At 68.4% G+C, this 115343-nt stretch carries 90 protein-coding genes (2 of these 90 only partly in view); 56 read left to right on the top strand and 34 right to left on the bottom strand.

Features of this window, described 5'->3' with window-relative positions; genetic code table 11:
* On the bottom strand, positions 1-826 hold the 5' portion of the coding sequence (locus G6O69_RS01545) for a type I polyketide synthase (RefSeq protein ID WP_172301747.1). Its footprint begins 11924 nt before the window's first position; only the first 826 of its 12750 coding nucleotides appear in the window; the start codon lies at positions 824-826; its stop codon lies beyond the left edge, outside the window.
* 174 nt (positions 827-1000) lie between these two features.
* Between G6O69_RS01545 and G6O69_RS01540 the strand changes: the two genes are divergently transcribed.
* The 3 genes from G6O69_RS01540 to G6O69_RS01530 all read left to right on the top strand — a co-directional run bounded on the left by G6O69_RS01540 (position 1001) and on the right by G6O69_RS01530 (position 2840).
* Positions 1001-1234, top strand: a complete 234-nt coding sequence (locus G6O69_RS01540; RefSeq protein ID WP_217909751.1) for a hypothetical protein — start codon at positions 1001-1003, stop codon at positions 1232-1234.
* An 83-nt stretch (positions 1235-1317) separates the two neighbouring features.
* Positions 1318-2337: a nitronate monooxygenase gene (locus G6O69_RS01535; RefSeq protein WP_172301746.1), complete on the top strand. Its 1020-nt coding sequence runs from the start codon at positions 1318-1320 to the stop codon at positions 2335-2337.
* The gene (locus tag G6O69_RS01530; protein ID WP_172301745.1) at positions 2337-2840 is read left to right on the top strand and encodes a hotdog fold domain-containing protein; all 504 of its coding nucleotides are present in this window, start codon (positions 2337-2339) and stop codon (positions 2838-2840) included. The genes G6O69_RS01535 and G6O69_RS01530 overlap by 1 nt, the downstream gene beginning before the upstream one ends.
* Positions 2841-2854: 14 nt before the next feature.
* Here G6O69_RS01530 and G6O69_RS01525 read toward each other — a convergent pair whose 3' ends face one another.
* Entirely contained in the window at positions 2855-4357 is a 1503-nt protein-coding gene (locus tag G6O69_RS01525; protein WP_172301744.1) for an amidase, read from the bottom strand.
* 63 nt (positions 4358-4420) lie between these two features.
* The gene (locus tag G6O69_RS41820) at positions 4421-5272 is read right to left on the bottom strand and encodes a GNAT family N-acetyltransferase (protein WP_217909750.1); all 852 of its coding nucleotides are present in this window, start codon (positions 5270-5272) and stop codon (positions 4421-4423) included.
* 22 nt (positions 5273-5294) lie between these two features.
* Between G6O69_RS41820 and G6O69_RS01515 the strand changes: the two genes are divergently transcribed.
* Entirely contained in the window at positions 5295-5948 is a 654-nt protein-coding gene (locus G6O69_RS01515) for a 5-formyltetrahydrofolate cyclo-ligase (RefSeq protein ID WP_346016992.1), read from the top strand.
* A 27-nt stretch (positions 5949-5975) separates the two neighbouring features.
* On the opposite strand, the gene G6O69_RS01510 is transcribed toward G6O69_RS01515, so the two are convergent.
* Positions 5976-6554 carry a hypothetical protein gene (locus G6O69_RS01510; protein ID WP_172301742.1) on the bottom strand — a complete coding sequence of 193 codons (579 nt, stop codon included), beginning with the start codon at positions 6552-6554 and terminating at the stop codon, positions 5976-5978.
* Positions 6551-7498 (bottom strand): hypothetical protein, encoded by a 948-nt coding sequence (locus G6O69_RS01505; protein WP_172301741.1) that lies wholly within the window; start codon positions 7496-7498, stop codon positions 6551-6553. Before G6O69_RS01505 ends, G6O69_RS01510 begins: the two co-directional genes overlap by 4 nt.
* A gap of 461 nt (positions 7499-7959) precedes the next feature.
* Here G6O69_RS01505 and G6O69_RS01500 point away from each other — a divergent pair, with 461 nt between their 5' ends.
* The gene (locus G6O69_RS01500) at positions 7960-9699 is read left to right on the top strand and encodes a serine/threonine-protein kinase (protein ID WP_176396560.1); all 1740 of its coding nucleotides are present in this window, start codon (positions 7960-7962) and stop codon (positions 9697-9699) included.
* Between the two features lie 31 nt (positions 9700-9730).
* Here G6O69_RS01500 and G6O69_RS01495 read toward each other — a convergent pair whose 3' ends face one another.
* Positions 9731-10531 (bottom strand): creatininase family protein, encoded by an 801-nt coding sequence (locus G6O69_RS01495; RefSeq protein ID WP_172301739.1) that lies wholly within the window; start codon positions 10529-10531, stop codon positions 9731-9733.
* A complete protein-coding gene (locus G6O69_RS01490) occupies positions 10528-12174 on the bottom strand; it encodes a benzoate-CoA ligase family protein (protein ID WP_172301738.1) in 1647 nt (548 codons plus the stop codon). Before G6O69_RS01490 ends, G6O69_RS01495 begins: the two co-directional genes overlap by 4 nt.
* Positions 12175-12198: 24 nt before the next feature.
* Here G6O69_RS01490 and G6O69_RS01485 point away from each other — a divergent pair, with 24 nt between their 5' ends.
* A complete protein-coding gene (locus tag G6O69_RS01485; RefSeq protein WP_172301737.1) occupies positions 12199-12696 on the top strand; it encodes a hypothetical protein in 498 nt (165 codons plus the stop codon).
* Positions 12697-12760: 64 nt separating this feature from the next.
* Here the strand turns inward: G6O69_RS01485 and G6O69_RS01480 are convergent, their stop codons facing one another.
* Positions 12761-13774, bottom strand: a complete 1014-nt coding sequence (locus G6O69_RS01480) for a hypothetical protein (RefSeq protein ID WP_172301736.1) — start codon at positions 13772-13774, stop codon at positions 12761-12763.
* A gap of 387 nt (positions 13775-14161) precedes the next feature.
* Entirely contained in the window at positions 14162-14947 is a 786-nt protein-coding gene (locus tag G6O69_RS01475; RefSeq protein WP_172301735.1) for an OmpA family protein, read from the bottom strand.
* A 186-nt stretch (positions 14948-15133) separates the two neighbouring features.
* On the opposite strand from G6O69_RS01475, the gene G6O69_RS01470 reads away from it, so the two are divergent.
* The 3 genes from G6O69_RS01470 to lolA all read left to right on the top strand — a co-directional run bounded on the left by G6O69_RS01470 (position 15134) and on the right by lolA (position 20090).
* Complete coding sequence (locus G6O69_RS01470) at positions 15134-17989, top strand: DNA translocase FtsK 4TM domain-containing protein (protein WP_172301734.1); 2856 nt, start codon at positions 15134-15136, stop codon at positions 17987-17989.
* Between the two features lie 79 nt (positions 17990-18068).
* Positions 18069-19103, top strand: coding sequence for a hypothetical protein (locus tag G6O69_RS01465; protein WP_172301733.1), 1035 nt, complete (start codon positions 18069-18071; stop codon positions 19101-19103).
* Positions 19104-19337: 234 nt separating this feature from the next.
* Complete coding sequence (gene lolA / locus G6O69_RS01460; RefSeq protein WP_172301732.1) at positions 19338-20090, top strand: outer membrane lipoprotein chaperone LolA; 753 nt, start codon at positions 19338-19340, stop codon at positions 20088-20090.
* 162 nt (positions 20091-20252) lie between these two features.
* On the opposite strand, the gene G6O69_RS01455 is transcribed toward lolA, so the two are convergent.
* Both G6O69_RS01455 and G6O69_RS01450 read right to left on the bottom strand, forming a co-directional pair.
* Positions 20253-20780 carry a 2OG-Fe(II) oxygenase gene (locus G6O69_RS01455; protein ID WP_172301731.1) on the bottom strand — a complete coding sequence of 176 codons (528 nt, stop codon included), beginning with the start codon at positions 20778-20780 and terminating at the stop codon, positions 20253-20255.
* A 166-nt stretch (positions 20781-20946) separates the two neighbouring features.
* Complete coding sequence (locus tag G6O69_RS01450) at positions 20947-22110, bottom strand: serine hydrolase (protein WP_172301730.1); 1164 nt, start codon at positions 22108-22110, stop codon at positions 20947-20949.
* A gap of 237 nt (positions 22111-22347) precedes the next feature.
* On the opposite strand from G6O69_RS01450, the gene G6O69_RS01445 reads away from it, so the two are divergent.
* Entirely contained in the window at positions 22348-22488 is a 141-nt protein-coding gene (locus G6O69_RS01445) for a hypothetical protein (RefSeq protein ID WP_172301729.1), read from the top strand.
* Positions 22489-22636: 148 nt separating this feature from the next.
* Here G6O69_RS01445 and G6O69_RS01440 read toward each other — a convergent pair whose 3' ends face one another.
* Positions 22637-22954 (bottom strand): hypothetical protein, encoded by a 318-nt coding sequence (locus G6O69_RS01440; protein WP_176396559.1) that lies wholly within the window; start codon positions 22952-22954, stop codon positions 22637-22639.
* Between the two features lie 274 nt (positions 22955-23228).
* On the opposite strand from G6O69_RS01440, the gene G6O69_RS01435 reads away from it, so the two are divergent.
* From G6O69_RS01435 to G6O69_RS01425, 3 genes are all read left to right on the top strand, one after another.
* Positions 23229-24563: a parallel beta-helix domain-containing protein gene (locus tag G6O69_RS01435; protein WP_172301728.1), complete on the top strand. Its 1335-nt coding sequence runs from the start codon at positions 23229-23231 to the stop codon at positions 24561-24563.
* A 7-nt stretch (positions 24564-24570) separates the two neighbouring features.
* Entirely contained in the window at positions 24571-25848 is a 1278-nt protein-coding gene (locus tag G6O69_RS01430; RefSeq protein WP_172301727.1) for a hypothetical protein, read from the top strand.
* A 145-nt stretch (positions 25849-25993) separates the two neighbouring features.
* Entirely contained in the window at positions 25994-26887 is an 894-nt protein-coding gene (locus tag G6O69_RS01425) for a universal stress protein (protein WP_172301726.1), read from the top strand.
* A 115-nt stretch (positions 26888-27002) separates the two neighbouring features.
* On the opposite strand, the gene G6O69_RS01420 is transcribed toward G6O69_RS01425, so the two are convergent.
* Both G6O69_RS01420 and G6O69_RS01415 read right to left on the bottom strand, forming a co-directional pair.
* Positions 27003-27446, bottom strand: a complete 444-nt coding sequence (locus G6O69_RS01420; protein ID WP_172301725.1) for a CBS domain-containing protein — start codon at positions 27444-27446, stop codon at positions 27003-27005.
* A 75-nt stretch (positions 27447-27521) separates the two neighbouring features.
* The gene (locus tag G6O69_RS01415; RefSeq protein ID WP_172301724.1) at positions 27522-28811 is read right to left on the bottom strand and encodes a hypothetical protein; all 1290 of its coding nucleotides are present in this window, start codon (positions 28809-28811) and stop codon (positions 27522-27524) included.
* A gap of 204 nt (positions 28812-29015) precedes the next feature.
* On the opposite strand from G6O69_RS01415, the gene G6O69_RS01410 reads away from it, so the two are divergent.
* Positions 29016-30965 carry a phospholipid carrier-dependent glycosyltransferase gene (locus G6O69_RS01410; protein WP_172301723.1) on the top strand — a complete coding sequence of 650 codons (1950 nt, stop codon included), beginning with the start codon at positions 29016-29018 and terminating at the stop codon, positions 30963-30965.
* Between the two features lie 7 nt (positions 30966-30972).
* Here G6O69_RS01410 and G6O69_RS01405 read toward each other — a convergent pair whose 3' ends face one another.
* Together G6O69_RS01405 and G6O69_RS01400 are read right to left on the bottom strand one after the other, a co-directional pair.
* A complete protein-coding gene (locus tag G6O69_RS01405) occupies positions 30973-32253 on the bottom strand; it encodes an MFS transporter (RefSeq protein ID WP_346016991.1) in 1281 nt (426 codons plus the stop codon).
* 13 nt (positions 32254-32266) lie between these two features.
* Positions 32267-32872: an SET domain-containing protein-lysine N-methyltransferase gene (locus tag G6O69_RS01400; protein ID WP_172301722.1), complete on the bottom strand. Its 606-nt coding sequence runs from the start codon at positions 32870-32872 to the stop codon at positions 32267-32269.
* Positions 32873-33011: 139 nt separating this feature from the next.
* Here G6O69_RS01400 and G6O69_RS01395 point away from each other — a divergent pair, with 139 nt between their 5' ends.
* The gene (locus G6O69_RS01395) at positions 33012-33587 is read left to right on the top strand and encodes an SET domain-containing protein (protein WP_172301721.1); all 576 of its coding nucleotides are present in this window, start codon (positions 33012-33014) and stop codon (positions 33585-33587) included.
* Between the two features lie 96 nt (positions 33588-33683).
* On the opposite strand, the gene G6O69_RS01390 is transcribed toward G6O69_RS01395, so the two are convergent.
* From G6O69_RS01390 to G6O69_RS01380, 3 genes are all read right to left on the bottom strand, one after another.
* Entirely contained in the window at positions 33684-34301 is a 618-nt protein-coding gene (locus tag G6O69_RS01390) for a hypothetical protein (RefSeq protein ID WP_255215672.1), read from the bottom strand.
* A gap of 105 nt (positions 34302-34406) precedes the next feature.
* Positions 34407-34985 (bottom strand): hypothetical protein, encoded by a 579-nt coding sequence (locus G6O69_RS01385; protein WP_172301719.1) that lies wholly within the window; start codon positions 34983-34985, stop codon positions 34407-34409.
* A gap of 87 nt (positions 34986-35072) precedes the next feature.
* Positions 35073-35600, bottom strand: coding sequence for a hypothetical protein (locus G6O69_RS01380; RefSeq protein WP_172301718.1), 528 nt, complete (start codon positions 35598-35600; stop codon positions 35073-35075).
* 243 nt (positions 35601-35843) lie between these two features.
* Between G6O69_RS01380 and G6O69_RS01375 the strand changes: the two genes are divergently transcribed.
* The 4 genes from G6O69_RS01375 (at position 35844) to G6O69_RS01360 (ending at position 39515) form a co-directional block, all read left to right on the top strand.
* Entirely contained in the window at positions 35844-37013 is a 1170-nt protein-coding gene (locus tag G6O69_RS01375) for a DUF6263 family protein (protein WP_172301717.1), read from the top strand.
* Between the two features lie 50 nt (positions 37014-37063).
* A complete protein-coding gene (locus G6O69_RS01370; RefSeq protein ID WP_172301716.1) occupies positions 37064-37801 on the top strand; it encodes a hypothetical protein in 738 nt (245 codons plus the stop codon).
* A gap of 161 nt (positions 37802-37962) precedes the next feature.
* Entirely contained in the window at positions 37963-38700 is a 738-nt protein-coding gene (locus G6O69_RS01365; RefSeq protein ID WP_172301715.1) for a PDZ domain-containing protein, read from the top strand.
* Entirely contained in the window at positions 38697-39515 is an 819-nt protein-coding gene (locus G6O69_RS01360; protein ID WP_172301714.1) for a hypothetical protein, read from the top strand. The genes G6O69_RS01365 and G6O69_RS01360 overlap by 4 nt, the downstream gene beginning before the upstream one ends.
* A 25-nt stretch (positions 39516-39540) precedes the next feature.
* Here G6O69_RS01360 and G6O69_RS01355 read toward each other — a convergent pair whose 3' ends face one another.
* Genes G6O69_RS01355 through G6O69_RS01340 form a run of 4 tightly spaced genes read right to left on the bottom strand, consistent with a single transcriptional unit; the run spans position 39541 to position 42494 of the window.
* Complete coding sequence (locus G6O69_RS01355) at positions 39541-40836, bottom strand: hypothetical protein (RefSeq protein ID WP_176396558.1); 1296 nt, start codon at positions 40834-40836, stop codon at positions 39541-39543.
* Positions 40830-41225, bottom strand: a complete 396-nt coding sequence (locus tag G6O69_RS01350; RefSeq protein WP_172308113.1) for a helix-turn-helix transcriptional regulator — start codon at positions 41223-41225, stop codon at positions 40830-40832. Before G6O69_RS01350 ends, G6O69_RS01355 begins: the two co-directional genes overlap by 7 nt.
* Positions 41218-41895 (bottom strand): Uma2 family endonuclease, encoded by a 678-nt coding sequence (locus G6O69_RS01345; protein ID WP_172301712.1) that lies wholly within the window; start codon positions 41893-41895, stop codon positions 41218-41220. Before G6O69_RS01345 ends, G6O69_RS01350 begins: the two co-directional genes overlap by 8 nt.
* 50 nt (positions 41896-41945) lie before the next feature.
* On the bottom strand, positions 41946-42494 hold the full coding sequence (locus G6O69_RS01340; RefSeq protein WP_176396557.1) for a sigma-70 family RNA polymerase sigma factor: 549 nt from the start codon (positions 42492-42494) through the stop codon (positions 41946-41948).
* Positions 42495-42554: 60 nt separating this feature from the next.
* On the opposite strand from G6O69_RS01340, the gene G6O69_RS01335 reads away from it, so the two are divergent.
* Together G6O69_RS01335 and G6O69_RS01330 are read left to right on the top strand one after the other, a co-directional pair.
* Positions 42555-44015, top strand: a complete 1461-nt coding sequence (locus tag G6O69_RS01335) for a serine/threonine-protein kinase (RefSeq protein WP_176396556.1) — start codon at positions 42555-42557, stop codon at positions 44013-44015.
* 678 nt (positions 44016-44693) lie between these two features.
* Positions 44694-45353, top strand: a complete 660-nt coding sequence (locus tag G6O69_RS01330; protein ID WP_176396555.1) for a hypothetical protein — start codon at positions 44694-44696, stop codon at positions 45351-45353.
* 661 nt (positions 45354-46014) lie between these two features.
* Here the strand turns inward: G6O69_RS01330 and G6O69_RS01325 are convergent.
* Positions 46015-47346, bottom strand: coding sequence for an aspartate kinase (locus G6O69_RS01325; RefSeq protein ID WP_217909993.1), 1332 nt, complete (start codon positions 47344-47346; stop codon positions 46015-46017).
* A 91-nt stretch (positions 47347-47437) separates the two neighbouring features.
* On the opposite strand from G6O69_RS01325, the gene G6O69_RS01320 reads away from it, so the two are divergent.
* The gene (locus G6O69_RS01320) at positions 47438-49069 is read left to right on the top strand and encodes an NAD-binding protein (RefSeq protein WP_172301707.1); all 1632 of its coding nucleotides are present in this window, start codon (positions 47438-47440) and stop codon (positions 49067-49069) included.
* Positions 49070-49408: 339 nt separating this feature from the next.
* A complete protein-coding gene (locus tag G6O69_RS01315) occupies positions 49409-50389 on the top strand; it encodes a serine/threonine-protein kinase (protein WP_217909749.1) in 981 nt (326 codons plus the stop codon).
* Positions 50390-50406: 17 nt separating this feature from the next.
* On the opposite strand, the gene G6O69_RS01310 is transcribed toward G6O69_RS01315, so the two are convergent.
* Positions 50407-51078 carry a class I SAM-dependent methyltransferase gene (locus G6O69_RS01310; protein ID WP_176396553.1) on the bottom strand — a complete coding sequence of 224 codons (672 nt, stop codon included), beginning with the start codon at positions 51076-51078 and terminating at the stop codon, positions 50407-50409.
* A gap of 76 nt (positions 51079-51154) precedes the next feature.
* Between G6O69_RS01310 and G6O69_RS01305 the strand changes: the two genes are divergently transcribed.
* A complete protein-coding gene (locus G6O69_RS01305) occupies positions 51155-52417 on the top strand; it encodes an MFS transporter (protein ID WP_172301704.1) in 1263 nt (420 codons plus the stop codon).
* 7 nt (positions 52418-52424) lie between these two features.
* Here G6O69_RS01305 and G6O69_RS01300 read toward each other — a convergent pair whose 3' ends face one another.
* Positions 52425-53618 (bottom strand): phosphatidylserine decarboxylase, encoded by a 1194-nt coding sequence (locus tag G6O69_RS01300; RefSeq protein WP_172301703.1) that lies wholly within the window; start codon positions 53616-53618, stop codon positions 52425-52427.
* A 437-nt stretch (positions 53619-54055) separates the two neighbouring features.
* On the opposite strand from G6O69_RS01300, the gene G6O69_RS01295 reads away from it, so the two are divergent.
* The 9 genes from G6O69_RS01295 (at position 54056) to G6O69_RS01255 (ending at position 65296) form a co-directional block, all read left to right on the top strand.
* Positions 54056-55141, top strand: coding sequence for a DNA adenine methylase (locus G6O69_RS01295; RefSeq protein ID WP_255215671.1), 1086 nt, complete (start codon positions 54056-54058; stop codon positions 55139-55141).
* A 33-nt stretch (positions 55142-55174) separates the two neighbouring features.
* Positions 55175-56491 carry an AAA family ATPase gene (locus tag G6O69_RS01290; protein WP_172301702.1) on the top strand — a complete coding sequence of 439 codons (1317 nt, stop codon included), beginning with the start codon at positions 55175-55177 and terminating at the stop codon, positions 56489-56491.
* Positions 56492-56495: 4 nt separating this feature from the next.
* Positions 56496-58034 (top strand): sigma factor-like helix-turn-helix DNA-binding protein, encoded by a 1539-nt coding sequence (locus G6O69_RS41815; RefSeq protein WP_172301701.1) that lies wholly within the window; start codon positions 56496-56498, stop codon positions 58032-58034.
* Positions 58035-58143: 109 nt separating this feature from the next.
* Positions 58144-58683, top strand: coding sequence for a hypothetical protein (locus tag G6O69_RS01280; RefSeq protein WP_172301700.1), 540 nt, complete (start codon positions 58144-58146; stop codon positions 58681-58683).
* A 1-nt stretch (position 58684) separates the two neighbouring features.
* Positions 58685-60916, top strand: coding sequence for a penicillin-binding protein 2 (mrdA, locus tag G6O69_RS01275; RefSeq protein ID WP_172301699.1), 2232 nt, complete (start codon positions 58685-58687; stop codon positions 60914-60916).
* Positions 60917-60927: 11 nt separating this feature from the next.
* Complete coding sequence (gene rodA, locus G6O69_RS01270; RefSeq protein WP_172301698.1) at positions 60928-62055, top strand: rod shape-determining protein RodA; 1128 nt, start codon at positions 60928-60930, stop codon at positions 62053-62055.
* Between the two features lie 12 nt (positions 62056-62067).
* Complete coding sequence (locus G6O69_RS01265) at positions 62068-62337, top strand: SDR family NAD(P)-dependent oxidoreductase (RefSeq protein ID WP_172301697.1); 270 nt, start codon at positions 62068-62070, stop codon at positions 62335-62337.
* Between the two features lie 42 nt (positions 62338-62379).
* Positions 62380-62634 (top strand): hypothetical protein, encoded by a 255-nt coding sequence (locus tag G6O69_RS01260; RefSeq protein ID WP_172301696.1) that lies wholly within the window; start codon positions 62380-62382, stop codon positions 62632-62634.
* A gap of 364 nt (positions 62635-62998) precedes the next feature.
* Positions 62999-65296 carry an amino acid permease gene (locus G6O69_RS01255; RefSeq protein ID WP_172301695.1) on the top strand — a complete coding sequence of 766 codons (2298 nt, stop codon included), beginning with the start codon at positions 62999-63001 and terminating at the stop codon, positions 65294-65296.
* Between the two features lie 4 nt (positions 65297-65300).
* Here G6O69_RS01255 and G6O69_RS01250 read toward each other — a convergent pair whose 3' ends face one another.
* The 8 genes from G6O69_RS01250 to G6O69_RS01215 all read right to left on the bottom strand — a co-directional run bounded on the left by G6O69_RS01250 (position 65301) and on the right by G6O69_RS01215 (position 77998).
* Positions 65301-68183 carry a hypothetical protein gene (locus G6O69_RS01250; RefSeq protein ID WP_172301694.1) on the bottom strand — a complete coding sequence of 961 codons (2883 nt, stop codon included), beginning with the start codon at positions 68181-68183 and terminating at the stop codon, positions 65301-65303.
* 116 nt (positions 68184-68299) lie between these two features.
* Positions 68300-68695: a DUF4150 domain-containing protein gene (locus tag G6O69_RS01245; RefSeq protein WP_172301693.1), complete on the bottom strand. Its 396-nt coding sequence runs from the start codon at positions 68693-68695 to the stop codon at positions 68300-68302.
* A gap of 17 nt (positions 68696-68712) precedes the next feature.
* Positions 68713-69438, bottom strand: coding sequence for a DUF3540 domain-containing protein (locus G6O69_RS01240; protein WP_172301692.1), 726 nt, complete (start codon positions 69436-69438; stop codon positions 68713-68715).
* 2 nt (positions 69439-69440) lie between these two features.
* The gene (locus tag G6O69_RS01235; protein WP_172301691.1) at positions 69441-70526 is read right to left on the bottom strand and encodes a pentapeptide repeat-containing protein; all 1086 of its coding nucleotides are present in this window, start codon (positions 70524-70526) and stop codon (positions 69441-69443) included.
* Complete coding sequence (locus G6O69_RS01230) at positions 70523-73183, bottom strand: DUF2169 domain-containing protein (protein WP_172301690.1); 2661 nt, start codon at positions 73181-73183, stop codon at positions 70523-70525. The genes G6O69_RS01235 and G6O69_RS01230 overlap by 4 nt, the downstream gene beginning before the upstream one ends.
* Positions 73180-73719 carry a DUF3592 domain-containing protein gene (locus G6O69_RS01225; RefSeq protein WP_176396551.1) on the bottom strand — a complete coding sequence of 180 codons (540 nt, stop codon included), beginning with the start codon at positions 73717-73719 and terminating at the stop codon, positions 73180-73182. Before G6O69_RS01225 ends, G6O69_RS01230 begins: the two co-directional genes overlap by 4 nt.
* A gap of 8 nt (positions 73720-73727) precedes the next feature.
* Positions 73728-76022 (bottom strand): type VI secretion system tip protein TssI/VgrG, encoded by a 2295-nt coding sequence (tssI, locus tag G6O69_RS01220; protein ID WP_172301689.1) that lies wholly within the window; start codon positions 76020-76022, stop codon positions 73728-73730.
* Between the two features lie 104 nt (positions 76023-76126).
* Positions 76127-77998: a right-handed parallel beta-helix repeat-containing protein gene (locus G6O69_RS01215; protein ID WP_172301688.1), complete on the bottom strand. Its 1872-nt coding sequence runs from the start codon at positions 77996-77998 to the stop codon at positions 76127-76129.
* Between the two features lie 607 nt (positions 77999-78605).
* Between G6O69_RS01215 and G6O69_RS01210 the strand changes: the two genes are divergently transcribed.
* The 23 genes from G6O69_RS01210 to istA all read left to right on the top strand — a co-directional run.
* Positions 78606-79208, top strand: a complete 603-nt coding sequence (locus G6O69_RS01210) for a LuxR C-terminal-related transcriptional regulator (protein WP_217909748.1) — start codon at positions 78606-78608, stop codon at positions 79206-79208.
* 169 nt (positions 79209-79377) lie between these two features.
* Entirely contained in the window at positions 79378-81666 is a 2289-nt protein-coding gene (locus G6O69_RS01205) for a DUF2586 family protein (RefSeq protein WP_217909747.1), read from the top strand.
* 36 nt (positions 81667-81702) lie between these two features.
* A complete protein-coding gene (locus tag G6O69_RS01200) occupies positions 81703-82203 on the top strand; it encodes a phage tail protein (protein WP_172301686.1) in 501 nt (166 codons plus the stop codon).
* Positions 82204-82272: 69 nt separating this feature from the next.
* Positions 82273-83118, top strand: a complete 846-nt coding sequence (locus G6O69_RS01195; RefSeq protein WP_172301685.1) for a hypothetical protein — start codon at positions 82273-82275, stop codon at positions 83116-83118.
* Positions 83115-84215: a hypothetical protein gene (locus G6O69_RS01190; RefSeq protein WP_172301684.1), complete on the top strand. Its 1101-nt coding sequence runs from the start codon at positions 83115-83117 to the stop codon at positions 84213-84215. Before G6O69_RS01195 ends, G6O69_RS01190 begins: the two co-directional genes overlap by 4 nt.
* A gap of 8 nt (positions 84216-84223) precedes the next feature.
* Complete coding sequence (locus tag G6O69_RS01185; protein WP_172301683.1) at positions 84224-85579, top strand: DUF4255 domain-containing protein; 1356 nt, start codon at positions 84224-84226, stop codon at positions 85577-85579.
* Positions 85576-87621 (top strand): ATP-binding protein, encoded by a 2046-nt coding sequence (locus G6O69_RS01180; RefSeq protein ID WP_172301682.1) that lies wholly within the window; start codon positions 85576-85578, stop codon positions 87619-87621. The genes G6O69_RS01185 and G6O69_RS01180 overlap by 4 nt, the downstream gene beginning before the upstream one ends.
* Positions 87618-88319: a hypothetical protein gene (locus G6O69_RS01175; protein ID WP_172301681.1), complete on the top strand. Its 702-nt coding sequence runs from the start codon at positions 87618-87620 to the stop codon at positions 88317-88319. The genes G6O69_RS01180 and G6O69_RS01175 overlap by 4 nt, the downstream gene beginning before the upstream one ends.
* A 46-nt stretch (positions 88320-88365) precedes the next feature.
* The gene (locus G6O69_RS01170; protein ID WP_217909746.1) at positions 88366-88647 is read left to right on the top strand and encodes a LysM domain-containing protein; all 282 of its coding nucleotides are present in this window, start codon (positions 88366-88368) and stop codon (positions 88645-88647) included.
* 18 nt (positions 88648-88665) lie between these two features.
* The gene (locus G6O69_RS01165) at positions 88666-89979 is read left to right on the top strand and encodes a hypothetical protein (RefSeq protein ID WP_172301680.1); all 1314 of its coding nucleotides are present in this window, start codon (positions 88666-88668) and stop codon (positions 89977-89979) included.
* The gene (locus G6O69_RS01160) at positions 89979-90515 is read left to right on the top strand and encodes a phage baseplate assembly protein V (RefSeq protein WP_176396549.1); all 537 of its coding nucleotides are present in this window, start codon (positions 89979-89981) and stop codon (positions 90513-90515) included. Before G6O69_RS01165 ends, G6O69_RS01160 begins: the two co-directional genes overlap by 1 nt.
* Positions 90516-90540: 25 nt before the next feature.
* Positions 90541-90891: a hypothetical protein gene (locus tag G6O69_RS01155; RefSeq protein WP_172301679.1), complete on the top strand. Its 351-nt coding sequence runs from the start codon at positions 90541-90543 to the stop codon at positions 90889-90891.
* Between the two features lie 13 nt (positions 90892-90904).
* Positions 90905-91282: a GPW/gp25 family protein gene (locus tag G6O69_RS01150; protein ID WP_172301678.1), complete on the top strand. Its 378-nt coding sequence runs from the start codon at positions 90905-90907 to the stop codon at positions 91280-91282.
* Entirely contained in the window at positions 91282-93735 is a 2454-nt protein-coding gene (locus G6O69_RS01145; RefSeq protein ID WP_172301677.1) for a baseplate J/gp47 family protein, read from the top strand. Before G6O69_RS01150 ends, G6O69_RS01145 begins: the two co-directional genes overlap by 1 nt.
* 1403 nt (positions 93736-95138) lie before the next feature.
* Positions 95139-96515: a hypothetical protein gene (locus G6O69_RS01140; protein ID WP_172301676.1), complete on the top strand. Its 1377-nt coding sequence runs from the start codon at positions 95139-95141 to the stop codon at positions 96513-96515.
* 22 nt (positions 96516-96537) lie between these two features.
* Positions 96538-98958, top strand: a complete 2421-nt coding sequence (locus G6O69_RS01135; protein WP_172301675.1) for a hypothetical protein — start codon at positions 96538-96540, stop codon at positions 98956-98958.
* A 20-nt stretch (positions 98959-98978) separates the two neighbouring features.
* Positions 98979-102932 carry a DUF6519 domain-containing protein gene (locus G6O69_RS01130; RefSeq protein WP_172301674.1) on the top strand — a complete coding sequence of 1318 codons (3954 nt, stop codon included), beginning with the start codon at positions 98979-98981 and terminating at the stop codon, positions 102930-102932.
* A gap of 23 nt (positions 102933-102955) precedes the next feature.
* Positions 102956-106717: a DUF6519 domain-containing protein gene (locus tag G6O69_RS01125; RefSeq protein WP_172301673.1), complete on the top strand. Its 3762-nt coding sequence runs from the start codon at positions 102956-102958 to the stop codon at positions 106715-106717.
* A gap of 210 nt (positions 106718-106927) precedes the next feature.
* On the top strand, positions 106928-111529 hold the full coding sequence (locus tag G6O69_RS41420; RefSeq protein ID WP_172301672.1) for a DUF4157 domain-containing protein: 4602 nt from the start codon (positions 106928-106930) through the stop codon (positions 111527-111529).
* A complete protein-coding gene (locus tag G6O69_RS01115) occupies positions 111526-112122 on the top strand; it encodes a hypothetical protein (RefSeq protein ID WP_172301671.1) in 597 nt (198 codons plus the stop codon). The genes G6O69_RS41420 and G6O69_RS01115 overlap by 4 nt, the downstream gene beginning before the upstream one ends.
* A 69-nt stretch (positions 112123-112191) precedes the next feature.
* Positions 112192-113451 carry a hypothetical protein gene (locus tag G6O69_RS01110; RefSeq protein WP_172301670.1) on the top strand — a complete coding sequence of 420 codons (1260 nt, stop codon included), beginning with the start codon at positions 112192-112194 and terminating at the stop codon, positions 113449-113451.
* A gap of 24 nt (positions 113452-113475) precedes the next feature.
* Positions 113476-113973, top strand: a complete 498-nt coding sequence (locus tag G6O69_RS01105) for an ankyrin repeat domain-containing protein (RefSeq protein WP_346016990.1) — start codon at positions 113476-113478, stop codon at positions 113971-113973.
* A gap of 533 nt (positions 113974-114506) precedes the next feature.
* Positions 114507-115343, top strand: partial view of an IS21 family transposase gene (gene istA / locus G6O69_RS01100; RefSeq protein ID WP_172301650.1) — the 5' portion only. The gene runs 609 nt beyond the window's last position; 837 of the gene's 1446 nt are visible here — the first part of the coding sequence; the start codon lies at positions 114507-114509; its stop codon lies off the right edge, out of view.

Genomic DNA, 115343 nt, shown 5'->3' with positions numbered 1-115343 from the left:
CGAGGCCGAGGGTGTAGGAGATCCGCCCCGAGATGATCGAGGTGTCCTGGCCCGTGGTGCTGTGCTGATCGATGTTCCGCGGGTCGTCGGTCAGCCGGGCGTAGTCACACCACATCGCGCCGACGAACACGCCGACGTCGCGGCCGCGCAGGCCGAGGGGATCGATGCCCGCGTCCTCGAGCGACTCCCAGGCGAGCTCGAGGGCGAGGCGCTGCTGGGGATCCATCTGCTGGGCCTCGCGCGGCGAGATCCCAAAGAAGGGCGCGTCGAAGCTGTCGACCTGATCGAGGAAGCCGCCCCAGCGCGTGGTCATCTTGCCCGGCGCGCCGCGGTCGACGTCGAGGTACTCCTTGACGTCCCAGCGGTCGGAGGGGACCTGCTTGATCCCGTTGCCGCCGTTGCACAGCAGCGACCACAGCTGCTCGGGAGAGCTCACGCTCCCGGGCAGGCGGCAGCCGATCCCGACGATCGCGATTGGATCTTGAGAGACGCCGATGGCCGGGCCGCGCAGCGACATCTGCGGCAGCTCCGTGGGTGAGCGGCGGCCCGTGGCCTGCATCTGCGAGGCGTAGCGGGCGAGGGCCTCGGGGGTGGGGTGCTCCCAGGGGGCCACGGGGGACAGGGGGTGGCCGACGTGGCTCGACAGGCGGGCGAGCAGATCGGTGATCTGCTCGGAGTCGAGGCCGAATTCTCGGAAGCGGGTCTTGGCGTCGACGCGGCCGGTGGTGCCCAGCAAGCGGGCGATGGTCTCGGTGATCCAAGTCAGGATCGAGTCGTGGTTGCTGGCGGCGCTCTCGCTCCGCGGATCTCGTTGATCCTGAGTCATCGCGTTTCTCGTTGCATGCCGTCGGGATCCTGGGGCGTCGTCACGTCGCCCCCTCGACCATGTCGATCCATAGGGGCCTCGTTTTGGATCCGACGGGTGAGTTAGTGTAACGACGTCGTGGGTAGAGCTGCACCAGGATCTTCGCGCCTGGTCGCCATTTGTTCTGTGCCCGAAGTGAGGGGTGCTCGCTCTCGCGCGGGCGGCGTAAACGGCCTGGACGACGCCCTGGTCAGCGTATTGGCCAAGGAGCGCGACTGCGCCGTCGTGAGCTCTGCGCCGCCTCGAGGGACGATCGTCGAGTCGGGCGTGGCGCGCTTCCTCTCGCGGGTGCTCGTTCTCGTCAGGCGCCGACCGGGAGATCGGTTTGTCCAGTTGGGGTGTGAGCTCTCGATCGAGCTACGCGGTTGACGCGTAGCGAGCGTGGTGCGCAGGATCTCGACGCGCTGCCAGCGTCGATCTCCTGGCCGGCGTTCTGTTATAGCGCCTTTGACATGGCGACCCGCTCCGAGCCCACGGCCTTCACACGTGACACCGGCGCGAGCGTGCCATTGATCTGCGGGGCGATGTACCCGTGCTCGAACCCCGAGCTGGTCGCGGCGGTCTCGGCTGCGGGGGGGCTGGGCGTGGTGCAGCCGCTGTCGATGATTTACGTGCACGGTCGAGACCTGCGCGCAGGCCTGCGCGAGATCAAGGCGATGACTCAAAATCCGATCGGCTTCAACGCCCTGGTCGAACAATCGTCCAAGGTCTACGAGGATCGAATGCGTCGATGGGTCGACGTCGCCCTCGAAGAGGGGGTGCGTTTCTTCGTCACGGCCCTGGGAAATCCACGCTGGGTGGTCGAGCGCGTCCACGCCCTCGGGGGCGTCGTCTACCATGACGTCACTGAGCGCAAATGGGCCGAAAAAGCGCTCGCGTCCGGGGTCGACGGGCTGATCTGCGTCAACGGCCGCGCCGGCGGACACGCCGGTACACAGGACCCTCGCCGGCTCTACGAGGCGCTGGCGGATCTCGACGTCCCGCTGGTCTGCGCCGGGGGTGTGGGCGACGAGGCGGCCTTCGTCGAGGCCCTGGGCATGGGCTACGCGGCCGTCCAGATGGGCACGCGCTTCATCGCCACGCAGGAGTGTCAGGTCCACGCCGACTACAAGCGCGCGATCGTCGAGGCCCGGGCCGAGGACATCGTGCTGACCGATCGAATTTCTGGGGTCCCGGTCGCCGTGATCGAGACCGAGTCGGTGCGCGCCCAAGGCACGCGCGCAGGTCCCGTGGCGCGACGCCTGCTCCGACACCCCCGGGCCAAGCACTGGGTCCGCGCGCTCTACTCGCTGCGCTCGCTGTGGCAGCTCGGCCGGGCTTCGCAGCGTGGGGTCAACTACCGCGATTACTTTCAGGCCGGGCGCAGCGTCGAGGGCATTCGCTCCGTCGAGTCGGCCAAAGAAGTGGTCGATCGTTTCGCCATGGCGCTGAGCGCCACACAGTCTACGGGGTCTGTCCCGGAGGTCGGTTGATGTCCGTCGCCAACAAGCTCGTCGAGTCCGATTTCAACGTGATCCGCGAGGCCTGGGATCGCCTGGCCCCGCTGCCGGGGGGGCCCAGGCTGTTCTCGCGCGCCGTCGGCCTGTTCGCGCCCTACACCGGTAGCGTCCACGCCCAGGTCGTCGACCTGCGGCGCAACTATTGTCGCTGCGTGCTGCGTGATCGCTGGGGCGTGCGCAATCACCTGACCTCGATCCACGCCGTCGCCCTGGCCAACCTGGCCGAGATGACCGGCAACCTCGCGCTGGCCTACTCGCTGCCCGACGACGGCCGCTTCATCGTCGCGGGCATGGACATGGAGTACGTCAAGAAGGCCCGCGGGCGGATCGTCGCCGTGTGTGACTCGGTCATGCCCGAGACCAACGAGCGCCAGGAGATCCCGGTGGTCGTGGAGATGCGCGACCGCGTGGGCGACCTGGTGGCCCGGGCGACGCTGCGCTCTTTGGTCGGGCCCAAGCGGGGCTCCGCCGCCTGAGGCTCCCGGGGGTCTCAGCCCCGAATCAGCGCCGGCTTGCGCTCGGCCCACGGCTGGGCCTGCTCGAAGCTCGCCGCGAGCTGCAAGAGCACGTGCTCCTCTCCCGTCCGGGCGGCCCACTGCGTACCGATCGGCAGCCCCTCCTCGCTCCAGCTCAGCGGCAGCGAGATCGCCGGCTGCCCCGTCATGTTGAACAGCTGCGTGTTGGGGTTCGGCGCGAGGGGATCCTTGGCCATCTCGGCCAGCGCCTTGTCGAGCGCGGCCTTGACCGGGGCGGCCCGCAGCGCACGCATGAGCAGGCGCTCGCCGCCGCTGATCGCCAGCTCGCCGACGCGGATCGGCGGCCGGGCCAGGGTCGAGGTCAGCAGCACGTCGTAGTCGGCGAAGAACTCGGCCACGGCCGCCGACTCGCGCTCGACCACGGCGAGCTGCTCGATGTACTCGCCGGCGCTGAGCGCCTCGCCGATGGTCCGCAGCAGCGCCGTGGTGTCCTCGAGCTCGCCGGCGCGGGCGCGGCGACCGAGCTTGGCCTCGGCCACGCGCAGCTTCGCGGCCGTGTGCGCGGCGACGATCACCAGGTAGGCGTGGATCATCGCGGCCTCGTCGAAGCGCGGCCGGGTCTCGACGAGCTCGTGGCCCAGGGACTCGGCCAGGGCCGCGGCCTGCTCGACCGCGCGGCGGCAGTCGGGGTGGGTGGCGTCTTGGATGAAGAAGGGGTCCGTGGTGAAGGCGATGCGCAGCTTGCCGGGCGGGCGGGTGATCGCCTCGGCGTAGCTCTGCGAGGGCGGCGGGGCCGTGTAGGCGTCGCCGCGGGCGGGGCCGTGGATCGCGTCGAGGGTCGCGGCGCTGTCTCGGACGCTGCGCGCGAGCACGTGCTCGATCACCAGGCCAGCCCAGCGCCCGGGGGGCGTCGCCAGGGGCACGCGCCCGCGGGTCGGTTTGAGGCCGACGAGGCCGCAGGCGCTCGCGGGGATGCGGATCGACCCGCCCCCGTCGCCGCCGTGGGCGAGGGGGACCATGCGCGCGGCCACGGCCGCCGCCGAGCCGCCGCTGCTGCCTCCGGGGGTGCGCGCCACGTCCCAGGGGTTGCGCGCGGGGCCGTAGAGCGCGGGCTCGGTGAACCCGAGGATCCCAAACTCCGGGGTGTTGGTGCGCCCGCAGATGATCAGCCCGGCGGCCTTGAAGCGGCGGACCAGCTCGTTGTCCTGCGCGGCCTTTTGGTGGCGGAGCAGGGCGCTGGCCGCCGTGTTGGGCTGGCCGCCGTCTTCGGCCCCGAGGTCCTTGAGCAAGAAGGGCACCCCGCGAAAGCGGCCCTCGGGCAGGTTGGGGTCCGCGGCCTGGGCCCGGGCGCGCTCGAAGGCGCGGTGGACGACGGCGTTGATCTCGGTGTTGCGGGCCTCGATGCGCTCGATCGCCGCCTCGACGAGCTGCGCAGGCGAGACCTCGCCCGCGCGCACCAATTCGGCGAGGCCGGTCGCATCCAGGTCGTCGTACTCGGGGAGGCTGGGGCTCGACACCAGGCCATGGTGACCCGGCGTCGCAGGCCATCGCAAGCTGGCCCAGATTGGGCGGGGAGAGCGTCAGCGAGCCGGGTCCACGCGGGCGATGCCGGCCTCTTCGTAGCGGCCGACGACCTCGAAGCCCAGGCCCGCGTAGCAGCGCCGCGCGGCGAGGTTGTCGGCGTGGACGTTGAGGCCGACGAGGTCGACGTGCTCGGCGAGGGCGCGGCAGGTCGCGGCGGTGACCGTGCGGGCGAGGCCGCGGCCGCGGGCCTGGGGATCGGTGGCCACGTTGCCGATGGCCGCCACGCCCTGGGCGGGGGAGAACACGTGGATCCCCGCGACGCTGCGCAAGGCCCCGGTCCCGCCCCCAGTCCGGCCCCCAGTCCCGCCCTCGCGCAGCCCATGGACCACGCCGGTTGCGAGGCTGCGCGGGTCGAACCAGCTCTCGGGGTAGGCGCGCTCGTAGAACGCGAGGAGCTCGTCGAGGTCGGCCTCGCCCAGGCGCACGAGGCTCATGCCGTGGGCCGCGGGGTCCGGGGCTGGGACGGCCGCCGGGGAGCGCAGGGCCATCTTGAGGTGCGGCCCGCGGGGCTCGACTCGCCAGCGCGACGCGGGGAGCAGGGCCAGCAGCCCCGGGCTGAGGTGGACGTGGAGGCGCGCCGGCAAGCTGGGCTCGAGGGCCGCGAGCAGCTCGGCTCTCGCTGGCTGATCCGCCTCGCAGCCGAGCAGGAGCAGGGACTGCTGGTCGTAGAGTAGGGCGAGGGCCGAGAGCCCCGCCGGTTCATCCGCGTCGGGGAGGCCGTACCAGCGGGTCCGCGGCCAAAAAGCGTCGTCGAGATCGCCGAGTTCGTAGACGTGCAAAGCACGCTCTCGATCGGCGTAGAAGGCCGCAATTTGCCCGCGAGAATCGATCTCACACGCCGATGTCACACGGACGTGGTACTGCTCTGGGGTGCGGGAAGCAAGCACGCTAGCGCTCCGTAAACAGTCGCTGCGTCGTGAGATGCTGGCGCGCCGTCGCGAGCTGATGATGGAGGACTTGCAGGAGGCCTCCCACGCGATGACCGAGGCCGTGCGCGCGCACGCGTGGTGGCAGGAGGCCCGGGGTGTCGCAGCCTTCGTGGGGGTGCGGGGCGAGCCCGACACGCGCGCCTTGCTGGCGGCGACCCTGGCCGCGGGCAAGCAGCTGTGGCTGCCGCGGGTGCTCGGGAAGGGGCGGATGTGCTTTTGGCAGCTCGACGAGCTCGAGTCCCTCCAAGAGGGCAGGATGGGCCTGCTCGAGCCGCCGGCGCGCGGCGAGGGCATCCAGGCGCCCGGGCCCGCGGATGGCGTCGATCTCGTCCTGGTCCCTGGCCTGGCCTTCGACCTTCGGGGCGCTCGCCTGGGCTTCGGCGCAGGGCACTACGACCGCGCCTTTGGCCCCCAGCGCGAAGCGGGGGAGGCCATGGCCAAGCGCTGCGGCATGTGCCTGTCGCCCTTCGTGCTCGACCCGGGGGTGATCCCCATGCAGGTCCACGACATCCGCATGAACGCCGTGGTCACGGAGCACGGCTGGTCGCGCCGCGTCGAGGCCCTCGGCCAGCCGAGCGAGGGCGCTGGGCGCTGACGGGCCTGGCCGCGAGCCTGACGCAGGTCAGCACATGTCCGTGCAGCTGGACTGCTCGCAGGCCCTGAGCGCCCCGAGGGTGGGCACGTCCTTGGGCTTGGCGCCGCACTGATTCATGCACGTGCCGTTGTTGCCGCCGTCGTCGATGCAGTTCAACAGGCAGGCGCACTCGTCGACGTCGACGCAGGCCCAGGCCTCCTCGCAGCACCAGTCCATGACGCAGCTCAGGCAGGGGTCGTCGAGGGTCAGGGCGTCGGGGGTGCTGCAGTCTTCGGTGGGGAGGTCCGGCGGGGATGACGACTCGGACTCGGTCTGCGAGGACTCGTCTCCGGCCTCGGACTCGGCTCCCGAGGACTCGGACGCAGACTCGTCCTCGCTGGCCTCGCCCGAGCTCTCGTGGCTCTCGGCCTCGGCCTCGGCCTCGGCCTCGTCGCTGGTGCTGGTGCTGGTGCTGGTCTCCGTGCCGCCGCTGGACTCGGCCTCGTCCATGTCCTCTGCGATCTCCTCGGTGCCGTCGGCGAGTCCGGCGAGCAGGGGGTTCGGCTTGGTGCAGGCGCTCGCAGCGAGGGCCACGGCGAGCGAGAGCGCGATCGAGCAGGGCTTCAAAAGCGTGTCCTCCAATGCAGGCTCAAGCTGCGATCGCGGCGCTCGCCGGCGCGGACCTCGTCGACGCTCAAGAGCACGGTCCCGGTCAGCAGCGTAGCCGCCCCAGTGGCGGTCATGACGACCCCCGCGGCGCGGGTGTTGTAGAGCTCGGGGCAGGCGATGACGTCGTTGGGGTCGGCCCCGCCGGGGCAGGTGCTGTCGATCGCCCACAGCACCACGCCAGCGACCATCGCCACGCCGCCCACGGCCATCACGGCGATCTCGGCCCCGCGCGGGGCGAGACGGCGCGGGTGGGGGTGATCGATGATCCCGAGGGCTGGGTCGTGATCGCGGGCGCCCAGGCCTTCGTCGCTCGGCGGGCGCGGGCGCAGGCGAGGCGGGGGAGGCGAGGGCGCCTCGCTCGGGCGCTCGGGGAAGCGCAGGACCTGCTCGGCGTCGACCTCGTCGAGCAAGACCACGGCGCGCAGCAGCTCGGCGGCGTCGGGCTCGTCGGCCGCGGTGCGCAGATACACGCGGTGCTCGCCAAGGTAGAGCTCGATGGCGGCGCCAGCCTCGACGGCGCGCTCGTCGACGAAGGCCTCGCAGGGCTGGCTGCACTCGATCCGCAGGCGCCCGCGCCCCGCGGCGTCGAGGGCGTCGCGGCGCTCGTCGACGAGCGCGCCGAGGCTGGGGCCGAGGCGCTCGATGGGCAGGGGCTGGTCTCCCCAGCCACGCAGCGCGGCGTCGAGGGTGTCGCGGGCGGCCTGCTCCTCGCCGCGGCCGAGCTCGGCCCGGGCCAAGCTGAGCTCGGCCGTCATGCGCATGGCCTGGGCGCGCAGGTCGCTGGCCAGGCGCGGGGCGTAGCCGGCCAGTTCATCGATGGCCGCGCGCAGGTGCGGGCCGCCGCGCTCGGGATCGGTGTTGAGCTCGAGGGTCGCCGATTCGACGGCGGCGAGCGCGTCCAAATATCCCGACTCCGCAGAGTCGTGATTGTCTATGTTCCGAGGCTCTGGAGGGGAGAATAGGGAGAGCCCCCAAAGCGCAATTTGCAGGCTGAACGCCATTTTGAACAATGGGCACTCGTTGAGTGTCGGCGCGAGAGCGCGGCAGCTCATAAAACACTCTGGCGTCGTCTGGTTGGGGATGCCTGGTGTGGGATCGCGCCGCGGTCGGACCGCTGGCGGCGCTGACGAGGCAGATCCTCTAGTCTGCACACTACGCTGTAGGATTAGCTATGTGAGCGCTGACTCGCGGGGGCATCGAGTGTCGGTCTCGGCCCGGGGCCGCTCGCGCCGGCCATCCGTCGCGGCGAGAGAACGTGGTATTCTGATTTGATGGTAATATTCCAATGTTTTAAATATTACATGAAATATAAAATGGTTAATCCTTGACACAAGTGTGGTTTCGGGTGACTCATTGAGATGTTGTGCACCAGCTTGGTCAATATGCCCTCGTTCGCAAGATCGCCTCCGGGGGCATGGCCGAGGTCTGGATGGCGCGCCGGCGGGCGATGGGCGGGGCGAGCAAGGCGGTGGCGATCAAGCTGCTCGCCTCGCACCTGGCCGAGAAGGCCGTCTACCGCCGGATGTTCGTCGACGAGGCCCGGCTGACGATGATGCTGACCCACTCGAACATCGTGCAGGTGTTCGACGTGGGCGAGCAGGCCGGGCGCAGCTACCTGGTGATGGAGTGGGTCGACGGCATGGACCTCTCGCGCCTCGCGGGGGCGCTGCGCAAGGTCGGGGAGCCCATGCCCTTCGACATCGTCGCCCACGTCGTCGGCGAGGTGCTCCGTGGCCTGTCCTACGCCCACGGCCTGCACGAGGGCGAGACCAGCAGCACGATCGTGCACCGCGACATCTCACCCCACAACGTGCTGGTCTCGGTCAGCGGCGAGGTCAAGATCAGCGACTTCGGGGTCGCGCGCCTGGCCAGCGAGGAGACCTCGGGGCTGCACGTGCGCGGCAAGCTGCGCTACATGCCGCCGGAGCAGCTGCGCGGTGATTCACGGGCGCCGACCATCGACCTCTTCGCCGTCGGGGCGATGATGCACGAGCTGCTCGAGGGCGAGCGCTTCCGGGCCTCGCTCGAGCGCGACGCCCTCTTCGCCATGGTCCTCGCGGGCGAGGTCCCCCCGCTGACCCGGCCCAAGCTGCCGCCGGAGCTGCGGGCGCTGTGCGAGGGCCTGCTCATGGGTGATCGCCACGCGCGGATCCACAGCGCGGAGCAGGCCCTGGCGATGCTCCGGCGTTGGTCGGGCTACCGCAACGCGGCCGACGATCTCGCGGGCCTGGTCCGCCGCTTCGTCGGCGTGGTCGCGCCGCGCACGGGGCTGACCATGGCGATCAGCGAGGAAGATCTCGCGCTGTGCGAGGTCCAGGGCGACGATCCCACGGCCCGCGAGGGCGAGCACCGCGGCGAGGGCTCCTCGGCCGAGACCTGCTACGTCGACGACGAGGGCAACTCCACGCTCAAGCTCAGGGCCATGCTCTCGACCGGCTCGGGACGTCGGGCCTCGCGCCTGTCTCTGGGCTTGTTCTCGACCCTGGCCGTGCTCGGGGTGGGGGCAGGCTTCGCGTTCTCGTGGGCGTCCGGGCGCGGCGACGTGCTGGGCCCGAGCGGGGGCGAGCTCCTGGAGCACGCTCTCCACGCGGGGGATCACGGCCACGAGCACGGTCACGACCACGACCACGACGATGGAGAGCCCGCGCCGCAGGTAGAGCCCGCGCTGAGCGTCGCCGTAGGCGCAGCGGCGCTCGGTCGAGGGGCAGAGGAGGGCGGGCAGGGCGAGGGCGAGGAGGCCCCGGCGCCCGAGTCGAGCGAGCCCGAGTCGAGCGAGCCCGAGCCCGAGCCTCAGCCCCGAGCCAAGCGCGGCTCCTCGAGCGCCAAGCAGGATGCCGCGCGCCCTCTGGTGGCCAAGCAGCCCGCGGAGGTCGAGTTCGCCGCCCACGAGTTCTTCTTCGTGTGGATCAAGGTCGACGGCCGCAGCTATGCCCTCGAGCCGCTCGCCAAGGTCTCGCTCCCCCCGGGCCGCCATCAGGTCTGGCTGCGCGAGGGCAAGGATCAGCCGTGGCAGTCGGCGGGGAAGATCCGCGTGCAGCCGGGGGAGCGCTACAAGGTCGTGCTGCGCCGACCGGCGAAGCTCTCGATCACGACGCGGACCTGAGCGCTGTCAGGAATTCGTCGAGCATGTGGGCCTACTTCGGCCGTGGTTCGCCGCGAGCGAAGGCCTCGTCGACGGCGTCGGCGACCATGGCCGCGAGCGCGTCATAGCTGCGCTCGCCCTCCTCGGCGCTGGCCTGGGCAGGGGTCCCGCAGTAGGCCTGGTCCAGCCCGCAGTCCAGGAAGCTCTGCGCCCCCCTGGCGATGTGCTCGTGCAGGGGGACGTGGTGCTCGGGCAGGCCGCGGGCGATGTCCTGGCGGACCAGGCCGGGGTCGACGGCGAGCACCAGCGAGGTCTCGTACTGCCCGGCGTGGCACGAGCCGCTTTGGAACTCTTCGCTGAGTCGAGCGGCGTTGCGCCGCCGGGTCTTGTCGGGGAAGAGCAGGCGGCCGGGGGCGCCGGACTCGGCGTGCTCGCGGATCACCGCGCGCAAGCTCGCGATGTTGTCGGGCTCGAGGTGGGCGTTGACGAGGACGAGCGCGTCGACGCCCATCACGCCGAGGCGCCGGGCGAGGCTCAGCAGCGTGGCCCGGGCGGCGTCCTTGCTCACGCCCGCGGACCCGGCGAAGTCGGCCGCCCAGTCGGTCACGGCGTAGTGCAGCGCCGGCATGCGCAGGGCCTCGTAGCCGCGGGCGGCGAGCTGCTCGGCGGCGCGCCGGGCCATCTCCTCGCTGATGATCGAGTCCGTGGCCAGGGGCAGGTGCGGGCCGTGGGCCTCGGTGCTGCCCGTGGCCAGCAAGGCCACGACCGGGCGCGCGCGCGGCTGGGGCTCGGCGAGCAGGGCCTCGACCTCGGGGTAGGTCATGCGCGCGAGCTCGTGGACGCCAGCGCTCACGCCTGGGCCTCCGAGTGCATGGCGTTGGCGCGCTCGCGCAGGGCGGCGCGGCGGATCTTGCCGGTGGTCGTGCGCGGGAGGTCGTCGACGAACTCGAGCTTGCGCGGGGCCTTGAAGGCGGCGAGGGCCGTGCGGCAGTGGGCGATGATCGCCTCGGCCAGGGCCGCGTCCGCGCCGGCCCGGGCCTCGTCGTGGAGCTCGACGAAGGCCATGGTCTTCTCGAGGCCGTCGGCGTCGCGGTAGCCCACGACCCCGGCCTCGCGCACGGCCGAGTGGCCGATCAGGGCGTTCTCGACCTCGGCCGGGGACACGTAGACCCCCGAGCACTTGAGCATGTCGTCGCCGCGGCCGCAGTACCAAAAGTAGCCGTCGGCATCGACCATGAACTTGTCGCCGCCGACGACGGCGTCGCCGTGGAAGGTCTCGCGGCTCTTGTCGCGCATTCGCCAGTAGCAAAGCCCCGCCGAGGGCCCGCGGATCACCAAGGTGCCGATCTGACCGGGCTCGTCGATGCGCGCGCCCGCGTCGTCGCGCAGCTCGTACTCGTAGCCGTCGACGATCCGCCCGAGGCTGCCCTCCTTGACGTCGCCGGGGCGGTTGGTGACGTAGACGTGGAACATCTCGGCCGAACCGATGCCGTCGTAGATCTCGGCGCCAAAGCGGTCGCGCCAGCTGCGGTAGACCCGGGCGGGCAGGGCCTCGCCGGCGGAGATCAGCGCGCGCAGGGCCGAGAGGTCGTGGCCGTCGGCGGCGCCCTCGGTCTCGGCGGCGGCGACCATCTTGGCGATGGTCGTGGGCACGGTGACGAATTGCGTGGCCCGGTGGCGGGCGAGCAGCTCGAAGTACTCGGCCGGCTTGACCCGGTGGGGGAGCATCACGCAGCTGCCCCCGACGCTGAGCGGGAAGAGCATGTTGCTGGCCAGGGCGTAGCCAAAGAAGAGCTTGGGCGCCGACAAGGTCCGGTCGCCGCGGCCGATCTTCAAGGTCCGCTGGGCGTAGGCGATGGTGTTCCACACGAAGTCGTGGTGCATGTGGACCACGCACTTGGGCTTGCCGGTGGATCCGCTCGAGCTCAGCCAGGTCGCAAAGTCGTCGCGGTAGGTGGGCTCGGTCTCGGCTTGCTCGGGGAGCGCGGCGCAGGCCCGGGCGAAGTCCACGGTGCCCGCGGGCGCCGGGGCGCCGCTGCGATCGTGGACGATGTAGTGCTTGGTGTGGCGGCCCTCGCTGCGCCGGGCCTCGTCGACGGCCGGCCAGATCGTCGCGTCGACGATCACCGCCTTGGGCCGGGCGTACTCGAGGTAGTAGGCGAAGTCGGCGGCCTTGAGCCAGGTGTTGGCGGGCACGGCCACGCAGCCGGCGCGGAGGATGCCGAAGTAGGCGGCGACCCACGCGGGCGTGTCGGGCATCAAGATCAGCACGCGGTCCTCGATGCCCAGGCCGAGCTCGCGCAGCAAGTTGGCGACCTGGCAGCTGCGCGCGACGAGCTGGGCGTAGCTCAACTCTCGCGCAGGGTCCTCGCCTAGGTTGGGGTCGCCGGGGTAGATCAGGGCGGTCGCGTCGCCCAGGCCTTCGTCGAGGCGCGCGTCGAGGAACCACTGCGCCATGTTGAGGCGATCAGGGATGGTGATCTCGGGCTGCGACATGGCGCGAGTGTACACTGGCGAGCGATGAGCGAGGCCTGCTACCCCGCGCTGCGCTTCGACCTCGACCGCGACTGCTTCGTGCTCTGGCTGCGCTGGGTGGCCATGGAGGACCCGCCCTCGCCCACGGATCCGCCGGATCAGGGCATACGCGTCGAGCTTCAGCTCAACCGCAACCCCGTGCTCGGGCCGACGATCCTCTATCGCCGCGACCTCGATGCGCCGGTGTACCTGCGCGCCAACGCGGCGCGCACTCGCGAGATCCTGCGCGCCGCCGCGGCCAAGGCAGCCGCCCTCGACATCCAGGTGATCATCCACGGCTCCGTGGCCAACGCCCCCTACGCGGCGCTCTATCAGCTGCGTGACTACGCGGGCGAGGCCATCGACACGGCGCCGGTCCGCGCGACGCCGCTGCTCCAGGTCCAGCCCTCGGTGCCGGGCGAGCGCTGGCACGTGGCCGGCCAGGCCAACTTGCGCGTGCAGCTCGAGCTCGCCGGCGAGCGCACGCACCTGCGGGTGCTGTGAAACCAAAACGAGCGGCGCCGAGGTGGCGCCGCTCTTTTTGTGTGGAGCTGCTGGGGGTGGCAGCTCAGGGCAGCGAGACGGCCATCTCGATCAGCCAGCGCGCGGCCTCGACGGACTGGTCGAAGCTCGTGTACTCGGGCCCCTCGCCCTGCCACTGCCCGGTCTCGGACTGGGTGTCGACCAGGTGCTTGGCGATCTTCAGGGCGCCCTGGCCAAAGCGCGGCTCGCCGTCGGCCCAGGCGAGCAGGCCCAGACCCCAGCCGACCTTGTGCGCCGAGTGATCGCTGAAGATCGACTCGTGGCACCCGAGGGCGAAGTCGGCGTAGCTCTCGGCCGTGTCGAGGTTGGCCGCGGCCATGTGCACGGCGGTGGCGGTGGCCCGGGTCAGCTGGACCAAGAAGGCGATCGGGTAGCCGACGAAGAACCACGCCTGGTGCGGCTGGCTGCGCTCGATCACGTGGAGCGCGGCCTGGTCCTCGGGGAAGTCGGTGATCAGATCCCCGTGGTCGTCCATGCGCAGGTAGAGGCGCTCGTCGGCGGCCGGCTGGCGCTCCCAGAAGGTGCGCAGGCACTGGCCAGCGGACAGCGCCAGGGGCAGCTCGCCGCAGTAGAGCGCCGTCAGCCCGAGGTGCGCCGTGGTCAGCAGCTCGATCACGTCGCTGCCGTCGCCGCGCGCCGGGCCGGCCATGCAAAAGCCACCCTCGCGCGGGTGAGCGAAGCGCCGCAGGTGCGCCCAGGCTGGACGCGCGATGTCGAAGCGACCCATGCGTTGGGCGGCGATCGCCAGCCAGCCGTCGATGTAGCCGGCGTACTGCGGGAGCACCGTGTCCTTGGTCTGGTGGCCGTCCTCGCCGCGGAAGCTGCCGTCGCGCTGCTGGTAGGCCTGGGCGACGTAGTCGATCAGCCGGTCTGCGGCGCGGGCGTGGCCGGCTAGCGAGAGCAGCGAAGGGGCTTTGTAGTAGTAGGCCAGGTCCTGGCGCTCGGGTCCGAAAGATCCATCTTCTCGCTGCTCTCGGAGCAGCCAGTCGACGGTGCGGCCGGCGGCCGCGATCAGGGCTTCGATCTCTGCACTCGCCATCGCGGGGAGCACATCATCACCCGAACGCCTTTACTTGTCTCGTTGGCGGCGAAATCCGTCGGCGCGTGCGCGACGTGCCAGCCCCAAATTAGCCTGCGCAGGTGTCGAGCGTCGGCGCTTCAGGTCGCCTGGCTAGCCGCTCGTGGGGGCTTTGGCGACGCATGGGCCGAGCGCGAGGTTGGTGGCGCGCGGGCCGAGGCCTGGTGACGTTGGCGTGAAGCTCCGGGCCGAGACGGGCCAGGGCGGGGTGCGCAGCTGACGTGCTCGCCCGCCTACGCGCACGAGCGTATCGAGGCACCCCAAAAAAAGAGAGAGCCGGCGCATGGGCCGGCTCTCCGCTTGGTGCGCGAGATGCTCGCGCGCTGGATCCGTACTCGCTGGGGCAGCTCAGCCTTCGCTGAGCATGTCCTGGAGGTTCTGGGGGATCGTGGGCATCAAGACGATCTCGATGCGGCGGTTTTGCGCCCGGCCCTCGGGGGTCGAGTTGTCGGCCACGGGGTCGTGCTCGGCGTAGCCGGCCGCGCCGATGCGCTCGGCGGGCATGCCGTCGCCGATCAGGAAGTTGACGACCTCGACGGCGCGGGCGGTGCTCAGCTCCCAGTTGCTGCTGAACTTCGCGGTCTTGATCGGCACGTTGTCGGTGTGGCCAGCCACGACCCAGTCGCGGTTGACGTCGCGCAGGGGGGCGACCAGCTGGGTGAGGGCCTCCTCGCCCTCCTTCTTGAGGGAGGCGCGGCCGGAGTCGAAGAGGATGCCCTCGTCGAGCTTCACGACAAGACGGCCCTCGCGGAAGCCGACCTTGATGGTCCCTGCGTCGACCATTTTCTTGAGGCTGGCGAAGAGGTCGCGGTAGACCTTGAGCTCGGCTTCGCGCTTGGCCTTCTCCTTGCGCAGCTCCTCGAGTTCGGCGGTGAGCAGGCCAGCGTTCTGGGCGAGCGTGTTGATCTGCTCGTTGAGCTGGGCGACCTCGGCCTCGAGCTCGGCGATCCGCTCTTGCAGGGTCTGGTTTTCCGAGCGCAGCTCGGCGTTGGACTGCTTCTCCGCGTCGAGCTCCTTCTTGGTCTTGGTGAGCTCGGCTTGAGACGCGGCGAGGGCAGCCTCGAGTTCATCGATTTTTTTGCAGCCTCCAGTGAGGAGGGCGACAAACGGGAGCAAGATGGCGACGCGTCGCATGGTGCGGGGGACACTACCCCCCTTCGCCGCGAACCGCGACCTCCGAGGCCCAGCGCGCTCCGCGGCTGGGGCAAAGTGAGAGAAGTCGCTAACGAGGTCATGGCGAAGAGCAAGCGCAGCAGGAAACCCGAGCCCGCCGAACCGCCCCGCGGGGGCATTCCACGCGGGTGGGGGGAATTTTTGGGTGTGGCCCTCCTGGCCATCGGGGCGCTGATGTTCGGCGGCCTGTTCTCGTACCAGTTCGGCGACGGCAACCTCATGGGGCCCGTGGGCCGTTTGGTGGCCGCGGCCCTCTATGCCGGTTTTGGTATGGCCGCATACCTGATCGTCCTCGGGGTCCTGGGCATCGGCATCAAGGCCCTGCTCGGCCGCCGCATGGAGCTCAATTTGGGCGAGGGCGTGGGCTTCTCGTCGGCGACCCTGGCTGGCTGCGTGCTGCTCCACGTGATGTTCCCGACCTACCGGGTCCACGGCTACACGGCCGGCGGGCTCTCGGGCGAGCTGCTCGGCGAGGTCAGCATCGGGCTGTTCGAACTCGCGGGCACCTACCTGATCACGATCACGGTGATGACCCTGGGCTTGATCGCCTCGACGCCGCTGAGCTTCGAGCACCTGCTGCGTGGCGCCCGGACCATCGGCCGTGGTGGCTACGCCGTGGCGCGCTACCTCTACTCGGGCGTGGTCGGGATCGTCCAGGCTCAGCGCGAGTACGCCGAGCAGACCTGGACCGAGGCGGACGAGGGCGAGGTCGACTCGGCCCTCGACGACGAGGACGAGGAGGCCTGGGAGGCCCTCGAGGCCGAGGCGGAGGCCGCCGAGCTCGAGGCCGAAGAGGCGGCCGAGGCGGAAGAGGAGGCCCCCGAGGTCGAGGCCGTCGCGAGCAAGAAGAAGAGCCGGCGCAAGGGCGCGAAGGCGACCGCGTCCAAGGGCAAGCGCGCGCGCAAGAACACCAAGCGCGCGAACGAGCGCAAGGCTTCGGCGGCCGTCGAAGAGGGCGCGCTCGAGCTCGAGGAGGAAGAGGAGGAAGAGGAGAGCGAGGCCGAGCTCGAGGAAGACGCGGAGGTCGAGGGGGAGGGCGACGAGGACGAGGAGTACGAGTACGAGTACGTGTACGAGTACGAAGACGAGGGCGAGGAAGAAGCAGGCGAGGAAGAGGAAGAAGCGGCCGAGGAAGAGGAGGCCGAGGAGGACCGCCCCGAGATCTGCGTGAGCGAGGAGCCCGATCTCGACGTCGCCGGCCCCAGCCCCGAGACCGAGGAGGGCGGCGAAGACGAGAGCGGTGAGGGCGAGGGCGAGGAGGCCGGCGAGGGCGACGACGCCAAGGGCGGCAAGGCCCGCAAGAAGGCCCCGCTGACCCCGGCCGAGATCGCCGCGCGGGCCCGGGCCAAGCGCGCCGAGGCGGCCGCGGCGACGGCCGCGACGGCCCCCGCCGCCGTCAAGCGCGAGGGCGCGCAGCCGGTCTCCTACATCAACGGCTCCTACGAGCTCCCGCCCCTGCACCTGTTCGCCGCCGTCGAGAAGGCCAAGGCCAAGATCGACAAGGACTTCATCTACGAGCAGGCCGAGCGCATCGTCGAGGCCTTCGCCCACTTCAAGATCCGCGGCAAGGTCACCAAGATCCACCCCGGCCCGGTGATCACCCGCTACGAGTTCAAGCCCGAGGCGGGGGTCAAGGTCTCGCGCATCCAAAACCTCGAGAACGACCTGGCCATGGCCCTCGAGGCGATCCGGATCCGCATCCTCGCGCCGATCCCCGGCAAGTCCACCGTCGGCCTCGAGGTCCCCAACAAGGAGCGCGAGACGGTCTACGTCCAGGAGAACCTCGCCGACGCCGGCTACCACGACGCGGGCCACCGCCTGCCCCTGGTGCTCGGCAAGGACATCGTGGGCAAGTCCGTGTCCATCGACCTCGGCAAGGCCCCGCACCTGCTCGTCGCCGGCGCGACGGGCTCGGGCAAGTCCGTGGGCGTCAACGCGATGCTCTGCTCGCTGCTCTACTCGTGCACCCCCGAGGAGCTGCGGCTGATCCTCATCGACCCCAAGATGCTGGAGTTCAGCATCTACCGCGACATCCCCCACCTGCTGCTCCCGGTGATCACCGACGCCGAGAAGGCCAACTTGGCCCTGCGCTGGGCGGTCAACGAGATGGAGCGGCGCTACGCCCTGCTGTCCGAGGCCAAGGTCCGCGACATCAAGGGCTACAACAAGAAGGTCCCCCAGCTCCAGGCCGAGTGGGACGCCGAGAGCAAGGCGCTCGAGGCCGAGGCCGCGGCGCTCTCGGCCGAGGCCGTCGCCGACGGCGAAGACAGCGTCAACGGAGCGATGCTCTCGGGCGTGCAGTTCGACGCCCAGGGCAACGCGGTGGCGATCACCGGCGGCGTCGAGCTGCCGGCGCGGCCCGAGTCGATGCCCTATATCGTGACCGTGATCGACGAGTTCGCCGACCTGATGATGGTTGCGAGCAAGGAGGTCGAGGCCAACGTCGCCCGGCTCGCGGCCAAGGCCCGCGCCGCCGGCATCCACCTGATCCTCGCGACCCAGCGCCCCTCGGTCGACGTGATCACCGGCACGATCAAGAACAACTTCCCCTCGCGGATCGCCTTCCAGGTCACCTCCGACGTCGACTCGCGCACGATCCTCGACCAAAAGGGCGCCAAGCAGCTGCTCGGCATGGGCGACATGCTCTACATGGATCGCGGCAAGGAGCCGCGCCGCGTCCACGGCTGCTTCGTGTCCGAGGCCGAGATCGAGAAGGTCGTCGAGTTCGTGCGCAAGCAGGCCAAGCCGGCCTACAACATGGAGATCACCAAGGCCGAGGCCAGCGAGAGCGAGGGCGAGGACGAGCGCCCCGAAGATCCGCTCTACGACAAGGCCGTGCAGGTCGTCGCCGACGCCCAGAAGGTCTCGACCTCCATGCTCCAGCGCCGGCTCAACGTCGGCTACAACCGGGCGGCGAAGATCGTCGAGCGGATGGAGGAAGAGGGCGTGATCGGGCCGGCCAACGGCAGCAAGCCGCGCGAAGTCTACGTCGCGGCGGCCTGAGCTGGCGGTATGGGGGAGGGGAGGATGCCCTCGTGCGGGAAGGCCGCATTCCCGCGGGGGAGCGGTTAGGATGGTGGCCATGGAGGCTCAGGATCCTCTCGCCGAGATCGCGGCCGAGCTCGAGGCGACGCCGGTGCAGGCCATCGAGCTGCGCCGCTTCCGACGGACCACCAAGGGGCTGGGGGAGCGGGCCGCGGTCTGGCTCGCCGACGAGCTGCTCGGGGGCGAGGACGTGGGCGACAGCGGCGAGGGGGACGACCCGCCGGGCATGGAGCTCAGCGCGCTGATCGGGGCTGAGCGCAGGCGGCTCAGAGAATTTCATCCGCTGGTCCCCGAGCAGATGTGGGCGGCGCAGGCCAGCGTGATGCGCGTGGCCCAGCGCCGCGGCGTGGCCTTGAGCGTCCGCGCGGACGCCCTGCTGGGCGTGGCCGGCGAGGAGATCGAGCGCTACCTGCCGGTCGCGGATCGCATGCGCCGGGCGCTCTCGGCCAGCGAGCAGGCCGACCATCAAGACAGCCGCGCCATCCTCGAGGCCGCCGGCTGGCGCTTCGACGCCGACGGTCGCGGCTGCTCCCTCGCCATACGCAAGCGCCCGCGGCCCTTGCTCGCCCTGCTCTTGGCCGCGCTCTTGGCCATCTGGGTGATCGCCATGCCCTTTTTGCTGCTCGCGCTGCTCTTTCGCGCGGGCCGGGCGTTCATCGTCGGCGTGCTCCAGTCGGTGTGGGCGATGGCTACCAAAGCGCGGACCTGGGAGGGCAGCTTGCGCCTCGACTCGGAGCTGCTGCACCTGCGTGAGACGCAGGCCGGCGAGTCCGAGGAGCAGCGCGTGCGCCTCGACGAGATCTTCGCCCTCGGTCTGAGTCGCTCGGGCTGGTCGGCGCCCGGAGCTGCCCACGGCGTGCGCCTGTGGACGGCCCGCGGCTGCCTCGACTTTGGTCCGCCGCGGGCGGACAACGACAAGGAGCGCGCGTCTGGTCCGGCCTCGCAGGCGGCGATCGTCGCTCTCGAGGCGTGGTTGTGGGCGCGCCTCGCAGAGGCTTGGATGGCGCGCGCGGCCGCGGGGACATCGACATCATCGACATCATCGACGTCGGCGAGACGCGAGAACGCGTGACCGAACTCTCGGAAAGCCGTTTCCTGCGCAGCGGCGGGAGGGGGTCGATCCCCCTGATCCACGCAGGGGATTTTTTCCTCTCACGGCGCGTTGCTTGGGTCCTGCGCCCCAACGCGCCGCCATCGCATACCCGTCACATCCCCTGTTAACATGGCCTTCACGGGTTTTCGACAATAAGCTCCAGACCCGGGCCGTCTCAGACCCGCGGGCGGCGCCCCGCGCCAGGAGAGCGAGATGAACGCCACCATCGCCTTTTTTCTGTCCCTGACCCTCCTCGGCCCCGGCTTCGGCGGCTTCGTGCCCGACGCCGTCGGCGAGCTGCTCCGCGCGCAAGAGCCGGCCAGCACCAAAAAGAAGCCCGAGAAGGCCACCGCCCCCGCGTGGCGCCCCGACAGCCCCTCCGAGGTGCTCGTGCTCGTCCAGGCCTACTACGACGGCGCGGGCGACCTCGAGGCCAAGTTCAAGCAGACCTACTGGAACCCGACCTACGCCGAGGCCAAGAAGACCGCCGGCAAGCTCCAGCTCAAGAAGCCCGGCAAGATGGTCTGGAACTACGCCGACGAGCAAGAGGCCGACTACTACGCCAACGGCAAGACCTTGTGGATGGTCGAGCACGACACCCGCCAGGTGATCAAGACCAAGGTCGACGAGAACGCCGAGATCAACGCCGCGCTCAAGTTCTTGTTCGGCGGGCAGAAGCTGCTCGAGGAGTTCAAGGTCCGCTACGCCAAGGGCGACCGCGTCGAGCGCTACGGCGACGCCGACCACTACGTCCTCGAGCTCAAGCCCAAGAAGTCCAACAAGCACTACAAGGGCCTGGTGCTCGCCGTGCACGCGACCACCGGTCGGGTCGATAGCTTCGTGGTCTACAACACCGACGGCTCGTCGAACTACTTCGAGCTGCGCAACATCAAGACCAACGTCGGCCTCAAAGACGGGCTCTTCGAATTCAAGCTGCCCTCGGGCTACGTCGAAAACGAGGAGTGAGATCGAGCGCGAGCCCGGCTCGCTGTCATCATCCGGCCCAGGTTTGCCTGCGATCGACACGCAGACGACCTGGGCCGCTCGCAATTTTGCGCTCGCGTTTTTCGCGCGAGCGCGTGGCGAGAGTGCGCTTTGTCGCGGAGCGAGCGGCTCGCACGCGCGCGATCACAGATAGGGCCGCCACGTTGGTGCGTAGAAGACTGCCCCACTGAGGATGAAGCGCTCACCCGCTTCGACCAGCGCGTCGGCGTGGGCGTGCTCGTGAAAGTAGAGCACGGCGCGGCCTTGGCGGGGCGCGACGCGGGTGCCGTCGGGGAAGATGAGGTCGCCACCGCGCAGCCCCGACTCGCTGCCGTTGAGAAAGACGAGCAGGCTCAGGCGGCTGCGCAGCTCCTCTTGCTCGCGCGCGGGGTCGGTGTGGGGGAGGCTCGCTTCGCCGCTACGCATGCGATGGAGCTGCATTTGCGGCTTGATCCCGGCGAGGGACGCCCCGTCGAGGAACTCGGGCAGCTCGTCGGCGAGGCGATAAAACAGACGCAGCGCGAGGACGGGCGCGTCGATGGTGGTTCGGTGATCGTCCGCTCGAGCGCTCTCGAGGAGGGAGCGACATGCGCAGGGATCGAGGATGTTCTCGACGACGGAGATTGCGCTCGGAGATTCGCTCGGGCCGCAAACCGTTGTTTGGGCGAACATGCCAAACCACAAAGCATTCTTCGTACCAAAATTGGCCTTGCTCCAAGCTGATGAAAAAACTGCGCTATGTCGCGTGGCATGGTGTGGCAGTCACGCCGCGAGCCCAGCTCGCTGGGCTCGCGGGTGACTCCTATCTGGGCTCGGTGCCGATGCGCATTGCTGCTCGCTAGATCTTGGCGGCCTCGAAGGCGGTCATCAGCGTCTCGACGTCCTGCGCGCCGACGGGGTCGGGATCGGTGCTGAAGGCGGAGACGGGATCGGGCACCTCGAACAGCCTGACGACGACGTAGTCCTCCTCGGGGTCGACATAGACCAGCTGGCCGAAGGCGCCGATGGCCATGAAGGCCTCCTCCGTCGACGCGGGGATCAGCTGGCCGTCATACTCGATGCGGCCAGGGAAGGACGGCTCGACGACGTGGCCGTCGCGGTTGAGCCACCACATGTAGCCGTAGGCGTCGTTGAGCGCCGTCGAGGGCTGCGTCGCCTCTTGGAGCCACCACGGCGGGACGACCCATTGTCCGTCCCAATAGCCGTGGCGCAGGGCGAGGTAGCCCAGGCGCGCGAGGTCGTCGCAGGATGCCGAGACGCCTTGATAAGTCATGGGGTTGCCGGATCCGTCATGGCCCAGGCTCATCGTCGCGCCGATCGGCTCGAAGAGGTTTTCCTGGGCGTAGCTGTCCAGGTCCTGACCGACCGCCGTGCTGAGCACCTCCTGGAGGGTCTGGATCGCCGAGTTGTTGTACTCCCACATCGTTCCAGCGGCGTACTGCTGGGACAGGCCGACACCATAAGCCGTCTTGTCCGTCGCCACGTCGAGGTCATTGTAGTCGCTCTGGAAGCTCCAAAACCTACCAGAGTCATTCGAGATCAGGTTCTGAATGGTCACGCCTTCGCTGGCCGTCCCGACCCAGGTGCTGATGCTGTCCGAGGCGGGGTCGTCGATCGAGAGGAGGCCCTGGTGCTCGGCGATGCCGACCAGGATGCTGGTGATCGATTTGGTCACGGAGAAGATGTTGCTCAGGTCGGTATGGCGGTCAAAGCCGTCCCAGTACCACTCTCCGACGAGAACGCCGTCATGGATGACCATCAGACAAGAGCTGTCGAGCTCCCCCGCGACCTCCGCAAAGGCCTCGAGCTCGACGGAGGAGAGCCCGTGGTCTTCGGGCTCACCCTCCTCCCACTCGGGGTCGGGATACTCGACCGACGACAGGGAGACGAAGCCGTCGAGTCCGGTGCCACCCAGCGTGAGATCGATGCCCAGGCTGTTCCAAAAACAGCCTGTTGTAAATACGAGCGGGATAACTGTGATGAATATAGAACGGGTGACCATGGATTCATCGTACACGCATCTGAACGCGTTTCAATGTTCATGTTCGCCCCACTTTCAAATCCGTTGTGCCAAAAATTGTCATCGACTTGAAGTGAGTGCTTTGTTTCGATCGCTGAGGACAACACTGCACTGAGAGAAAACAGTCACGTTGGAACAGGGCTCGCGAAGGGGGAGAAAGATCGCGTAAAAGGCGCCGTTTTCGTGTTTTGTGGTCCTGGTGGCGTCTTGGTGGCGAAAATGAGCGAGCCCGCCGTGGCAGAGGGCGCGGCTCATCTCCAAGCATTTGTGGTGGCAGGTATGAGCGAGTGCGCACAAATGAAGGCGTTGGAATTGTTTTTGTTGTGTATCGATCTGGAGAAGGTCGGCTGGCCGGTATGAATAGATGCCTGAGAGATCTCCCCTGAGTGCAATCAGGAAGGGTTACTGTCGATCGATGTCAGTATGGGTGTATTGATTCGAATCGGATCAGTATGGGGAGTGCCGCCACGTCGGCACGTAGAAAATTGCCCCACTGAAGACGACGCGCTCATCCCTCGATGGAGCGTCTGCGTGGCCAGCTGGCCTCGCAGTGGGGCATGCGATGGCGCTGCAGTTGTGGTTCGAAGCTGAGAGCGTGGCGTCGCCGATGCGCTCGGACGGGGCCTCGGTGGTGGCGCCGAGGCAGCGCGAGCTCGGGTGCGTCGATGGCGGGCTCATGGTCGTCTGCGGTCTGGGCGAACTCGAGGTGCGCGCAGCGAGTCGAGTCTTCGCGGACAGTGTCGAGGACGCGGACCTTGCTGGGCGGCTCGCCGAGGCCGCATTCGGTCGTTTGGAAGGCCACGCAAAAATACGAAGCATGCTTCATACCAAGTCTTGGCTAGCTGCTAAGATCATGAAAATACACGGCTATATGAGAGGGCGAAAAAGGGCACGAGGTCGCAGGTGGGATAGCTTCGCTGCCTGGCGAGCCCTCTCGCCACGGGCCCTTGGATCAGGGGCTCGAGATGCACGGGTGCGCTCGTACGTTCACGGTGGAGTCGTCGACGTATTGGTCGTCCGGTCATGTATCCTCGCGCGACACCATGACTCGAGATCGTTTCCATTCGTTGATTTGTACAGTCCTCTTGAGCTTCCCTTTCATGCTCTCCACGGCGGCTTGTTCCGACGATGGTGGTGGCGACGATGAAGAAGGTGAGGGTGAAGGGGATAGCAGCGGGAGCGATGCGACGGATACGGGCGAGGGGACGGACACCGCCGGGGACACGGACACCAGCGAGGAGACGGATACGGAGGAGAGCGGCGGCGAGATGCCGGCGCACTGCGAGGGCGCGGCGGCCTGGGCCGAGCCGAGCCCCGAGGGCAACAACTTCGCCGTCGTCCAGGGCCTGTTCTCCGAGGCCAGCGAGGGCGACGTCGTCTGCCTGGCCGCCGGGGACTACAGCGGGATCACCGACGAGGTCATCGTCTCGGTCGATAACCTGACGATCCGCGGCGCCGGCGAGGACGCGACCGTGCTCGACTTCGCCGAGCAGACCGACGGCGGCAACGGCATCAAGGTCGTCGCCGACGGGGTCACCTTCGAGGACCTCCAGGTCAAGAACACCCCGGGCGACGGCATCCGCGGCGACCAGGTCGACGACATCACCTTCTTGCGGGTCAAGGTGCTGTGGGAGTCCGAGGACCTGACCGCGCACGGCGCCTATGGCCTCTACCCCGTGGGCTGCAACAACGTGGCGATCATCGAGTCCACGGTGATCGGCTCGCGCGACGCCGGCCACTACGTCGGGCAGTCGAACAACGTCGTGGTCCGCGACAGCTTCGCCTATCAAAACGTCGCCGGCGTCGAGATCGAAAATTGCTACGACGCCTGGGTGTTCGGCAACGAGGCCTACGACAACACCGCGGGGCTGCTGGTCTTCGATCTCCCCGGCCTCGAGCAGGGCGACGGCGCGCGCACGCGATTTTACGAAAACAACGTTCACGACAATAATATCGAGAACTTTGCGATTGGCGGGACGGTCTCCAAGGTCCCCGGCGGGAGCGGGGCCGTGGTGCTCGCGGCCAACGACATCGAATTCGATCACAACGAATTCGTCAACCACAAGACCACCGGGGTGTTGGTCATCCACTACGCCGAGCTGCTCTTTGGCACCGTCGAGGACCCGGACTTCGACGTGTGGAACCGCGGGATCTACATCCACGACAACGCGTTCACCAACACCGGCTACGACCCCGACGCCTTCATCGCCAGCTTCCTCGACGGCAACGACGGGCCCGAGTTCCTGTGGGACGGGGCGCGGGCGGAGTGCGCCGACGAGTACGCGGCGGGCGAGGAGATCTGCGCCCAGAACAACACCGCCGACGACGAGTTCGGCATGGTCAACATCGACCTTTGCGGGAGCTTTGGCGGCGTGAACACGGATCTGTCCGCGGTCGACTGCGAAGGCCTGACGCTGCCGGATTGGCCGGGCTGAGGCCGACATGCGCGTAGACCAAGACTTCATGATCAGGGCGCGCGGGCTCGGCTCGCGCCTCGGCCTGGGCGTGTTCATGGTGCTGGCCGGGGGCCTTTCGGCGGCGTGCGCCGACCCCAGCGGGGCGGACGAAGACGAGGCCGGGAGCGAGATCGGGAGTGAGATCGGGGAGGATGGCTCGGAGACGGACGCGGGCGCCGAGGGCGAGACCGAGACGGGCACGGACACCGGCGAGCCCTTGCCCTGGCCCAGCGTCGACCTCGACGCGCTGCCCTACGAGCAGCTGTCCGAGTACGGCTTCTTCGTGGGCGAGACCCTGCGCGAGCTCGAGCCGGCCGCGGGGGTCTTCCCCTACACCGTGGTCTCGCCGCTCTTCTCCGACTTCGCCGGCAAGGCGCGCTTTCTCCACCTGCCCGAGGGCGCCGCCCTGCACGTCGACTGGGAGGCGGCCTCGCCGGGTCCCGGGGGCGAGGGCGAGCTGTGGGAGTGGCCCGAGGGCTCGGTGGTGATCAAGAACTTCTACTTCGACCTCGATCGCAGCGATCCGGGCAAGGACGAGAACGCCCGGCTGATCGAGACCCGGCTGCTGGTGCGCTTCCCCGAGGGCTGGGAGGTCTACACCTACGTCTGGGACGAGGGCGAGAGCGACGCTGTGCTGACCAAGTACGGCCAGCTGATCGAGGTCGCGTTCACCGACACCGAGGGCGTGGCGGCGACGCAGGAGTACAAGGTCCCGAGCCTCGAGCAGTGCGGCAGCTGCCACGCCCGCGACAACGAGCTCTACACCCTCGGCCCGGTCAGCCCGCAGATGAACTACCTCGTCGAGCGCGACGGCGAGATGGTCAACCAGATGCAGTGGCTCGCGGACCAGGGCCTGTTCGACGAGGCCCTGCCGGCGCTCGACGACTATCCGACCATGGTCGACCCCCTCGGCGAGAGCGGGACGCTGGACGAGCGCGCGCGCTCCTATCTCCACGCCAACTGCTCGCACTGCCACCGCCAGGACGGAGGCGCGGGGATCAGCGGCCTGCGCTACCCCTACTGGGAGAGCGCGTCGGTCCACCTGGGCATCTGCAAGCCGCCAGCGGCCGCGGGCGCGGCCTCGGGCGGTCGCCCCTACGACATCGTGCCCGGGGATCCAGACCAGAGCATCGTCGTCTATCGCATGGAGTCTCTCGACCCGATGGTCAAGATGCCCGAGCTGCCCTCGCGGGTGCTCAACCCCGACGGGATCGCGCTGATCAGCGAGTGGATCACGGCCATGGATCCCGCCGGCTGCGACTGAGCCGGGCTCCTGGCGGCGCGCTCGAGGGCCGCGAGCGGACGCCAGAGCCGCTCGCTCGTGTCTGCTCGTCCGGTCTGCTCGCCCAGGAGGCCGCGGTGTTTGCGGCCCCCTGGACGAAGGCAGCCATTGCCCCCATGCTCCCCCCATGTCAGGGACCGAAGTGCGCGCGAACAAGTGGGGCGTCGGCGTCGAGCTGGCCGAGGATCACCTGGGCCCGATCCGCTTCTTGGCGGCGATCAGCGGCCGCGAAGATGATCTCAGGCTGGGGCTGCACGTCCTCCCCGACCAGCAGATGCTCCACCCTCTCGTGAACCCCGAGGACGCCAAGGCGATCCGCAAGAAGGTCGAGAAGAACGTCGCCGAGACCCTGGCCCGCGGCGGGCTCGAGGGCGCGCAGACGCGGGTCGAGCTGATCGAGGACGACGAGATCGAGCGCGGCCTGTGCGAGGGCGGCGAGCGCCTCGGCCTCGACGCGCTAGTCATCGGACGTCGGGCCCGGCGCGACGAGGATCCGATCGTGCGCCTGGGCGAGGTCGCTCGCCGGGTGCTGCGCCGCCTGCCGGCGCCCGTGGTCGTGGTCCCCCCGGACTTCGGCAGCCCCGGCGACGCCGGCCTGGGCAAGGGGCCGATCCTCCTGGCCACGGACCTCAGCGAGCACTGCGACGCCGCAGCCAGCTTCGCGGCCGACCTCGCCGCCCGCCTCGAGCGCCCGCTGATCCTCGCCCACGGCACGCAGGCCTTCCACTGGGGCGTGTCCTATATCCCCGCCGAGGCCATGGCCCGGCTCCAGGATCAGGCGCGCTCTGGCGCCGACCAGAAGCTGGTGAGCTGGGCCAAGGGGCGTGGCCTCGAGGGGGCCAAGCACGAGGTGTTCATGGGCGACCCCGTCAAGCACCTGCTGCGCATCGCCGACAGCGAGGACGCGGCGGTGCTCGTCACGGGCTCGCGCAAGCTCGGCGCGGTCGAGCGGCTGTTCCTGGCCAGCGTGAGCAGCGAGCTCGCGGCCGCGGCCAGCTGCCCGGTCGCCGTCGTCGGCTGATCGTCACAGCGACTCGCTCGATTCTCGACGCTCATCGCGGACTCTCGCGATGGGCGTCTTTGCATTCATGTCTACGCGTAGTGGCGCGCAGTGGCGTGGGCCGAGGCCGGCCCGCTCAGCGCTTGAACACGGCCTGGAGCAGCGCCTGCTTGGTGATCATGCCGAGCACGCGCCCGCCCTCGACCACCGGCAAGATGGTGATGTGCTCCTCGACCATCTTGGTGGCGATCTCGTCGGAGCTGGTCTCGGGCCCGACGGTGATCGGGTCTCCGCTCATCAGCGCGCGGACCTTGGTGCCGGCGATCTTGTCGAGCTCGCTGCGCAGGCGATCCGGGGGCTCGAGGGGGATCGTGAAGTCCATGATGCTCAGGAACGAGGGCAGGTGGACCTTCTTCTCCTGGAAGACCAGGTCCATGGTGGTGACCACGCCGATCAGCTTGCCGTTCTCGACCACGCAGGCGCCGTCGCTGCCCTCGCGCAGGAGCAGCTCGGCCAGCTCGCGGACGGAGCGATCGGGGACCACGATCAGGGCCTCGACCATGAACTCTCGTGCTTGCACGGCGAGAGCATGCCCGAGGCGCGGCGCGGAGGAAAGCGCGGGCAGGGGAGCGCGGGCGCGTGCGTGAGAGATGCCTCAGCGCGGGCGTCGTCCGCGGGGCACGAAGGCGTCGCCGTCGCCCGCGGCGTCGAGGGGATCGCAGTCCTGGCACGGCTGGATCCGAGTCGCGGGTCGCAGCGGGCCGTACTCGACGGGCGCCAGGGGCAGGCGCAGGCCGGCCTCGCGCCAGCGCCCCGCGACCCGGGCGCGCAGGCGCAGGTCGACCTCGGCGTCGTCGAAGAGCAGGCGCGCGAAGCCGAGGTGCTCGCTCTCGATCTCGGGCAGCAGCGCGTCGCCGCGGCTGGTGATCGGCACGTGGGCGGACCCGCCGGCGGCGCCCGAGACGACCTGAAAGATCGGCGCGTCGGGGAAGCGGCGATCGCTGCGGACGATCGCCGGGCCGAGGTCCTCGCTGAGCTGCAAGCTGCGCTCGAGCCCGCCGACGACGCCCACGAACACGCCGGCGAGCAGGGCCTCGCGCAGGGGGGCGGGCAGGTAGGGGAAGCCAGTCCGCTGGAGGCGGCCGCCGTAGCCGTGGACGCCGGCCGAGTCCACGGGGATCGCCAGGGCGAGCAGGCGCGGGGGCGGGCGCGGGTCGTGGTCGAGGGCCGCGAGCAGGCCGCGTAGCTGACCTCGCAAGCGCGCGTCCGCGGCGTCGTCGTCGAGGCTGGGGTCGTGCCAGGTGCTGGCGTCGACGACCATGATCTCGAGGCGGTCGCCGGGCGCGGAGGGCTGGGCCTCGCAGCGGGTGTCGGCGCAGCGCGAGGCCAGCTCGGCGTGGCCCTCGGCGTCGACGCGCAGCAAGAACACCGGGCCGGGGCTCGCAAAGGGCTGGCCGGGCGCCGGCGCGTCTGTCCAGCCGCAGCGCCAGCCGTCGGGGCCGGCCACGCCCCAGGCGTCGACGCGGCCCGCGGCGGCGTGACGCTCGAGGACCTCGGCGAGCTCGCCCAGGCCGGGCTCGCGCCAGGCGGAGGCCGCCGCTTCGGGGCAGCGCGAGCGCTCCGGGCCCGCGCGGCCGAGGTCGGTGCCCAGCCACAAGATCAGGGCAGGGCCCGCGCGCCCGGGGGCGTCGGCGCGCAGGTGCTCGTCGAGGCCCGCGGCGAGCCGGCGGCTCTCTGCGCCCGGCCGCGCCTGGCCGAGGACGAGCAATTCGATGACCCCCGCGTCCCCGGCCTGCGCGTCTGTGCGGGCGGCCACGCCCGCGGGAGCGTCGGCCCACGCGCCGCCGCGGTGGCGACAGCCCGCCGCGGTGAGCAGCGCGAAGAGCCCGAGCGCGGCGAGGGCAGGGGCGCCCCCGGCTGGGGCGAGGCGTCGCGGGCCGGTCACCGCGCATACGCTAGCAGGCCGTCGCAGGGCGCGACACTCCAGCGAGCGCCGGCGGCCCGCGGCGCGCTCCTCTGGCCACGGCGGGCGCCTCTGGCCACGGCGCGCTCAGGCTGGGTTGGATTTCGGGTGGGGCGCGGCCAGAGCCCGCTGGCGCCCGCTCGCGTCGACTTTTTCGCGGCCGCTGACAGCGTGCATACTCCGGCGATGCAACCGGCCCGAGCGCGACCCGCCTGGCTGATCGCGGTGATCACCGTGGTCTTGCTGGGGGTGCTCGGGGGCCTGCGGGTGTGGGACCTCGGCCTGGATCCGCCGGAGCAGGTCGTGCCGCACTACCGCGGTCAGGCCCACTTCCGCGACGAGGCCGCCAAGGCCCACGAGGCCCGCAACCGCGCGATCTTTGGCGAGTGGCGGCTCTCGGCGCTCGACGAGTACGGCTTTTGGCGGGTGCAGAGCCCGGCGTGGGTCTACGGCGAGTGGCTGTGGTTCGAGGCCTTTGGCGTCGGGCTGATCCAGGCGCGGATGTTCGTGGTCGTCCACGGCCTCGTGGCCCTGATCTTGCTGTTTTGGCTGGCCATGGTCCGCCACGGCCTGCCGGCGGCGGTGATCAGCACCGGGCTGATGGGCCTCAACTGGGCCTACCTGATCTACTCGCGCCTGGCGCTGATGGAGGGGGCGCTGCTGTGCTGGCTGATCATCGCGACTTGTGCCCTGGCGCAGCTCGACCGCCGCCCGCACCAGGCCCTGCGCTGGATCAGCCTGGCGGTCTTCGCCATGGTCGTGGCCTGCCTGATCAAGCAGACCGGGCTGCTCTTGGTCCCGCTCTTCGCGCTGGCGCTGCCCTGGCTGGGCCTGCGCGCGGCCAGGCAGACGCGCGCCGGCGCCGTCGAGCGCCCTCGGCCGAGCTGGCGAGCGGCCACCCGCGCGCTGCTCGGGGGGCTGCGTCACCCGCCGGGCTGGGCCGCGGTGCTGGGCGTGCTCGTGCTCTTCGCCGTGCTCGCCGCGCTCTTCTTCAACCCCGAGTATCAGCAGCGCCTGGCCTTCAACGCCGAGCACTTCACCGGCGCCCAGGAAGACCAGTCGGTGATCTCGCGGGCCGCCAAGGTGCTGCTCAACGGGCTGTTCAGCAGCCGCCTGCGCCTGATGTTCCTGCTCTTCGCGCCGGTGATGCTGTGGCTCTCGGTGGTCGAGATCGTGCGCGTCGCGTGGCTGGGCTGGCGCTGGCGAAGGGCGCGGCGTCGCGGCGAGGCTGCGCCCGCGGCCGCGCCGGACCAGGACCTCGAGGCGGCCCCCCAGGTCATCGACTGGTGGATGATGGGCTGGCTGATCCTCGCGCTGCTCGCCAACTTGGCGAGCCCCCACCGGGCGATCCGCTTTCAGCTGATCTTGGTCCCGCCCGCGGCCTGGCTGGGCGGGGTCTTGCTCGCCCGGGCCTGGCTGCACCGCTGGTCGCGGCCGGGCCTCGGCCGCGTCGCCCGGGCGGGCATCGTCACGCTGCTGAGCCTGTGCGCCGCGCTGAGCCTGGCCCGCTACGCGCTGTGGCTCGGCCAGGCCGAGTACAGCGCGGCCAAGCTGGGGGATGGGCTCGAGCAGCTGATCGGCGACGGGGATCTGGACGGGGACGGCGTGGTCGATGTCGTGGTCGTCGGCGAATTCGCGGCCCAGGCCGTGTTCGACACCGGGTATCGCCACTTCTATGTCCGCCCCGGCCAGTTCAACACCAGCCCCGAGATCATCCGCGGCCTGGGCATCACCCACATGGTGTTCGAAGACGGCGACTTCGTGGGTCGCCAGCTGCAACGCAGCACGCCCGAGCTGCTCGAGGCGCGTACCTTGCTGGGGACCTTGGAATTCCGCGGGCGCCCGCTGAAGGTCTGGGCGGCGGCCACCGAGGAGGAGCGGGCGGCCCTCGAGGCCGCGCGCGAGGCCGACGCGCGCGAGCGGGCGCGCAAGCGGGAGCTCGCCAAGAGCAAGGCTGCCCGGCGCGCCAAGGTCCAGGCGGCGCGGCACAGCAAGGCGGCCAAGCGAGCCGGGCAGGGCGAGGCGGAGGCGGGCAAGCAGGGCAGCGCGGCGAGCAAGCAGGGCAGCGCGGCGAGCAAGCAGGGCAGCGCGGCGGCAGCGGGCGAGCCCGGGGGCCCCGCGGCAGACCCGAGGTGAGCCGCGCCTAAGAGTCGCCCGGTGGTGCCGGCGGCGGCGGAGCGCTCGGCGAGCCGCGCACGAGCAGCAGCAGGGGCAGGCACAGCGCCGAGATCCCCAGCCCGCCCAAGAACGCCCCGCCAAAGCCGAAGCGATCCGCGACCACCCCCGAGAGCAGCCCCATGGGCAGCTTCCCGAGCACCTCGACGCCGGCCAGGAGCGTGTAGTGCGTGGCGCCGATGCGCCGGTCGACCCGGGCCATCATGAACGCGAACATCGCCGTGGTCAGGGCGCCGCCGGCCAGCTCTTCGCTGCCCTTGGCGAGGATCACCTCGAGGTCGCCGATCCCCGCGGGCTCGAGGCTGCTGAGCCATACGACCGCGGCGATTGCCGCCGTGCGGGCGAGGGCGAAGCCGACCAGCGCGCGGTAGACCCCGAGGCGGCTCGCCGCCCAGCCGCCCACGAAGGAGCCGGTCAGCGACAAGAGCATGCCCCAGGTCCCGGTGATCAGCCCGACGCGGGCCTCGGACCAGCCGGCGTAGCGGATCAAGAACGGCTCGAACATCGCGTCCGACATGGTCTCGCCGGTCTTGTAGGTGGCGACGACGGCGAGCAGGGCGAGGCCGCCGGGGCTGGCCAGGGCGCGGCCGAGGGTGCGCAGCAGCGTGCGGAGATCCTCGTGGGGGGGCGGCTCGCCCTGGGCGGTTTGGGCGGTCTGGGAGGGCGCGGGCGTCGGCGGCTCGCGCCAGGCCAAGGTGACGGCCAGGGCCACGGCGATCAACCCGGCGATCGCCATGAACAGCCCGCTCCAGCCGATCCACTGGCTGGCCCAGACGAGCAGGCCGCCGCCGATCAGCATGCCGAGCTTGTAGCCGACGACCTGGGCGATGTTGCCGTAGCCGAGTTCCTCGACCTCGAGCAGATCCACGGCCAGACCGTCGACGGCGATGTCCATGGTCGCCGCGAACAAATTGGTCAGGGCGATCAGCGCCAAGAGCAGGCCCAGGGCCTCGCGCGGCACGAAGGCGGCGGCCAGGCAGGTGCTGGCCAGGGCCGCCTGGAGGGGGATGATCCACCCGCGGCGTCGACCCAGGCGCGCGCTCCAGTAGCGATCGACCAGCGGCGCCCACAGGGGCTTGAGCAGCCACGGGGCCGAGAGCGCCCCGGTGAAGCCGATGTCGGTCAGCGAGACGCCCGAGGCCGCCAGGTAGATCGGCAGGGCCTTGGCCTGAAAGCCGAAGGGCAGGCCCTGGACCACATAGAAGACTGACAGGATCGCCAGCTTCGCGGGCAGGGTCGGGCGCGACACTGGCGAGTGTAGCTCAGCGATGCTCGACCAGGGGGCGCCTCGGGCCGGGGTAGGCCAGGGAGCGGATGCCCGGCGGGCGCCGGGTCCCGGCCAGGACCTCGACGAGGTCGTCGTTTTGGATATAGACGAGCAGCGGCTGGAGCAGGCCGGGGGCCTCGGCGAGGGCCTCGCGCAGCTGCTCGTCCCAGCGCGGGGCGTGGGTCTGGAGATCCCGGGGGCTCACGGTGCCGCGGCAGCGCGGCGAGCCGCAGGCGCAGGCGAGGTCCCAGGGCAGGTTGCACTCGCCGTAGTCACAGGTGAGCTCCTCGCCCGCGGCGATGTCGGCCACGGCGATCTGTGCCCCCGGCCCCAGCCCCCGGCAGTTCGCGTCGCAGTGGTGGTTGACGTAGCGCCCGTGGTCCCAGCACAGCACCCGGCTGCCATCGGCCTCGAGGTAGGCGTAGCGATCCAGCAAGGCCGCGTAGGACGGGCCCATGGCCCGGGCCGAGGCGTCGTCGAGGACGATGTCCAGGGCGCAGCGCACCCAGGTCAAGGTCCCGCGGGGGATCGCCCGGGTCGCGCGGACACCAAAGCCCACCTCGGGGCCGGCCCAAAACAGCTCGGTGTCTGGATGGATCATGACGCGCCGACTTGGAGCCGCGCGCGGCGAGAATGGTGCGCCAGGGACCTGCCAGGGATCGTGAGCCTGCGCTCGGGTCGATTTGTTGCACCCTTCTCGACGGCCGCGGCTCGAAGTCCTCTGGAGCTCCCGCGTACACATGGACGACCCGCCCTCTTGTTGGATCGCCCCCTCACTCGTTGGCCGTCGCTGCGCCGAAAAGGGCGGGCACGGTGTATTTGCGCTGCGCAGGATCGAGGTCGGAGAGCGGCTCGCGGCCTTTGGCGGCGCGGTCATGACCAGCGCCGAGCTCGCCGCTCACGGCCCGGACAGGCGCAGGCTGTCGCTACAGATCGACGAGGACCTCTACCTGGTCTCGACGGTCGAGAGCCCCGCCGATTGGTTCAACCACGGCTGTGAGCCCAACGCCGGCCTGCGCGGGCAGCTCTCGCTGGTCGCCCTGCGCAGCATCGAGCCGGGCGAAGAGGTCGTCTACGACTACGCGATGACCGACGGCTCGGCCTACGACGAATTCGCCTGCGCCTGCGGAGCTGCGCGCTGCCGCGGCCGGGTCAGCGGCGAGGACTGGCGCCTGCCCGAGCTGTGGGAGCGCTACGGCAGCCACTTCTCGCCCTACCTGCTCGCGCGCATCGAGGGCCTGCGTCGACGGACCGCGATCAGCCGCCCGCGCCTGGTCGTCGCCCGGCCGCCGCGCCTTGGTCGGGCCCAGCCCTGAGCGGGTCGACCACGCAGACGAGCCCCCTGCGGAAGACCGAAGGGGGCTCGTCGCGCGCGAGCGCTCAGTTGGGAGCGCTCCGTCGCGGGCGGGGGCTCAGGGGTTGGCGCCCTCGGTGATCCAGTCGGCGATCATCATCTGATCGGCGGTCGAGATCAGGCCGCCGGAGGGCGGCATGTCGTCGGTCCCGTTGCCTTGGCTGCCGGTGACCTTGAGGTAGAAGTAGCTGGCGTCGGGGTCCCCGGCCTCGACGCGGGCGAGGTCGCCCTCTTGCGATGAGGTGACGCCGACGAGGTTGTCGTAGGCCGCAGCCGCGTCGGGCATCGCGAGCTGGCCGGGGGAGCCGCCCAGGTGGCAGCTGCAGCTGGCCATGATGATCGGGTAGACGTCGGCCTCGAAGGACAGCGCGCCGCCGGTGGTCTCGGTCTCCTCGGTGGTGTCGGTCTCCTCGGTGGTGTCGGTCTCCTCGCTGGTGTCCGTGGACTCGGTCTCCGTGGTGTCGACGTCGGTGTCGGTGTCCGTGGACTCGGTCTCCGTGGTGTCGATGTCGGTGTCCGTGTCCGTGGACTCCTCGGTCTCGCCGACGGTCTCCTCGGTCTCTTCCATATCGTCACCGCCGCCGTCGTCGCTGGGGCAGCCGGTCAGGGTGAGGGCCATGATCAGGGTCAGGGGTGCGTAGGTCCAAAGCTGGATGTTCATGTCTCGGTCTTTCATTTAGGTAGTTAGCGATTCAAGCCAAGTGAGGGCAGGGGAGGCCGGCGCGAAGGGAGCCGGCCGCCCCCAATGGGGAGATTGGTCCGCGCGAGCGCTGGGGCGGGCTCAGGGCGCCGCGCCCTGGTCGATCCACAGCTCGATCAGCGAGATGTCGTCCTCGGGGAGGGCGTCGGTGCCCACGGGCATCTGGCTGCCCGCGCCGCCGGCCTCGGCCTGGGTGCCGCGGAGCTTGGCGACCACGTAGCTGTCCGCCGAGGAGCCGGCGTCGACGAGCATCAGGCTGGCCTGGGTGGAGGACACCCCGACCATGGCCGAGTAGCCGTCGCCGAGGTCGAGGAAGGAGGCAGAGCCGCCGGGCTGGTGACAGTTTGAGACGCAGTTGGCGTCCCACAGCGGCTGGATGTCGGCGTCGTGGGAGAGGACGGTGTCGGTCTCGGAGGACTCACCCTCGGAGGACTCACCCTCGGAGGACTCACCCTCGGAGGACTCACCCTCGGAGGACTCGCCCTCGGAGGACTCGCCCTCGGAGTCGGTCGTCTCGCTGGTGTCTTCTTCTTCTTCTTCTTCGGTCTCGCCGGTGTCGCCGACGTCATCGTCGTCATCGACGATCTTGGAGACGCAGCCAGTCTGCGCGAGGGTCGAGGCTGCGAAGACACAAGAGTAAATCCACGGGTACTTTTTCATGATGCGAGCTTTCAATGATGGGTCATACGAAATGGACCGGCGTCCAGGGGATCGCCGGTCCGTTCGTATCGATTGGGGGGAGGAGCCTCAGGGGTTGGCGCCGGCGTCGATCCACATGGCGACGGTGGCGATGTCCGTGGCGTCCAGGGGATCGGTGCCCACAGGCATCTGGCTGCCCGAGCCGCCGGCCTCGGCCTGGGTGCCGCGGAGCTTGTTGATCAGGTAGCTGCTGGTGGAGTCGCCGGGCTCGACGAGCGAGAGGGCCACCATCTGGGTGGAGGCCACGCCGACCATGGTCGTGTAGCCGTCGGTCAGGTCGAGGAAGGAGGCGGAGCCGCCGGGCTGGTGACAGTTATCGACGCAGTTGGCGTCCCACAGCGGCTGGATGTCGGCGGCGTGGGAGAGCGCGCCGTCGGTGGTGGTGTCGCCGACGGTGTCGTCGGTGTCGTCGGTGTCGTCGGTGTCGTCGGTGTCGTCGGTGGTGTCGTCGCCGGCGGTCTCGTCGGCGCTCATGTCATCACCCTCGTCGCCGCCGTCGTCGGAGCAAGCGGTCAGGACCATGGCCAAGCAAGGCAGCACCAAAGCGGCGCCAAACAGCTTCTGAAGGCTCTTCATGAGTTCTCGCGTATCACCTTGGCTCGACTTCGCGCAACAATAGCGGGGAGCAGCCCCGGGTTGTCTCAGATGAAAGTGATTTTCACTGAATAGGGGGTGGCGCCGCGTCCTCTCGCGCGTCACAGGTTGTCTCCGTAACTCCACGCCGAGGGCGCGTTTCGCACTTCGCGCGGGTCGAGCTGCACCCGAGCTTCCTCTTGGCCGCTCTTCGGGCCGGCTCGTTGGCGGGGTAGCCTCCCGGCCATGCTCCGTCGCCGGATTGCCCCCCTCTCTCTCGCTCTCTCGCTCGCCCTGTCCGTGGCGGCGTGCAAAGACGCGCCTTCGACCACGAGCGAGGGCGCAGACAAGAGCGCCGAGGCCGAGAAGGCCGAGAAGGTCGAGGGCGAGAAGGCCGAGGGCGAGGCCCAGGAGGAGCCTGCGCCGGCGCAAGACGACCAGGTCGAGGACGCCAACGCGCAGGCGCCAGCCGAGCCGGCCGCCGCGGCCGTCGATGGGGGTGAGGACGGGGAAGAGGCGCCCGCGGGCGCCGAGGCGAGCACGGCCAAGCTGGCCGAGTCCGCCGAGAAGGACTTCGAATTGCTCGAGGCGGGCAGCGGCGACAAGAAGCTGCTTCGCTTCGCACCCAAGGTCGGTCAGGTCGAGCGCATGGAGATGACCATGACCATGGAGATCAGCCTCGACTTCGGGGCGATGATGCCGCCCCAGACCCAAAAGACCCCGCCGATGAAGATGGTCAACAAGGCCGAGACCACCGCGGTGGCCGACGGCAAGATCACCACGCGGGTGATCTTCGAGAGCTTCGACGTCGACACCACCGCGGCCGGGGCGAACGCGGCCATGGCCGAGGCCATGAAGACGGCCATGACCCAGATCCAGGGCTTCGAGCAGCTCATGACCTACGACGACCGCGGCGGCGTGCTCGAGGGCGACCTCAAGATCCCCGCGGGCGCGGATCCGCAGGTCGCCCAGAGCCTGCAAAACCTCGGCAACACCCTCGAGCAGGTGATGATCCACTTCCCCGAGCAGGCCGTGGGCACTGGGGCGAAATGGCGCGAGACCGTCGAGCTCGACAACAACGGCATGCAGATCAAGCAGGTCTCCGAGTACGAGCTCGTCGAGATCGACGGCGACACGATCAAGCTCGAGAGCAGCATCGAGCAGGAGCCGGCGAGCAAGGACTTCGAGGCGCCGGGCATGCCCCCTGGTGTCGAGGTCGACCTCGTCGAGTTCGACTCCAAGGGCAAAGGCGAGATCGTCTACGCCCTGGGGAACATGTTTCCGGAGTCCGGCAAGTCCAACATGGACACCAAGGTCTCGCTGTCCGCCGACGCTGGCGGGGGCAAGAAGCAGGAATTCACCACGCGGATCAAGCTCCAGCTCGAGGTCGCGCGCGTGGACGACGCCAGCAAGTAAAGCGCGCGCCTCCCCCTGGCAAAGCGTCGCGCGGTCCGCGACAATGGGCCATGCTCGACGAACTGGCCCACCTCCCCGAGAAGACCCGCAAGGAGCTGCAAGAGGCGGTCTCCTTTGCAGGCGTGGCCCTCGATGATGCTCTCGAGGCCGCGCTGCTGATCGGGCCGGCGGTGCACGCCGATCGTTCGGATCGCGCCTTGAACCCGGAGCTGCTCCTGGTCGTCAGCGGCCTCGAGATCGCGCCGATGACGGCGCTGGCCGAGGCCATGCACCCCTTCGCGCGCAAGGGCCTGCGCTTTCGCACCGTGACCACCGAGGAGCTCCGCGACGGCCTCGACGTCTACGCCCTCGAGATCGCCGAGTGGAAGCGCCACCACATCGTCCTGCACGGCGACGACCCGCTGGCGGCGCTCGAGCCCGCGGCCAGCGACCTCCGCCACGAGATCGAGCGCAGCGTTCGCGGCGTCAACCGTCGGGTCCGCAACCGCGTGCTCCAGGGCATGGCCGACCACGCCCGCGACCTCGACCCGGTGCTGGTCGTCGCCTTCGAGCACCTGCTGGTCGCTGCGCGCCATGCCATGCACCTGGCCAAGGTCGACGTGCCCCCGCGCGAGCGCGAGCTGCTCGAGGCCTTCTCGCGCTGGCTGGGCCTCGAGTCGGATCCGAGCGCGTCCTTGTTCGCGCGGCTGCGGGCAGGGGACCGCGGGCGTCGGCCGCTCGAGGACCTCGCGGTGCTCCGCGAGCTGCTCGACGCGGCCTGCCGCAGGGTCGACACCCTCGAGGTCTAGGAGCCCGTGGTGGAACCCAGCGCGGCAATGAAAGTCGACGCGCTCGGAACCGCGTCGATTTTCACCACGGGCTGTGTCGCATCACGCAACTCGAGTGGCTCATGGCCTCCCTGACAGGCTGAGAGCTTGACTGCGAGCATGCGCGATGTGAATATTGTCTCATGAGCGTCTTCCAGAGAGAAGTTCCTTTGCTGCTGGCAAGTTTCTCGGCCTTACTTGCACTGTCATCATGTGGAGAAAAAAATGGTAGTGGAAATGACGAGGCCGGTGAGCTCATCGACCAAGTTTGCAATATGGACTGCGATCACCCCAAACAATGCTTGCGGAGAACCAAAGACAATCCAGGGCCAGATGACTGGAAGGTTGTCTCGGCGTTTTGCGCAGACTCAATATACAGTCTCGAAAACCTGAGCCTTCCGGAGAGAGAATTTGAAATGCGTAAGAAGTGTCGGGTTCAAGATGGCGGTGTGCATGACCCAAACGAGTATGAGACTCAGGACCTTCCTTGTTCAACCTCTGCAAAGGTCGACTGCTCTGACTGGGACTGGAAGTCCGTCGTTTTGTCAAATGACGACGAAGTGACCAAAATAGAAGGTCAGGCGCTGCTTCTACTCTTTGATAACCCATCTCCTCTGGCTGCTTGCGATACCACACGATTCCTCCCCCTCGACGACGAGGGAGGCTTCGAGGTCGTCGACGTGAGCGAAGGTGACCTCGCCTACACTCTTGGCCTTCGAAGCGGTGACCGCATCATCAACTTCGATGGACAAGAGATCATCGACTATGATGATGCGATGGGGGGACTGGCCGTTTTTAGCGAGCTTTATGAGTCAGAGCACGTTCTTCAAGTTGAACGTAATGGCGCTACACTCAACTTACGCTACGAGGTCGTGCGATGAGCCCTCGTCTGCGCTGGATACTACTCCCCCTGCTCGGTCTCGCCTGCTCCGAGCGCCCGATCTCGGAGCCGATCCCCGATGGAACGGCGCAACGCTACGCTACAGCGCTGTGTGCTTCCGCTCGAGACTGCGGTTGCAGCTACTTCGCCTCCGCTGAAGCTTGCGAGGCTGTGGTCATCGAAAGATTCAATGCAATCTCTGGGGAATTGCGTGACTTCGAGCAAGGCTGTTTTGATGCCTTCCTGGCAAGTGGTGCGTATGAGAGCTGCGTCGACCCGGAAGAGGCCAGGGCCCTCTTCCCCCAGTGCGCGGCCTTCTACGGCTCTTCTGTGGAAGGAGAAACATGCGCCCCCAACCGTCTCTTTGGCGATATGAACCCCACCGACACTTGCGTGGAGGGGGTCGACTGCTACTTCGTCACAGGCGTATGTGATAATGATCCGCCCTTCCCTTCTTCCATGTCTGAGGGGGACCTTTGTTCTGAGGCGCTGACGAACAGTTGCTTTAGCGAATTCCTTTATTGTGACGATGGCGTCTGTCAGAAGCAAGCAGAGCATGGCGAGCCCTGCGAGCACATCTTCGACTGCAACTTTGGGTTCTGCGAAGGGCTTCAAGAGGACGGAGAAGGAATTTGCAAACCGCAACTGGACTTCGGGGATCCCTGTGATCCGGCGGACTACCTCAACTGTAATCCGCCACTCTATGGGGGGTATGCATGGTGCAACCCGGCCACGCTGCGCTGCGAGGTTGACATGCCCTATGTTTGCGCAGTGCTCAGTGACACCCTTCGCCCTCCACCTCATTCGGGGATGTAGGCGACCCATAGGACAACTAAGCAATTCACTCACTCGTCTGCAGGCTCGGCGTCCACGTACTCGAGTAACCGCGGCCGTGGCCGTCGACGCTGATCGCCACCTGTTCCACCGCAGGGTCGAGCAGCACCAGCCGCGACGAAGGCGAGAGAAACAGGAGCTCGAGGATACCGGCCCGACCCTGACCAAGCTCGAACCCAAGCCGGTTGAAGGTCGTGTTCGCTATCTCGCCCGTGGGCTCCCAGCTGGCGAGCAGGCCCAGGGTGATCCGCTCGGCACGCTCGAAGTCTCCTCGCGCCCTCGCGGCGACATAGTGAGGGAGCAAGGCGTCGAAGCGCTCGTTCAGGGCGACCGCGAGAACCAGAGGCCCCACACCAGCACGCGCGCGCACTGCATTGATCGCATCCACCACGACCGCGCGCAGATCTTCGTCTGGCCGAAGCGGCGTCCGATCACCAAAGGACCGCGCCTCGAACACGCGAGGCAGCGAGCCATCGGGCGAGACCCAGACCCGCGCCAGAGCCTCGCCGAGCTGCCCGCCCGGCGGCACCACCGAGAGCTCCACGATCGCCCCCGCGTCTCGCGGGTTGGTCTCGCAGACCAGCTCGAAGCGCTCGCCGTCGGTGGCGAGCACGCGACAGCTCGCCGCCCCGAGCTCGGCTCGCGTGACTGCGCCGGAGATCACCTGGTGTTCGGCCCGGCCACGCAGCACGACTCGGCCATGGGCGACACGCATCGAAACGGGATCGAGCTCGAGACCGAGGCGCTTGCTGCCGTGGAAGGCCACGGCGAGCTGCATCCCATCCCGAGACCCAGCCCAAGCTCCCACGAACTCGGGGCCGTCGCTGCGCATGGCCGCGATGACCTCGTCTCGCGCGGGAGTCGAGCCCGCGGGCCAGCCTCGCGCCGCCCACCTGAAGTCCGGCGACGCGACGCCGCAGCGGACGACCATGAAATCCATCAGCGGCCCCGTTGGCGGTCCCCCGTGCTCGAGCAGGAAGCGCCCGAGCTCCCGCGCGGCGCAGGCCAAAGACGCGCTCGTCGCCTGGCCGCTCGGGTCGGCGAGCGCTCGCGTGAGCTCGTCGCCAGCGGCCGGCCTGTCCACGATCGTATCGGGAAGCGGACCTGCGAGCACCCAGCGCTCGACGTGAACCCCCGGAGGTGGCGGCGGCGGCGGGTCGCCGAGCGGCTCTCGTGCGATCGCTGCGAGCTCCCTGGCGCTGGGGACCTCGGCGTCCATGGAGCCCCCGACAGGCTCGGCACACGCCACGGCCGCGCCGAGCAGGGCGACGAGTGCGGCACCCGCCCGAGCCAGCCTCAGCACGCGACATCCTTCCCATTTCGCCGAGAAGGACCTGCGCGGAGCTCTGCTTTCATCGCCTCCAAGTGCGCGAGCACGTGCCGGATGATCGAGAGGACCAAACCATGGACTTCGGGAGCTTGGCCCGAGAGCAGGTCATGGAGCTCGCTGCTCGGCTGGGCCTCTCCAAGCTCGAAAGACAAGAAAAGAGTCGAGATCTCGAGATCGAAGCCCTTGCACAGCTTGATCAGGGTATCGAGGCTAGGCGAGAACGAGCCGCGTTCGAGACGACGGATCGTGTCAGCGGACAACTCCGAGCGGTGGGCGAGCGCCTCCTGGGTGAGCCCACGAGCTTTGCGCAAGCTCCGGACATGACGGCCAAAGTCCTCGCCGCGTGATATCGAGTCACTCATAACTGCCCCACAGATCCCCAAGATCGAGAACTGCATCGGTGAAGGGCTCGGCCCGAACAGGACCATCGGTCTTGTACGTCTTGACGTGCTCGAGACGTCCGTGAGCTGTACTGTAGATATCAAGCTCACGCCAGTCAGCATCGAGTATCCATATGTGAGGTATTTTCATTCGCGCATAGATCGGCAGCTTGAACTGACGGTCGAGCACATCCACTCCTGGATGAGGTCGCTGATAGGGAAGCTCACAAACCCAGTGAGGCGTCTGCGGAATGGCGAGACCATGCGCGCTGGGTTCGAGGCGCAGCGAGGAGCGCGGCCACGCGCACAGGTCAGGCACGAGGTAGTGCTCGCCATGGTGCAGGTAGGGCTCGCTCATGAACATCCACGGGTCTTCGCGGCGTTGGTACAGGGAACCGATGCTGGCGAATAGCTTGGCTCCCCTGAGCAGATGCTCAGAGCCAGGCCGTTCGCTCAGATAGAGATCCCCATATAGCAGCTCTGCGACTTTCTCTGCTGGAGCAGAGAGAAGATCCGAGATCGTCGCATCATACTCATGCGGCTCGAGGTGGCTCAGGTAGAGGTTGCCATCGATGAGCTCTGCCGTCCATCCGGCGGGCGCGCGTTTGAAGTCTTCGTAGGTGGCGTTGCGTTTGTAGGGAAACCTCTCCACCTATACTTAAAGGCAAAACTCCCCTGATTTTCTGACGACAAAACGTTGAGTTAACTCATGCCACATGGAGGCGTCTTGCAACCGGCACAGATCCTCTCCCGAACCAGGCGAGTCGCTGTCTCCATCCGCCAGTATGCGGTTTTGAGGGCGATACCCTCGATCTCGGCGAGCTCTTTTGCGCTGCGGCCCTCGAAGCGATGCCGCAAGGCCCTGGCAAGGGATGGATCCAAGTTCGCGATGGCGCTCTCCAGCCGGCTGACTCGCTCTCGCCGCAGCAGGGCCTCGCTGGGGCTGGTGCCCCAACCCTGCAACTCCACTGACTCATATTGCCTCTTTTGCTGCTCTCGGCGCTGCTTCTTTCGAATGTTGCGCGCGATATTCTTGACCCATCGCTCGAGAGACCCGCTGTGCTTGGGCTCGAAGGTGGGCAGCAGCGTGAGGACCTTGACGAGCGCGGTCTGCGCGGACTCTTCATCGCCGCCACAGTACCGCAGGAGCAGACCGTGGATAGCCACGAGGAGCTCCTCTGCCTCAGCCGATCCTCCCGTGGCTCGTGCTCGCAGCCCTTCGATGAGCGTCGAGTCCCAGTCTTGGTCCATGTCGCCGAGACTATCATCCGCGCCCAGGCAGGCATAGCGCTGGGGTACACTCGCGGCGCGATGCGTCGCCCCCGAAAGCTCTCTCGCCGATTCGGTGATCTTTTGGACAGCGAAGACTTCGACGATCTCGATGTTCTCGAAGACGACGACGACGACGACGATGACGAAGAGTTCTTCAACCTCTGCCTGAGCAAGCCAAGCTCGGCCTCCAGCGGCATCTATAGCGATGGTCCGCTCAGAGAATTTCGTCAACGCGTCCTGATCAAAAATGGTCAGTGGCTATTGCATCCAGACCGCTTTTCGCGCGTCCAGCTGGGCCGCTACGAGCTGATCCGATGTGTGGGCCACGGCGGCATGGGAGCCGTATTCCTCGGCTATGACCCCGAGCTCGATCGCTTCGTGGCGGTCAAGATGCTCGAGGACGAGCTCCCCGAGGACCACGGTGATCTGAGGCGCGAGGCTCGGATCCTGGCCAAGCTCGGACACCCCAACGTGATCGCCGTCTACGACATGGGCGAGCACGAGGGCCGGCCCTACCTCGTGATGGACTTCGTCCAGGGCCTCAACGCCCACCGGTGGCTGCGCGAGGAGAGCCCGAGCTGGCGGAGGATCCTGGCGGTGTTCATCGAGGTCGCCAGGGGCCTGAGCGCGGCCCACGACGCGGGAGTCGTGCACAACGACCTCAAGCCCGAGAACGTGCTGGTCGGCTTCGATGGCCGCGTTCGAGTGGTCGACTTCGGGCTGGCGGCCTCGGCCGCGACCAAAGGCCAGTGTGGAACCTGGACGTATATGGCGCCCGAGAGCCTCGCGGGTCGTCCACGAGACGCGCGCTCAGACCAGTTCTCGTTTTGCGTGATGCTCTACGAGGCGCTCTACGCTCAGCGGCCCTTCCATGCGAAGACCGCCCCCGCCCAATACGTGGCGCACTGCGTGGGGGAACTCCAGCCTGGCAGCACGCTCTATGCAGATCTGCCAAAGCAGGTTCGGGCGCTGCTCGTCGAGGGCCTCGCTTTCGACCCAGAGGAGCGTCACGAGAGCATGGCGGCGCTCGCCGACGCGCTCGAGTCCTTCCTCGTGGAGCCCAAGCCCCCCCGGCAAGTGCTCATCCATGTGCTGGGGTCGCTGGTCCTGCTCGTGATTGGGCTGTCTTTCAGTTGCGAGCGCATTGAAAGAGGGCATGCGTCCTTTGACGAGATCGCGTCCCTCGCCAAGAAGGGCGTGACGGTGGATCGACTGACCGCGCTCTCCCTGGAGATGGCCAGGGACGGCCGAGGAGAGCGAGCGCTGTCGACCCTGAACGAGGCCAAGGGTCGTGCCGAGCGTATCAGCGAGCTGCGCGTCGTCGCAAAGGCCGCGGATCAGGTTGGGCTCGCGCTCTATGATGCGGGGGAGTGGGAGCAGTCGGCCATCTCCCACCTGATCGCTCGTGAATGCCATCTGGAGTCAAACAACTTGGCTGAAGAAGCTCGTTCACTCGAACTCTACCTGATGTCGGAGAAAGCAGCCAAGTCCCAATTTTGAGTGTAGCTCAGTCCGGTAGGGGCTGGCCTTCGAAACATGTCACTGTCCCATCTTCGTTCGTGACTCCATTGTCGCAAATGAGGGCCACCGACGCATATCCGTTACACATGACGCTGAAGAGATCGACGCATACTCCCCACTCACAGCAAATCCCTTGAGACCTGGCGCCTTCAGGCACAGGTCCCTCGACGCAAATCCCAGGACGACTACAAGCCCAGTCGAGAGGCACATATCCCGCGACTGCGCTCGTCAAGGGATCCACGACCTCACCATAGTCCACATGATAAGCCCATGACCCCGAAGCACAGGACGCCTCCGCTTTGAGAGTCAGCTCTCCGGTGGGGCTCCAGCAGACGTCCACGTCGAGCCACGGCGCATCTGGCCCCGTGTAGGTGCAGGCGCCAGGGACCGAGGTGCACAAGTCGCGCAACTGTCCGGCTTCCGCAGATACCGGGGCAGCGAGCATACACACGGTCAAGACGAGCAGAAGTCGCTTCATGTCCCCTACACGCTAGCAAATCCCCATCGGCGCATGAGGGGACTTTGCTCACGAATGCTATGGCAGCATATCAAATCGACGATCAGACTCGCTACGATCGAGGGCCAGCCTTTCGAAGTCGGCGCGGTCTACCAGTCCAAGCGAGGTAGTGCTCGCCATGGTGCAGGTAGGGCTTGCTCATGAAGGTCAGTGTGGAACCTGAACGTACATGGCGCCCGAGAGCCTCGCGGGTCGTCCACGAGACGCGCGCTCAGACCCGTTCTCGTTTGCGTGATGCTCTACGAGGCGCTCTGCTCGTCGAGGGTCTGGCCTCAATCCCGGAGGAGCGTCACGAGAGCATGGGGGCGCTCGCTGGCGCGCTCGAGTCCTTGCTCGTGGAGGCCAAGCCCCCCAGGCAAGTGCTCCTCCATGTGCTGGGGTCGCTGGTCCTGCTCGTGATTGGGCTGTCTTTCAGTTGCGAGCGCATTGAAAGAGGGCATGCGTCCTTTGACGAGATCGCGTCCCTCGCCAAGAAGGGCGTGACGGTGGATCGACTGACCGCGCTCTCCCTGGAGATGGCCAGGGACGGCCGAGGAGAGCGAGCGCTGTCGACCCTGAACGAGGCCAAGGGTCGTGCCGAGCGTATCAGCGAACTGCGCGTTGTCGCAAAGGCCGCGGATCAGGTTGGGCTCGCGCTCTATGATGCGGGGGAGTGGGAGCAGTCGGCTGCGGCCCACTTGATCGCTCGCCAGTCTTATTTTGACTCAGACAACCTTGCAGAAGGTACTCGTTCGCACGAGTTATACCAGTTATCAGCGAGGGCAGCGGATTCAAGTGCGTTATCGACAGAATTAAAATGATCGTCTGTCAGTCCGAGAACGGTTCTCCCTCGAAACATGTTACTGTTCCATCTTCGTTCGTGACGCCATTGTCGCAGATTAGAGCTACGGACGCATATCCGTTACATATGACGCTAAATATATCGACGCATACCCCCCACTCACAGCAAATCCCTTGAGACCTCGCGCCTTCAGGCACAGGTCCCTCGACGCAAATCCCAGGACGACTACAAGCCCAGTCGAGAGGCACATATCCCGCGACTGCGCTCGTCAAGGGATCCACGACCTCACCATAGTCCACATGATAAGCCCATGACCCCGAAGCACAGGACGCCTCCGCTTTGAGAGTCAGCTCTCCGGTGGGGCTCCAGCAGACGTCCACGTCGAGCCACGGCGCATCTGGCCCCGTGTAGGTGCAGGCGCCAGGGACCGAGGTGCACAAGTCGCGCAACTGTCCGGCTTCCGCAGATACCGGGGCAGCGAGCATACACACGGTCAAGACGAGCAGAAGTCGCTTCATGTCCCCGATACGCTAGCAAATCCCCCTTGGTGCACGAGGGGACTTTACTCACGAGTGTTATGATAGCGTGCAGAGATCTCGAACTCCCGATTGACCTGTCACGAGCGCCTGGAGCCTGCGTTCATGAGCAGATCAGGCAGCATCTCCGCAGCCCTGTCGACGTCAGCCCTCGAAGAGCACGCCGTGGAGCACCGGGACCACGGGGTCGATGTCGCGGTCGTCGATGACCAGCGTCAAGTTGATGCTGTCCATGGCGTAGCTGACCATCTCGACGTTGACCCCGGCGCCGGCGATGCTGCCGAGGATCTTGGCGGCGATGCCCGGGCGCTGGGGCAGGTGCTGACCGACGATCACGAGCACGGTCTTGGCGTGGCGCAGCTCGCAGGTCCCGCGCTCGGCGAGGGCGCGCAGCTCGGGCTCGGCGGCCTCGAGGCCCAGGCGGTCACCGGAGGTCAGTGACACGCTGACCTCCGAGGTCGTGATCACGTCGACGTCGACCTCGTGGCGCCCGAGGATCTCGAACAGCCGGGCCAGGAAGCCGGCCTGGCCGAACATCCGGGTGGTCCGCAGGATCAGCACGGACTGGCGCTCGCGGTAGGCGATGCTCGTGACCGGGTTGGGGTTCTCGACGGCGGCGGTCTCGATCACCGTGCCGCGGTGCTCGGGGCGGTTGGTGTTGAGCACGCGCACGGGGATCTCGCCGCGCATGGCCGGGAGCAGCGTGGACGGGTGGAGCACCCGGCTGCCGAAGTAGGCCAGCTCGGCGGCCTCGTCGAAGCGCATGTTGGGGATGTTGCGGGCGCCTGCGACCACGCTGGGGTCGGCGCTCATCACCCCGTCGGTGTCGGTCCAGATCTGGACCTCCTCGGCCCCGAGGGCCGCGCCGAGCAGGGCCGCGGTCAGGTCGCTGCCGTTGCGACCCACGGTGCTGATCTCGCCCTCGGTGGTCTTGCCCACGAAGCCGGTGATCACCGGTAGCTCGCCCTCGGGCAGGGCGGCCACGGCCTGGCGGCAGCTCGCCTCCCAGCCAGGGATCGGCCGGGCGCGGCCGAAATTGGCGTCGGTGACGAAGCCCAGGTCCCAGACGTCGTGGGCGCGCGCGGGCAGCCCGTGGCGCGTGAAGAAGTCGGCGATCGCTCGCACGGACATGCGCTCGCCGAAACTCGACACGTAGTCGAGGCTGCGCGGGCTGAGCTCGCGGACCAGCGAGATCCCGCGCAGCAGGTCGCCGAGCTCGGCGAAGAGGGGATCGAGCAGGTCCGGGGGGCACTCGAGCGCGGCGAGGATCGCCCGCTGGCGCTCGATGGGCGCGCGACAGTCCTCGTGGTCGAGCTGGCCGTGGGCGGCCGTGCGCGCCGCGGCGACGAGGGCGTCGGTGATGCCCTTGTGCGCCGAGCTGACCACCAGGGGCGCCCGCTCCCGGCGCGCGCGGACGATCGCCAGGACCTTCTCGATCTGCTCGCGGTTGGCCACGGAGCTGCCCCCGAACTTCATCACGATCACAGGCCTACCTCCGGCGCGAGCGGGTCCATGGCCCAGACCATAGCAGTCGGGGCGCGAGGGGGGTAAAAGCGAGGTCGCCCCGATGCGTCGCCCCTTCAACCGCCTGTTCTTGCTGCTCGGCTTCCTGATCGTCACGCTGATCCTCGCGGCGACCGCGTACATGCTGGGCATGCGCCACCTCGAGGGCCAAGAGCGCGACTTTTGGACCAGCCTCGAGTGGGCGGCGGAGACGCTGACGACCACGGGCTACGGCAACGACTCGCACTGGAACCACCCGCTGATGGTGGTCCTGGTCATCTGCCTGCAATTCTTTGGGCTGATGGTCACGCTCTCGGTCGTCCCGGTGGTGCTGATCCCCTGGTTCGAGAGCCGCTTCGAGGCGCGCCTGACCCAGACCCTGCCCGACCTCGAGGACTTCGTGCTGATCTACCGCTGGGGCCCCGCGGTCTCGTCGCTGGTCCGCGACATGGCGCGCCAGAAGATCCCCGCGGTGATCCTCGAGGAGAACGAGAGCCGGGCCCGCTGGCTGCGCGACCGCGGCCACGAGGTCGCCTACGTGAGCCTCGAGGAGGGCCAGCTCGACCTCGGGGGGATCGAGCGCGCCCGGGCGATCATCGCCAACGGCGAGGATCACGACAACGCGGCGGTCATCGCCATGGCCCGCCAGCGCGGCTTCGAGGGCTCGATCTACGCCCTCGTCGACACCCCCAAGCACCGCCGACCGATCCTGCTCTCGGGCGCCGACGCGGTCTACAGCCCGATGCACTCCCTGGCCGCCGGCCTCGCCGCCAAGGCCAGCGACCGCATCGCCCCGCGGGTCTCGGGCATCCAGATGCTCGGCGCCGACATCGAGCTCGCCGAGCTGCGGATCGGCGCCGACTCGGAGGTCGCCGGCAAGACCCTGGCCGACCTCCACCTGCGCAGCGAGACCGGCGCGACGATCGTCGGCCAGTGGGTGGGCGGTGAATTTCGCGGCCAGCCCAGCCCGCAGACGGTGATCGAGCCCGGGGCGATCGTCGTCGCGATCGGCCGCGAGCAGTCCCTGGCCAAGCTCGGCGAGCTCGCCACGCCCCTCGATCGCAGCGGCCCGCTGCTGGTCATCGGCTACGGCGAGATCGGCCAGAAGCTGACCGAGATGCTCGAGAGCGTGGGCGAGACCGTCAAGGTGCTCGCCCGCGACCCCCACGAGCGCCTCGACGTCTGCGGCGACGCCCTCGACCCGCAGGTGCTCGAGCAGGCCGACATCCGCAGCGCCCGGGCCGTGATCCTCACGGTCTCGGCGGACAGCACCACCTTGTTCGCGAGCACGATCATCCGTGACATGGCGCCGGACCTCCCGCTGATCGCCGCCGTGGATCGAGCCGAGAACATCCAGCGCGTGCACCGGGCCGGGGCCGACTTCGCCCTGTCGATCTCCCAGGTCACCGCGCAGCTCCTCGGCCACAAGCTCTTTGGTGAGCACTTCATCGCCATCGAGCCGCGCATGCGCGTATTCGAGGCCTCGGCCAAGGGCCTGTCAGGGCTGAGCCTGGCCAACGCGCGCATCGCCGAGCGCACCGGCTGCTCGGTGGTTGCGATCGAGCGCGACGGTCGAGTGCTCACGGACATCGGGCCCACGCTGAGCTTTCAGGTCGAGGACGCGCTGTTCTTGTGTGGCTCGGGCGAGGCGATGAATCGCTTCTTTGGGCTCTTCCCCGGGGCGCGACCCGAGTAGCCCGAGTCGCCCGAGCGGCGGCCGTGGGGATGGGCGGGCCCCGACGCGAGGGTGTGTCCCCGGGCTGGGAGCGTGCTCGACCGCGGCGTGGGGCCTCGCTGCGCGCCATCGAGCAGCGCGCACACGCGCGGGAGATCTCTCGCGCGCGCACTCGCTCGGGTGCGCGAAGCCGATCTCGCAATATCCATACTCTTTGTTGCAATTTGTCCACGGGAAGGGAGTCAGGGGGCGACTAACAACATTTATGAGGCGAAATGCACCACTTGGTTAAAATGTGCGCTAATTGGCGAAAGGACCAGGTCCCTCGATGATCGCCGCCTGCTACTTTGGTGAGCGGGTATGCGAAGTCTATTGGAGGTAATCGGTCTCAGCCGTCCGCAGCCCATCGAGCAGGTGGTCGCGCACCGATATCGGCTGCTGGAGTCGCTGGGCCCCTGCGGCGAGGGAGAGCGCTTCGTGGCCGAGGACGACGCCTCGGATCAGCGGGTGCTGCTCTTGCTGCTCCCGACCGAGTATCGCAAGCGGCTGCGCCCCGGGTGGGAGCGGCGCCTGGACCTCGACTGTGGAGATCCGCGGATCCTCCGACCCCTCGACGCCGGCGTGGACGAGCGCGGCCAGCCCTACCTGGTCCATCGCTGGGTGACCGGCGAGCCGCTGACGACCTGGCGGGCGCGGCTCACGGAGGACGGGGTCCCGCCCTGGTCCGAGACCGTCGAGCTGCTCGAGGAGCTCGCCGACATGCTCGGCCCTGCGCACGAGCGCCGGCTGATCCACGGGAGCCTCGAGCCCTCGCGGATCTTCGTGGGCCGCGGCGGGCCCTGGCTGCTCGACTTTGGCCTCTCGCACGCGCTCGGGCGAACCACGATCTCCCCGGCCTACGCCGCCCCTGAGGTCCTGCGTGGGCGGGCGCCCAGCACCCTGGCCGACCTCTACGGCCTCGGCGTCGTGATCTGGGAGCTCGTCTCGGGGGCGCCACCCTTCTCTGGCAGCTTCGCGGAGGTCGCCGCCGCCCACCGCGACGGCCTGCTCCCGGAGCTGGTCCGCCGCGGCGGCGCGCCTGTCGAGCTCGACGCCTTGCTGAGCATCGCCCTGGCCCGGCTGCCCGACGAGCGCTTCTCCGACGCCCACGAATTGCTCGAGACCCTGCGCGGGATCCAGGCCTCGTCGAGCGGCGTGTGGTCCCTGTCCTCGTTCTCGACCCAGGCTGGGACCTTGGCCCCGACCACGGAGCTGGGCGCGATGCTGCGGACCTTCTCGGTGATCGAGCTGCGAGCCACGCGGGCGCTGATCGACGAGCTGCTCGCCGCCCGCGGGGAGTGAGCGCAGCCAAGCTCGACTCAGCGCGGCTTGTCGCCCACGGCCAAGAAGAGCTGCCCGCCGTGGGCCGCCTCGCTGGGCAGCTCGCGGCGCTCGTAGCTGCTGGCCGCGGCCTCGAGCGGCTCCCACACGCGCCGGCGGATGTCCGCGCGGGCGACGAGGTTGACCATGCGGCCTCGAAAGTTGGGCTTGGCCGCGTGGACGTCGACGATCACGCAGCGCCCACCCGGGGCGAGCAAGGCCCACAGCTTGGCGAAGGCCGCCTCCCACTCGGGGAAGGCCGTCAGCCCCAAGAACAGGTGCAGGCGATCCACCTGGCAGGGCGCGGGCTCACCGAGGTCCGTGGCCAGCTGCGCGGAATCGAGGGCGTGGACGTCTCGGTGGAGGGTGCGGACCCAGGACCAGCCGGCCGCGTCGGCGCGGGCCTGGGCCTTGGCGAGCATGCCCGCGGACAGGTCCACGCCGACCAGCGCGCCTTCGCTGCCGAGCGCCGGGGCGAGGCTCGGGAAGCTCAGCCCCGTACCGCAGGGAAGATCGAGCACGCGCAGTCCGGGGGCCAGCGCCAGGGCCTCGGCGGCCGCCAGGCGCTGGCTACGATAGAGGGGCTCGAGCGAGCGATCGTAAAAGCGCGAGAAGGTGTCGTACCAGCCCATGGCCGCGAGATTGTCTCGCGCATGGCGCTCGCGTGCCACGCTGACATGGAGATTTCCGGGCGTGGGTTAGCATGCTCCCGTGGCGCGCCCACGGACAGCGGCTCGCGGCCTGACCATGCTCGCACTGGTCACCGCTGGCGAGGCCATCTTCTTGCTGCCCTTCGCGGTCCCCCGGATCTTTCGCCCGACCCTGCTCGAGGTCTTCGCCATCGACAACCTCGAGCTCGGCTTCGCCCAGGCGATCTACGGCGTGGTCGCGATGGTCGCCTACTTCCTGGGCGGTCCCCTGGCCGACCGCTTCTCGGCGCGCTGGCTGATGTTCACCGCGCTGGTCGTCACCGGAGTCAGCGGCGCCGGCTATGCCCTGACCCGCTCCCTCGCCAGCTTGGAGCTGCTCTACGGGCTGTGGGGCCTGACCACGATCTTGCTGTTTTGGGCCGCGATGATCCGCGCGACGAGAGAGTGGGGCGGCGGCGACGCCCAGGGCCGGGCCTTTGGTCTGCTCGACGGCGGCCGCGGCCTCGTGGCCGCGCTCATGGTCTCGGGTGGTATCGCGCTCTTCGCCTGGTCGCTGCCCGAAGACCCCGCCACCGCCTCCATCAAAGCCCGCGCGCTCGCCTTCGAGCGGGTGATCTGGTCGCTGGCGGCCTTCACCACGCTCGTGGGGGTGCTGGTGCTGCTCTGGGTCCCCGCGCGAGACGAGGACGAAGACGGCGACGCCCAGGACGAGGACAGGCGCGAGCCCGAGGCGCGCGGAGGCTGGGGGGACGCCCTGGCCGGCGTGCTGCTGGCCATGCGCGAGCCCAGGGTGTGGCTACAGGCGATCATCATCGTCTGCGCCTACGTCGGCTACAAGAGCGTCGACGACGTGGCCCTCTACGCCAGCGAAGCCTTTGGCTACGACGACGTCGAGGCCGCCAAGCTCGGCGCCATGGCCTTTTGGATCCGCCCCGTCGCCGCCGTGCTCGCCGGCCTGCTCGCGGATCGCCTGCGCGCCTCGAGGATGGTCTCGCTCGCCTTCGTGGTCATGACCCTGGGCAGCCTCGGCCTCGCCACCGAGCTCTTGCCCCTGTCGCGGGCCTGGGTGTTGGCGATGACCGTGGCCCTGTCCTGCGTCGGGGTCTACGCCCTGCGCGGGCTCTACTTCGCGCTCTTCGGTGAGGCCCGCGTCCCGCTCGCGCGCACGGGGGCGGCCGTGGGCTTGATCTCGGTGGTCGGCTACACGCCGGACGTGTTCATGGGTCCGCTGATGGGGGCGCTCACCGAGAGCGCCCCGGGGGCCGCGGGGCACCGGCTGTTCTTCTTGGTGGTCGCGGGCTTCGGGGTGCTGGGGCTGCTGACGACCGTGGTGTTTCGCCGCCTGGCCGACGCTCGTTAGCGCTGCGTCAGCTCGCAGTTTTGCAGCTGGCGATGGGCGTGCCGTAGCGGCGGTAATCCGTGTTCTTGTCGATCTCTGGGTGGGTCTGGTGCTGAAAGAGCACGATGATGTCGGAGCCGCCGAACACGAAGTAGCCGAACTCGTCGCCCTTGAGGCAGCTGGTGTCGGGGGTCGCCGTCATCCTCACCGAGGAGACCTGCGCCATGCCGACGGGCACGACGGCGACCACGCCGAGATCCCCGTAGGGAGAGCCCGCGGTGTCGATGGTGAGCACGCCCCTGGCCTGGTTGAACTCGTAGCCGCCCTGGGCGCTGTCCGGCGCGTCGAACTGGCCCGAGTTGATGTCGACGTCGAGGTAGACCTTGCCGCTGATCGCGTAGGACTCGACCACGCGCCCGGCCACCGGCGTGTGGAAGCGGTGGTAGGAGTAGGGCCCGAGGAAGTAGTGGACGAAGGTCCCGTTGGCGAAGGCACCCGCGTAGCGGCTGCCCTCGAGCAGCTGCTCGACGTTGGCGTAGCTGTGCGTGCCCTTGACCCGGATCGCGTCGATCTCCGAGTTGGGGCCGATGTGATACTTGGCCTTGTAGGTGCAGTCTGCGGGGCAGACCGCCACGGCGTTGTTCATGGGCTCGGCGATCGGGCGCAGTCCCGGGTTGAGCTCGCGGGCAAAGAACTGGTTGAAGGTCAGCCACCCGCTCGGCGAATTGGGGCGATCCCCGATCATCGAGTTCCTGACCTCGTAGCGGGGCGAGTTCTCGAGAAAGGAGGCCAGCTGGGCGGGGCTGAAGGACGCGGTGGTGTCGAGGAAGTCGCCCCAGGCGTCGGCGTAGGCCACCAGCCACTCGCTGAACCATCCGACGCTCTCGACGATCTTGCCGCCGTCCACGGGTTGATCGATTAGATAATAAAAATGGCACAGGCGGTCATAGACCTCCTGGTGCTCCTGCGTCCCCGGCTCGAGCCAGGCCGGGTCGCTGCTCTCGACGGGCGGCCAGCAGGCGAACCACTCGAGGTAGGCGAGGTACTCGCCGTAGGTGACCGGCCACTTCAGGGCCGCGAAGAGCTTGGGATCGAGCTGCTCGGCGGCCTTGCTGCGGGCGACCCGAAGCGAGCTCTCGAGCAGGAGAGGGAAGCCTTTGTGGGACTGAACGAGGACCTGCAGGCACGCGACGGCGGGGTTGGACGATAGATTGGTTGTCATGGTTCTAGCTCCGACGAGGGCAGTTTATGTATTTGCAGATATTGGTTCAATGAGAAGATGTGAATGGTGAATTGTTTTTGAATATGGCTGGAAACAGTTTGTTTATCATGTCTTGTGATTGGGTAGATCGTGGAGGAACCCTGCGACGCACCCGGGGGTCGTGTCGGGTTCCTCCTCGGGCGCGTCCAAACTGATTGCCGCCTCGCGATGTTGCACGAAGCGCCACGGCCCAAGCTGGGTCGAGCGGCTCGAGCGCGCCGAGCACTCGAGCGAGCTCGCTTCGCCCTGTCCTCGCGCAGCTCGCCGCGCTCGCTCCAGCTCGCCTGCTCAGCTCCTCGTCGCGCGGCCTGTTTGCGTCTGGCTCGCCCTCGCGCCGCTGTGCGCAGCTTCGAAGCCCTTCCGCCGTCCCCGCTGAAATTCCCTGGAATTCCGCTAACATGCGCCACAAGACGATGATCAAGTACATCGGCTCAAAGCGCACCTTGCTGCCCGTGGTCCTGCGGGCGGTGGACGCGGTCCCCGACGCCGCCACGGTCCTCGATCTCTTCTCGGGCACCTCGCGGGTCGGGCACGCGCTCAAGGGCGCCGGTTACCGAGTGCTGGCCAACGACCACAACACCTACGCGGCGACCCTGGCCCGCTGCTACGTGGCCGCCGACCGCGACCGCCTCGAACGCGACGCGAACAAGCTGATCGCCGAGCTCGACGCGCTGCCGGGGGAGCCGGGCTGGTTCACCCAGACCTACTGCGAGCAGGCGCGCTTCTTTCAGCCGCACAACGGCGCCCGGGTCGACGCGATCCGCGATGCGATCGCCGCCAAGGAGCTCGAGCCCGAGCTCGAGGCGGTGCTGCTGGTCTCGCTGATGGAGGCGGCCGACCGCGTGGACTCGACCTGCGGGCTACAGATGGCCTTCCTCAAGCAGTGGGCCACGCGCTCGCACAAGCCGATGCGCATGCGCCTGCCCGACATCCTGCCCCAGGCGGCGCGGGGCAAGGGCGAGGCCCACCAGCGCGAGGCCCTCGACGCGGCCCGCGAGCTCGAGGTCGACGTGGCCTACCTCGACCCGCCCTACAACCAGCACAGCTACCTGAGCAACTACCACGTGTGGGAGTCGCTGGTGTTGTGGGACAAGCCCGAGGTCTACGGCCTCGCGCAAAAGCGGGTCGACTGCCGCACGCGCAAGAGCCCCTTCAACTCCAAGCGCAAGTTCCACGCCGCGCTCACCGAGATCATCGCGGCGGTCCGCGCCAAGGTCCTGCTCGTGTCCTTCAACAACGAGGGCTACATCGACCGGCCGCAGATGGAGGCGCTGCTGTCGACCCGCGGGCGGGTGACGGTGCTCAGCCACGACTACAAGCGCTACGTCGGGGCGCAGATCGGGATCTACAACCCCAGCGGCGAGAAGGTCGGCGCGGTCAGCCACCTGCGCAACCTCGAGTACCTCTATGTGGTGGAGACCGAGGGCCACGAGGGGAGGGTGGCGCTGGAGGTGGAAGAGGCGCCGCAGGAGGCGTCGGAGTAGGCGGCCTGTGGGCGCTGGTGTACCCTGATGGTCATGCCGGAGTCTGTCCGCGCGACCTCCGTGGAGGAGGCCTTCGATGCCCTCGATCCCTTCGCGCTCGTCGGGCCTTCGGACCCCTTCTTCGCGGACTTCGAGGCGCTGCTGCCGGCGGAGCACTACGGGGTCTCGGCCAAGCTCAAGCGCCACTTTCGCTCGATCCAGACCCTGGGGCGCTGGCAGCACGTGGGGATCGTCGGGCACAAGGGCACGGGCAAGACGACGCTGGTCCGCAAGGCCATGGGCGAGCTGCGCGACAAGGGCGTGATGCCGGTGCAGATCAACGCCCAGCTCGCGGTGGATCAGGGCGGGTTCACCTTCGCGGACCTGATGTTGATCATCGCGCGGGCGGTCATCGCCTGCCTCGAGGAGCAGTCGATCGCGCTCGCCCCCGAGCTCGTCGACAACGTCTATCACTGGTTCTCGGAGGAGCTGCTCGAGGAGCAGCAGCGCCGCGAGATCCTCGGGACGCTGGAGGGCTCGGTGGGCGCCGAGAACAAGCTCGCCTTGCTCGCCGCGTTCTCGGCCAAGGTCACGGCGGCGCTCAAGTCGGGGACGGAGTATCGCAAGGTGATCCGCAGCCGAGCGGAGCGGGATCCCCAGGCGCTGGTGCGCCATGTCAATTTGTTGCTCGACGGGGCGCACGCCGCCTTGGCGGCGCGCAGTCAGCAGCTGTGCGTGATCCTCGACAACCTCGAGAAGATCCCCAACCGCGCGCTCATCGACGAGGCGGTCCTGCGGCGGGCCGAAGAATTCCGGGCGCTGCGCTGCCACCTGTTGTTCTTCTTCAGCCCGGCCGATCACTACTCTCCGCGCACCGTGCAGGCTGGCCAGGCCTTCTCACTGGTCACGGTGCCCGTGCTCCCGGTGCGCTTCTTGGGCGACCCTCCGCAGATGGTTCGGCCCGAAGCCAAGCGGGCCATCGAGCGCTTGCTCGACGCCCGGGTGATGCTCGACAAGGTGTTCGCCGACGTCGATGGCTGCCTCGAGGCGCTCGCGCGGCTGTGCGGCGGCCACGTCCGCGACCTGCTCACCTTGACCCGCGCGGCCGGGGAGATGGCCGAGCCCGAGCGGATCTCCGTGGCGCAGATCGAGCGGGCGGCGCGGCGCATGGCGAGGGAGCGCGCGGTGCTGATGCGCCCGCAGGACTGGCCGCGGGCCGTGGAGATCAGCCGCACGAACCTGGTGGAGAACCGCGACGAGGACTCCCACCTGATCCTCCACTCTTGCGTGCTCAACTACGACGGCGATCCCTGGTGGGACGTGCACCCCGTGTTGCGTGACGACCCGCGCCTCGTCGCCGAGGGGGGCTGAGCGCGTGCGAGAAGAGGACGCCGAAGGCGACGCCCTCGAGCTCGATCGTCTGGTCCGCTTCATGACTCGAAGCGGGCGGCCCTTTGGCCTCGCGCTGGCGACCTACGCGGACGCGCGCGTGGCCGAGGCGGTGCGCGAGCAGGCGCGCGCGCGGGCCAGCGGGCGGCGAAGCGTCACCCTCGAGCTCGGGGAGGTCGCCGACGATCTGGTTGCGGCCTTGGCCACGGCGAGCGCGAGGGCGGAGGTGGTGTTCCTCGTCGGTCTCGACGCGCTGTCCACCGATCTCGAGGGGACGAGCGCGCAGACCCTGGCGATCGTCAACCTCAACTTGCGCCGTGACGAGCTGCCGGAGCTGCTCGCGGCGCGGGTCGTGCTGTGGATCGCCCGCGAGGGGCTGGAGCAGCTCGCCTCGCTGGCTTGGGATCTGCTCGAGGTCATGCTGCTGCGCTTCGACTTCCAGGCGACGCTGGCCGCGAGTGAAGAGGGAGCGCCGACGCGCGGGGGCCCCGAGACGCGCGCGAAGCTGTCGGGCTGGGCGGCGCCGGTGCTCGACGAGGACGAGGGCCAGGGGGAGGCGCGAGTCGAGTGGCTCCTCGATGTGGTCAGGGCGGCCGGGGATACCGGGGCACCAGCGACGATCGCCGACGCGAGCGCGAGCGCGGGGCGGCTGCTCGCTGGGCGTGGACGTCTGGAGGAGGCCGAGCGCGAGCTCGAGCGCGCCGCGGCGTCCTACGAGGCCGCGGGGGCGGTGGCAGAAGCCGCGCGTCAGCGCCTTCGGCTGGCCGAGGTGGCGAGCGTGCGGGGGGCTCGAGCGCAGGCGCGAGCGCAGGGCGAGCGGGCCTTGGACCTGGCCACGCGGGCCCTCGATGGCAGCGAGGATGCTCGCCGCGAGCAGCTCCGGGCGCTGATCCTGCTCGCGGAGCTGGACGCGGGGGAGCGATCGAAGGCGAGCGACTCGCTCTGCTCCGATGCGCAGCTGCTCGAGGCCTGGCGAGGCGGGGACCTCGACGCGGCCCGTGAGCTGATCGCACGTCATCTCGAGGCGCTGCGCCGCTATTTTCGTGCGCGGGTGGGGGAGGGCGCCGAGGTCTCGGCCACGCTCGTCGAGGACACCTTCTCGAGCCTGTTCGCGGGGGGGCAGCAGCGGCTCTACGACCTCGCCCGGCGCGTGCTGGCGCAGCGCTACCGCGGCGAGGCCCAGGGAAGCGCGCTCGACTTCGCCTTTTTCGATCGCAGCGCCTTCGATGCGCAGACACGGCCTCGGGTTCGGGCGATGGGGCAGACGCTCTCGCAGGCCTTCGAGCGCCTGGCTTTCGACGAGCAAGATCTCCTCGGTCTGCGCTACTTCGAGGGGCTCTCGCTCGCGGACTTGAGCGCGCTGGAGAAGGTCCGCGAGGGCACCGTCCAGGCCCGGGTGAGCCGCGCGCTGGCTCACCTCGGGGAGCTGTGCCAGGAGATCGCTGGCTCCGCGGCCGTCCCCTCGCCCGCGCGGCTCGAGGGGGAGCTGCGAGCGCTAGCGGCGTCGCGGGGCCGCCTCGAGTGACTCGTCCGTGATCTGACTCGCACGGGAATCTCCCCGCATCCTCGCCCGTCGCCGGCCGTCGCCCGCGCATTTCGACTTTTGCCCCGGGCTGCCTAAGATTCCTCCGCCCATGCTCTTTCGCGCCCTCGCCTACATCGCGCTCGGCTGGCTGCTGATGGCGGCCGTGGCCGGCTTGGGGCACGTGTTCGCGCTGAGCGTGATGCTGCCCTCGACCACGGCGGTGCTCCTGGTCCACCTCGCCTTCGCGCAAGAGGGCGAGCTGCCGGCCAAGCTCGCGGTGGTCACGGTGCTCGGCTACCTCGAGGACCTGCACCAGGGCGCGCCCATGGGCACGCTGATCCTCGCCCATCAGCTTGCCTTCCTCGCGCTGCATTGGGGCGCGGGGCGGCTGGCGCTGCACGGCTGGCTGTCGCGCGCAGCGGCTGCGCTGGCGGCCGTTGGACTGATCGACATCGCAACCTGGGGCACGCTGATGGTCCTCGCAGACTCCATGCGGATCCCCCGGGAGGCGCTGCTCGACGGGCTGTGGCAGGCGCGCTGGCACCTCACTGCGACCTTCTTGGTGGCCCACCCCGTGTGGCTGCTGACCGACCGCGTGCTCGAGCGCCTGCGCTTGCAGCCCAAGCCCAGCCCCCAGGAAGGCGCCTGACGTGAGCGACGACGGCGATCGCAAGGTCATCCACAAGGGCCGGGCGGGCTTCGACGGCGCGGAGTTCCGGGCCGCGGCCGCGCGCCGTCGGGCGCAGCTCGGCGGCAGCAAGGGCGGGGGCTCGGAGGGCGGCGGAGGCGGCCGCGCTGGGGCCAGCCGCGAGCTCACCCGGCGCAGCCCCGACGACGACGTCCGCGTGCTCAAGCCGCGGCTCCAGGCCTTCGTGGTCGTCGGCGGGCTGCTGGTGCTCGGGCTGATCGTCCGGCTCTTTCAGCTCCAGATCCTCGAGGGCGTGCACTTCGCCCGGCGCGCCGAGGACAACTTCATCGACACCATCGACGTCGAGGCCCCGCGCGGGCGGATCTTCGACGGCAAGGGCCGGCCGCTGGCCACCAACCACGCCACCTACGCGCTCTACGTCACGGCCATCCCGCGCCGGCAGATCGAGCCCGAGGATCGCAGCGAGGAGCCCAAGGTGGTGCGCGAGCCCATCGTCGATCAGCAGATCATCGAGCTCGCCGCGCTGATCGACTTCGTCGACGAGGTCGATCGCGAGCAGTTCGTGGCCAAGCTCGAGCGCCTGCGCGAGGACGAGCGAAACGGCCGCTACGCCGTGGTCGTGCGCAACAACTTGTCGTGGGAGGAGAACGCGCGCATCCAGACCCGGGGCTTCGACACCTGGGTGGAGATCCGCGAGTCGGCGCGGCGCTACTACCCCGAGCGCGAGCTGACGGCCTTCGTCACCGGCTTCATGCGAGAGATCGGGCGCGAGACCCTCGAGGACTCGCGCTACGGCGACTACCGCCTCGGCGACCGGATCGGCGTCACGGGCATCGAGCGCCAGTGGGAGAACTACCTGCGCGGCCGCCTCGGCCAGCGCTCGCGGGTGGTCGACTCCGTCGGCCGCGAGGTCGCCGAGCCGCCGCCGGCCGCCGTCGAGGCCCTGCCCGCGGACCGCGAGCCGATCCCCGGCCAGGACATCTACCTCAGCCTCGACCTCGACCTCCAGCGCGTCGCGGCAACGGCCCTGGCGGGCGAGACCATGGAGGGGGAGATCGGCGAGAGCCTGTCGATCGAGGGCATCAAGCGCGCCGGCGGTGTGGTCGCGATGGAGGTCGACACCGGGCGGATCCTGGCCATGGTCTCGGTCCCGGCCATCGACCCCAACGTCTGGGAGGGCCGGATCACCCGGCAGCAGTACACGGACTGGCTGTCCTCGCCCTTCAAGCCCTTCGTCGACAAGACGGTGCAGGAGAACTTCTTCCCCGGCTCCACCTACAAGGTGGTGTCGGCCCTCGCCGCCCTCGAGGACCCCAACTTCGACCCCAACGAGACCATCGAGTGCGACGGCTACGTCGAGTACGGCGGCCGGCGCTTCACCGAGGCCTCGGGCCACCGCCACGGGACCATCGACCTCGAGCAGGCGATCGTCGAGAGCTGCAACGTCTATTTCTATCACCTGGCGATCGACAAGGACCTGACCTTGGCGCGCATGGAGGAGGTCGCGCGTCGCCTCGGCCTGGGTGAGCGCACCGGCTTGGGCATCAACGCCGAGGTCCCCGGGGTCATCCCCACCGAGGCTTCGGAGGCGCGCCAGGGCACCTTCCAGCGCGGCGTTCGCCTCAACTCGGCCATCGGCCAGGGCAACGTGAAGGCCACGGTCTTGCAGATCGCGGTGCTCTACGCCGCCCTGGGCAACGGCGGCTTCGTGGTCACGCCCTCGCTCGTCGATCGCGTGGTCACCTCCGACGGCAAGCTCGTGCTCGAGACCTCGCCCAAGTACAAGTCCGACGAGCCGGTGATCGCCCCCTTCGACCGCGAGCGGATCCACCGCGGCCTCGTGGGCGTGGTCAACACCGAGCTCGGCACCGCCTACAGCGAGCGCCTCGAGTCGGTGACCGTCGCCGGCAAGACCGGCACCGCCGAGGTCGGCATCGAGCGGGTGCCCGACGAAGAAGAGATCATCGAGGGCTGGGACGTGACCAAGGACCACGCGTGGTTCGCTGGCTACGCGCCGGCCGAGGACCCCGAGATCGTGGTCGTCGCCCTGGTCGCCCACGGCGGCGTGGGCGCTGACGCCGCGGCGCCCATCGTGATGCGCGTCATCGATCACTACCTCGGCTCCAAGGGCGCCAAGAGCGAGGCCGAGCGCCCGCGGGCGCCGGGCGTGCCGCCGCCGCTGCCCGGCGAAGCGGCCCGCCGCCGCGAGGCCGAGATCGCGGAGGGGCTCTAAAGAGAATCGCCATGGCCAACGAGCTGATCACAGGACCGCAGACCTGGTGGACGAGGATCCGTCGCTCCGTCGACTGGATCGTCGTCACCGTGGCCATCGGCATCGCGACCTTGGCGCTGATCAACCTCAACAGCGCCGAGGGCGGGGACTGGAGCGGGCCGCTGGTCCGCGACCAGCTGCGCTTCGTGGCCATCGGCACGATCTTGATGTTCGGGGCCGCGGCGATCGACTACCGCGTCTACTACCGCGCGGCCTACCCGATCTACGCGATCGGCTTCGGCTTCGTGCTGCTCGTGACCATCGTCGGCACGACCACCAACAACGCCACGCGCTGGCTCGACCTGGCCTTCGTGCGCTTTCAGCCCTCGGAGCTGATGAAGCTGGTCCTGGTAATTGGCCTGGCGCGCTATCTACATTGGTTGGCGCGCAGGGAGTCACGCCGCACCCTGGTCGGCACATTGTTGTTACCGGGGGCCTTGGTGCTGGTGCCCGCGTTCTTGGTCATCAAGCAGCCCGACCTGAGCACGGGGATCATCTTGATCCTCATCGCCATGAGCGTGCTCGCGGTCACCGAGTTCGACCTCAAGACCCTGCTGGGGCTCACGGCGGCCGGCGTGATCAGCTTCATGGTCGCGTGGTCCTTCTTCCTGCACGGCTACCAGACCAAGCGCATCGACGTGTGGCTGGACCCGGAGTCTCACCCCGACGAGGCCTATCAGATCATCCAGGCGCGCACGGCGGTGGGCAACGGCGGCTTCTTTGGCCGCGGGGTCGCCCAGGGCACGCAAAACGTGCTCGACTTCGTGCCCTACAAGGAGTCGGACTTCTCCTTCGCGGTGTTCGCCGAGGAGTGGGGCTTCGTGGGCTCGACCATGCTCCTGGCGCTGTACATGGCCCTGGTGCTGTGGGCCGTGAACCTCGCCTCCCAGGCCCGGGACCGCTTCGCGGCCTGCCTGTGCGTGGGCATCGGCGCGATGTTTCTGTGGCACGTCGTGCTCAACATCGGCGTCGTGCTCGAGTTCTTCCCCAACACCGGCCTGCCGCTGCCCTTCTTCTCCCACGGCGGCTCGAACGTGGTCACGATGATGCTCGGGCTGGGGGTGCTGATGTCGGTCAGCCGCTCCCGCAAGTGGCGCTGAGGAGCGATGACCATGGCGAGCTTCGCGGATCGGGTCGCCTTCGTCACCGGCGCGGGCTCGGGGATCGGCCGCGCGATCGCGGGGCAGCTGCTCGACGCTGGCGCCCACGTGGTGCTCGCCGAGCTCGACGAGCGGGCCGGCCGCGACGCGCGAGACGAGCTCTCGGCCCGGGGGCCCGTCCGCCTCGAGCACCTCGACGTCGCCGATCGACGGCGGGATGACCCGCAAGGTGATCTCCGTCGAGTAACCGGCTCGCGCAGAGGCTGCGCGGCTCGGCTCTGATCGCTCACACGGGAGGCGGCGCCACCCTGATACCATCCGCCCATGTCGCGCGCGGCCTTCCTGGGACTCGGTGTGTGCATCGGACTGCTGGCCAGCTTGGCCTGCGATCGCAAGTGGGACTTCGAGTGCACGGCGGTGTGGGTCGACCGCAAGGGCGCCGAGCTCTCGCGCGAGGTCTACAGCTACCCGCAGATGGCGGACGAGCGCGGCGCGACGGCCCGCTGTGAAAAAGAGATGCTCGAGGCGCGGCCGCGCGGCGGCAAGTCGGCGACCTGCCACTGCGTCGGTCAGGACTAGCTCCTAGGAGCCCGTGGTGAAACCCAACACGACACCTCGCTTGGTCCTTCCGCCGATGGCGTTGTCGCCAAAACTTGCAGTACGCCCGGTACATCGGCGTTTTGGCTTCGCGCCCTCGACGAAAATCCCGGCGCGAGGAGCCGCGCTGGGTTCCACCACGGGCTCTAGAGCGGCGATCAGTTTGGAGGCGCGCTCTCAGGTGCGTCTGGGCGGTCTCGTGGCGAGGAGCGAGGCCGAAGCTGTGGTGGACCCACTGCGAGCGCCGAGCGACAAAGACCACGGGGCCGCCCAGATGTGCCTGAGAGTGTGAATTCAAACTGATTGCCGCTCTAGCAGCCCGTGGGCCCCGGACGCCCGAGTCGCCATGTCTGACACCGACACCTCGTCTCCTCCTGCGCTCGCCACTGGTTGTGCCCCGGACGCGGCCCCGGATCCGTCTCCGGGGCCGGCTGCGTCGACGGCTTCGGCCGCGGTCGCCTCGGCGATCAAGACCTACGGGACCTTCGCCGGCGTGTTCACGCCGACGATGCTGACCATCCTCGGGGTGATCATGTACCTGCGGATCGGCTGGGTGGTCGGCAACGCCGGGCTGCTCGGGGCCGTGGGCGTCATGGCCGTGGCGATCGGGATCACGACCTCGACCGGCCTCTCGCTCTCGTCGATCTCGACGAACACCCGCCTCGGCGCGGGCGGGCCCTACGCGATCATCTCGCGCTCCCTCGGCCGCGAGATCGGCGGCTCGGTCGGCGTGCCCCTCTACCTCTCGCAGGCCCTGGCCGTGGCCATGTACATCTTTGGTCTGCGCGCGGGCTGGCAGTGGATCTTCCCGGATCACCCGGCCCTGGTCATCGACCTCGTGGCCTTCGCGGTGGTCTTTGCGATCGCCTTCATCAGCGCCGGCCTGGCCTTTCGCGTCCAGTACGTGGTCATGGCCCTGGTCCTCGCCTCGCTGGTCGCGATCGTCGCGGCCCCGGGGGTGTGGACGAGCGAGCAGGCGCTCACGCTGTGGGGCAGCTACCCCGGCAGCCCCAGCGAGGGCATCGAGGGCGCGGACTTTTGGGTGGTGTTCGCGGTCTTCTTCCCGGCCGCGACGGGGATCCTGGCCGGCGCCAACATGTCCGGCGAGCTCACCAACCCGCGCAAGAGCATCCCCCTGGGCACGCTCAGCGCCATCGCAATCAGCGCGGTCGTCTACCTCGTGCTCGCGCTGTGGGTGGCCAAGGCGGCGAGCCCCGACGAGCTGGTCTCCAACTACATGATCATGATCGACCGCTCGCTCTCGCGGCCGGTGGTGGTCGCCGGGCTGCTCGGCGCGACCTTCTCCTCGGCGCTCTCGTCCCTGGTCGGGGCGCCGCGGATCCTGCTCGCGCTCGGCCGCGACGACCTGCTGCCGCGCGGGGAGTGGTTCGCCAAGGTCTCGGCCAAGGGCGAGCCGCGCCGGGCGATGCTGGTCACCGGGGCGATCGTGCTCGTCGGCCTGGTCCTGCGCGACCTCAACATGATCGCGCCGCTGATCAGCATGTTCTTCCTGATCACCTACGCGGTGATCAACATCGTGGTGCTCGCCGAGTCCAGCCTCGGGCTGACCAGCTTTCGCCCGACGCTGCGCCTGCCCAAGCTCGTGCCGCTGTGCGGGACGCTCGGCTGCATCTTTGCGATGTTCATCGTCAACCCGACCTTCAGCCTGATCGCGGTCGGCCTGGTCTTGACGATGTACCTGTGGATGCTCAAGAGCGGCATGGGTCGGGGCGGGGCCGACGACGTGCGCAGCGGCTTCTTCGTGGCCTTCGCCCACTGGGCGGCGACCAAGGTCGCGGATCTGGGGATCATGCACGCCGCCCGCGGCTGGAAGCCCAACTTGCTGGTCCCGGTCCGCGACGCCGCGACCTTGCGCGGCGAGTATCGGCTGCTGCGCGCGCTGTGCCACCCCGAGGGCTCGGTCAAGCTCCTGGGCATCGCCACGCGCGAGACCGTGGAAGACCTCAGCGGACGGATCGACGCCCTGGCCGGCTCGCTGCGCCAGGCCGGGGTGTTCACCTCGGACTCGGTGATCGACTCGACGGGCTTCGAGACCGGCGTGGTCGCGGGGATGCAGGCGCTCGGGAGCGCGTTTTTTCGGCCCAACTTGCTGTTCTTGGACCTCCCCGACGGGCCCGCGCACCAGGCCGAGCTCCCGAGCCTGCTGCTCGAGGCCCGGCGCCAGCGCGTGGGCGTGATCGTCTGCGCCATGCACCACGAGGCCGGGAGCGGGCGCGAGCAGGTGGTCAACGTATGGCTCGACCTCAGCGCGCAGGGCAGCTCGATCGCCGAGGTGCTGACCGAGGGCAACAGCCACCTGGCGCTGCTCTTGGCCTATCGCCTGGCCCGGGCCTGGGAGGCCGAGCTCAACATCGTCGGGACCATCTCTCGCGCCGAGGACGAGGCCAGCGCGCGGGCCCAGGTCGATGAGATCCGCGATCTCGCGCGGATCCCCGCGACCGGGCGGACCCACATCCTCGTCGGCGAGATCGAGGCGGTCGCCCACCTGTCTCCGCAGTCCGACTTCGACATCATCGGCCTGCGCGCTGGCGACGACCTCGCGTTCATGAACCGCATGGTCGAGGCCACGCGCTCGTCGTGCATGTTCACCCTCGACTCGGGCAACGAGAACGTGCTGGCCTGAGCGCTCAGTAGCACTGCCAGTTGGCCTCGCCGCCGGCCCAGACGTACATCTCGCCGCTGTCGCCGAGGTTGAGGCCAAAGCTCTCGCTGAGCTGGAACAAGAAGGTGCCCATGGGCTCGGGCGACTGGATCCAGATCGGCTCACCGAGGGCGTAGCCGTCGCAATTGAACAGCAGCTTGCGCAGCTGCTGGAGCTCGGGGTTGTCCGTGCGCCGGGCGAACACGCCGCCGGGGAGGTCGAGGGGGACGATCGCAAAGGGCCGCGCCTCGGGGTGCAAGGCGCCCGGAGCGGCGCAGGGGACGAGCTCGCTGTCCTCGACGAGCTCGTCCTCGTGGCGCTCGCCCAGGAAAAAGGAGAGCGTGCGCGCGCCCTCGTGCCCCGCGAGGGCGGCGAGCTCGGGCGCGTCCTGGAGGTCGATGGTGAGCACGTGGTCCATGGGCTCGCCCGCGCGCAGGGGGACCTCGACGCCCGCGGGGGGCGGCCCGTCGTAGCAGCTCAGGCTACCGTCGCGCGGCGGGCTCAGCTTGGCGTAGAGGTCGAAGGCGTAGACGCGCCGGTGGTCGCGGCCGGCCTTCGCCAGGCGCTGCATGGTCTGCAGCGAGGTCTCCTTGGCGAGGCCCTGGGCGGCGCCGAGGGCCTCGACGGCGGGCGGCGGAAACACGGACTCGAGCTGGCCCAAGAAGGTTCGGTCGCCCTGGCTGATGGCGATGTGGCGCTCGAAGAGGGGCAGGGCCGCGTCGCCGAGGCGGGTGACGGCCTGCTTGACGAGGCCGAGCGCGCGGATGTCTGCGCGGCGCTCGATCACCGTCTTCACGGCGAGCTCGTGGACGCCGGGATCCTCGACGAAGCTGGCCACCCACAGCAGCTGCTCGGGCCGGGAGGCGGGCGCCTCGGCCTCGAGCTGGTCGCGGACGTGGCGGGCGAGGGCCTTGGCGTCCACGGCCGGGAGCACCACGGTCAGCGCCTCGCACAGCGAGTGCGAGAGCTCGTCTCGGTCGCCGAGCTCGAGGCGCGCGAGCAGCTCGACGTCGATGCGCTCGCCGTCTCGGGCCGCCTGAAGCAGGGCCAGCGGAAGGGCGTCCGCGATGCGCTTCTTCTGATCCCCGGCGCGCGGGCTGTCGAGCTCGCGCAGCAGCGTGGGCAGGGCGGCCAGGCCCGGGAGCGCGAGCCACATGGGGGAGAGGTAGGCGTCGTCGGCCGTGAAGATCTTCGCGTAGCTGTCGGCGTCGAAGCGCAGGGATAGAGGGGCCGCGGCGCGCGAGGACATGCGCGAGTCGAGCAAGCGCGCGGCGAGGGCGTCGACGCGCGCGTCGCCGAGGGCCGTGAGCGCGCGGCGGTAGCGGGGGACGGCCTCCTCGCCCGTGCTCAGCGAGGGGTTCATGGCCAGGAAGTCGAGCAGGTCCTCGGCGCCCGCGGGGACCTGGCCGGGGCTGCGCGCCATGGCCACGGTCAAGAAGCGCTCGAAGCCGCCGCCACGATCGTCCTCGGGCACGGCCATCAGCGCGGTGATCAGCGCTGGCCCGGCGTCGCCGCGGGCCTCGATGAGCGCCTCGAAGCTCGCCGCGTCGAGGTCGCCTCCGTCGGCGCGCATCAGGGTCTTGAGCAGGGCGGGGAGCTCGAGCTCGACGAGGACCTCGTGGACCAGGCTCGCGTCCCGCCAGCGGTGCCGGGCGACGCCGCTGCGCAGGGCGTCGCGCCAGGTCTCGGCGTCGAGGGCCCGGGCGATCGGGGCGGGATCGAAGACGCTCTGCTCGGGGTAGGGCTCGCTCGTCTCGACGTCGTCGATGTGCTCGGGGTAGGCCGTGGACGCGATCTTGGCGAGGCCTTCGACGAGGGCTTTGCGAGCCTCGCTGGGGACCTCGTCGCCGCGCAGCGCGAACACCAGGCACACGCCCAGGCGCACGTTGCCGTGCATCTGGGGCAGGCGCTCGCGCAGGCGCTCGCGGTCGGCGTGGTGGCAGAGCACCGCGATGCGCTGGAGCGACTCGCACCAGTTTGGGATCAGGTAGTCGGCGCGGTAGCCCCGGCCAAAGAGGGGCGAGAGCTTGCCGGGGATCTGGCACAGCAGGTCGAGGGCGGCGTCGAGCTCGAAGTCCGCGGGCTCGTCGGCCAGCAGACTCCAGATCCCGGGGTCGTGGCCAGCGTCGATGAGCTCGTGGCGCGCCATGTACCACAGCAAGCGCGTGCGCTCGTCGTGGGCGACCGCGTCGCGCAGGACGTCCTTGTGCCTGTAGCCGCTGACGTCGCGGGCGCGGCCGAGGGCCCTGGCGAGGCGCTGGAGCTGGACCTCGTCGACGCCGGGGAAGGGCGGGCGAGGGGCCCGCTCGGGCGCCTCGTAGCTGGCGAAGGCGGCCTCGGGCACGCTGACCGCGGCGTTGTGGCGCAAGGTCTCGGCGAAGTCGGCCGTACCCGTCCAATTCCTCGCGGCCCAGCGCGGGGCGCAGGCCGGGTGGAGGTAGCCGACCGCCTCGCGCATGCGCCCGTTGATCTCGACCTCGTGCTCGATCTCGACGCGGACCTCGCCCTTGGCGATGGCTTCACCGCACTCGGCGCAGCTCGCCCGGGAGGTCGGCGCCAGGCTGGCGCTGGGGTAGCGCGGGTAGCTGACACCCGGGCTGGCGTCGGCAGCCGCCGCGGCCTTGGAGGCCTCGGCGATGGTCGCCAGCAGCTGCTCGCGCTCGGGGAGCTCGCCGGCGTAGCTCGACAGCGCCGCCGCGAGCTCGGCGGGCAGCTTGGTCGCGGCGCAGGCGAGGTGGTGCCAGCGATGGCTCGTGCCGTACTCGCTGTCGTACTCCACGCCCAGGCGATGCTCGCCCTTTTTGATCTTGGCGCCGCAGATGCGACACGCGGCGCGTCCTGACTTGGCGATCTCGATCAGCTGCCCCATGCGAGGCACGATTGCACGAGGCGCGGTCTTTTACATGCGCTCGGCGCGTGAGCTGGGCCGCTGACGAGCGATGATTGCCCAATTGGATGTCGCCGAGCGCGACCCGGCGGCCGCCCTCAAGGCGCGAGGATCAGCACCTTGACCTGGCTGGGGACGACCCGGGCGCCAGGGCAATTTGTCGAATTTTGCAGCGACATGCTCGTCAACCGGGTCGCGGGCATGCTCCCGACCAGAGTCGTGAACGAGGCGGTGAGGTGCCGCGAGGGGCCCATGACCATGCCCGAGGCGACTCCCATGGCCACGCCAGCGTTGTCACCGTTGGTCAGCGGGACGGTGGTGCTCATGTTGTGGGCGGGGGTGCACATGAACATCACGGTGAGCGCCGGCGGGACGCCCATTGGACCGGTGGCGATGTTCGGGTAGGGGATCGGCACGGGGCCGGCGGGGCTCGGGGTCAGGCAGACATCGGGGAAGCCGGTGTCGAGGCCCATCATCTGCGAATTGCCGTACATCGTCGCTGGTCCTTTGATTATCCCAAGTGGATCTGTCCGCCGTCGAGCTTGACGACCTCGCGGCCGTTGATCACGGTCCGCTCCGATCGCAGGTGGACGTTGTTGCCCGCGCGCAGATCCACCTCTTCGGCCTGGGTGTGGTCGACGCCCGCGATCACCCGGGTGCTGTGCTGGCTGTGCTGGGTGAAGCGCGAGACGAGCAGCTCGACGGCCTCGCCCACGTGGGTCAGCTTGGTCAGCGAGGCGAAGGCCGAGCGGATGATCGCGGCGCACTCGTCGAGGAAGAGGCGCAGCGAGCGGGACTGGAGCCGGGCCTCGTCTGCGCGCAGCTCGAGCACGCCGGGGGTGTGCAGCTCGACGCCCTCGCTGCCCTCGACGCGCACGCGGCCGGCCGGGGCGCGCAGGGTCAAGCTCGCGCCGCCGGGGCTCGAGATCACCGCCTCGGCCGCGGCCGCGCGCTCGAGCACGGCGAGGACGTAGCCGCCGGGGTCGTCGTCGGCGGTCACGAGCAGGACCAGGTCGCCGACGCAGGGCTCGAGCAGGCAGCTGGTCGCGGGCTGGACCAGGCGCGAGCGGCCGCCCTCGTCGACGAGCAGGGCGTCGTCGGTGATCGCCTGGACTCGGGCGAGGCGCTGGCTCATGGCCGCGCCCAGCGAGGCCGAGGGGGCGCGGCTGCGGGCGGGCTGGGCCGCGTCGGTGCGGGCCTCGGCGGGCGCGGGCGGTGTCTGTGTGCGTGCGGACATGGTCAGTACTTTGGTTGCCAGCGCTCGGCGGCGGCGAGCTCCGGGTCGTCGCCCAAGGTCGCGGCGCGCCCGGGGATGAGCGCGCCGGCGTCCTGGACGGCGTGGAGCCTGGCGCGGAAGACCTGCGCGCCGCTCATGTCGACCTCGCGGAGGTCGGCCGACGAGAAGTCGGCGTAGCTCAGCTGGGCGCCGATGAAGCGGGCCGTGGCGCAGCGCGCCCGGTGGAAGATGGACTCGCGCAGGTCGGCGCCCGAGCAGTCGGCGCCCTCGAGGATCGCGTCGGGGAACAGGGCCTGGCGCAGCTGGGCGTGGCGCAGCGAGGCGCCGCTGAGGTCGGCCTCGGTGAACATCGCGCTGCGTAGATCGGCGTGGGAGAGGTCGGCGCCCTGGAGCTTGGCGGTCTGGAAGTTGCTGCGCTCGAGCTTGGCCGCGCGCAGCTTCACGCCCTGGAGGTCGGCGGCGATGAACTGGCAGATCCGGGCGTCGAGGCCCTCGAAGCTGGCGCCGGCGAAATTGGCCTCGGAGAAGACCACGCGCTCGAGGCGGGCGCCCTCGAGCTTGGCCGCGCGCATGTCCGCGCCGATCAGCAAGCTGCCGACGAGGGTCGTGGCGCGCAGGTCGAGGCCGGCGACCTTGCAGTCGAGCATCGAGAAGCCCTCGAGCTCGGCCCCGGACAGGTCGAGGTCCTCGAGCTCGCCGCGGGTGAAGGTCGAGCGCCGCAGGTCCGCGCCGCGCAGGCGCAGGCCCGGGGCCTTGGCGCTGTCGACGGTCACCGAGCTCATCCGCGCCTCGCTGGCGTCGACCTCGGCGAGGCTCGAGCTCCTGAGCAGGGCCATGCGTAGATCGGCGCCGACCAGCGAGGCGCCGTCGAACTTGCAGGTTGCGAAGATCGACTCGCGCAGGTCGGCGCCGTCGAGCTTGGCGCCGCGAAAGTCCACGGCCTGGAACTGTCCCCCGCAGAGCTTGGCGCCGCGCAGATCGAGGCCCGCGACGACAACGTCCTCGATGAACTCGCCGGCGGCGATCCTGGCCTGGAGGGTGGCGGCGTCGAGGCGCTCGCCGGCGATCTTTTTTCGGACCTCGCTCATTGGTCGCGCTCCACCGCGGGCTCGTGGTAGCGGGGGTTGATCCGCACCTTGGTCAGCAGCGCGTCGTCGAGGCGCACGCGCTCGTCGCTGCGGACCCGGGCCATGTCGGCGGCGTAGAGGTTGGCGCCGCGCAGGTCGGCGCCGGTGATCGTCGCGTGGGTGAACACGGCCTGCATCAAGTTTGCGGTGAGCAGCGAGGCGCCGTCGAGATCGGCGCGGACGAAGCGGGCCTCGCGGGCGAGGGCGCGGTAGAACTTGGCGCCGACCAGCGAGGTCGACGACAGGTCGCTGGCGTCGAGGCTCGCGTGGCTGAAGTCTGCGCCGTCGAGCTTCTGGCCGCGGAGGTTGCAGCGGGGCATGGTCGCGCGCACGAAGCTGGCGCCGTCGAGGGGGCAGTCCTCGACGAAGGCGACGCTGTCGAGGGTCGCGTCGTCGAACTTGGCGCCGCTCGCCGGGCAGTTGATGAACGCGCCGCGGTGGATGTGGATGCCCGAGAGGTCGACGCCGCGCAGGTCGACGCCGACGAAGAGCACGCGCTCGAAGCGAGCGCCGCACAGCCGGGTCCCGCGGACCTCGGCGTCGCTGAGCACGAAGCCCTCGGCCTGGACCTCGCTGGCGTCGACGGCGATCAGCTTGGCCGCGTTGAGGTTGGCCTTGGTCAGCTTCGCGCCCGAGAGCTGCGTGCGCTCGAGGTGGGTGCCGACGAGGGTCGCCGACTCGAGGTCGATCGCGCGGGCGCTGGCGTCGTCGAGGCGGGCCTTGCCGAGGTTGGCCTCGCGGGCGCTGGCCCCGTCGAGCTTGGCGCCGCGCAAGTTGGCATGGGCGAGCACGGCCTTGTCGAGCTTGGCGCCGCGCAGGTCGGCGCCCGAGAAGTTTGCCGACTCGAACCAGGTGTCGGAGAGGTCGGCGCCGCGCAGGTCCATGCCCGAGAAGTCGCCGCCGGTCAGGTTGAGCTCGCTGACGCTGCGCCCGGCCTCGAGGTACTTGCGCAGGCAGACGCGGGCGTCCTCGAGGTCCTCCGCGGCCATCGCCGGGGCCGGCGGCTGGGTGTGGGCGCTGAGCAGGTAGGTGCCGCGCAGGGTCTGCTCGCCCTGCTTCCAGCTCGCGTAGAGCTCGTCGTCGGCGAGCATCTCCTCGATCTCGTCGTTGATGTAGCCCTGGCTGCGGGACTCCATCGCGATGAGCTCGAGGGCGCCGCGCTGGGTCGCGGCCGAGAAGGTAGGCGGGCCCGTGGGCGTGGCCTGCTCCTCGCGCAGGCCCTGGGCGTCGAGGCCGTCGACCTTCATGGCGTCGAGCTCGGCCTCGACCTCGGCCTGGCGGGCGAGCTGCTCGGCCTCCATGGCCTTGGCCTGGGCCTTGGCGGACTCGATCAGCGCGGGGATGTCCTTGGGGTCGGGGGGCGGCGCGGGCGGATCCGGCATGCAGGGGCCGTGGACGTCGGGGTCCAGGCCCTGGGCGGCGACGAAGGCCCGCGCGGCCTCGGCCTCGCGGACGCGCCACTTGTGCAAGTTGGCCTCGAGCAGGCCCTCGCGCGACTGCATGACCTCGTCGAGGGTCGGCTCGCTGGCCTCGGCCTGGCCCGGGGGCACGAGCGGGGCGTCGTCGAGGGCCGCGAACACGCCCTCGTCACGATCGAGGCGCGCGGCGAGGACCTCGGCGTAGTGCGCGGCCGGGCGGGGCGCCGCGAGGGCGTCCGCGCCGATCATCAGGTGGAGCACGTCGCTCGCGTCGTCGGTGGCGATCTCGATCGAGCCCTGGAAGATCAGCACCGCCCGCTCGGCGTCGGGGAAGAACCACAGCGTCTGGAGCGAGAGCGGGACCTCTTCAAAGGCCTCGCGCGTGGCCTCGCCCTCGGTGATCGCCCGGGTGATGAAGCTGCGCGCCTGCCAGCGCGGCAAGCTCCCGACCAGGCGCGGCTTGTCGGGGTGGAGGTTGATCAGCTCCCAGTCCTCGCCGCCTCGCCACCAGCCCTCGCGCTGCTGGTCGCGCGGCGCGATGTTGTGCACGCCCCAGTCGACGTCGGCGGCGAAGCCGGGGAAGAGCTCCTCGAGCCAGCGCTGATCGTAGGTCCCCGCGAGCGCGCTGCGCTGCGGCCAGCTGATGTCGATGGCGCGCAGACCCGCGGGCTCGACGTCCTGGTCGGCGGCGTCGATCAGCGCCCGCGGATCCTCGACGTTGGGCAGGAGCACCGCTGGCTGGCCAATGAGCTCGACCTCGGCGCGGCCGCGGCCGAGGGGGTTGCGCGGGAAGTCGGGCCCGCCGTAGGCGCGATCCCAGGCCAGGGGCAGCTCGGTGAAGGGCTGGGCCGCGCTGGGCTGGGTGCGGCCGACCCAGTAGCGGTCGCCGCTGACCTGCAGCTGCTTGCTCAGCGGCCCCACGCGGACGCCGACGGGCAGCTCGGGCACCGCGACCCCGCCTGGCGCGTAGGCCGAGCCGTGGATCAGATACTCGCCGCAGGCCTTGGGGATGCCGACGTCGAGGGCGCCCTCGGCTCCGAGGCGCTCGCCCGCGAAGGCCCACATCGCCGCCTCGGGGAGCAGCCGCGGGGGCTCGTCGAGGGGGATGAAGGCGAGCACCGAGACGCCCATGTAATAGCGGCGCTGGTGCTCGAAGCAGCGGTTGAGCACGCTGAGCTTCGAGGGCTTGAGGACCTTCAAGGTGTCTCGCTCTTCTCGGCGGGGGTCGGGGCGGGAGCGGGAGCGGGAGCGGGCTCGGCGGGCGCTGCCGTGTTGGCGGGGGCGGGCGCAGCAGCGGGGGTGTTGGCGGGCGCGGGCGCGGGCTCTGGCCGCTCGATGATCGGCCCGACCAGCGCGACCTGGGTCGGATCTTTGGGGTCGAAGCGTATGCGGACCTGACCGCCGACGCGGTAGTTTTGCAGCGCGACCATGGAGATCGGCGTGACGATCTGCGCGCGGTAGGGCTTGCCCTCCTCGGGGTGGACCTCCACGGTCATTGCGACGATCGGGTTGTCGTTGGCGCGGTCCTTGGTGTCGCGCATCACGAGCAAGGTGGCGACGGCGTCCTCTCCGTTCTCCAAGATCTGATACTCGCGCCAGCCGTCGAGGATGAACGGCCCGGCGAGCAGCGCGAACACCCCAAACACGAAGGCGAACAAGATGCCCAGCCCGAGGCGCTTGAGCCCGGGCGGCGTCGGGGGGAGGTCCTGGCGGGGAGTGGGGCCTGGAGCGGTCATGGTGTGTTCTAGATGAAGAGCGACTGCGCGTACATATAGGCCGCGATCACGCCGACCTTGTACTTTTGCGGGATGGCCTCGACGCCCGCCGGGCTATTTGTGAACTTGAAGGCGCAGACGTCGACCTTGATGCCGACGAGGTCCACCTTGGTGTTGACGACACCGATCGCCACGTTGACGGCGTCGAACTTGGTGCCGACGAGGCTGATGGTGTTGGCGTAGGCGGTGAATTTCTTGGCCCCGTAGCTGTCGAAGAACTGGTCGACGACGGTGGTCCCGCCGGGGGCGACGAGCTTGTAGCCGGCGGGGGCCGTCAAGGTGATCCCGCCCTGGGCGGTGACCGAGTAGGCCGCCGGGGTGTTGACGGTGACGCCGCCGGTGATGTCCTGGCTCAGCGCGCCGGTGATCGTGTCGGTCTGGCTGCCGGTGATCGTGTGGGTCACGCTGCCGGTGATGGTCTCGCTCTGATCCCCGGAGATCGTCCGGGTCTCGTTGGCCGAGAAGGTCTCGCTGACGTCGCCGGTCACGTTGCGGGTCTCGGTTCCGCTGATCGTCTCGTCGAAGTTGGCGTCGACGGTGACCGTGCGGTTGCTGTGCACCGTCATGACCTGGTCGCCGTCGACGGTCTCGGTCTGGTTGCCGTGGACCGTCTGGGTCTGGTCGACGTCGACGTTGTTGGTCTGGTTGTTGCCGACGGTGGTGTTGTGGTCGTTGAGCACGACCTCGTTGAAGTCCTTTTGGGCGTGGATGAAGATCTCTTCGTCGCCGGTGGCGTCCTCGAAGCGCAGCTCGTTGAAGCCGCCGCCGCCCGGGGAGCTCTCGGACTTGATCGTGCTCTTGGTCTTGTCGTCGGGGAGCGGGTAGGGCGGGGTGTTGGCCCCGTTGTAGAGGCAGCCCGTGACCACCGGGCGATCGGGGTCGCCGTCGATGAAGGTCACGGCGACCTCCATGCCGATGCGCGGGAGGAACACGAAGCCCCAGCCGTTGCCCGCCCAGGGCTGGACCACGCGGATGAAGCACGACGCGTTCTCGTCGTACTCGGTCTCGCGCGACCAGTGGAACTGGACCTTGATGCGCCCGTGCTCGTCGGTGTGGATCTCCTCGCCGGCGGGGCCGACGACCGTGGCGGTCTGGACCGAGGGGATCCGCGGTCGCGGCGTCTGCCGGGTGGGGCGCCACTCGAGGTCGACGGGCACGCACTCGATCCGGTTGGTGTAGGCCTCCTCGGGCAGCGAGCCGATGGCCTGATCCCCCGCCATGTGGTCGACGGCGACGACGACGTAGATGCCCTCGAACTCGGCTTGCGGGTGATCGAGGAGCTCGAACTTGACCCCAGGGCTCAGCCCCGTCGCCGTGGTCAGGGCGAAGAAGCGCAGGGCGTCGCGCTGGTGGACGACGCGGCGCAGGCGGGTCTGCTCCTTGACGGCGGCGAAGTCGAGGCCCGCGCTGCGGTAGCCGAGCAGGGTGCTCGGCTCCTCGTGGACGTAGTCCTCGCGCTCGGGGTCGAGCGCGGCGCCGTTGATGTCGAGCTCGGCGCTGTGGTCGTCCTCGGCGGTCTGGGTGCTGTGCGGCGAGAGCCAGTCGAACACCGCCGTGCGCGCGACCGTCGGCTGGCGCCTGGACTCGCGGTAGAAGTTGCGGACGTCCTCGCGGGTGCCGGCGCCGCCCTCGGCGAGGGTCATGGGCAGCACGCCGTCGTAGTTGCCGAAGGAGACCAGGTCCTCGTAGACCGAGCTGTCGTCGAAGAGGGTCAAGACCTCCGCGCCGTCGACGTGGCGGAAGCAGTAGCTGATGCCCTGCTCCTCCATCAGCCGGTGGACGAAGTCGAGGTCGCTCTCCTTGTACTGGACCGTGTACTCCTGGGGCGGGTAGTCCCCGCTCAGGTAGCCCATGTCGACGCGGCGCTCGAAGGGCTCGAGGCCCTCGCCGAGCACCTGCTGGAGGATGTCGGTGACGCTGAGCTCTTGAAAGATCCGGCTGGTCCGGCGGTGGCCCAGGGCGACGAGCGCGGGCACGACCTCGAGCGTGGCGAGGGTTCGCCCGTTGCTCGAGGCCCCGTCCTCGACGCGCTCGACGACGCCAAAGAAGTCGCGGGTGATCGGGCCGCGCTCGACGCTCACGCTGACCGAGTGGCCGAGCATGGTGATCGCCTCGGCCATGGGGTCGTCGCTGCGCAGCTCGAGGTGCAGCTGGTAGGGGGCGTCGAGGCGCTCCGAGAGGTAGAGGTTGCTGACCTCCCAGTGGACGTCGGCGTCCACGTCGGAGCCAAAGCGCAGCGTGACGGGGTGCTCTACATCATTCATGGCGGCGCTCGGTGCCCGAAGGTACCAAGCGCCACCTCATTTGTCTTCGTGATGGGCGCGGTGGCGGCTCAAAAGCGCTCGCCCCGAGCCATGTGAGCGCCGGGTCAGTGCTGAATCGCGCCGAGGTCCGGGGGCTCGTGGAGGGGATCGCCGTAGTAGTCGGTGTCGATCCACTCCACGGCGACGGCATGGCCGATGGCTGGGGAGCCGTCGCCGGGGCGGAGGTCGTCGGGCGCCGCCCCGAACAGTGGATCCGCTGGCGCCGGGCTGTTGGCGTCGAAGCCCGTCTGCGCCTGGTAGTCCGCCCAGTCGTCGTCGAAGAAGAAGCTGGTACCACTGTCGACCCACAGCAGGCGGGCATGGGCGTAGTCCGACGCGTAATAGAGGTTACGATCGATGGTGTACTCCGCCTCCAGGCCCTGTCCAAACTCGATGCAGGCGTAGCGGTTGTCCGTCGCGTCGTTGTAGAAAATATTGTTGACGATGACGGTGTCGGTGTTGTCGTTGCCGCCGAAGATCTGGGCCTGGTAGTTATCGTAGCTCGGGTTGAAACCGTAAAAGGTGTTGTGGTGGATGTATACGCCATCGCCGCCCGAAGTTTTGATCGAGCTGCCCTGGGCGTAGGTGAACAGGTTGCCGTAGATATAGACCTCGCGCAGGGTCGAGCCCTCGTCTTGGTTCATGAAGATGTGGTTGCTCGAGTGCCCGTCCTCGGCCTGGATGTCGTAGCTGGGGTCGCCGGCGAAGAGGTTGTTGCGGATGACGATGTCCTCGATCAGGTGGCCGCCGCTCGCCGCGGTGTTCGACTGGATGTCGACGCCGGTGGTGTGGTAGCCGCCGTGAAAATGGTTGTGCTCGATGACCACGTCGGAGATCGTCGAGGCCGGGGTCTCGTAGAGCACCAGCGAGATCGAGCGGCGCCCGCAGTCGTGGATGCGGTTGTTGGCGATGTGGATCCCCGAGCGCTCGAGCGAGAGGCCGTAGGCGGAGCCGCTGTTCTCGACGCCGATGTAGCCGATCTCGGAGTTGCTCAGGCTCAGGCCGACGAGGCTGGCCGCGTTGCCGTAGCTGTCGTAGAAGCCCGCGCTGACCATGAAGCGCAGGCGCAGCGAGTCGAAGCTCAGGTGCTCTTGGTTGTCGAGCAGGATCAGCCGCTGGCCCTGAGGGACCTCGACGAAGGGGTAGGCGGTGCCTGGGTTCTCGGGGGCGTAGACCGTGATCCGGCCGTTGGACCACGTCCAGTCGCCCTCCTTGTCGAGGCCGGCGACGCTGTCCTCGTGGCGGCCAAAGAAGGCGTCGCCGTCCTCGCGGCCAAAGAAGACCTCCGCGCCATAGGCGATGCCCGAAGGATCCAGGGGGATCTCGGTGGCCGACTCCCAGCGGCCCCCGCCGAGCTCGCTCCACTCGCTGGCCGCGAGCGAGCCCAGGAAGGTCGGCAGCTCGCCCGAGCCGTAGGCGCCGAACTGGATGTCGTCTTGCGCGTCGCCCGAGGACGACAAGGTGATCAGCCCGCCGTCGCCGGTGTGCCGCCAGGTGTCGCCGCGCGCGAACAAGATGATGTCGCCAGGTGAGAAGGGCTGGCTCGAGACCTCCTCGATGACCAGCTGGTGGCCCTCGCTGCCCGCGGGGTAGTTGCCGGTGTTCGACACGAAGTAGCAGCCCTCGAGCCCGCGCGCCTCGCAGACCGCCTCGAAGTCCGGGGTCTGCTCCCCGCCCTCGTCGCCCTCGTCGCTCGAGTCGTCGCCCTCGCTGTCGCTGGTATCCGCGGAGCTGGAGCCAGAGCTGTCGGCGCTCGAGCCCGATCCCGAGCTGCTGGCGTCGGCGTCGTCGGAGCTCGCGTCGTCGGAGCTCGCGTCGAGGGTGCCTGCGTCGCCATCTGCCCCATCCGTGCCCGTGCCGAGCTCGTCGTCGGCGCTCGAGCTGGAGGTGCAGGCTGTGAGCAGGAGGGCGGTGAGGAGAGGAGTGTGGCGCTTCATCGTCTGTTCGCGGGGCGGTCGTGGCAGCCCCCTGGCGCAGAGGATGCGTCTGGCCGAGCCGTGAAAGCACCGCCAATGTGGCCAATTGATGGTCAAATTAGGATCGGATCCCGACGCGAGAGCTTGCCTGCGCCATGGTGTCAGGGCTGCGCGCGCGAGGGGAACGCGCGAGACGGGCGTACGGTTTACGCGCTTTTCAATATACTTTGGGGGAACGAAGTGTCGGCAATCTTCGTGGCCAGTTGGACGACGAGAGAGGCATGCTCACTGCGCTGGAGGTTGGGGATATTGTTAATGTTCATAAAGGTGTCCTGTGAATTCACACACCTCACCTGACCTCGAGTGGAGGCGTGTCGCGTGAATCTTGGCGCCGATAGCATGATTGCGTCCAGTCTCCCGCCCGCAGGGCGAGCGAGGGGGAGCGAGGTATTTGATCCCCCCAACCTCGAAGGGAGTGGCGTGAGATGAACATCGCGCTAGAGTTGTTCTCCTCGTTCGACCTGAGGAAAAAGCGCGAATGGCGACAAAAAATCGACTCGGTGGGATCTGTGCGCTGATTTTGTGCGCGGATCAGTCAATGGAGGCCGAGCTCGATGAATTTGTCAGATTGCACGGAGGGACCGCGGGCCACCAGGTGCCCGAGTCGTGCAGTGACGGCCTCGCAGAGGTAGCGATCATCGACATGGCCCGAAACTGTGGCTGGTCGATAGGCCTGATCTCCGCGCTGAGATCCTCTAGAAGCCCCTGCGCCGCGATCGTCCTCGTCGAGTCCGAGCACTCGGAGGAGGTCACCCGCTCTTTGCACCTGGGCGCCGTCGACTGCCTGCGCAAGCCAGTCGCCCACGAAGATCTGATCGAGGCCGTGGAATTTGGGATCGCCTGTACACAGAGATGGCGCCACAGGATCTCGTCGAGCGCCGCGGTCTTCGACGGCCAGGGCTGGCTCTCGGCCAAGGCCGCGAGCCGGGAGCCGCCGAGCGAGACCCGCCTCGAGCAGCTCTCTGCGTGCCTCGCAGAGGAGCACGAGCTGACGCCGCGGGAGAGCGAGGTCCTCTACTGGCTCCTGGCTGGGCATCGCTACGACGACATCGGCGTGGCCCTGGGGGTCTCGCCGCGGACGGCCAAGTATCACGGCGCCAAGCTCCTGCGAAAGCTCGACCTCGACTCGCGACACGAGCTCCCGCGCTTGCTGGCCGAGGTTGGTCGCTGAGACCTGCACGTTTGTGAAATGCCCATACCCGAGTCGATCTCACCAAAGGACAGTTACACCCACAGCCGAGATATGTCAGTACGTATGAGTCGCGGGCGAGCGTCCGCATGATTCACGTAGAAGAAGAAGGTACGAAATGCCCGTAAAACCGACATATCCCGGGGTCTATGTGCAGGAGATCGCGTCCGGCTCCCGGACGATCACCGGCGTGGCCACGTCGATCCCACTCTTCATCGGCATGGCCGAGCAGGGCCCGATGAACGAGGCGACCTTGCTGCTCGGCTACGCCGAGTTCGAGCGCACCTTTGGCACCAGCAACGACAAGGGTGAGCTCCACGATCAGATCCGCCAGTTCTTCCAAAACGGCGGCTCGCAGGCCTGGGTGATCCGCGTCGCCAACGACGCGAAGGCGGCCAAGGTGATGCTCGCCAACGAGGCTGGCAGTGACGTCCTCGAGCTCGAGGCTCGCAGCCCTGGCTTGGTCGGTGACTCGATCCGCGCGACGGTCGACTACGACACGCCCAACCCCGAGGCGACCTTCAACCTGACGGTCGAGCAGGTGAGCATGGCCAGCGGGACCGCGACGGTCGTGGCCAGCGAGACCTTCAAGGCCCTCGACATGAGCGTGGGTTCGGGCAAGTACGCGATCGACGTGCTCGAGCAGGAGAGCAGCCTGGTCCGGGCGACGCTCGATGGAGGCGCGCCCGCCGAGGTCGCGGCCTACTCGCTGTGGGGCGTGTGGGAGACGGTCGCCGATGACAACACCGTGCTGTCTGGCGCGCTGACCAGCGGCGAGGGCACCTTCAACATCAGCGTCGACGGCTCGCCGATGGTGACGGTGACCCTCGACACCGGGTCGATCGCTACCACGACGGCGCTCGCGACCAGGATCAACAGCTACATCTCCGCCTACGGCAAGGGCGTCAGCGTCAGCCAGGAGGCGGTCGGCACCCGCTACCTGTGGCGGGTCACCTCCACCGGCACCGGCGGGCTGATCCGCTTCGCGTCCTCGGGCCTCGCCAACGACATCTGCGTGGCCATGCAGATGGGCGCGAGCTACGGCGGCATCGACGTCGGCGGCTCGGCGGCTCGGCGGCCGATGGTCAACGGGCTCAGCGGGGTGCTGCGCGCCGACACGAGCGCCGAGCTGGTCAGCAACCTCGACCTGCTGCTCTCTTTGTCTACTGGCAGCCTGATCACCGGGGTCACGGTCACCGACGTTCAGGGAACGGACACTGCCAGCGGCCTCACCATCCCGGCGGCAAATCCGGGCTCGCTGCTCGACGTCCGCACGATCCTCGATCAGATGGTCGCGGCGCTCAACGCCCAGCTCGAGCGCTGGACCGCGCGACGCGAGAGCCTGCGGCTCGTGCTCACGCCCAGCTTTGGCGACGCGTCCGCGGACAGCAGCGCCTTCTTGCTGACCGAGAACAACACGACGCTCAACTCGGGCTATTTTTGGAGCTCCGGTGACGCCGGCAACGTCCGCAACTACCAGCTGGGTGGCTACGGAAGCACGCAGGGCAATTACCAAGACGGCACCCTCGCCGGGAGCGACGGCGGGGATCCCCTGGACACCGACTACGCCGCGGCCTACCTCGTCGCCGAGCGCGACATCGACATCTTCAACATGCTGATCCTGCCCAAGGCGGGGGATCAGGGCGACGTCGACCGTGCCGTGCTCTGGGGTCCGGCGAGCGTGTTCGCCAAGCAGGAGCGGGCGATCCTGCTCATGGATCCGCCGGCGGCCTGGGGCAGCTCCAGCGAGGTCTCGGACCTGAGCACCGGCGTGTCGAGCACGCGCGTGGGCGTGGTCACCGATCACACCGCGATCTACTGGCCGCGGATCGTGATCGCCAAGGGCACGACCACCAAGACCATCGATCCCAGCGGGACCCTCGCGGGCATCATGGCGCGCATCGACGGCACGCGCGGGGTGTGGAAGGCGGCCGCGGGCCTCGAGGCCAGCCTCTACGGCGTGCGCGGGGTCGAGTACGGGATGAGCGACGCCGACAACGGCGTGATCAACCCGGAGGCCGTCAACGCGATCCGCTCCTTCCCCAACGGCATCGTCAGCTGGGGCGCGCGGACCATGGCCGGCTTCGACAACTCTGGCGAGGACGACTACAAGTACCTGGCGATCCGGCGCCTGGCGCTGTTCATCCAGGAGAGCCTCTACCGCGGGCTCAAGTGGGCGGTCTTCGAGCCCAACGACGCGCCGCTGTGGCGCCAGCTCTCGGCCTCGGCGGGGGCGTTCATGAACTCGCTGTTCCGCCAGGGCGCCTTCGCGGGCAAGAAGGCCAGTGACGCCTTCTTCGTCAAGGTCGACCGCGAGACGACCACCCAAAACGACATCAACCTCGGGATCGTCAACGTGGTGATCGGCTTCGCGCCGCTCAAGCCCGCCGAGTTCGTGGTCATCACACTGCAACAAAAGGCCGGCGAGGTTCAGGTCTGAGCGCGGGCCCGAGCGTGAACTAGAGGAGATAGAAAAATGGCGCAATTTACCGTCAACACGCATCGCTACGATCCCTACAAGACCTTCAAGTTCCGGGTCCTCACCGAGGACGGCAAGGTCGTCGCGGGGGTCAGCAAGTTCGGCGCGCTCAAGCGCAGCACCGAGGTCGTCAGTCACCGCGAAGGCGGCGACCCGAGCACGGTCCGGCACTCGCCGGGTCAGACCAAGTACGAGGCGGTCAGCCTCGAGCGCGGGGTCTCCCACGACCGCGAGTTCCAGGACTGGGCGCAGCGGGTCTACAGCCCCGAGGGTGACGGCGGCGTCTCGCTGCTCAACTACGCCCAGAACCTGACCGTCGAGCTGCTCAACCTCCAAGGCGAGGTGGTCCGGGCCTACCAGCTCTTCAACTGCTGGCCGTCGGAGTTCACGGCCCTGCCCGAGCTCGACGCCAGCGCCAACGCGGTGGCGATCGAGAGCATGACCTTGCAGTACGAGGGCTACAAGGATCTCGAGGTCGCCGAGGTCATGGAGACCTGAGCTGCCGTCCGCGCTGCCAGTAGATCCATAGAGTAGATCCGTAGACTAGACCCGTAGATCGCCACTCCCATGCTGCAAGTGCGTCTAGATCCTGGCCTCCCCGAAGGTCGCTGGGCATGCCTCCGACCCCTCCGCGGTCACGACGAGCACGCGCTCGTTGGCATCCGCGCGGGGGCCGGGGCCATGGCCGCGACCGAGCTCCTCGACCGTCTGCTGGTCGAGGTGCCCGGGACCAAGGTCGGGCCTGGATCGGCGTGGGAGCTGGCGATCGGCGATCGCGACCGCCTGCTGGCGGCCGTCTACGCCCAGAGCTTCTCCGATCGGGTGAGCAGCGTGCTCGTCTGCCACCACTGCGAGGAGAAGCTCGAGATCGACTTCTCGCTGCGCGAGCTCGTCGCGAGCCTCGAGCCCGACGAGGCCGCCCGGCGCGGCGTCGGCGTGGTCGCTGGACCCGACGAGGCCGGCAGCTTCACCCTCGAAGACGGCCTTCGTTTCCGCCTGCCGACCAGCGCCGATCAGCGCGCGCTGATCGGCGAGCCCGAGGACCGGGCCGCGTCTGCGCTCTTGCGTCGCTGCGTGCGGGGTGAGGGCGGGCGAACCGGAGCCGACCTCGATGACGCGACCCTCGAGCGTGTGGCCGCGGCCATGGCCGTGGTCGGGCCCTGTGTCGAGCACGAGTTCGAGGTCGAGTGCCACGAGTGCGGCGCCGCCCAGGCGGTGCGCTTCGACATCCAGACTTTCTTGCTGCGCGCGCTGGAGTTCGAGCGCCGCTACCTGATCCGCGAGGTCCACTACCTCGCGTGCACCTACGGCTGGAGCCTCGACGAGATCCTCGGCCTGTCGCGGGCGGATCGCCGCGCCTATGTCGAGCTGGTCGTCGCCGAGCGAGCCGCCCGCGGAGGAGGCACACGATGAGCGAGAACCATCTCCAGCGTCAGCTGCGACGCTTTTCCACCGACGGTCTGGGCGTGGGCCGCGACGCCTCGAGCGCGGGCGAAGGGCTGGCGCCGAGCCTGCGCAGCCGCTCGCCGATCGCGGCAATCGACCAGCGCCTGGGTCTCGACGACAACCCGAGCTTCGGGCTATCAGGGGGGAGCGCTGGCGCGGCTGGCCTCGAGGGCCAATCCCCGGAGCAGTCCCCGGAGCAGTCCTCCGAGCCCGCCCCTGCGGGGCCCCGGATCCATCGCAAAGCCGGGCAGTCGACGCCCGTGAGCGCGGCCCCGAGGCCTGCGGCGGGAGCCACGGCGGTGGCCTCGTCGATGTCCTCGACTGGGCCTTCGTCTGGGCCCAGCGCAGCGGCGCCGCGCTCACGGGCGTCGGCGAGCGCCGCGTCAGCAGCGGCCTCCGAGCGCGTCATCGGTCCCCGCGAGCCGATGGATCCGGGGCCGCTCTTTGGGCTCGAGCCCCCGAGCTTCGTGATCCCCGAGCCTGCGCTCGAGCGTGGACCGACGCGCGCGGTCGAGCCGAAGGCCGAGGCCCCGGCTGCTCGCGCGCCGCTGCCCTCGAAGGCGCGGCCAGGCACGGCCAGGGGCACCGCGCCCGCGCCCACCGTGCCCGCCGCGATCGAGCCGGCGCGAGCCGACGCTCGCCCGGCGCCCTGGGGGGTGCCGGCGCCTGGGAGGCCGCCGCGTCCGCTGATCGTCCCGCCCGGCGGCCCGAACCCCGAGCTGCGACCGCGGGAGCCTCGACCCGTGGGGTTGCCGGGCGCCGCGCCACAGGCCGCGCCCGTGCCCGCAGTCGTCGAGCTCGTCCCGCGAGTGACCACGGCCGCGCCCGCGCCCTTCATCGCCGCCGCCGCGCCTTCGCGCGCCGCGACGCCGCAGGCGAGCCCGGCCGAGTCCACGCGCGAGGCCGCCGCGCCCATGCCCGCGCCCGCGCCCGCGCCGACACCCGCGCGCGCCTCGAGCCGCGCCGCGGGCTCCGGGAAGCTGACGATCGACAGCGTCTCGCAGATCGGCCCGCTCGATCGTCACTTCCCCAACCGCCGCCTCTTCCGACTGCGCTTTCGCTGAGCTTCATCATGGCCTTGCTAGACATCTCTTTGGTCACGTCCGCCTTGATGACGCTGCTCAAGCAGAACATCGACAACAACATCGACAGCGGCGTGGACTCGCTGACGGTCACCCCCGAGGCCCCCGACAAGGTCGGCACGGTCCTCAACCACCTCAGCGTCTACCTCTATCACGTCGCCGAAGAGGCCTTCTTCAAGACCCAGCCGGCGCCGGGGGGAGACGCGCGCAGCATCGCGACCACGCCCATGGGGCTGTGCCTCTACTACGTCCTGACCGCGCACCACGACAGCGGCAACGCGGCCACGGACTGCCTGACCCAGCAAAAGCTGATGGGCTACGCGCTCAAGACCATGCACGACTACCCGATCGTCCACGACGACACGGAGATCGCCTCGGTCAGCATCTTGCCCAACGACATGCTCGGCGAGGGCAACCCGCTGCAGATCATCATGCGCCCGGTCACCCCCGAAGACACGCTGGCCTTTTGGGGCACGGAGGACCAGCAGACCGCGCGGCTCTCGGCCTACTACGAGGTCCGGGTGATCATGCTCGAGCCCGAGCAGCCCGAGACCTGGGCGGCCCCGGTGCTCAGCCTGGGCACCTACCTCTACCAGCTGGGCACGCCGCACCTCGAGCGCAGCCGCAGCGAGCTGGCCTTCACCTTGCCGGCCTCGGGCGGGGGCCTCGACCGCGTCGTCGAGGTCTCGCCGGCGCGGGCCTCGGGCGACAACAGCGGCAGCCCCGACCATCACCTGCTCGAGCTCCTCGGCAGCAACCTGAGCATGGGTCAGGCCCGCGAGGTCTGGCTGAGCAGCGCGCTGATCAACCACGCGGCTGGCGGCGCGCTGGCGGTCGACCTCTCGCTGAGCGAGAACCAAAGCGAGGGCTGGGCGCTGAGCATCGACGAGGGGCGGCTCGAGCTCGCGCTCGCCGACTTCCTCTACTACGACGAGGGCGCGAGCTCGGTCGCCATGTTGCCCGGGCTCTACACCGCCTTCGTGCGCATCACCGTGGGCGAGCGCGTGGTCGGTGGTCAGCTCGTGCCGATCACCCACGACAGCAACGCGGTCGCCTTCACCCTGATCCCCTGGATCGCCGGTATCTCCCAGGACGCGGATCAGGAGGGCGACCAGGTCTTCAGCCTGAGCACCGCGGGCTTCGACCTCCAGGACGCGGACCTCGTGGTGCAGCTCTACGTCGATGGCCTGCGCTACGAGCAGGTGACGACCATCGACAGCGGGAGCTTCGTGATCGCCGGGGCGTCGACGCTGAGCTTTCGCCAGGCCCTGAGCGCCGGTGAGCACACCTTGCGCTTGATCATCAACGGCGCCGAGTCCCAGCCCTTTTGGTTCGAGAGCGTATGAACACGGCCATCCACAACGCGGCCTCGGCCGAGCAGCACCCGATCTTCGACCGCCTGGTCGAGCTGGTCGAGCTGCGCGCGCGCAGGCGCCTGGTCTGGCTCGACGCCCAGCGTGATCAGGGCTGGGCCGAGGACGAGCCGGGGCTGGAGGCGCGCTTCTACGCCGAGCAGACCTCGCTGGCCGAGATCAACGCGCGCATCGTCGAGCTCGAGGACGCGCTCATCGACGGCGAGCTCGGGCGGCCGCTGACCACGCTGGCCGCGATCTTCGAGCTCGATCGCGGCGAGCTCGACCTGCTGATCGGCTGCCTCGCGCCGCAGCTCGAGCCGCGGATCACCGCGCTCTACGGTAGCTTGCAGGGCCGGCGCGAGCACGGCTACCCGACCGAGCCGCTGATCGCCAGGCTCTTTGGCTGGGGCCGGCGTCGGCTGTGGCACGCAGGCGGCGGGCTGTCGAGCTGGGCGCTGCTGCGCGCCGACGAGGTCGGCCTCGCGCAGCCGCCGGCGCTGACCATCGATCCCCAGGTCATGGCCTTCCTCCAGGGTCGCTACGGCCTCGACGCCGCGCTCACGAGCTGCGCGCGGCTGCTGACTCCGCGCTCGCCAGTGTCGAGCTGGCCCATGGACGAGGTCCTCGATCACATCCGCAGGGCGGTGGACGCCCGCCAGCCGCTGCGCGTGGTCGTGGTCGGCGAGCAGGGCAGCGGGCGGCGCAGCTTCGCCGCGGCGATCGCCGAGCGCCTCGAGCTCGGCGCGCTCACGGTCGACTGCGACGACGTCGACGACCGCGACTGGCCGGAGATCCACCTGCTCGCGACCCGGCTCGCGCGCCTCGTCGGCCTGGCCCCGGTCTGGCATGGCGAGCGCGTTGACCGGCGCTGGCCGTGGGTGGTCGGCTCGCTGCCCCTGCAATTCGTGGTCTGCGAGGACCCGCGCTCGCTCGCCTCGCAGGCCGGGGTCGTCGACCTCCAGCTGAACTTGCCGAGCCTGGGCATCGACGAGCGCCGCGCGCTGTGGGCCGCGCTCGTGCCTGGCGCGCTGACCTGGCCGCAGGCCGAGCGCGAGCACCTCGTGCTCCGCCACCGCCTCAACGTGGGCGACATCGCCGACGTCGGCCGCCGCCTGCCCGCGGACGTCGAGGAGGCCCAGACGCTGGCCCGCGAGCAGACCCGCGGCCGCCTCGGCGAACTCGGGCGCCTGCTCGACTGCCCCTTTGGCTGGGACGACCTCGTGGTCGAGACCAAGCTCCGCGCCGCGCTCGAGGACTTCGCCTTCGAGGCCAAGGAGCGCGCGGAGTTTTGGGAGACGAGCGCGGCCCGCCGGCTCTTCCCGCGCGGGACCGGGCTGGTCGCGCTGCTCACCGGCCCGCCGGGCACGGGCAAGACCATGGCCGCCCAGGTGATCTCGGCGGACCTCGAGCTCGACCTCTTCCGCGTCGACCTGGCCGCGGTGGTCAGCAAGTACATCGGCGAGACCGCCAAGAACCTCGACAAGATCTTCACGCGGGCCGGGCGGATGAACGCGGTCTTGCTCTTCGACGAGGCCGACGCCCTGTTCTCGAGGCGCACCGAGGTCAAGGACTCCCACGACCGTCACGCCAACGCCGACACCAACTATCTGCTGCAGCTGCTCGAGGACTACCGGGGCATCGCCCTGCTCGCCAGCAACAAGCGCAACAACATCGACCCGGCCTTCATCCGGCGGATCCGCTACGTGCTCGACTTTCAGCGCCCGGACGCCGTCGCGCGCCGGCGGATCTGGCGTCAGGTCCTGCGCGAGCTGATCAGCGCCGACGAGCTGCGCGCGCTCGAGCCGACCATCGCCCGGCTCTCGGAGTCCGTCGAGCTCTCGGGCGCGCAGATCAAAAACGCCGTGCTCGCGGCGATCTTCGTCGCGCGTCGGCGGCGGAGCGGCGTCGGCATCGACCAGCTGATCCGCGGCATCGACCGCGAGCTCGGCAAAGAGGGCCGCAACATCAACGACCGCGCGAAGGGCCGGCTCCGCCGCGAGCGCGCGCCCATCTCCCAAGGCAGGACCCCATGATCCCCAACCCACGCCCCGGACCTCTGCTCATCAAGGGCGCGCTCGTGCAGCTCGTCGAGGACATCGTCGGCTTTGCGATGCCCAACGTGATCCCCTTCCAGTACAACCCCGAGAAATTCTCGTGGAGCGTGGAGCCGTGGAAGCCCCAGGAGGTCGACCAGACTCAGCGCGGCGCCCAGGCGCCCACGGTCCAGCCCTACGACCCCAGGCAGACCATCAACCTCAGCCTCGAGCTCGACGCGGCCGAAGACCTCAAGAACGTCGACCCGACGGCGCTGGTCTACGGCGTCGCGGACCGCCTGGCCGCGCTGCGCAAGCTCACCTACCCCAGCCAGGGCCTGTTCAACGACCTGCTGCGCAGCGCCAAGACCCTGTCCGAAGGCTCCTCCGGCGTGCTCGAGCGGCCGACGGTCCCCGTGGTCCTGCTCGCCTACGGCCCCAGCCGGATCTTGCCGGTGCGCGTGACCAGCTTCAGCGTCGACGAGGTCCTGCACAACGCCACGCTGCACCCGCTCCAGGCCACGGTCTCCCTCGGCCTCGAGGTCCTGGCGCCGGACGTCTTCCCCTGCCGGATGAACGAGACCGAGAAGCTCGCGGCCTCGGCCTACAGCTACACCCGGCTGATCGAGGACTCGCTGGCGATCGCGGCCATGGCCAAGAGCGCCTCGCGGGCGGTGGGCCTGCTGCCCTTCTTCTGAGCTCGAATTTTTCCCTCTCTCCAAGCCATCCAAAGCGAGGTCATCCATGTCCCTCTACGCCAAGAACAGCCGCTACATGCTGCACGCCGAAATCGTCGAGGTCCAAGACGAGGACGGTCGCACCGTCGAGCGCGTCGGCCGGGCCAAGCGCCCGGACCAGACCGTGCTCGGGGAGCACGTCCTGCGCCAGGGCCAGCGCCTCGACCACCTCGCCAACTACTACCTCAAGGACCCGCACGGCTTTTGGCGGCTGTGCGAGCTCAACGACGCGCTGCTCCCCGATCAGCTCGCCGAGGTCGAGACCCTCGAGATCCCCACCCGCTTTTGATCCGCGAGTCACCCTGCCATGAGCTTCGGCGCCCAAGTCCTGGTTCGAGTCGGCGACTCGAACACCTTCTATCCGCTCGAGCACCCGCTCGCCTGCGCGATCACGGAGATCCGCGTCGAGCAGCACCTCGAGCGCCAGACGACCTTTGCGATCCGCTTCCAGGAGGACTTCCCGAACAACGAGGCGCTGGTCGCCTGTGAGCGCAAGTTCAAGGACAGCACCGGGATCGCCATCGTCGTGCCCTCGCACGACTCGGAGCGCGGCGAGACGGGGCTGTTTTGCCTCGTGCGCGGTCAGGTCGAGCAAAACGGCTTCGACATCGACACCGGCGCGGCGGGCTCCTCCTTCGAGGTTCGCGGCCAGGACCTGCGGACCCTCGCCAACCGCGAGTGCAGGAGCCACAAGCACACGGGCAAGAGCAGCGAGATCTTGAAGAAGCTGCTGGAGACCGTCGGCGTCGACTCGATGGACATCGGCGAGAGCACCGTCGAGTACAAGCCCGAGACCAAGACCTTCAACTTTCGTGGCACCGTGCTCGACTGCATCCAGGAGCTGGCCAGGAAGAGCGACTTTTCGTTTTGGCTGAGCTACGAGATCGGCCGCGACCGCACCGGGCTCAGCGAGATCTTCGAAGAGCAGCACTACGAGGTCCAGTCCACCGCCCACGTGACCGCCTCGCCGCGCCGGCCGGAGGACGAGTCCGAGACCACGCAGTCGGCGGCGCAGAAAAAGGCCCAGCTGCTCGACAGCCGCGACGGGAGCGGGCTCACGGAGCTGTTGATTTTACCCGTGGAGGATCGCTGCGAGACGGTCATCAACTTCACGATGAACGTCGACAACGAAGCCACGGAGCAGGCCTCCGCCCAGGCCATCGACATCGACGGCGCGAACGCGGTCAAGAAGACCGGGGATCGGGCGAGCCGGGTCTCGCCGCTGAACGAGGGCGGGGTGACCGTGCAGGAGGTCGGCATGCAGCCCTCGGAGGCCGAGACCGACTCCATGCCCAAGAACCCGAACAGGAGCGAGGCGAGCAGGGATCCCTCGCAGGTCCGCAGCATCTGCGTGGGCGTGGCTGGCGACAAGGACGTCAACGAGAGCCTGGCTCAGGGCGCGGCCAACCAGGGGTCTTGGTACGTCAAGTGCGAGGCCCTGACCACGGTCTTCAAGCTCGGCAAGCTCGTCGAGCCCCACGAGCTCGTCAGCCTCGGCGGCGGTGGGGACAGCGTCAACGGGGTCTACCAGGTCAGCGACGTCACCCACGTGATCAACGCCGCGGATCACTGGATGAGCATCAAGCTGCGCACCAACTCGCGCGGATGCGGAGGTGAGTGATGAGGGATCAATGTGAATTCGAAGACACGGCGCTGACGGCCATCGAGGGCCGGTGGTTCGGCAAGTATCGGGGCAAGGTCATGGACAACCAAGACCCCGAGGACCGCGGCCGCCTGCTCGTCACCGTGCCCGCGCCGCTCCAGGACGAAGAGGTCTGGGCCGTGCCCTGCGTCCCCTATGCCGGGCCGGGCGTCGGTACCTACATGATCCCCCCGATCGGCGCCCGCGTGTGGGTCGAGTTCGAGGGCGGCGACACCTGCCTCCCGATCTGGTCGGGCTGCTACTGGGCCTCCGACGAGGCCCCGGAGACCAACCCCGGCCTCAAGGTCATCAAGACCGAGAAGTTCACGATCACCATCGACGACAACCAGGGGATCTTGACGATCGAGAACCGCGAGGGCACGCGCCTCGAGATCGACGGGACCAAGATGAGCGTCGAGGCCGTCGCTCAGATCATTCACCGCGTCGGGCTGATGAAGACCACCCTCGACGTCACCAAGTTCGACGTCCACGACGGCGCGATGTCGGTCAGCTGAGCGCGAGCGACAAGGAGCGAAGACCATGGCAGGACCCATCTCAAACGCACCCACGGGCATTCAAGACGGCGAGGGCGTCCGCGCCCTGAGCACGCTCTCGATCAACGGTCGCGCGCGCGCCTCCAACCAGAAGATCGGGCTGGTCACTGACATGGTGCTGTTCACCCCGCCTGTCGGAGCGGTCGGCCGCTTCGGGCTGTGGATCTCCGGCAACCAGCGCGTCCGGGTCATGGGCGTGCCGACCGTGGGCCAGAGCGCCGCGGGCACGACCTACACCGTCGAGGCCCTGCCGGTGCTCCCGACCGTCGTCCCCGATGGCCCACCCGAGAACCTGATGACCGTCGCCCAGGGCAGCGCGCGCGTACGCGCCAGCTGAGCAGGACCAAGCCATGCCAACCTCGATCCGAGCCCTTCACCACCCGCTGCAGACCGACGCGGGCGCCCAGGCCCTGCGCCGCGAGAGCGACTACGAGGCCTACGTCGCCCAGCTGATCAAGCAGGTCTTGCTGACCAACCCCGGCGAGCGCATCCAAAACCCCAGCTTTGGCGCTGGCGTGCGCCGCCTGGTGTTCAGCCCGATCGGCGCGGCGACCGTCTCGCTGGCTCAGGCGATGATCTACAAGGCCCTCGACGACACCCTCGGCGACATCATCCGCGTCGACGAGGTCGTGGTCGAGTCCTCCGCCTCGCGCCTCGACATCAGCGTGGTCTACACGCTCTACGCGCGCATGAGCCAGCGCTTCTTGAATCTGGAGGTCACGCTCTGATGGCTGAAGATCGTCTCACGCTGCTGCGTGATCAGGACCCCAAGAGCGTCACGGGCATCGACTTCGTCGCGGTCGTGGATCCGGCGGTCCAGGACGTGCTGCGGGTGTTCTTCCTGATCGAGCCCGACCACGCCGAGCTCGCCTGGGGCACGGCAGGCGACGCCTACGCGGACCTCGACAACATCCGGATCTGGGCGCCCTCCGGCGGCAAGCAGGTCGCCGAGCCCAAGGTCGAGGCCGCCGCGTGGCTGGCCGTGGGCGACCGCGTGTGCCTCGAGCTGAGCCTGGCCGAGCCTGGAGACTTCTCGCTCTATCGCCTGCGCATCGACGACGCCAAGCTCGACTACTACTACAAGGAGGTCGAGTTCAGCTTCAAGCAGGCCTGCCCGAGCACCCTCGACTGCAAGCAGGTCGCGGCCGACGACAGCTGCCCCGAGGACGAGGACGAGCTGACGATCTCGCCCCTCGCCCGGGACTTCGTCAGCCTGCGCCGCGCGCTGCTCGACTACACGAGCCAGAAGTATCCGGACTGGAGCTGGCGCAGCGACGCCGACGTCGGCGTGATGATGCTCGAGCTCATGGCCGCGATGGGCGACGAGTTCAACTACATCAAGGACCGCTTCTTGCGCGAGGGCGTGCTCGACGAGCTCAGCCAGCGGCGATCCCTGCGTCAGCTGATCCGCCTGCTCGACTACGAGCTCCACGACGGCCTCAGCCCGAGCACCTTGCTCGAGCTCGACATCGACACCGAGAACGACGTGGAGTTCGAGATCGCCGCCGGGACCAGGGTCTGGGCCCAGCGCTACGGCGAGAGCCCGGTGCCCTTCGAGATCGGCGAGGGCCTGGCCGACGTGCGCACCGGCGAGCTCGGCGAGGCGCGGACCTTCGTGCTGCGCGAGGCCTGGAACACGCTCTCGGTTCACGAGCCCGACGGCGACACGCCCAAGCTCGCCAGGGGCGCGACCGAGCTCTACCTGATCGGTCAGCCGACCGAGGCCGCGGACAAGTGGCCGCTGTTGAGCCGCGCCCTGGTCCTGCACGAGGACCCCAGCGACGGCTCGGCGGGCAAGCGCCACCTCGTGCACGTGACCGAGTGCGAGTTCCTCACCGACCCCCTCGACCCCGTGAACACGCTGATCACCCGGGTCGCGTGGAGCGAGGACGAGGCCCTGCCCTGCGCCATGGTCATCGCGGACACCACGGTCAAGGCCAACGTCGTGCCCGCGACCGCCGGCCAGAGCTTCACCGAGTTCTTCTCGGTCCGCGGCGACGGCACGACCCTCGACGTGGTCGAGCGCGGCGGCCCGCTCGACGCGATCACCGGCGTGCGCGAGCCGGTTTACCGCTACTCGCCGCGCAGCTGCGAGGCCGCGGGCCTGGGCTGGCTCGGCGACGCGCTGCGCAGCGCCAGCCCGGAGATCGAGGTCCAGGAGGTCGACGCCGTCGACGACGAGACCTGGAACCCCGACGGGGCGTGGACCTGGCGCAGGACCTTGCTGAGCTCGACCGCAGACGACGAGCACTTCACCCTCGAGGACGGGACCTGGCGGCGGATCATCGGCTACCGCCTGCCCGACGGCGGCGAGCTCGTCCACCAGGACTGGGCCGCCAACGCCGGCTACACGATCCGCTTTGGCGACGGCGAGTTTGGGCGCATCCCCACCGACGGCACGGTCTTCCGGGTCCGCTATCGCAGCGGCCCGGGCAGCGCGGCCAACTTCGGCGCCGGGACCCTCGTCCACCTCGTCGACCCCGTCGAGGGCGGCGCGCCGGCCTACGAGGAGCTCGTCGCGGTCAGCAACCCCTTTGCGATCACCAGCGGCGTGGATCCAGAGAGCATGACGCGGGCCAAGCTGCTCGCGCCCCACGCCTTTCGCCACGATCCGCTGATGGCGGTGGGCCCCGAAGACTACAAGCGCCTGGCCGAGACGCTGGACTGGGTCCAGACCGCCAACGCGACCTTTCGATGGACGGGGAGCTGGATGACGGTGTTCGTGGCGGCGGATCCCAAGGGCGCGTACGCGATGACGGCCGCGCAGCAGGCCGAGCTCGAGGACCTGATGGACAGCGTGCGCCAGCTGGGCCGCGACGTCCACGTGGTCGAGCCGGACTATGTGGACCTCGACGTCGACGTGGACATCTGCGTCGCGGCCAGCTACTACGCAGGGCAGGTGGAGGCAGAGGTGGTCGCCGCGCTGGTGGCCTTCTTCGACCCGGATCGCTTCACCTTTGGCACGCCGCTACGCCGCAGCGCGCTGGAGGCAGCGATCCAGCGCGTGAGCGGCGTGCGGGCGGTGCACGAGGTGATGATCCGGGCGCGGGAGAAGGGGCCGTGGATCGAGCTGTTGGATGGGGAGTTCGAGGTTGGGAGCGGGCAGGTGATCAGGGTGGCGAACGACCGGGCGCTGCCGGAGCGGGGGACGGTGAAGGTCCGGGCTCGGGAGGTGGTGTGATGTCAGGGTTGTTGGCAGCAGCAGCGGTAGTAGTCCGCGAGTTTCTCCTGAGGGTGTGTGCAGGCTGCATTGGAGATTTGACCGAATTCTCCATCTTCGCAAGCCGGAAGAGCGATATGCCAGACATATGTGGATGTGTACTGGTTGAACTTGCACCCGCTTTCAGCACAGGTCTTTCCTTCATTCGCACAGATTTGATCGCAGCTGAGGATTTGGTCGGCTGCCTCGATGCAATCAGTTAGTGCGGGAAGGCAGACTCCGCTCTCGCATCCACCACTTTCGATAGTTATGTCGCAGATTTTATCACATGCTCCGCAGTTGTTGCTGTCCGACATTAGGTCGACGCATTCTCCATCGCAATTCGTCAACTCGGGTGCGCAGCTGTTGGTGTCCGATGTGTCGGCGCTGCTCGTGGTGCCAGAGCTAGTCGAAGTGTCAGAACTGTCCGACGTATCAGAGCTACCTGATGTGTCTGCGCTCGGCTCTGCCGAGTCGTTGGAGGCAGGATCGACGCAGACTCCGCTTTGGCAGCTGAGTTCGCCGAAACACTGGCCTTCGGGACTGCACGAGCAGTCGAGGGCTCCGACTTGGCACGACGAGTCATCGCCCCCGCCGTCTGAGCAGGCCGAGAAGAGAATCATGGAGAGGATCGCGCTCGCGCGCCAAGCCTTTGATGTGAGCATGACCCTCCCAGGATACCAGTCCACAGATGAAAGTTCAAAATTACCCGTAGCTTCTTGTTCGGGACGAGTGAGGTTGATTTTATGGAATTCGTAAATGTCTTTGTAGAGTTGAGCTCATATATCAAGGCAGGTGGTCTGGATGTGTCGAGTGATCTGTTGGGGTCGGTGAAGGCAGGCGGCCTCTCAGCGGTGGTCGACTTGGGCATCTCTGGAAGTGTGAGCCCTGGCGTTCGTATTGCGGGTGACGCTGGTGGGGAGGTGTTCGAGGGGCAGTCCTCCGTAACTCATATGTGTGTATGGAGTGGTAGTGATGTCGTGTCTGGTTTTGTTGGCATGCGTGCTCGTAATTCCAGTCTGTATGAGGGGATGATGGTGTGCGTGCATGATAGTGTTTGGATGTGGTCTGTTGTTGTTGATGAGTTGGTGAGCGGTGATTTGGGGGGTGTCGCGTACACGAGCTCCATTGGTGTGCAGTGGCTTGGTGTGGGGCTCGCTGAAAATGGCAGCCGTGATGTTGTTGCAATGTCGATTTTTGCAAATCTCAATTCAGGAATCGACGTGCCTGCTATTCATTTTGAAAATGACACTGCTCAGGTTACGCTTGATGGCCTGTATTTAAATATTGTCGCTGGTGACTTTGTTGTCGTTGAGCGAGGTGGCGATGTTGGTGTTGCGAAGGTGACGTTTAATCTCTATAGTGATATTGTGCTCGACAATGGCATGGTAGTGCCCGCCTCGACGCTCTTCCTTGAATTTGCCAGTATCCTGGAAGGCGTTACAGATGATACGAACGACATCCGCATCTGGTACAACGCCCGCAAAGCCGGCGTCCTAGAGCGCCTCCCCACGCTCACCGTCACCCCCGCCGACATCCTCGCAGCCCCGCGAGCGGTCACCCTCTCCGAGCCCAAGAAGGGCCTGCTCCCCGAGGACGACACCTTCTTCGTCATCCGCGACGCCGAGGGCGAGGCCCGCCGCGCGGTCGGCCGGGGCGTCTACGACGAGGACGGCAACCCGCAGATCCAGATCACCTCGATCGAGCTCGAGGAGGGCGACGACGAACTCGAGCTCGTCAAGCCGATCACCTTCTCCTGGGGCCTGACGCAGGTCACCGCGGGCAAGACCGTGACCCGCGAGATCCTCGGCTCCGGCGACGCGAGCCAGAGCTTCCAGCGCTTCACCCTCGCCAAGTCGCCGCTCACCTACGTCGCCGACGCCACGGTCTCCGGCGGGCGCCGGGCCGAGCTCACGGTCTACGTCGACGGCGTGGCCTGGCGCCGGGTCTCCTCCTTCTACGGCGTCGAAGCCGGCGAGAAGGTCTACACGATCCGCCACGACGAAGACGACGCGACCCACGTGATCTTTGGCGACGGCGAGCTCGGGGCGCGGCTGCCCACGGGCGCCAACAACGTGGTGGCCACCTACCGCTACGGCGTGGGTGGAAACGTCGCGGCCAACACGATCGACTCCCTGGTCCGTCCGGTGGATGGGGTGGAGTCGGTCTACAACCCGCTGCCGGCGACCGGCGGCGAAGAGCCTCCGAGCGCGGAAGCGGCCCGGCTGCAGGCGATCGCCAGCACGCGGGTGCTCGACGAGATCGTCTCGCTGGCGGACTTCGAGGTCGAGGCCTCGCGCTGGGGCGGGGTGCTCGGCGCCCGCGCGCGCTGGGCCTGGAACGCGGCCGCAGACCAGGCGATGGTCGAGATCTGGGTGATCTACCCAGAGGTCGGTGACCCCTCGACTGCGCTCGTCGCCTACCTCCAGACCATGGCCGAGCCGGGCACGCAGATCAGCGTGGCCAAGGCCAAGGCGCGGACCGGCGCGCTGGCGATCGCCCTCGAGCTCGACCCGCGCTATGTGGCCGGGGAGGTCGAGGCCGCGGTCGCGGCCGCGCTCTACGACGAGTACGACGGGCTCCTGGTGCCGCGCAACGCCAGCGTTGGGGGGGTCTTTCACCGCAGCGTGCTGCACCGGGCGATCCACGAGATCGAGGGCGTGCTCGGGGTCGAGAGCCTGCAGATCGACGGCGTGGCCATGCCCCGCCACATCACCCTGGCGGCGGGCGAGTACCTGGCCCTGACGCCGGCCGAGAGCTGAGCGCAAACGAAGGAAGCATCCAATGGCAAGCGAGACACAAGCCAGCGCCGGCGTGGCCCTCGACGGCTACACGGACTACTACACCGAGAAGCTGTGGCAGTGGCTGCCCGGCTACCACCGCGAAGAGGACGCGTCGACGGGCAGCCCCGGCACGCTGCGGGGGATCATCGAGGCGATGGGCGAAGAGTCGGCGGAGGTCCGCCGGGCCCTGGATCGGATCTGGGAGAACCACTTCGTCGAGCTCGCCGACGACGAGGCCCTGGCCAGGCTCGGCGCCCTGGTGGCGACCCGCATGGTCCACGCCCTCAACCGCCGCGGGCGTCGCGTGGATGTGGCCAAGACGATCTGGTATCGCCGCCGCAAGGGCACGCCGCGCGTGCTCGAGAGCCTGTCCGCGGACATCGCCGGCTGGCTGGGCGCGCACCTCGAGACCCGGCTTCGGCTCGCGCGCAGCGTCCACCTGCTCGAGCCGGCGCCGAGCCGCGAGCGGATCCGTGCCCAGGCCATCTTCACGGGCACGCCCCGCGGCGGCTGGGCCAACCTGCGCAGCCCGAGGATCCCGGCGCTGGCGTGGACGGCCTTCGAGGAGCTCGCCCACACGCCGGACTTTCGCCCGCTGCGCGGTCACGAGGGGCGCTACAACATCCCGCGGGTCAACCTCCACGTCCACCGCATGCGCGCCTTCGAGATCAACTACCCCACGGTGGTCGAGCTCGAGGCTGGCGGTGAGGGGGCGGCCTGGAAGTACGTCCTCGATCCCTCGGGCCGCGAGGTCCCGCTCTTTGTCGTGGCCGATCGCCCCGAAGACGAGAGCTGGACGCGGCAGCGCGAGTGGCAGATGCCCAAGGTGATCGAGCGCCGGCTGCTCGCCCACGCCGAGTTCGAGTGGAGCCAGAGCACGCTCGAGACCTTCTTGGCGATCCCGCTGCAGACGGCCACGGTCGAGCTGCTCGCCAAGTACAAGGACTTGCGCTTCCCCAGCCTGCGCGCGCTCGAGCGGCTGATCGGCTCGTTCCCCACGAGCGCGGCCGACGACATCACCCACGTCGATCACATCTTGGCCGTTTTCGACGCGGCGCTGGTCCGCGAGTGCGGCAAGGCTCAGCTCTATGGGCCGGACCCCGAGACCGAGGGCAACCAGGCGCTGAGCCTGGCGATCGGCGCCGACAACAGCGCCACGGCGCTCTCGCGTGGGCAGGTCGCCGCCGGCAACCTCAGCGGCTGGGGCTCGACCTGGGATCTGTCCGCGGTGCTCGACGCCGCAAAGCCCATGCAGCAGGCGATCGTCGATCCCGAGCGCGGCGCGGTGATCAGCCAGGCGAGCGACGGGAGCAGCCCGCTGCTCGCCCCAGTGCTCCACTATGGCTTCTCGGGTGAGGTGGGCGCGGGCAGCTACGACCGCCGCGGCTCGATCATCGTGGACGACGCGGTCGCCCTGCTCGACAACGACGGCGACGCGCCGGGGCCGGTCTCGACCACGCTCGCGACCGCGGCGATCGAGCAGCTCCAGGACAGCAAGACCTACGACGTCAGCGCCGACCTCAGCGGCGTCGAGGACTACCGCCTCCAGGCCGCCAACTTCACCCGCCCCTACCTGCGCTACGTCGAGTCCGAGTCGGAGCCCGACACGGTGTGGACGATCACCGCGGCCGACAAGCTGGTGTCGACGGACGAGCGCAACTTGAGCCTCGACGGGCTGTGGATCGGGCTGCACGACCCCAGCGTGGGCGCGGTCGATCCTTGCCCGCCCGTCGGCGGCCGCCTGCGGCTGGCGGGGACCTGGGACCGCGTCGAGATCAGCCACTGCACCCTCGATCCCGGCGGTCAGCAGATGAGCGCGGACGGGACCACGCACAAGGCGATCCAGTACGTGGTGCTCGAGATCGCCGGCTATGTCGAGGAGCTGATCATCGACCGCTCGATCGTCGGCCCGATCCTCGGGACCGTGGCCGGGGACGCCTGCTCGATCGGCAAGCTGACGATCCGCGACTCGATCGTGCTGGCCGTGGACTACGGCGTGGCCGCGATCGACGTCGAATTTGGCGAGCTCCACGTCGAGGGTTCGACGATCGGCGGCGACGTGGTCGCCAACCGGCTCTACGCCAGCGACAGCCTGTTCGACGGGAGCGCGACGATCACCGACCTCCAGCACGGCTGCTTCCGCTTCAGCGCTGGGATCGACGGGAGCTGGCCGCGACCCTACGAGCACTACGTCTTCGATAGCTTCGACATCGCGTGGCTGGAGTCGCCGCGCTTTGGTGACCCGGGCTTCGCTCGGCTCTCCAAGCTCGCGCCGAGCGAGATCCTGACCGGGGCCGAGAACCACGGCGAGATGGGCGTGTGGAACCACCTGATCGATCCGATCAAGCGTGGAGACCTGCGCGCCAAGCTCGACGAGTTCATGCCCTTCGACCTTCAGACCACGCTGGTCACCGAGAACTGAGCGAGAACCGAGAGCGATTCATGGCCAACCTCGATATCAGCCGAGACCCCTTCGGCGTAGCCAAGCACTACACCAGCGCGCGCATGCAGCAAGGCCGCAGCCTGCTCGACGCCGACTGGAACGACGACGGACAGCTCAGGGCCGAGAACCTGCGCCTCAACCTGCTCGAGATCCTCGGGGTCCAGGGCAGCAGCAACGCCGGCTTCGCCGTGGGCGGCGTCGAGGCGAAGACCGTCTGGGCCTACGACGACAAGCAGTGGGTCGAGAGCTACGACTTCAGCCTGCACGCGGGCAGCTTCTTCGTCGGCGGCCTGCGCCAGCAGATCGAGGCCGGCAAGGAGACCTTCCTGGGCCAGGTCGACTGGCAGCAGATCGACCGCAAGGCGGACAACCTGCCGACGCGCCCGAGCTTCTCCGAGATGCTGCCGGAGGCGCTGACTGGCGAGAACGTCCGCTTTGGCATGGTGGGCCTGCTCGAGGTCGCCCCGCGCTACGACCTGGTCTACCTCGAGGCCTGGGAGCAGCCGGTGACGGCGGTCGAGGACGCCGAGCTGCGCGAGCGTGGTCTGGGCGGCCCCGACAGCGCGGCGAGGATCCGTCGCATGCGGCGGATCCTCGTGGCCGAGTCGGTCGAAGACGACGCTCCGGAGAGCGCCCTCGCCGAGGTCATGGCCGCGCTCGAGGCCGAGGGCGTGGGCAGCTTCGACGCCGAGCAAGGCGAGTTCGTGTCCGCGGCCAAGCTGACGGTCTCGGTGCTCTCGGATAGCTCGGATCTGTGCACGCCGACCCCTCCCGGTGGCTACCTCGGCCACGAGGACCAGGCGATCCGCGTCGAGCTGCGCAAGCCCAACGCGATCATCTGGGGCTTCGACAACGCCGCGCCCTTGTACCGCGTGAAGGTCGGCGCTGGCGGCCGGCGGCTGACCTTCCTCAACCCCCCGCGCGACGGGTTCCTGCGTCCGCAGCAAAACCAGCTGGTCGAGGTCATCGCCTGGGGCTCGGCGCTGCCCAACGGCGAGAAGGCGGCCGAGCTCACCGGCGAGCTGCGCCGCGTGGAGGAGGCCTACGACCCCGCGAGCGGAGAGCTGCTCCTCGACGAGGCGCTGCCACAGGGCATGCTCGACTGGCTCGACGCGAACGTCGAGGTCGAGGCGGACGAGAGCGAGGGCCTGAGCGCGAATCTGACGGCGAGCCCACTGGTGGGCCTGAGCGCGACGGCGGCCGCCGAGGCGGTGAAGAGCGCGAGGGAGGCGTTGAGCGCGGGCGCGAACGCGACGGCGAGCCTGAGCACGTTGAGCGCGAAGCTCGACGCGCGCCCCGGCGAGGACGCTCCGGGCCGCTACCTCTACCTGCGCCTGTGGGACCGCGGCGGTGACCTCGAGAGCCCCAACCTCATCGAGATGAGCGAGCCCGTCGCGCTCGGGAACACCGGCCTCCAGCTGCGCTTGTCGGGCAAGGGCCGCGCGGGCGACTACTGGATCCTCGCCGCGCGCCGGGCCACGCCGCAGCAGGTCGTCCCCTGGGAGCTGCTCAGCGATCACGCGCCCATGGGGCCGCGGCGCTTCTACGCCTCGCTGGCGATGATCCGCTGGGAGGTGCCGGTGCGGATCATGAGCAAGGCCGAGCGCGTGGCGCTCGAGCTCGAGCTCGGCGAGGACGAGATCTTGGCGCTGACGATCACCGACGCCTTCGAGGCGGTCTGGGGTCCGCTGCGCTCCAGGGTCAGCGATGGGCGTCGCAGCCTCGCCAAGCTCTGTGTGGGGGGTTGTTGTTCGATCACGGTGGGCAACGGGGCCGAGAGCGAGGGCATGGTGAACACGCTGAGCGAGGCGCTGGCGCTGGTCCCCGACGGCGGCAGGATTTGTCTGCTGCCTGGTGACCACGCCGCGGAGGTCGAGCTCGTGGGGCGCAAGAAGGTCACGATCGTCGGCTGCGGGGAGCAGTCGCGGCTGATCAACGCGACCTATGCGGACTCGGGGACGGACCTCTACACCCAGGGGACGCCGCTGATCACCTTGACCGACTGTGACGGGATCGTGCTGCGAGACTTCTCGATGCGGGCGACCTCGACGGTGGGGATCAAGCTGCGCAACGCGGATGATCGCTGCCGAGAGATCACCATCGAAGGGCTGAAGATCGTGGCGGGGGGCAACGGGGGGACAGGCTCTTACGCCATGTCGCAGGCGGCAGTCCTCGCCCTCGGCGTGGAGGGGATGGAGGTGCGCGGGTGCGAGGTCCTCGTCTCGGAGAAGCTCAACATCACGCCTGCGCTGGTGCTCGGCGGTACGGGTATGCGCGTGCACGACAACGCGGTCCAGGCTGGGGATGTCGAGGGGAGCGATGTGTTCTCGATGGGGGGGATCCACATCCTCAGCCACAGCGTGGACGTTCGGGTCGAGCGTAACTTGATCCGCGGCGGCTGGGGGCATGGGGTGGCGCTGGGCCACTTGATCGTGTTTGAGAAGGGGGAAATGCTGAGTATCGATGAGCCCACGGCGTGGTCGCGGATGACGCGAAGCCTGGGCGATGTGATCAGCAACCTGCGTGGCTGGGCGCCAGCGGGCGAGAGTCCGACTTCCCTCGGCGAAGATGATTACTGGACGCCCGCCGGACCTGTGGTTGATTTGCACGTCTGCAACAACCGGATCCGTGGGATGGGTCTGTCCGGGGTGTCGACGGGGGGCTTCATCGACCATACTGGGGTCGCCGGGGCGCGCTACATCGTGGCGATCGATCTCGAGGTTGGCAACAACGAGATCATTGGCAACGTCCAGACTGAGGACCTCCCGAGCACGGGCTTCACAAACTTGCACACTGCGGTAGGCGGGGTGGTCTTGGCCGCCGGGTTGAACGTTCATATCCATGGCAACTCGATCACCGACAACTACAACACCGCGAACTCATCGGGCTCGGCCTGGGTAACGCCCATTGCTGGTGTCGCGGTGATCGCGGGGCAGGGCCTCATCATCGAAGGCAATCAGATCGCTGACAACGGCCTTGCCTACGAGGTGGCCAACACAATCCTCGACGTTGTTGGCTTGCGGGGGGGAGTCGTGATCCACGAGGTCTCCGCTGTGCGCGGCTACACCTTCCGCGACGCGCCCGAGGGTGTGACCGTCATCAGCCCGAGCTGGACGCAGCGCAGCAACGACCACGCGTTGATCATGCGCAGGAATCAAGTCCGCCATCAGGTTGGGAAGGCGCTGTGGGTGCTTCGGGGGTTTGGACCGATGGTGATCTCGGAGAACAGCTTGCAGAGCCTCGGGGATCCGACATCGACGGGGCTAGAGAACTCGGTGGTCAGTTATACTGGAGTAGGAACATTCTCGTCTCAAGGTGCGTGTGTGCAGATCTCCAATTTTGCGTACCCTCTAGATGCTTTGGTCACGGTGATTCCGAACTACCCGCAGGCTCAGATGGTTGACAGCGATGTCTCTATTCGGGGCGGGAACGTGGAGTTCATGGGTAACCACGTCAGGCTCGAATGGGAGTGGCTGGGGGGCTACTGCTGTTCGGTTTTGGTCTCTAGTTTTGACTCCGCGACGGTCATGAATAATGTGATGTCAGCGTCGATGTCGAACTCTTTGTCAGGGACCGAGGATGGTGCGCTGCTTGGGGAGTTGATGACAACAGCCACGAGTTACTCTTATCTTTTTTTGAATTGCTGGGTCGGGGCAGGGCGCCTGGTCAAGGCGAGTGGTAATCGCTTTGATGAGGGGAAGTACGATTGTTTGTTTTCTTGCTTGGCGCGGCATGCTGCCGATCTTGGTGGAACCTCGTCTGCTGAAGAGTTGGCGTATACTGCGGGTGACTCGCTTTTGGTAGCGAATGCAGCGTCTCACTGCATGTTCCCTGTCGATGGCGATGGTGCAGTCAATCAAAAAAACGCCGTGGCCTACTCGACTGTCGTCGATTGTGACAGCAGTGTGAGCGCTACCGAGGATAACGGCGTTCAGTACGTCAAAATCTTTTAATTCAAATCTTCGAGGACAAAATCATGAGCCATCCAGACCAATCACGTTTCCTCTTCGAGCCCGCCAAGCACTACTCCTCGGTGCGTATGCAGCAAGGCCGCGTCCTCGTCGACAGCGACTTCAACGAGCACGCCGAGATCGCCGCGGAGGAGCTCCGCGCGACGATGCTCGACATCATGTGCACGCGAGGCACGCCCAACGAAGGCATGGCGCTCACCAGCCCCGAGCTGGAGAGCGTGACCTTGCCCAACGACAGCGAGCACGACACCTTCAACTTCACCCTGGCCGCGGGCAGCTACTACCTGGGCGGCATGCGCCTGGCCATGGAGTCGAGCGAGACCTTCCTGCGGCAGAGCGACTGGTTGCAGGTCGACGCCGACGCCGCCAACATGCCGGCGGTCACGGCGGGCATGGAGGACCGCTTCGACCTCGTCTACATGCTTGCGTGGGAGCAGCCCGTGTCCGCCGTCGAGGACCGCGAGCTGCTCGAGCCCGCGCTCGGCGGACGCGACACCTCGGTGCGGATCAAACGGATGCGTCGCTTCGAGGTGTTGTCCGACGTGAGCGCTGGCGACTGCCAGACGGCCTTTGGCGAGCTGATCGAGAGTCTCACGCGCGGCGACTACGACTCGAGCAGCGGCGAGCTCGTCAGCAAGGCCCGGCTCAGCGTCAGCTTTGACGCGGATCCGGTCGAGCAGGACATCTGCGCGGATCCAACCACCAGCGGCTACGTCGAGGCCGAGAACCAGGCGATCCGCGTCGAGCTGCGCGAGGACAAGCTGGTCTGGGGCTATGACAACGCCTCGCGCCTCTACCGGGTACAGGTCCTCGACACCAACGAAAAGAGCAGGCTCACCTTCTTGACCGAGCCGGGGGACGTGACCCACTTTCCGCTCGCGGATCAGGTCGTCGAGATCCTGCCCTGGGGAGCGCTGCTGCCCAACGGTGAGAAGGTCGCGGAGAGCCAGGGCATGCTCGCGCGGGTGTCCACGACCTACGACCCGAGCACCAAGGAGCTGGTCATCGACACGGACGTGCCGGCGGACTGGATCGAGTGGCTCGCGGATCACGACGTCTACGACAACGAGGACGACCCATCAGAGGAGCGAAAGTTCTTCTATCTGCGGGTCTGGGAGCGCGGGGGGGCCTCGGACTCGACTGAGATCTCCTATTCCTCGGATTCGCTGGTCTCGCTGGGCAACACGGGGCTCTCGGTCACGATCAGCGCAGACGGCATGCCCGGCGACTACTGGATCATCGCCGCGCGGCCGAGCACGCCGGAGGTCGTCACGCCCTGGAACCTCGGCGGCGAGACGGCCGTCCCGCCCCACGGTCCGCGGCGCTTCTACACGCCGATCGCAACGATAGACTGGACCGGCGGCGCGGATCCTGCGGGAGAGGCGAGCGACTGTCGGGCGAAGCTGACCCCGCTGTGCGCGGTCGGAGGCTGCTGCACGGTCACCGTCGGCGACGGCAAGCGCAGCTTTGGCCAGGTCAGCACCCTCCAGGACGCGATCGACGTCGTCCCCGACGGCGGCAAGATCTGCTTGCTGCCTGGGGTCCACGAGGGCAACGCGCTGATCGACGGTCGCAGCGACATCGTGATCGAGGGCTGCGGAGATCAGAGCGTGCTCGAGAACCCGAAGCCGAGCTCCGGGAGCACGGACTTCACGACCTTCCTGGATCCGGTGCTCCATATTCGAGACTCGGACAACATCGTGATCCGCAACCTGGCGATCGAGGGCTTCTCCGCGGTCGGCGTCATTGTCGAGCAGGACGCCGGTGTTTGCACGGACATCCGCCTCGAGCAGCTGTGGATCCACAGCACAGGCGGCTTCACCATCGACACCGCGGGGCAGCTCTCGACCTACGATCTGCCGGCGCCAGGGATCTGTCTGATCGACGCGCGCGAGGTCGACATCATCGGCTGCAAGGTCTCGAGCGTGGACCTGCTGAACTTCTCGTTTGGCGTGGTCCTCAGCGGCGAGCACCTGCGCATGCACGACTGCGAAGTGACGGCCTCCGCGGGCCAGCTGGGCGTGTCGAGCTCGCTGTGGGGCGTGAACGTGCGCAGCACCTCGCGTGACGTGGAGATCGTGGGCTGCACGATCGACGGCGGCTGGGGCCACGGGATCGCCCTTGGTCACGGCGACTTCTTTGCCGACGACGCCGATGACATCACCGTCAAGGCGGTGCGCGTGCAGGCCCCGACGGCGGGCATGAGCTACACAACCGAGACCGAGCCCGACGACTGTGACTGCGGCCCTCAGCGCCGCCCGTTGCCGCCGACTCATACGGCGCCCGAGGGCGAGATCTTCTTGCCTGCGGGACCTGTGGAGGACCTGCGCATCTACGACAACCAGATCCGCAACCACGGCTTCAGCGGGATCTCGACCACGCTCTTCTTCCCGCACGGCTACGACTACCAGGGCGCTGGCGCCGAGGCGGCGCGCTTCATCGTCGTCACGGACGCGGACATCGCACGCAACGTGATCGAGGATAACTTGCTGATCGCTCTGCCCTCCGAGGGCTTCGTGAACTACGACGTCGCCGTGGGCGGCATCGTGCTGGCGGCCTCGGTCAACGCTTGGATCCGCGACAACACGATCCGCAGCAACGGCCAGAGCCAGACCGAGATGCCGATGTGCGGGGTTGGCCTCGTCGCGGCGATGAACGCCGTGATCGAGGGCAACATGATCACGGACACGGGCCAGGTGGGCACGGGTCGGCAGGTCTATCGCTATGGCCTGCGAGGTGGCATCGCTGTTGGCGAGGCGACGGGCGTGCGAATTCGGGACAAGGAAGGCACCTCGGGTGAGGCGATGCCGGCCTTCTTGACGGGGACTGGCGGGGCCAATCCGCCAGAGCCGATCAAGGACTGGACGAACGCGAGCAAGGGCTCGGCGGTGGTCGTACGCGGCAACGAGGTCGTGCATCCGCTCGGCCGCGCGCTGTGGGTGCGGCGGGCATTTGGCGCAGTGACGGTGACGGGGAACAGCCTGACCTCCTACGGCAGCCCGATTCCCGGCGACGGTCCGACGAACACGGACATGAGTTGGAAGCTCTATGTTGCGGGGGCGCTCACGAGCACTGGGGCGCTTCGACGGCCTGCCGCGGGCGCGGTGGTCGAGGTCAATGATTTTTGCCTCCCCGCAGGATCGGACTTTGGGGATATTACACTGCCAACGGTGGAGATGGTGGACCCAGGGGCGACGGCGCTCGAGGGGGGAGCGGTGTTGATGAGCGCCAACAAGACCCATCTCGAGTGGACCCAGCCCGGAGGGTGGAGTTGCGCGGTGTTGCTCAGCTCCTTCGACAGCGCGGCGATGACGGGTAATTCCTGCACCGCGGACATGGGGGCGACGTGGTCGATAGGCCCAAACCTAGACGTCGATGAGCCGCTGGAATTTCTCAAAGCGATGGCCTGGAGCACGGAGGGCAACTCCTTTTTGATCTGTCACGCCTACGTGGGCGGGCTCAGCGGGGCGTTGATGTCTGGGAACCAGATCTCGGAAGGGACCTATGAGGCGCTCTTCTCCGGTGGGGTTGGAGCGGCGATGGGAGGGCTCGACGATCTGCTCGTTGGCAGCTCCAATGCCGATTGCATGGTCGGGAACATCGGGAGCCATTGTTTCGCGTCGCAGACGGAAGAGAACAAGGCGGCCAACGTAGCGCTGAACAGCCCAGCGACCACGGGCTTCGGGCCTGACGACTACTCGGTAGAGTCGACGGCGGGTGATGCGGGGACGGGGCAGCTCGTGGAGATCTACGTGTCTGTTAGCTGAAGTGGTGATTGAAGCGTCGAGACCCTGAGGAGAGCAACCGTGCGACTCACAGCTCAGCTACCGCGTCCAAAGACAAGCGCCCCCTCGCGTCGCCGAGGCCGGGGGCGCGAACGAGGGCGCAAGCAGCCATGGATGGCGAGCGAGCCGGCGCCGCTGAAGGACCCCGTCAGCGGAGCTGCGTGGTCGCGCGCCGGTGGGTTGCCTGTTGGGGTGCAGGCGAAGCTGGAGGTGGGCGACGTCGATGATCCGCTCGAGCGAGAGGCGGACGCGATCGCGGACCGGGTGATGCGGGAGGCGGGGCCGACGATGTCGGCGAGCTCGCCGGTCTCGGTCGCGGTCGCACCGGCGCCTGTCAGCGCGGCCTTCTCTTCACCCACGCCAACGCGCGAGCCCAGTCAGGGCGAGCAGACGGGCGAGGGCGAGCGTGAGCAGGAGACGAGCGAGGAGGAGGAGGGTCCCGGACTCGGCGTGCGCGCGAGCGTTGCGGGCGGGTCGTCGCTGCGCCGCAAATGTGCGGCCTGCGAGGCGGAGGAGGAGGCGCTTCAGCGGCTGCCCGATGGGGTGCAGGCGAAGCTGGAGGTGGGCGACGTCGATGATCCGCTCGAGCGAGAGGCAGACGCGATCGCGGATCAGGTGATGGGTGCGCCCGACACGGGCGGGCTGATCCAGCGGAGCTGCGCGAGCTGCAGCGCCGAGCCAGAAGAGGACACGCTCGCGCGCAGCACGACGCTGCGTCGAGCATGCTCGAGCTGCGAGGCCGAGGGTGCGCTGCGGCGGATGTGCTCGGCCTGTGAGGCCGAAGCGAGGGACGAGGTACAGGAGGGGGAGCTTCGCCGGGTGGCGGACACGGGCGGGCTGGTGCAGCGGGCGTGCGCGAGCTGTGAGGTCGAGCAAGAAGAAGAAGCGGCGCGGCGGAAGGAGGAGGCCGGCGGCGCGCGGGGAGGTCGAACGAGCGAGCCGTTCACGACGCGAGTGCACAACCTCCAGCGCAGCGGGGGCCGAGCGCTGCCGAGGGGGGCGCGAGGGCAGCTGGAGTCGCGGCTGGGGGTTGAGCTTGGGGGGGTGCGAGTGCACGCTGGGGCGGAGGCAGGGCGGTTGGCGCGGGAGATCAACGCGCGGGCGTTCACGGTGGGGCAGCACGTGTTCTTTGCGGCCGGAGAGCTGCGGCTGGAGGAGCGGGGGGGGATGCGGCTGCTGGCGCACGAGGTGGCGCATACGCTGCAAAATTCCGGTCAGGTCGAGCGGCTGAGGCGGGCGCCGACGCAGGCGCAATCTGCTGCCGAGGCGGCGCTAGAGAGCGCAGAGCGTGGCGAGGACCTGCTGACTGGGGATCCCAAGCTGCTCGCGCGGGTAGACCGGCTGCGCTTTCGGCTGATGGAGATCGTGGAGGACGTGGTCATCCCGAACGAGGCGGAGGGGATGCCGAGCGGGCTCGCGGACTTTGGTGTGCCGGAGGGGCTGCGCAAGCGGACAGATAGGGCGGCGAAGCGGTTCTTTGCGATCACGCGCTACTTCGAGCAGCGGGAGACCCTCGAGTCGGTGCTGATGTCGCAGTGGCTGGACGCGGGGATCGAGCTGCTCTCGCTGCTGGGCCGGTGCGTGAAGAAAGCGCGGGAGGCCGAGCCGCTGATCGGTGAGGTGTTCGAGGAGGAGTATGGAAAGAGGCTGCAGAACCTGTTCTTCACGGCGAAGAAGCTGCGCAAGCACGCGTTCTTCGAGCAAGGAGCAGCGCTCGAGGCGACGCTGCGGCCGCTGGAAGAGGCGAAGGCGAGGGCGGACCGGGAGGCGAAGATCCAGGCGGAGCTGGCAAAGGTTCGGGAGGAGATGTCGGCGTACTGGAACTGGCAGCCGCTGAAGGACATCCGGGCGGAGCACGAGCGGCTGAGCAGGAAGCTGCTGGAGATGGGTGGGAAGAGCAAGACGGGGGTGCTGGAGGTGCAGCTGGAGGTCCTCGCGGGGCTGAACGTTCCCGAAAACTTCGAGTGGGGGCCGTCGATGACGGAGCGCTCGCAGACCTTGGCAAAGGCGGTGATGGACGACATCGGGCGCGGGGCTCGGATGTTTGCGAAGGAGATCGAGGGAGCGCTGAGCGGAGGCAAGGCTGACGGGACGAGGCTCGAGGTTGTGCTGGGGGCGTTTCGTTGGGTGGACTTCTACGATGAGGGGACGACGAAGTCGGAGCGGCTGGCGCCGATGGTGTTGGAGGCGCTCTCGGATCCGAGCGTGACGTTGACGGCGCTGTCGAGGTTGGAGCGCGGGAAGGTTTTGATTTCATGGCTCTCGCCGGATCGTCGGCCCGAGCTGGGGTTTGCGATGCGGGTGATCTGGGCGGATCCCGAGGCGGGGGAGCAGGCGGGCTCGGCCAAGGACGCGCTCGAGTTTCTACGAGAGATCGGGGCAGGGGGGCGGCCACGGGCGGTGAAGCAGGCGACGTCGATGTTGTCGAAGTCTGGAGCGCTGACGCGCTACGCGGGGCACAACGAGACGTTGGCGTTGCTGGTGGAGATGGTCTACCAGCTGTGGTTCGACCGCTTCGACTATGGGTTCGTTGGCACCGGAGACGCGCTGGCGAGCGCGATCACGGGAGGGGGCGGCGAGGCACGGGCGTGGATCCCGATCGTGGGGAGTCTGCGAGTGGAGCGAGTGGGGAGCGGGGACGAGTTCAGGGTCCGAATGAACTTGCGAGATTATGGAGAGGCGGAGGGGCTGGGAGCGGACGGTAAGACGGCGAACGAGATGTGGAATGGTGGTGGGGTCCTGGTGCGAGCACGGGACAGGGTGGGGCTGTTGACGGAGGAGGGCCGGGTGTTGGCGCCGGCGATGAAGCTGCTGGAGCTGGGGGCGATGGCGGAGCGGGGGCTGCTGCGGGCAGGGGGACAGGAGCTGGCGCGGTGGTCGTCGGAGACGGCGAAGTCGCTCAACGAGGGGGTGGAGAGGCGGGCGAAGGCGCGGGTGGAGTGGCTGGAAGCTGGGCTGGAGGGCTCGGGAGATGTGGCAAAGAGGCTGGTGGGGCAGGTGCTGGAGGGCGAAGACCTGGAGCGGGCGAAGTGGGTGATCGATGGGCTGGAGCAGGCGGGTATCGGGGCGTACTCGTCGGGGGAAGGGTTTCGGACGGGGCTTCTGAAGGGGGCTGTGAACACGGCAGGAGGGGTCGGTGAGCTGGGCGGAAACGCGATGGCGGGTGGGGCCGAGTTTGGGAGCGACGTGCTGGATGGGAGGGGGCTGTCGGAGCTGGAGATCAGCTACGACGAGCTCGACCACGACGTGCGGGTGACAGTGGATGCGGCGCCAGAGATTGCGGGGAAGATCTACGAGGAGGCGGTCGAGAAATTCGAGAAGGGGGACATGAAGGAGAAGGTGTTCATGGTGAGCGACGCCGGGGGCCAGGTGGTGTTCGAGGTGTTGCTGGAGGTGGTGGGAGGCGGAGCGACGAAGCTGGGGAAGGCGGACGACTTTGCAGACGCGGCGCGGCTGCTTGACAGGTTTGATGACGGCCGAGACCTGAGCAAGGGGCTGGATCTGAGCAAGCTGTCGGGGCGGAGCCGAGAGCTGGTGGATCGAGGGCTGCTGGGGTCGGCGCGACACAACGAGGCGCTGAACGCAGGGAAGCGCAGGGAGCTGGACGCGAAGAGCTGGGGGAAGGTGAAGTCAGAGATCCCAGAAGGGACGAAGGTGTGGGTGGACGAGGAGCTGCCGATTGGAGAGGTGCGTGTGGAGTACGACGCGCCGGGAGGAGTGGTGAAGGCGGAGTCGGTGCGGATCGTGACGGGTCCGGGGCCGGAGGCGAAGCGGATCAGGCTGCATGGAGAGACGGTGCGGCTGGTCCGGAAGTACAGCGGGCTGCAAGGAGAGGTGCGGCGGCTGCTGTCTCGGTTGAGGTTCTATCTGACGGGGGTGGACCGGGGAGCGGGGTCGGTGCTGTGGGAGGCGAAGATGGAGGTGGAGAAGCTGGACAGGGGGATGAGTGAGTGGATGGGAGATCTGCTGGGGGCGGATCCTGGAGGGGCAGGGGCGGAGAAGGCGAGGCGTGAGCTGGAGGGTATTGGAGGGCAGTACGAGTACTGGCGGCGGGTGTCGGAGGGAGAGATCTCACGCCGTGAGTCGCGTGGGTACATAGCGATGGAGGGGGATGAGGCGAGTTTGGGACTGGAGGCGCTCGAGGAGGCGGGGGATGGGGCAGGAGGCTCGAGGCTGGGTGGGGAAAGGGTCTATGCTCCGGGAGCAGCCGAGAGGAGCGTGCTTCCTGAAGGAGAGGGGGCGCGGGTCAGTCAGGAGAGCAGCGTTTCATCCGTCCCGAAGTCCATCTCTCGTGCCGATCTCGGCGATAAGCTCGGTAGCGGTGGCAACAAGGACGTCTTCGCCTTCGGCGCCGATTTGGCCGTTGGAGTGCTCAAGCCAGGGAAAAAAGCCGAGGGGCTCGTCAAGGAAATCCAAGATCTGAAGATACTGGAGGATGCTGGTTTGCCGACCGTGCGGGCTCGGGGACCCATCGATGTCGATGGCCGTCCTGGTGTGATCTTCGATCGTTTCGCGGCCGGATCGAAGGACGTCGTGAAGGTGGTTGGTCAGAAACCAAAAGTTGTGGGAAGTTCATCCCTTCTGAATTCCAAAAGTGCCACCGAGTTGCGAAAGATCCTGAAGAAGATGCAGGAAATTCCTGTGAAGATCGATGACCTGCAGTTCCTAATCGCCCGTGACGGTCGCATCGTCATCGCCGATCCGCTGAGGGTGGCAATCGGATCCAAACCCAATAGGAAGAATATGCGAATGATTCAACTGCTCATCGACGTTGCGGAAGGGAGGGCGCCATGAACGACTGGTCGATGGCGATTCTGTCGAGGAGGCCTGCGCTACTGCGAGGCCTGCTAGGTCGGCGGATAACCAAGCTGGTTCATTTTTCGAGCTCGTCTCCGCGAGAGATCTCCGACTATCACGAGGTTCCGGCAGTCGACGTGTTTTCATTTGCAGATGGACCGCTGGTCCTTTCTGTCGACAGTGGACTTGCCCTGGGGTTTGGGACTCAGGACTCGTTGAATTCGGTGACGGTTTGGACGGAACAGACGGAGGCGGGAGAAGAGCGAGAGGACCATGCAGAAGGTGACCTGGAGCTGCTGCCCATCGCATCAACCAATGGTTCGCTGGCAAGGCCATTTTGGGGAAGGCTGATCGGGCACAGGGTTGCCAGCATCGAAATCTTCGTGCGACGCATGGAGGATCCACGGTACGAGAGCCTTCCGAATGAAGCTGCCGTCGTTGTCACGGTGGATGATGGAAACTCATTCTTTTTGGCCCATAATCTCCTCGATGTATCAGAGGACTTTCTTGTATTGCAGGAGGAGCAGATACCCAAGGCTGTCCTACGGCAACTAGACAGTTTTCTGCTGCTCTCAGTAGAGTCAAACTGACGACACCATAGCGATGCTCGGGTTGATGTCCCGGAGGGGGGGAGGAAGCAAAGAGTAGACGGGGCGCGAATGCTTGACAGGTTTGATGACGGCCGAGACCTGAGCAAGGGGCTGGATCTGAGCAAGCTGTCGGGGCGGAGCCGAGAGCTGGTGGATCGAGGGCTGCTGGGATCGGCGCGACACAACGAGGCGCTGAACGCAGGGAAGCGCAGGGAGCTGGACGCGAAGAGCTGGGGGAAGGTGAAGTCAGAGATCCCAGAAGGGACGAAGGTGTGGGTGGACGAGGAGCTGCCGATTGGAGAGGTGCGTGTGGAGTACGACGCGCCGGGAGGAGTGGTGAAGGCGGAGTCGGTGCGGATCGTGACGGGTCCGGGGCCGGAGGCGAAGCGGATCAGGCTGCATGGAGAGACGGTGCGGCTGGTCCGGAAGTACAGCGGGCTGCAAGGAGAGGTGCGGCGGCTGCTGTCTCGGTTGAGGTTCTATCTGACGGGGGTGGACCGGGGAGCGGGGTCGGTGCTGTGGGAGGCGAAGATGGAGGTGGAGAAGCTGGACAGGGGGATGAGTGAGTGGATGGGAGATCTGCTGGGGGCGGATCCTGGAGGGGCAGGGGCGGAGAAGGCGAGGCGTGAGCTGGAGGGTATTGGAGGTCAGTATGAGTACTGGCGGCGGGTGTCGGAGGGAGAGATCTCACGCCGTGAGTCGCGTGGGTACATCGCGATGGAGGGGGATGAGGCGAGTTTGGGACTGGAGGCGCTCGAGGAGGCGGGGGATGGGGCAGGAGGCTCGAGGCTGGGTGGGGAAACTGAAGCGGGGGATGGGAAAAGGGTCTATGCTCCGGGAGCAGCCGAGAGGAGGGTGCTTCCTGAAGGAGAGGGGGCGCGGGTCAGTCAGGAGAGCAGCGTTTCATCCGCCGCAGGGGGGGGTATCCCCGTCAAGGCTGGACTCGCCCGCACCGCAGACATCAAGGCGGCTCTTGGTGCTCGGGGAGCAGCAGTCGGCAAGGGGAGAACGGTTGCGTTTGCCGAAGTCGATGTCGCGGGTGTTGAGGTCAGCGAAGTCATCGGTGTCAGCGGCCGCACAGGGCGCGGAGGCGCTTTGGGCGAATCGCTCATTGCCGGACCGACGACGCGAACAGGACCGGGTCGCTTGGACGCGGAAGTCAAGATCCTCGATGAGCTTCGGCCGCGCCTCACGCCGGAGTCGAGGGGGACGATTCGGCTGTTCGTTGACCAGCCTGCGGCAAAGGGCGTTTGTCAGAACTGCACCGATGCGATATTCCAGTTCCAGCGGGACTTCCCTGGCATCCGAATCATCCCTTCGGCGAATTGACGACCATGCTCTCGACAAGGGAAAATGATGACTGATCTTCTAGAGGCTGTCGTAGCGGGGGATTCGGAGCGGGTCACTCGCCTGATGCATACACGACCGGACGCAGCCGATGTGTTCAATGCGGTAGTCGCCTGCATCGAGGGAGACAAGGCCGACATGCTCTCGGTCTTACTTGCGAACGGAGTTGATGCGAACCTCCGAATTCCGGGGCATGACTGGACACTGCTGCATCTAGCGGCCGAGCATCAAAGCGCCGCCACGCTGGCCTTGCTGTTGGAGCGTGATGCGGACGTGAAGATGGTCGATGCATCTGGCTGCACCCCGTTGCATCATGCGGTTGACATTGAGGCCGACGCAGCACACCAAGCCGACGGAACGCCAGAGCCCATTCTAACTCACCTTCTGTTGCGTGCAGGTGCAGACCCGCGTGCGAAGGACGCAGAAGGAAAGACGCCGATAGATATTGCGCGAGAGTACGACTACGCGGCAGCGTTGACCGCAATGGAATCCGTGTCAGCTTGACATGACCGGATTTCGCGTCGGGGCGCGGTGATCTACCGATACGCTCTCCCACAACGTGGGGCTGTTGACGGAGGAGGGCCGGGTGTTGGCGCCGGCGATGAAGCTGCTGGAGCTGGGGGCGATGGCGGAGCGGGGGCTGCTGCGGGCAGGGGGGCAGGAGCTGGCGCGGTGGTCGTCGGAGACGGCGAAGTCGCTCAACGAGGGGGTGGAGAGGCGGGCGAAGGCGCGGGTGGAGTGGCTGGAAGCTGGGCTGGAGGGCTCGGGAGATGTGGCAAAGAGGCTGGTGGGGCAGGTGCTGGAGGGCGAAGACCTGGAGCGGGCGAAGTGGGTGATCGATGGGCTGGAGCAGGCGGGTATCGGGGCGTACTCGTCGGCGGAAGGGTTTCGGACGGGGCTGATCGACGACAATAACTTTTGCCGGTCGACGACAACTAAACCTGCCGGTCCGAGCCAGCCAGAACGCGCGTGGGACGCTGGGGAGCAGGAGCCCCCACGTGGTCACGGACGAGCAAGTACGGCTGCTACGGAGCAAGATGAACCAAGGCAAGACACAGCAGGCCGCAGCAGCGGCGGCGGGAATGAGCGTGAGGTCGGCGCGGAAGTGGCAGAGCGGGCCACTGCCCTCGCAGACCAAGGAGCCGCGGCACTGGCGGACGCGCAAGGATCCCTTCGAGGGGGTGTGGGAGGAGAAGATCGTCCCGCTGCTCGAGCGGGACAAGGAGGGCGAGCTCGAAGCCAAGACACTGCTGAAGCAGCTGATCGAGGAGAAGCCCGAGCGCTTCAACCAGGGCCAGCTGCGGACGATGCAGCGGCGGGTCCGGGACTGGCGAGCGCTGCACGGACCAGACAAGGAGGTCTACTTCCAGCAAGAGCACCCGCCCGGCGAGGAAGCGGCGCTGGACTTCACCAACTGCAACGAGCTGCAGGTGACGATCGCGGGCGAGCCCTTCCGCCACCTGCTCTTCGAGCTGGTCCTGGTAGCGAGCGCGTGGACCTGGGCCTGCGTGGCGCTGTCGGAGAGCTACGAGGCGCTGGTCGAGGGGCTCCAGCGGGCACTGTGGGCCCTGGGCGGGGTGCCGCGGAAGCTGACCCTCGACAACATGTCGGCGGCGACGCACGAGCTGAAGAAGGCGCGGGGCCGGAGCCTCAACAAGCGCTTCGCGGACGCGTGCACGCATCTGGGCATCGAGACGGTCCGGCGCATCAACGTGGGCAAGTCGCACGAAAACGGCGCGGTCGAGGTCCGGCATCGGCGAACCAAAAAGCTGCTGAAGCAGGCGCTGATCTTGCGGGGCAGCCGGGACTTCGCCAGCGTCGAGGATTACGAGCGCTTCGTCCAGCAGACCCTCGAGCGCGAGCACAACCAGCAC

The organism is Pseudenhygromyxa sp. WMMC2535 (assembly GCF_011083025.2).
Note: the sequence above shows the minus strand (reverse complement) of the source record. Positions and strands in the feature narration are given on the sequence as shown.

Coding starts and splice junctions, on each gene's coding strand:
- G6O69_RS01325 (WP_217909993.1), bottom strand. CDS start 47,346: ATGAAGTTCGGGGGCAGCTCCGTGGCCAACCGCGAGCAGATCGAGAAG.
- G6O69_RS01180 (WP_172301682.1), top strand. CDS start 85,576: ATGAACACGGCCATCCACAACGCGGCCTCGGCCGAGCAGCACCCGATC.
- G6O69_RS01195 (WP_172301685.1), top strand. CDS start 82,273: ATGCTGCAAGTGCGTCTAGATCCTGGCCTCCCCGAAGGTCGCTGGGCA.
- G6O69_RS01240 (WP_172301692.1), bottom strand. CDS start 69,438: ATGTCCGCACGCACACAGACACCGCCCGCGCCCGCCGAGGCCCGCACC.
- G6O69_RS01215 (WP_172301688.1), bottom strand. CDS start 77,998: ATGAAGCGCCACACTCCTCTCCTCACCGCCCTCCTGCTCACAGCCTGC.
- G6O69_RS01145 (WP_172301677.1), top strand. CDS start 91,282: ATGGCTGAAGATCGTCTCACGCTGCTGCGTGATCAGGACCCCAAGAGC.
- G6O69_RS01155 (WP_172301679.1), top strand. CDS start 90,541: ATGGCAGGACCCATCTCAAACGCACCCACGGGCATTCAAGACGGCGAG.
- G6O69_RS01465 (WP_172301733.1), top strand. CDS start 18,069: ATGGAGGCTCAGGATCCTCTCGCCGAGATCGCGGCCGAGCTCGAGGCG.
- G6O69_RS01335 (WP_176396556.1), top strand. CDS start 42,555: ATGCGTCGCCCCCGAAAGCTCTCTCGCCGATTCGGTGATCTTTTGGAC.
- G6O69_RS01235 (WP_172301691.1), bottom strand. CDS start 70,526: ATGAGCGAGGTCCGAAAAAAGATCGCCGGCGAGCGCCTCGACGCCGCC.
- G6O69_RS01170 (WP_217909746.1), top strand. CDS start 88,366: ATGTCCCTCTACGCCAAGAACAGCCGCTACATGCTGCACGCCGAAATC.
- rodA (WP_172301698.1), top strand. CDS start 60,928: ATGGCCAACGAGCTGATCACAGGACCGCAGACCTGGTGGACGAGGATC.
- G6O69_RS01245 (WP_172301693.1), bottom strand. CDS start 68,695: ATGTACGGCAATTCGCAGATGATGGGCCTCGACACCGGCTTCCCCGAT.
- G6O69_RS01190 (WP_172301684.1), top strand. CDS start 83,115: ATGAGCGAGAACCATCTCCAGCGTCAGCTGCGACGCTTTTCCACCGAC.
- G6O69_RS01305 (WP_172301704.1), top strand. CDS start 51,155: ATGCTCGCACTGGTCACCGCTGGCGAGGCCATCTTCTTGCTGCCCTTC.
- G6O69_RS01175 (WP_172301681.1), top strand. CDS start 87,618: ATGATCCCCAACCCACGCCCCGGACCTCTGCTCATCAAGGGCGCGCTC.
- G6O69_RS01360 (WP_172301714.1), top strand. CDS start 38,697: ATGAGCCCTCGTCTGCGCTGGATACTACTCCCCCTGCTCGGTCTCGCC.
- G6O69_RS01485 (WP_172301737.1), top strand. CDS start 12,199: ATGAGCGAGGCCTGCTACCCCGCGCTGCGCTTCGACCTCGACCGCGAC.
- G6O69_RS01225 (WP_176396551.1), bottom strand. CDS start 73,719: ATGACCGCTCCAGGCCCCACTCCCCGCCAGGACCTCCCCCCGACGCCG.
- G6O69_RS01330 (WP_176396555.1), top strand. CDS start 44,694: ATGAAGGTCAGTGTGGAACCTGAACGTACATGGCGCCCGAGAGCCTCG.
- G6O69_RS01265 (WP_172301697.1), top strand. CDS start 62,068: ATGGCGAGCTTCGCGGATCGGGTCGCCTTCGTCACCGGCGCGGGCTCG.
- G6O69_RS01535 (WP_172301746.1), top strand. CDS start 1,318: ATGGCGACCCGCTCCGAGCCCACGGCCTTCACACGTGACACCGGCGCG.
- G6O69_RS01430 (WP_172301727.1), top strand. CDS start 24,571: ATGCGCGTAGACCAAGACTTCATGATCAGGGCGCGCGGGCTCGGCTCG.
- G6O69_RS01530 (WP_172301745.1), top strand. CDS start 2,337: ATGTCCGTCGCCAACAAGCTCGTCGAGTCCGATTTCAACGTGATCCGC.
- G6O69_RS01300 (WP_172301703.1), bottom strand. CDS start 53,618: ATGACAACCAATCTATCGTCCAACCCCGCCGTCGCGTGCCTGCAGGTC.
- tssI (WP_172301689.1), bottom strand. CDS start 76,022: ATGAATGATGTAGAGCACCCCGTCACGCTGCGCTTTGGCTCCGACGTG.
- G6O69_RS01110 (WP_172301670.1), top strand. CDS start 112,192: ATGCTTGACAGGTTTGATGACGGCCGAGACCTGAGCAAGGGGCTGGAT.
- G6O69_RS01295 (WP_255215671.1), top strand. CDS start 54,056: ATGCGCCACAAGACGATGATCAAGTACATCGGCTCAAAGCGCACCTTG.
- G6O69_RS01290 (WP_172301702.1), top strand. CDS start 55,175: ATGCCGGAGTCTGTCCGCGCGACCTCCGTGGAGGAGGCCTTCGATGCC.
- G6O69_RS01255 (WP_172301695.1), top strand. CDS start 62,999: ATGTCTGACACCGACACCTCGTCTCCTCCTGCGCTCGCCACTGGTTGT.
- G6O69_RS01315 (WP_217909749.1), top strand. CDS start 49,409: ATGCGAAGTCTATTGGAGGTAATCGGTCTCAGCCGTCCGCAGCCCATC.
- G6O69_RS01150 (WP_172301678.1), top strand. CDS start 90,905: ATGCCAACCTCGATCCGAGCCCTTCACCACCCGCTGCAGACCGACGCG.
- G6O69_RS01260 (WP_172301696.1), top strand. CDS start 62,380: ATGTCGCGCGCGGCCTTCCTGGGACTCGGTGTGTGCATCGGACTGCTG.
- G6O69_RS01380 (WP_172301718.1), bottom strand. CDS start 35,600: ATGAAGAGCCTTCAGAAGCTGTTTGGCGCCGCTTTGGTGCTGCCTTGC.
- G6O69_RS01135 (WP_172301675.1), top strand. CDS start 96,538: ATGGCAAGCGAGACACAAGCCAGCGCCGGCGTGGCCCTCGACGGCTAC.
- G6O69_RS01130 (WP_172301674.1), top strand. CDS start 98,979: ATGGCCAACCTCGATATCAGCCGAGACCCCTTCGGCGTAGCCAAGCAC.
- G6O69_RS01280 (WP_172301700.1), top strand. CDS start 58,144: ATGCTCTTTCGCGCCCTCGCCTACATCGCGCTCGGCTGGCTGCTGATG.
- G6O69_RS01450 (WP_172301730.1), bottom strand. CDS start 22,110: ATGGTCACCCGTTCTATATTCATCACAGTTATCCCGCTCGTATTTACA.
- G6O69_RS01410 (WP_172301723.1), top strand. CDS start 29,016: ATGCAACCGGCCCGAGCGCGACCCGCCTGGCTGATCGCGGTGATCACC.
- G6O69_RS01115 (WP_172301671.1), top strand. CDS start 111,526: ATGAACGACTGGTCGATGGCGATTCTGTCGAGGAGGCCTGCGCTACTG.
- G6O69_RS01105 (WP_346016990.1), top strand. CDS start 113,476: ATGATGACTGATCTTCTAGAGGCTGTCGTAGCGGGGGATTCGGAGCGG.
- G6O69_RS01435 (WP_172301728.1), top strand. CDS start 23,229: ATGCTCTCCACGGCGGCTTGTTCCGACGATGGTGGTGGCGACGATGAA.
- lolA (WP_172301732.1), top strand. CDS start 19,338: ATGAACGCCACCATCGCCTTTTTTCTGTCCCTGACCCTCCTCGGCCCC.
- G6O69_RS01425 (WP_172301726.1), top strand. CDS start 25,994: ATGTCAGGGACCGAAGTGCGCGCGAACAAGTGGGGCGTCGGCGTCGAG.
- G6O69_RS01200 (WP_172301686.1), top strand. CDS start 81,703: ATGGCGCAATTTACCGTCAACACGCATCGCTACGATCCCTACAAGACC.
- G6O69_RS01455 (WP_172301731.1), bottom strand. CDS start 20,780: ATGTTCGCCCAAACAACGGTTTGCGGCCCGAGCGAATCTCCGAGCGCA.
- G6O69_RS01490 (WP_172301738.1), bottom strand. CDS start 12,174: ATGTCGCAGCCCGAGATCACCATCCCTGATCGCCTCAACATGGCGCAG.
- G6O69_RS01140 (WP_172301676.1), top strand. CDS start 95,139: ATGGTAGTGCCCGCCTCGACGCTCTTCCTTGAATTTGCCAGTATCCTG.
- G6O69_RS01125 (WP_172301673.1), top strand. CDS start 102,956: ATGAGCCATCCAGACCAATCACGTTTCCTCTTCGAGCCCGCCAAGCAC.
- G6O69_RS01440 (WP_176396559.1), bottom strand. CDS start 22,954: ATGAAGCATGCTTCGTATTTTTGCGTGGCCTTCCAAACGACCGAATGC.
- G6O69_RS01250 (WP_172301694.1), bottom strand. CDS start 68,183: ATGGGGCAGCTGATCGAGATCGCCAAGTCAGGACGCGCCGCGTGTCGC.
- G6O69_RS01375 (WP_172301717.1), top strand. CDS start 35,844: ATGCTCCGTCGCCGGATTGCCCCCCTCTCTCTCGCTCTCTCGCTCGCC.
- G6O69_RS01370 (WP_172301716.1), top strand. CDS start 37,064: ATGCTCGACGAACTGGCCCACCTCCCCGAGAAGACCCGCAAGGAGCTG.
- G6O69_RS01480 (WP_172301736.1), bottom strand. CDS start 13,774: ATGGCGAGTGCAGAGATCGAAGCCCTGATCGCGGCCGCCGGCCGCACC.
- G6O69_RS01390 (WP_255215672.1), bottom strand. CDS start 34,301: ATGAAAGACCGAGACATGAACATCCAGCTTTGGACCTACGCACCCCTG.
- G6O69_RS01385 (WP_172301719.1), bottom strand. CDS start 34,985: ATGAAAAAGTACCCGTGGATTTACTCTTGTGTCTTCGCAGCCTCGACC.
- G6O69_RS01400 (WP_172301722.1), bottom strand. CDS start 32,872: ATGATCCATCCAGACACCGAGCTGTTTTGGGCCGGCCCCGAGGTGGGC.
- G6O69_RS01320 (WP_172301707.1), top strand. CDS start 47,438: ATGCGTCGCCCCTTCAACCGCCTGTTCTTGCTGCTCGGCTTCCTGATC.
- G6O69_RS01350 (WP_172308113.1), bottom strand. CDS start 41,225: ATGAGTGACTCGATATCACGCGGCGAGGACTTTGGCCGTCATGTCCGG.
- G6O69_RS01395 (WP_172301721.1), top strand. CDS start 33,012: ATGGACGACCCGCCCTCTTGTTGGATCGCCCCCTCACTCGTTGGCCGT.
- G6O69_RS01445 (WP_172301729.1), top strand. CDS start 22,348: ATGAGCGAGCCCGCCGTGGCAGAGGGCGCGGCTCATCTCCAAGCATTT.
- G6O69_RS01185 (WP_172301683.1), top strand. CDS start 84,224: ATGGCCTTGCTAGACATCTCTTTGGTCACGTCCGCCTTGATGACGCTG.
- G6O69_RS01475 (WP_172301735.1), bottom strand. CDS start 14,947: ATGCGACGCGTCGCCATCTTGCTCCCGTTTGTCGCCCTCCTCACTGGA.
- G6O69_RS01165 (WP_172301680.1), top strand. CDS start 88,666: ATGAGCTTCGGCGCCCAAGTCCTGGTTCGAGTCGGCGACTCGAACACC.
- G6O69_RS01365 (WP_172301715.1), top strand. CDS start 37,963: ATGAGCGTCTTCCAGAGAGAAGTTCCTTTGCTGCTGGCAAGTTTCTCG.
- G6O69_RS01160 (WP_176396549.1), top strand. CDS start 89,979: ATGAGGGATCAATGTGAATTCGAAGACACGGCGCTGACGGCCATCGAG.
- G6O69_RS01340 (WP_176396557.1), bottom strand. CDS start 42,494: ATGGACCAAGACTGGGACTCGACGCTCATCGAAGGGCTGCGAGCACGA.